The organism is Streptomyces sp. AM6-12, assembly GCF_044327085.1.
In the GTDB taxonomy this organism is placed as follows: Bacteria; Actinomycetota; Actinomycetes; order Streptomycetales; family Streptomycetaceae; genus Streptomyces.
The window spans coordinates 1238974-1352574 of sequence record NZ_JBIQWN010000001.1; the positions used below are offsets into that span (position 1 = coordinate 1238974).

100 protein-coding genes and 3 pseudogenes (1 of these 103 only partly in view) are annotated in these 113601 nt (G+C 71.1%); 36 read left to right on the top strand and 67 right to left on the bottom strand.

Annotated features, from left to right (window positions below; translation table 11 throughout):
* Both ACE4Q9_RS05600 and ACE4Q9_RS05605 read right to left on the bottom strand, forming a co-directional pair.
* A protein-coding gene (locus tag ACE4Q9_RS05600; protein WP_397983104.1) for an MFS transporter crosses the window boundary here: on the bottom strand, window positions 1–651 show its 5' portion. The gene continues 1806 nt to the left of window position 1, outside the view; 651 of the gene's 2457 nt are visible here — the first part of the coding sequence; the start codon lies at window positions 649–651; the stop codon falls past the left edge of the window.
* Between the two features lie 171 nt (window positions 652–822).
* Entirely contained in the window at window positions 823–1266 is a 444-nt protein-coding gene (locus ACE4Q9_RS05605) for an SRPBCC family protein (protein ID WP_397983105.1), read from the bottom strand.
* A gap of 150 nt (window positions 1267–1416) precedes the next feature.
* Here ACE4Q9_RS05605 and ACE4Q9_RS05610 point away from each other — a divergent pair, with 150 nt between their 5' ends.
* The 5 genes from ACE4Q9_RS05610 (at window position 1417) to ACE4Q9_RS05630 (ending at window position 6389) form a co-directional block, all read left to right on the top strand.
* Window positions 1417–2463 (top strand): Rv2578c family radical SAM protein, encoded by a 1047-nt coding sequence (locus ACE4Q9_RS05610; RefSeq protein WP_397983106.1) that lies wholly within the window; start codon window positions 1417–1419, stop codon window positions 2461–2463.
* Between the two features lie 148 nt (window positions 2464–2611).
* Window positions 2612–4165: an alpha/beta hydrolase gene (locus ACE4Q9_RS05615; protein ID WP_397983107.1), complete on the top strand. Its 1554-nt coding sequence runs from the start codon at window positions 2612–2614 to the stop codon at window positions 4163–4165.
* 57 nt (window positions 4166–4222) lie between these two features.
* Window positions 4223–4639 carry a RidA family protein gene (locus ACE4Q9_RS05620; RefSeq protein ID WP_397983108.1) on the top strand — a complete coding sequence of 139 codons (417 nt, stop codon included), beginning with the start codon at window positions 4223–4225 and terminating at the stop codon, window positions 4637–4639.
* Window positions 4640–4682: 43 nt separating this feature from the next.
* Window positions 4683–5750, top strand: coding sequence for a YihY/virulence factor BrkB family protein (locus tag ACE4Q9_RS05625; RefSeq protein ID WP_397983109.1), 1068 nt, complete (start codon window positions 4683–4685; stop codon window positions 5748–5750).
* Window positions 5751–5912: 162 nt separating this feature from the next.
* On the top strand, window positions 5913–6389 hold the full coding sequence (locus ACE4Q9_RS05630; protein WP_397983110.1) for a hypothetical protein: 477 nt from the start codon (window positions 5913–5915) through the stop codon (window positions 6387–6389).
* A 155-nt stretch (window positions 6390–6544) separates the two neighbouring features.
* On the opposite strand, the gene ACE4Q9_RS05635 is transcribed toward ACE4Q9_RS05630, so the two are convergent.
* Window positions 6545–7165 (bottom strand): adenylosuccinate lyase, encoded by a 621-nt coding sequence (locus tag ACE4Q9_RS05635; protein ID WP_397983111.1) that lies wholly within the window; start codon window positions 7163–7165, stop codon window positions 6545–6547.
* A 400-nt stretch (window positions 7166–7565) separates the two neighbouring features.
* Between ACE4Q9_RS05635 and ACE4Q9_RS05640 the strand changes: the two genes are divergently transcribed.
* From ACE4Q9_RS05640 to ACE4Q9_RS05670, 7 genes are all read left to right on the top strand, one after another.
* Window positions 7566–9368: a 3-hydroxyacyl-CoA dehydrogenase family protein gene (locus ACE4Q9_RS05640; RefSeq protein ID WP_397983112.1), complete on the top strand. Its 1803-nt coding sequence runs from the start codon at window positions 7566–7568 to the stop codon at window positions 9366–9368.
* A 157-nt stretch (window positions 9369–9525) separates the two neighbouring features.
* A complete protein-coding gene (locus ACE4Q9_RS05645; RefSeq protein ID WP_397983113.1) occupies window positions 9526–10344 on the top strand; it encodes a TetR family transcriptional regulator in 819 nt (272 codons plus the stop codon).
* 433 nt (window positions 10345–10777) lie between these two features.
* On the top strand, window positions 10778–12115 hold the full coding sequence (gene ccrA, locus ACE4Q9_RS05650) for a crotonyl-CoA carboxylase/reductase (RefSeq protein WP_397987132.1): 1338 nt from the start codon (window positions 10778–10780) through the stop codon (window positions 12113–12115).
* Window positions 12116–12124: 9 nt separating this feature from the next.
* Window positions 12125–14152, top strand: coding sequence for a protein meaA (locus ACE4Q9_RS05655; protein WP_397983114.1), 2028 nt, complete (start codon window positions 12125–12127; stop codon window positions 14150–14152).
* Window positions 14149–15111 carry an HpcH/HpaI aldolase/citrate lyase family protein gene (locus ACE4Q9_RS05660; protein WP_397983115.1) on the top strand — a complete coding sequence of 321 codons (963 nt, stop codon included), beginning with the start codon at window positions 14149–14151 and terminating at the stop codon, window positions 15109–15111. Before ACE4Q9_RS05655 ends, ACE4Q9_RS05660 begins: the two co-directional genes overlap by 4 nt.
* 15 nt (window positions 15112–15126) lie before the next feature.
* Window positions 15127–15639 (top strand): MaoC family dehydratase, encoded by a 513-nt coding sequence (locus tag ACE4Q9_RS05665; RefSeq protein ID WP_361263770.1) that lies wholly within the window; start codon window positions 15127–15129, stop codon window positions 15637–15639.
* Between the two features lie 3 nt (window positions 15640–15642).
* Complete coding sequence (locus ACE4Q9_RS05670) at window positions 15643–16848, top strand: acyl-CoA dehydrogenase family protein (RefSeq protein WP_285552496.1); 1206 nt, start codon at window positions 15643–15645, stop codon at window positions 16846–16848.
* Between the two features lie 36 nt (window positions 16849–16884).
* Here ACE4Q9_RS05670 and ACE4Q9_RS05675 read toward each other — a convergent pair whose 3' ends face one another.
* A complete protein-coding gene (locus tag ACE4Q9_RS05675; RefSeq protein ID WP_397983116.1) occupies window positions 16885–17025 on the bottom strand; it encodes a hypothetical protein in 141 nt (46 codons plus the stop codon).
* A 2-nt stretch (window positions 17026–17027) separates the two neighbouring features.
* Here ACE4Q9_RS05675 and ACE4Q9_RS05680 point away from each other — a divergent pair, with 2 nt between their 5' ends.
* Both ACE4Q9_RS05680 and pssA read left to right on the top strand, forming a co-directional pair.
* Window positions 17028–17684, top strand: a complete 657-nt coding sequence (locus ACE4Q9_RS05680) for a phosphatidylserine decarboxylase (RefSeq protein WP_397983117.1) — start codon at window positions 17028–17030, stop codon at window positions 17682–17684.
* A gap of 22 nt (window positions 17685–17706) precedes the next feature.
* The gene (gene pssA / locus ACE4Q9_RS05685) at window positions 17707–18525 is read left to right on the top strand and encodes a CDP-diacylglycerol--serine O-phosphatidyltransferase (protein ID WP_397987133.1); all 819 of its coding nucleotides are present in this window, start codon (window positions 17707–17709) and stop codon (window positions 18523–18525) included.
* A gap of 490 nt (window positions 18526–19015) precedes the next feature.
* Here the strand turns inward: pssA and ACE4Q9_RS05690 are convergent, their stop codons facing one another.
* Window positions 19016–20152 (bottom strand): glycerate kinase, encoded by a 1137-nt coding sequence (locus ACE4Q9_RS05690; protein ID WP_397983118.1) that lies wholly within the window; start codon window positions 20150–20152, stop codon window positions 19016–19018.
* 397 nt (window positions 20153–20549) lie between these two features.
* Between ACE4Q9_RS05690 and ACE4Q9_RS05695 the strand changes: the two genes are divergently transcribed.
* The 3 genes from ACE4Q9_RS05695 (at window position 20550) to ACE4Q9_RS05705 (ending at window position 22273) form a co-directional block, all read left to right on the top strand.
* Complete coding sequence (locus ACE4Q9_RS05695; protein ID WP_397983119.1) at window positions 20550–20930, top strand: ADP-ribosylglycohydrolase family protein; 381 nt, start codon at window positions 20550–20552, stop codon at window positions 20928–20930.
* Between the two features lie 28 nt (window positions 20931–20958).
* Window positions 20959–21453, top strand: a complete 495-nt coding sequence (locus ACE4Q9_RS05700) for an NUDIX domain-containing protein (RefSeq protein WP_397983120.1) — start codon at window positions 20959–20961, stop codon at window positions 21451–21453.
* 82 nt (window positions 21454–21535) lie between these two features.
* Entirely contained in the window at window positions 21536–22273 is a 738-nt protein-coding gene (locus ACE4Q9_RS05705; protein WP_397983121.1) for an SIR2 family NAD-dependent protein deacylase, read from the top strand.
* A 1-nt stretch (window position 22274) separates the two neighbouring features.
* Here the strand turns inward: ACE4Q9_RS05705 and ACE4Q9_RS05710 are convergent, their stop codons facing one another.
* From ACE4Q9_RS05710 to ACE4Q9_RS05780, 15 genes are all read right to left on the bottom strand, one after another.
* On the bottom strand, window positions 22275–22763 hold the full coding sequence (locus tag ACE4Q9_RS05710; protein WP_397983122.1) for a methylated-DNA--[protein]-cysteine S-methyltransferase: 489 nt from the start codon (window positions 22761–22763) through the stop codon (window positions 22275–22277).
* A gap of 27 nt (window positions 22764–22790) precedes the next feature.
* On the bottom strand, window positions 22791–24278 hold the full coding sequence (locus ACE4Q9_RS05715) for an AlkA N-terminal domain-containing protein (protein WP_397983123.1): 1488 nt from the start codon (window positions 24276–24278) through the stop codon (window positions 22791–22793).
* Window positions 24279–24344: 66 nt separating this feature from the next.
* Window positions 24345–25214, bottom strand: a complete 870-nt coding sequence (locus tag ACE4Q9_RS05720) for a methylenetetrahydrofolate reductase (protein WP_397983124.1) — start codon at window positions 25212–25214, stop codon at window positions 24345–24347.
* 416 nt (window positions 25215–25630) lie between these two features.
* Window positions 25631–26461 (bottom strand): enoyl-CoA hydratase/isomerase family protein, encoded by an 831-nt coding sequence (locus tag ACE4Q9_RS05725; RefSeq protein ID WP_397983125.1) that lies wholly within the window; start codon window positions 26459–26461, stop codon window positions 25631–25633.
* A gap of 5 nt (window positions 26462–26466) precedes the next feature.
* Window positions 26467–27738 carry a cytochrome P450 gene (locus ACE4Q9_RS05730; protein WP_397983126.1) on the bottom strand — a complete coding sequence of 424 codons (1272 nt, stop codon included), beginning with the start codon at window positions 27736–27738 and terminating at the stop codon, window positions 26467–26469.
* A 70-nt stretch (window positions 27739–27808) separates the two neighbouring features.
* Window positions 27809–29164, bottom strand: a complete 1356-nt coding sequence (locus ACE4Q9_RS05735) for a cytochrome P450 (protein ID WP_397983127.1) — start codon at window positions 29162–29164, stop codon at window positions 27809–27811.
* A gap of 13 nt (window positions 29165–29177) precedes the next feature.
* On the bottom strand, window positions 29178–29738 hold the full coding sequence (locus ACE4Q9_RS05740; protein WP_285552514.1) for an ATP/GTP-binding protein: 561 nt from the start codon (window positions 29736–29738) through the stop codon (window positions 29178–29180).
* A 3-nt stretch (window positions 29739–29741) separates the two neighbouring features.
* The gene (locus ACE4Q9_RS05745; protein ID WP_397983128.1) at window positions 29742–30125 is read right to left on the bottom strand and encodes a DUF742 domain-containing protein; all 384 of its coding nucleotides are present in this window, start codon (window positions 30123–30125) and stop codon (window positions 29742–29744) included.
* The gene (locus ACE4Q9_RS05750) at window positions 30122–30961 is read right to left on the bottom strand and encodes a roadblock/LC7 domain-containing protein (RefSeq protein WP_397983129.1); all 840 of its coding nucleotides are present in this window, start codon (window positions 30959–30961) and stop codon (window positions 30122–30124) included. Before ACE4Q9_RS05750 ends, ACE4Q9_RS05745 begins: the two co-directional genes overlap by 4 nt.
* The gene (locus ACE4Q9_RS05755) at window positions 30958–32145 is read right to left on the bottom strand and encodes an ATP-binding protein (RefSeq protein ID WP_397983130.1); all 1188 of its coding nucleotides are present in this window, start codon (window positions 32143–32145) and stop codon (window positions 30958–30960) included. The genes ACE4Q9_RS05750 and ACE4Q9_RS05755 overlap by 4 nt, the downstream gene beginning before the upstream one ends.
* Window positions 32146–32474: 329 nt before the next feature.
* Window positions 32475–32984 carry an O-acetyl-ADP-ribose deacetylase gene (locus ACE4Q9_RS05760; RefSeq protein ID WP_397983131.1) on the bottom strand — a complete coding sequence of 170 codons (510 nt, stop codon included), beginning with the start codon at window positions 32982–32984 and terminating at the stop codon, window positions 32475–32477.
* Window positions 32985–33602: 618 nt separating this feature from the next.
* Window positions 33603–35021 (bottom strand): phytoene desaturase family protein, encoded by a 1419-nt coding sequence (locus ACE4Q9_RS05765; RefSeq protein WP_397983132.1) that lies wholly within the window; start codon window positions 35019–35021, stop codon window positions 33603–33605.
* A 142-nt stretch (window positions 35022–35163) separates the two neighbouring features.
* Window positions 35164–36939, bottom strand: coding sequence for a gamma-glutamyltransferase family protein (locus ACE4Q9_RS05770; protein WP_397987134.1), 1776 nt, complete (start codon window positions 36937–36939; stop codon window positions 35164–35166).
* Between the two features lie 173 nt (window positions 36940–37112).
* A complete protein-coding gene (gene lysA / locus ACE4Q9_RS05775) occupies window positions 37113–38441 on the bottom strand; it encodes a diaminopimelate decarboxylase (protein ID WP_397983133.1) in 1329 nt (442 codons plus the stop codon).
* A 119-nt stretch (window positions 38442–38560) separates the two neighbouring features.
* Window positions 38561–38905, bottom strand: a complete 345-nt coding sequence (locus tag ACE4Q9_RS05780) for an SAV_915 family protein (RefSeq protein WP_397983134.1) — start codon at window positions 38903–38905, stop codon at window positions 38561–38563.
* A 326-nt stretch (window positions 38906–39231) separates the two neighbouring features.
* On the opposite strand from ACE4Q9_RS05780, the gene ACE4Q9_RS05785 reads away from it, so the two are divergent.
* The gene (locus ACE4Q9_RS05785; RefSeq protein ID WP_397983135.1) at window positions 39232–39801 is read left to right on the top strand and encodes a universal stress protein; all 570 of its coding nucleotides are present in this window, start codon (window positions 39232–39234) and stop codon (window positions 39799–39801) included.
* Between the two features lie 80 nt (window positions 39802–39881).
* Here ACE4Q9_RS05785 and ACE4Q9_RS05790 read toward each other — a convergent pair whose 3' ends face one another.
* From ACE4Q9_RS05790 to kdpF, 5 genes are all read right to left on the bottom strand, one after another.
* Window positions 39882–40565 (bottom strand): response regulator, encoded by a 684-nt coding sequence (locus ACE4Q9_RS05790; protein WP_397983136.1) that lies wholly within the window; start codon window positions 40563–40565, stop codon window positions 39882–39884.
* A 98-nt stretch (window positions 40566–40663) separates the two neighbouring features.
* A complete protein-coding gene (locus tag ACE4Q9_RS05795) occupies window positions 40664–41296 on the bottom strand; it encodes a potassium-transporting ATPase subunit C (RefSeq protein ID WP_397983137.1) in 633 nt (210 codons plus the stop codon).
* Window positions 41297–41301: 5 nt separating this feature from the next.
* The gene (gene kdpB / locus ACE4Q9_RS05800; RefSeq protein ID WP_397983138.1) at window positions 41302–43428 is read right to left on the bottom strand and encodes a potassium-transporting ATPase subunit KdpB; all 2127 of its coding nucleotides are present in this window, start codon (window positions 43426–43428) and stop codon (window positions 41302–41304) included.
* Window positions 43428–45089 (bottom strand): potassium-transporting ATPase subunit KdpA, encoded by a 1662-nt coding sequence (gene kdpA, locus ACE4Q9_RS05805; protein ID WP_397983139.1) that lies wholly within the window; start codon window positions 45087–45089, stop codon window positions 43428–43430. Before kdpA ends, kdpB begins: the two co-directional genes overlap by 1 nt.
* 2 nt (window positions 45090–45091) lie before the next feature.
* Window positions 45092–45181 carry a K(+)-transporting ATPase subunit F gene (kdpF, locus tag ACE4Q9_RS05810; RefSeq protein WP_037659531.1) on the bottom strand — a complete coding sequence of 30 codons (90 nt, stop codon included), beginning with the start codon at window positions 45179–45181 and terminating at the stop codon, window positions 45092–45094.
* Window positions 45182–45470: 289 nt separating this feature from the next.
* On the opposite strand from kdpF, the gene ACE4Q9_RS05815 reads away from it, so the two are divergent.
* The 6 genes from ACE4Q9_RS05815 (at window position 45471) to ACE4Q9_RS05840 (ending at window position 50602) form a co-directional block, all read left to right on the top strand.
* Entirely contained in the window at window positions 45471–46535 is a 1065-nt protein-coding gene (locus ACE4Q9_RS05815) for a biotin/lipoate A/B protein ligase family protein (RefSeq protein WP_397983140.1), read from the top strand.
* A 160-nt stretch (window positions 46536–46695) separates the two neighbouring features.
* A complete protein-coding gene (locus ACE4Q9_RS05820) occupies window positions 46696–47238 on the top strand; it encodes an SAV_915 family protein (protein WP_397983141.1) in 543 nt (180 codons plus the stop codon).
* Entirely contained in the window at window positions 47235–47540 is a 306-nt protein-coding gene (locus ACE4Q9_RS05825) for a DUF6317 family protein (RefSeq protein ID WP_397983142.1), read from the top strand. The genes ACE4Q9_RS05820 and ACE4Q9_RS05825 overlap by 4 nt, the downstream gene beginning before the upstream one ends.
* Entirely contained in the window at window positions 47540–48829 is a 1290-nt protein-coding gene (locus ACE4Q9_RS05830) for a hypothetical protein (RefSeq protein WP_397983143.1), read from the top strand. The genes ACE4Q9_RS05825 and ACE4Q9_RS05830 overlap by 1 nt, the downstream gene beginning before the upstream one ends.
* Window positions 48807–49352 carry a hypothetical protein gene (locus ACE4Q9_RS05835; protein ID WP_397983144.1) on the top strand — a complete coding sequence of 182 codons (546 nt, stop codon included), beginning with the start codon at window positions 48807–48809 and terminating at the stop codon, window positions 49350–49352. The genes ACE4Q9_RS05830 and ACE4Q9_RS05835 overlap by 23 nt, the downstream gene beginning before the upstream one ends.
* Before the next feature lie 560 nt (window positions 49353–49912).
* Window positions 49913–50602, top strand: coding sequence for a hypothetical protein (locus ACE4Q9_RS05840; RefSeq protein ID WP_397983145.1), 690 nt, complete (start codon window positions 49913–49915; stop codon window positions 50600–50602).
* Window positions 50603–50627: 25 nt separating this feature from the next.
* On the opposite strand, the gene ACE4Q9_RS05845 is transcribed toward ACE4Q9_RS05840, so the two are convergent.
* The 8 genes from ACE4Q9_RS05845 to ACE4Q9_RS05880 all read right to left on the bottom strand — a co-directional run bounded on the left by ACE4Q9_RS05845 (window position 50628) and on the right by ACE4Q9_RS05880 (window position 60024).
* On the bottom strand, window positions 50628–52151 hold the full coding sequence (locus tag ACE4Q9_RS05845) for an NCS1 family nucleobase:cation symporter-1 (protein ID WP_397983146.1): 1524 nt from the start codon (window positions 52149–52151) through the stop codon (window positions 50628–50630).
* 156 nt (window positions 52152–52307) lie between these two features.
* Window positions 52308–53330 (bottom strand): TIGR03842 family LLM class F420-dependent oxidoreductase, encoded by a 1023-nt coding sequence (locus ACE4Q9_RS05850; RefSeq protein WP_397983147.1) that lies wholly within the window; start codon window positions 53328–53330, stop codon window positions 52308–52310.
* Between the two features lie 11 nt (window positions 53331–53341).
* Window positions 53342–54745 (bottom strand): dihydropyrimidinase, encoded by a 1404-nt coding sequence (gene hydA, locus ACE4Q9_RS05855; protein ID WP_397983148.1) that lies wholly within the window; start codon window positions 54743–54745, stop codon window positions 53342–53344.
* 28 nt (window positions 54746–54773) lie between these two features.
* Window positions 54774–55616 (bottom strand): nitrilase-related carbon-nitrogen hydrolase, encoded by an 843-nt coding sequence (locus ACE4Q9_RS05860; protein WP_397983149.1) that lies wholly within the window; start codon window positions 55614–55616, stop codon window positions 54774–54776.
* Window positions 55617–55771: 155 nt separating this feature from the next.
* Entirely contained in the window at window positions 55772–57349 is a 1578-nt protein-coding gene (locus tag ACE4Q9_RS05865) for a PucR family transcriptional regulator (RefSeq protein ID WP_397983150.1), read from the bottom strand.
* A 56-nt stretch (window positions 57350–57405) separates the two neighbouring features.
* A complete protein-coding gene (locus ACE4Q9_RS05870) occupies window positions 57406–58692 on the bottom strand; it encodes an aspartate aminotransferase family protein (protein WP_397983151.1) in 1287 nt (428 codons plus the stop codon).
* Window positions 58689–59531 carry a nitrilase-related carbon-nitrogen hydrolase gene (locus tag ACE4Q9_RS05875; protein WP_397983152.1) on the bottom strand — a complete coding sequence of 281 codons (843 nt, stop codon included), beginning with the start codon at window positions 59529–59531 and terminating at the stop codon, window positions 58689–58691. Before ACE4Q9_RS05875 ends, ACE4Q9_RS05870 begins: the two co-directional genes overlap by 4 nt.
* Window positions 59532–59772: 241 nt before the next feature.
* On the bottom strand, window positions 59773–60024 hold the full coding sequence (locus ACE4Q9_RS05880; RefSeq protein WP_397983153.1) for a helix-turn-helix domain-containing protein: 252 nt from the start codon (window positions 60022–60024) through the stop codon (window positions 59773–59775).
* A gap of 104 nt (window positions 60025–60128) precedes the next feature.
* On the opposite strand from ACE4Q9_RS05880, the gene map reads away from it, so the two are divergent.
* Entirely contained in the window at window positions 60129–60905 is a 777-nt protein-coding gene (map, locus tag ACE4Q9_RS05885) for a type I methionyl aminopeptidase (RefSeq protein ID WP_397983154.1), read from the top strand.
* A gap of 189 nt (window positions 60906–61094) precedes the next feature.
* Window positions 61095–63671, top strand: coding sequence for an ATP-dependent Clp protease ATP-binding subunit (locus ACE4Q9_RS05890; protein ID WP_397983155.1), 2577 nt, complete (start codon window positions 61095–61097; stop codon window positions 63669–63671).
* Window positions 63672–63733: 62 nt separating this feature from the next.
* On the opposite strand, the gene ggt is transcribed toward ACE4Q9_RS05890, so the two are convergent.
* Window positions 63734–65539, bottom strand: a complete 1806-nt coding sequence (ggt, locus tag ACE4Q9_RS05895) for a gamma-glutamyltransferase (RefSeq protein WP_397983156.1) — start codon at window positions 65537–65539, stop codon at window positions 63734–63736.
* Window positions 65540–65681: 142 nt separating this feature from the next.
* Between ggt and ACE4Q9_RS05900 the strand changes: the two genes are divergently transcribed.
* Window positions 65682–66434 (top strand): hypothetical protein, encoded by a 753-nt coding sequence (locus ACE4Q9_RS05900; protein WP_397983157.1) that lies wholly within the window; start codon window positions 65682–65684, stop codon window positions 66432–66434.
* Window positions 66435–67057: 623 nt separating this feature from the next.
* Here ACE4Q9_RS05900 and ACE4Q9_RS05905 read toward each other — a convergent pair.
* The 8 genes from ACE4Q9_RS05905 to ACE4Q9_RS05940 all read right to left on the bottom strand — a co-directional run bounded on the left by ACE4Q9_RS05905 (window position 67058) and on the right by ACE4Q9_RS05940 (window position 74322).
* The gene (locus tag ACE4Q9_RS05905) at window positions 67058–67471 is read right to left on the bottom strand and encodes a DUF6278 family protein (protein ID WP_397983158.1); all 414 of its coding nucleotides are present in this window, start codon (window positions 67469–67471) and stop codon (window positions 67058–67060) included.
* A 15-nt stretch (window positions 67472–67486) separates the two neighbouring features.
* Entirely contained in the window at window positions 67487–68266 is a 780-nt protein-coding gene (locus tag ACE4Q9_RS05910) for an exodeoxyribonuclease III (RefSeq protein ID WP_397983159.1), read from the bottom strand.
* Window positions 68267–68312: 46 nt separating this feature from the next.
* Window positions 68313–68948: an MBL fold metallo-hydrolase gene (locus ACE4Q9_RS05915; protein ID WP_397983160.1), complete on the bottom strand. Its 636-nt coding sequence runs from the start codon at window positions 68946–68948 to the stop codon at window positions 68313–68315.
* Between the two features lie 92 nt (window positions 68949–69040).
* Complete coding sequence (locus ACE4Q9_RS05920; RefSeq protein ID WP_397983161.1) at window positions 69041–70336, bottom strand: alpha/beta fold hydrolase; 1296 nt, start codon at window positions 70334–70336, stop codon at window positions 69041–69043.
* A 466-nt stretch (window positions 70337–70802) separates the two neighbouring features.
* Complete coding sequence (locus tag ACE4Q9_RS05925) at window positions 70803–71990, bottom strand: tyrosine-type recombinase/integrase (RefSeq protein ID WP_397983162.1); 1188 nt, start codon at window positions 71988–71990, stop codon at window positions 70803–70805.
* Window positions 71991–72238: 248 nt separating this feature from the next.
* Window positions 72239–72403 (bottom strand): hypothetical protein, encoded by a 165-nt coding sequence (locus tag ACE4Q9_RS05930; protein WP_397983163.1) that lies wholly within the window; start codon window positions 72401–72403, stop codon window positions 72239–72241.
* Window positions 72404–73186: 783 nt separating this feature from the next.
* Complete coding sequence (locus ACE4Q9_RS05935) at window positions 73187–73420, bottom strand: DUF397 domain-containing protein (RefSeq protein WP_359485501.1); 234 nt, start codon at window positions 73418–73420, stop codon at window positions 73187–73189.
* Window positions 73417–74322, bottom strand: a complete 906-nt coding sequence (locus ACE4Q9_RS05940; RefSeq protein WP_397983164.1) for a helix-turn-helix domain-containing protein — start codon at window positions 74320–74322, stop codon at window positions 73417–73419. The genes ACE4Q9_RS05935 and ACE4Q9_RS05940 overlap by 4 nt, the downstream gene beginning before the upstream one ends.
* Before the next feature lie 191 nt (window positions 74323–74513).
* Here ACE4Q9_RS05940 and ACE4Q9_RS05945 point away from each other — a divergent pair, with 191 nt between their 5' ends.
* Window positions 74514–75461 (top strand): hypothetical protein, encoded by a 948-nt coding sequence (locus tag ACE4Q9_RS05945; protein ID WP_397983165.1) that lies wholly within the window; start codon window positions 74514–74516, stop codon window positions 75459–75461.
* Complete coding sequence (locus tag ACE4Q9_RS05950; protein WP_397983166.1) at window positions 75391–75927, top strand: hypothetical protein; 537 nt, start codon at window positions 75391–75393, stop codon at window positions 75925–75927. The genes ACE4Q9_RS05945 and ACE4Q9_RS05950 overlap by 71 nt, the downstream gene beginning before the upstream one ends.
* Here ACE4Q9_RS05950 and ACE4Q9_RS05955 read toward each other — a convergent pair.
* The 15 genes from ACE4Q9_RS05955 to ACE4Q9_RS06025 all read right to left on the bottom strand — a co-directional run bounded on the left by ACE4Q9_RS05955 (window position 75884) and on the right by ACE4Q9_RS06025 (window position 94143).
* Window positions 75884–76675 (bottom strand): IS5 family transposase, encoded by a 792-nt coding sequence (locus ACE4Q9_RS05955; protein WP_397983167.1) that lies wholly within the window; start codon window positions 76673–76675, stop codon window positions 75884–75886. The genes ACE4Q9_RS05950 and ACE4Q9_RS05955 overlap by 44 nt on opposite strands.
* 417 nt (window positions 76676–77092) lie before the next feature.
* Entirely contained in the window at window positions 77093–78031 is a 939-nt protein-coding gene (locus ACE4Q9_RS05960; RefSeq protein ID WP_397983168.1) for an LLM class F420-dependent oxidoreductase, read from the bottom strand.
* Window positions 78028–79299 carry a nucleotide sugar dehydrogenase gene (locus ACE4Q9_RS05965; protein ID WP_397983169.1) on the bottom strand — a complete coding sequence of 424 codons (1272 nt, stop codon included), beginning with the start codon at window positions 79297–79299 and terminating at the stop codon, window positions 78028–78030. Before ACE4Q9_RS05965 ends, ACE4Q9_RS05960 begins: the two co-directional genes overlap by 4 nt.
* Window positions 79296–80195 carry a glycosyltransferase family 2 protein gene (locus ACE4Q9_RS05970; RefSeq protein WP_397983170.1) on the bottom strand — a complete coding sequence of 300 codons (900 nt, stop codon included), beginning with the start codon at window positions 80193–80195 and terminating at the stop codon, window positions 79296–79298. Before ACE4Q9_RS05970 ends, ACE4Q9_RS05965 begins: the two co-directional genes overlap by 4 nt.
* On the bottom strand, window positions 80090–80920 hold the full coding sequence (locus ACE4Q9_RS05975) for a polysaccharide deacetylase family protein (RefSeq protein WP_397983171.1): 831 nt from the start codon (window positions 80918–80920) through the stop codon (window positions 80090–80092). The genes ACE4Q9_RS05970 and ACE4Q9_RS05975 overlap by 106 nt, the downstream gene beginning before the upstream one ends.
* Window positions 80917–82401 carry an Ldh family oxidoreductase gene (locus ACE4Q9_RS05980; RefSeq protein ID WP_397983172.1) on the bottom strand — a complete coding sequence of 495 codons (1485 nt, stop codon included), beginning with the start codon at window positions 82399–82401 and terminating at the stop codon, window positions 80917–80919. Before ACE4Q9_RS05980 ends, ACE4Q9_RS05975 begins: the two co-directional genes overlap by 4 nt.
* Window positions 82385–83164, bottom strand: a complete 780-nt coding sequence (locus ACE4Q9_RS05985) for a thioesterase II family protein (RefSeq protein ID WP_397983173.1) — start codon at window positions 83162–83164, stop codon at window positions 82385–82387. The genes ACE4Q9_RS05980 and ACE4Q9_RS05985 overlap by 17 nt, the downstream gene beginning before the upstream one ends.
* On the bottom strand, window positions 83161–86760 hold the full coding sequence (locus tag ACE4Q9_RS05990; protein ID WP_397983174.1) for an amino acid adenylation domain-containing protein: 3600 nt from the start codon (window positions 86758–86760) through the stop codon (window positions 83161–83163). Before ACE4Q9_RS05990 ends, ACE4Q9_RS05985 begins: the two co-directional genes overlap by 4 nt.
* Window positions 86757–88346, bottom strand: a complete 1590-nt coding sequence (locus tag ACE4Q9_RS05995) for a condensation domain-containing protein (protein ID WP_397983175.1) — start codon at window positions 88344–88346, stop codon at window positions 86757–86759. Before ACE4Q9_RS05995 ends, ACE4Q9_RS05990 begins: the two co-directional genes overlap by 4 nt.
* Before the next feature lie 58 nt (window positions 88347–88404).
* Window positions 88405–89721, bottom strand: coding sequence for an MFS transporter (locus tag ACE4Q9_RS06000; RefSeq protein ID WP_397983176.1), 1317 nt, complete (start codon window positions 89719–89721; stop codon window positions 88405–88407).
* A 41-nt stretch (window positions 89722–89762) separates the two neighbouring features.
* Window positions 89763–90548, bottom strand: coding sequence for a sulfotransferase (locus ACE4Q9_RS06005; protein ID WP_397983177.1), 786 nt, complete (start codon window positions 90546–90548; stop codon window positions 89763–89765).
* The gene (locus ACE4Q9_RS06010; RefSeq protein ID WP_397983178.1) at window positions 90545–91414 is read right to left on the bottom strand and encodes a sugar phosphate isomerase/epimerase family protein; all 870 of its coding nucleotides are present in this window, start codon (window positions 91412–91414) and stop codon (window positions 90545–90547) included. The genes ACE4Q9_RS06005 and ACE4Q9_RS06010 overlap by 4 nt, the downstream gene beginning before the upstream one ends.
* Window positions 91411–92292 carry a hypothetical protein gene (locus tag ACE4Q9_RS06015; RefSeq protein ID WP_397983179.1) on the bottom strand — a complete coding sequence of 294 codons (882 nt, stop codon included), beginning with the start codon at window positions 92290–92292 and terminating at the stop codon, window positions 91411–91413. Before ACE4Q9_RS06015 ends, ACE4Q9_RS06010 begins: the two co-directional genes overlap by 4 nt.
* Window positions 92292–93263 carry a Gfo/Idh/MocA family protein gene (locus tag ACE4Q9_RS06020; RefSeq protein WP_397983180.1) on the bottom strand — a complete coding sequence of 324 codons (972 nt, stop codon included), beginning with the start codon at window positions 93261–93263 and terminating at the stop codon, window positions 92292–92294. The genes ACE4Q9_RS06015 and ACE4Q9_RS06020 overlap by 1 nt, the downstream gene beginning before the upstream one ends.
* A 49-nt stretch (window positions 93264–93312) precedes the next feature.
* Window positions 93313–94143, bottom strand: coding sequence for an amidohydrolase family protein (locus ACE4Q9_RS06025; RefSeq protein WP_397983181.1), 831 nt, complete (start codon window positions 94141–94143; stop codon window positions 93313–93315).
* Window positions 94144–94295: 152 nt separating this feature from the next.
* On the opposite strand from ACE4Q9_RS06025, the gene ACE4Q9_RS06030 reads away from it, so the two are divergent.
* Window positions 94296–94778 carry an NUDIX domain-containing protein gene (locus ACE4Q9_RS06030; protein WP_397983182.1) on the top strand — a complete coding sequence of 161 codons (483 nt, stop codon included), beginning with the start codon at window positions 94296–94298 and terminating at the stop codon, window positions 94776–94778.
* A 24-nt stretch (window positions 94779–94802) separates the two neighbouring features.
* Here ACE4Q9_RS06030 and ACE4Q9_RS06035 read toward each other — a convergent pair whose 3' ends face one another.
* The 6 genes from ACE4Q9_RS06035 to ACE4Q9_RS06060 form a co-directional block, all read right to left on the bottom strand.
* Window positions 94803–95537 (bottom strand): TSUP family transporter, encoded by a 735-nt coding sequence (locus tag ACE4Q9_RS06035; RefSeq protein WP_397983183.1) that lies wholly within the window; start codon window positions 95535–95537, stop codon window positions 94803–94805.
* 285 nt (window positions 95538–95822) lie between these two features.
* Entirely contained in the window at window positions 95823–97403 is a 1581-nt protein-coding gene (locus ACE4Q9_RS06040) for an acyl-CoA carboxylase subunit beta (protein ID WP_397983184.1), read from the bottom strand.
* 18 nt (window positions 97404–97421) lie between these two features.
* Window positions 97422–98798, bottom strand: coding sequence for an MATE family efflux transporter (locus ACE4Q9_RS06045; RefSeq protein WP_397983185.1), 1377 nt, complete (start codon window positions 98796–98798; stop codon window positions 97422–97424).
* Between the two features lie 75 nt (window positions 98799–98873).
* Window positions 98874–102521, bottom strand: coding sequence for an SDR family NAD(P)-dependent oxidoreductase (locus ACE4Q9_RS06050; protein WP_397983186.1), 3648 nt, complete (start codon window positions 102519–102521; stop codon window positions 98874–98876).
* Between the two features lie 30 nt (window positions 102522–102551).
* The gene (locus ACE4Q9_RS06055) at window positions 102552–103385 is read right to left on the bottom strand and encodes an ACP S-malonyltransferase (protein WP_397983187.1); all 834 of its coding nucleotides are present in this window, start codon (window positions 103383–103385) and stop codon (window positions 102552–102554) included.
* A gap of 64 nt (window positions 103386–103449) precedes the next feature.
* A complete protein-coding gene (locus tag ACE4Q9_RS06060) occupies window positions 103450–104490 on the bottom strand; it encodes a hypothetical protein (RefSeq protein WP_397983188.1) in 1041 nt (346 codons plus the stop codon).
* A 293-nt stretch (window positions 104491–104783) separates the two neighbouring features.
* On the opposite strand from ACE4Q9_RS06060, the gene ACE4Q9_RS06065 reads away from it, so the two are divergent.
* Complete coding sequence (locus tag ACE4Q9_RS06065) at window positions 104784–105500, top strand: IclR family transcriptional regulator (RefSeq protein WP_397983189.1); 717 nt, start codon at window positions 104784–104786, stop codon at window positions 105498–105500.
* Window positions 105501–105543: 43 nt separating this feature from the next.
* On the opposite strand, the gene ACE4Q9_RS06070 is transcribed toward ACE4Q9_RS06065, so the two are convergent.
* A complete protein-coding gene (locus ACE4Q9_RS06070) occupies window positions 105544–106611 on the bottom strand; it encodes a ParB/RepB/Spo0J family partition protein (protein WP_397983190.1) in 1068 nt (355 codons plus the stop codon).
* A 431-nt stretch (window positions 106612–107042) separates the two neighbouring features.
* Between ACE4Q9_RS06070 and ACE4Q9_RS06075 the strand changes: the two genes are divergently transcribed.
* The 3 genes from ACE4Q9_RS06075 to ACE4Q9_RS06085 are packed head-to-tail and all read left to right on the top strand — an operon-like array spanning window position 107043 to window position 109251.
* Window positions 107043–107546 (top strand): hypothetical protein, encoded by a 504-nt coding sequence (locus tag ACE4Q9_RS06075; protein WP_397983191.1) that lies wholly within the window; start codon window positions 107043–107045, stop codon window positions 107544–107546.
* A gap of 35 nt (window positions 107547–107581) precedes the next feature.
* Window positions 107582–108106 carry a hypothetical protein gene (locus ACE4Q9_RS06080; protein ID WP_397983192.1) on the top strand — a complete coding sequence of 175 codons (525 nt, stop codon included), beginning with the start codon at window positions 107582–107584 and terminating at the stop codon, window positions 108104–108106.
* Window positions 108103–109251, top strand: a complete 1149-nt coding sequence (locus ACE4Q9_RS06085; RefSeq protein ID WP_397983193.1) for an MAB_1171c family putative transporter — start codon at window positions 108103–108105, stop codon at window positions 109249–109251. Before ACE4Q9_RS06080 ends, ACE4Q9_RS06085 begins: the two co-directional genes overlap by 4 nt.
* 625 nt (window positions 109252–109876) lie before the next feature.
* Here the strand turns inward: ACE4Q9_RS06085 and ACE4Q9_RS06090 are convergent.
* Window positions 109877–110029: pseudogene (locus tag ACE4Q9_RS06090) on the bottom strand (ISAzo13 family transposase); the annotation flags it as partial.
* A gap of 642 nt (window positions 110030–110671) precedes the next feature.
* On the opposite strand from ACE4Q9_RS06090, the pseudogene ACE4Q9_RS06095 reads away from it, so the two are divergent.
* Window positions 110672–111858: pseudogene (locus ACE4Q9_RS06095) on the top strand (IS701 family transposase).
* Window positions 111859–111992: 134 nt separating this feature from the next.
* Here the strand turns inward: ACE4Q9_RS06095 and ACE4Q9_RS06100 are convergent.
* Window positions 111993–112340, bottom strand: a complete 348-nt coding sequence (locus ACE4Q9_RS06100; protein WP_397983194.1) for a winged helix-turn-helix transcriptional regulator — start codon at window positions 112338–112340, stop codon at window positions 111993–111995.
* Between the two features lie 162 nt (window positions 112341–112502).
* On the opposite strand from ACE4Q9_RS06100, the gene ACE4Q9_RS06105 reads away from it, so the two are divergent.
* A complete protein-coding gene (locus ACE4Q9_RS06105; RefSeq protein WP_397983195.1) occupies window positions 112503–113360 on the top strand; it encodes an MBL fold metallo-hydrolase in 858 nt (285 codons plus the stop codon).
* 48 nt (window positions 113361–113408) lie between these two features.
* Here the strand turns inward: ACE4Q9_RS06105 and ACE4Q9_RS06110 are convergent.
* Window positions 113409–113513, bottom strand: a pseudogene (locus ACE4Q9_RS06110) (IS5/IS1182 family transposase); the annotation flags it as partial.
* Window positions 113514–113601 lie beyond the last annotated feature (88 nt).

The following is a 113601-nucleotide window of genomic DNA, read 5'->3' on the forward strand; positions in this document are numbered from 1 at the left end:
GTAGAAGCACCAGCGCCAGGAGAGGTGGTCGGTGAAGTAGCCGCCGAGCAGGGGGCCCGCGACGGAGGCGAGGCCGAACGCGGCGCCGATCAGGCCCATGTAGCGGCCGCGCTGCCGGGGCGGCACGATGTCGGCGATGATCGCCTGCACCCCGATCATGAGCCCGCCCGCGCCGACGCCCTGGAGGGCGCGGTAGGCGATCAGCTGGTCCATGCTGCCGGCGCGTCCGGCGAGCGCCGAGCCGGCGACGAAGACCGCGATGGCGAACAGGAACACGCCCTTGCGGCCGAAGAGGTCGCCGAGCTTGCCGTACAGCGGCAGGCCGATGGTGGAGGTCAGCAGGTAGGCGGTGATCGCCCAGGACATCCGGTCCAGGCCGTGCAGTTCGCCGACCACCTTGGGCAGCGCGGTGGCGACGATCATCTGGTCGAGGGCGGCCAGCAGCATCGCCAGCATCAGCCCGAGGAAGACCAGCCGCACCCGGCGCGGGCTCAGCGCGGAGGCGGGAGCCGGCGCTCCGGGACCGCCCGCCCCGCCGTCCCCTGCGCCGCCGTCCTCCGGGGGGTCCGCCGAGGCGCCCTCGGCGGGCGCCTTCCGGGCGGTGGGCAGCAGCACGAGCGTGTCGTGATCCACCAGAGTCGTCCCGCCCACGTGCCGCTCCCCTCGTCGCCGTCATCGCGGCTGCCGTAACCCGTGCGATTTCTCGCGCGAGGCGACAACTACGAACAACAGCGGTGAGTTACGGGGCGGTTCCCGGTGGGCGGGACTTCCACTCGAACCGGTGAAGAAAGGCAACTTCCTTTCACCGTCCGCGGGTTGGGGCTACTTCTCGACCTCGGCGGCGAGCCGGGCGAGCACGGCGTCGTAGATGCGGCCGAGGCCCTTGGGGGCGAAGGTCCGCTCGAAGAAGCCGCCGATGCCGCCGGCGCCCTTCCAGGTGCTGGTGACGACGACGCGGGCGCGGCCCTCGCCGGCGGGGGTGACGCGCCAGGTGGTGACCATGGAGGAGTTGCGGTCCTTCTCGACCAGCTCGCCGTCGGTGGGCTCGCTCACCTCCAGCAGGCAGTCGCGCACCCGCTTGCTGGTGGCCTGGAGCTTCCAGTGGACGAGGGTGCCCTCGCCGTCGCCGCCCTCGCGCACCTCGTACTCGCTGAACTGCTCGGGCAGCAGCTTGCGCCGGGTGCCGCGGTAGTCGGCGAGGGCGTCGAGCACCTTCTCCGCGTCCGCCGCGACGACCCGCTCCGTAGTGGCCTCGACCTGCGCCATTGCGTTCCTCCAGGACCTGATTGCTCGGGGTTGGGAAAAGCCAACCACTTCGGGTTCCGGCCGCCCAAATCGGGGGGCGTGTCCGGGCGCGCACGATCATGGGAACAGATGTTCTATTGTGGCGGCGAGTGCTACCGAGGAGGAGGGCTCATGCGCTGGGACAACCTCACCGACGAGCCCGTCGACCACGGCCGGGCCCCGGACGCCGCGCTGTTCGGCGCGGACGCCGTGACCACCCGCACCTTCGACACGCCCGAGTTCCGCGGGATCACCTTCCACGAGGTCCGTGCGCGCTCGGTGCTCAACCGGGTGCCGGGGGCCTCCCGGATGCCGTTCGAATGGACGGTGAACCCGTACCGGGGGTGCTCGCACGCGTGTGTGTACTGCTTCGCGCGCAAGACGCACGGCTATCTGGACCTGGACACGGGCCTCGGCTTCGACACCCAGATCGTGGTCAAGGTGAACGCCCCGGAGGTGCTGCGCCGCCAGCTCGGCTCCGGCCGCTGGCGCGGCGACCACGTGGCGATGGGCACGAACGTCGACTGCTACCAGCGCGCCGAGGGCCGCTACCGGCTCATGCCGGGCATCATCTCCGCCCTCACCGAGCACGCGAACCCGTTCTCCGTCCTGACCAAGGGCACGCTCATCCTGCGCGACCTGGACCTGCTGGTGCGGGCGGCCGAGGTGACCGACGTCGGCATCTCGGTCTCGGTCGGCTTCCTGGACGCCGCCCTGTGGCGCACCGTGGAACCGGGCACGCCCGCGCCCGAGCGGCGGCTCGACGTCGTACGCGCCTTCGGTGAGCACGGCATCGGCTGCGGTGTCCTCATGGCACCGGTGATCCCGTTCCTGAGCGACCGTCCGGAGCAGCTGCGGGCGACCGTGGAGGCCATCGCGGCGGCCGGGGCGACCTCGGTGACCCCGCTGGTGCTGCATCTGCGGCCGGGCGCGCGGGAGTGGTTCATGGCCTGGCTCGCCGAGCACCACCCGTACCTGGTGCGCCGCTACGAGCGGATGTACGCCGGCGGGTCGTACGCGCCGACCTGGTACCAGCGCCGGATCACCCGTCAGGTGCACGAGCTGGCGCGGGAATACGGCATCGGGCCCGCGCGCGCGGGCGCGTCCCGCCGGATCCGCCCGGCCCGGTCCGCGCCGGCGCCCGAGGCGGCCGAGCCGACGCAGCTCACCCTGATGTGAGGCGCCGTCAGGAGCGTTCGAGCGCTTCGCGCGGGCAATAGGGTCAACTATCGGCCCGACACGTTCTCCAGGGGCCCCGCATCGGGACGATGCGGCGAGGACCGCGATCGCGCGGTCCGCTCGACCTCTCCGTCCCCCGGGAGGACCCATGAGAAGACGCGCAGCCGTGCTGTGCGCGGCCGCCGCCGTCCTGGCGGGCTCGGTCACCGGAGCGCCGGCGCGGGCCGCCGCGCCCGCACCGCTCAGCTGGAAGAAGTGCGCCACCGCCGACTACCCGACGCTTCAGTGCGCCTCCCTGAAGGTGCCGCTGGACCACGCGAACCCCGCGGGCCGGCAGATCACGCTCGCCCTGTCCCGCGTCCCGCACACCGCGGTGGCCTCCCAGGGCCCGCTGCTGGTCAACCCCGGCGGCCCCGGCGGCAGCGGGCTCACGCTCGCCGGGTTCGTGGCCTCGGCGCTCCCGAAGGACGTGGCGGCGCGGTACGACGTGATCGGCTTCGACCCGCGCGGGGTCGGCCGCAGCAGCCCGGCGCTCGACTGCGCCCCCGGCCACTTCCAGCCGGTGCGCCCGGACACCGTGCCGGGCACGCCCGCGCTCGAACAGGCGAACCTGGAGCGCGCGCGGACCTTCGCCGCCGACTGCGGCAAGCGGTACGGCGATGTGCTGCCGTACATGGACACGGTCAGCGCCGCGCAGGACATGGACAGCATCCGCGCGGCCCTCGGCGCGCCGCGGATCAGCTACTTCGGCTACTCGTACGGCACCTACCTCGGCGCGATGTACGCCAGGCTGCATCCCGACCGGGTCCGCAGGCTGGTGCTGGACTCGGTCGTCGATCCGACCGGGGTCTGGTACGCGGACAACATCGGCCAGGAGCGGGCCTTCGACGACCGGCACCGCGCGCTGATGGCGTGGATCGCCAAGTACGACGCGGCGTACGGGCTCGGCACGGACCCCGCCAAGGTCGAGGCCGCCTGGTACGCGATGCGCTCGGACCTGGCGAAGAAGCCGGCCGGGGGGAAGGTGGGCGCGGCCGAGCTGGAGGACACGTTCATTCCGGGCGGCTACTACAACGGCTACTGGCCCTATCTCGCCGAGGCGTTCGCCTCCTACGTCCACGACAAGAAGACCGGGCCGCTGGTGGCGGCGTACGACGACTTCGCCGGGGTGGACTCCTCCGGCGACAACGGCTACAGCGTGTACACGGCCGTGCAGTGCTCGGACACCGCCTGGCCGCACGACTGGGCGCGCTGGAAGCAGGACGCGTGGGCGGTGTACGCGAAGTCGCCGTTCATGGCCTGGAACAACGTCTGGTACAACGCGCCGTGCATGTTCTGGCCGACGGGCCGCACCCAGCAGCCGAGCGTGGCCAACGACAAGCTGCCGCCCGCACTCCTCTTCCAGGCGACGGACGACGCGGCGACGCCGTACGCCGGGGGCGTCGCGGTGCACCGGCTGCTGGCGGGCTCCCGCCTGGTGGTCGAGCAGGGCGGCGGCAACCACGGGATCACCCTGAGCGGCAACGCGTGCCTGGACCGCTACCTGTCCGCGTACCTGGCCGACGGCACGGTCCCGCACGGCTCCGGTCCGGCCGACGCCGTCTGCCCCAAGTCCCCCGACCCGGCTCCCCTCGCCTCGAAGGCGGCGTCGCGGACCTCCCCCGGCTCGATCCTGCACGACCTGCTGGGTTTCCGGAGCTGAGAGCGGGAGCCGGCGCAGGGGCGGGGGTTGTCGGTGGCGTGGTCCATGATGGGGATCATGACCGAACCCGTGAGAATCGCCGCCCCCGCCGGTGTCGCGCCCGCGGCGCAGTACAGCCATGTGGTCACCGCGACGGGCCGGCTCGTCGCCGTCTCCGGCCAACTGGCACTGGACGAGGACGGCAGGCTGATCGGGCCCGGCGATCCCGCGGCCCAGGCCCGCCAGGTCTTCGAGAACCTGAGCCGCTGTCTGGCCGCGGCGGGCGCGGGCTTCGAGCACGTGGTGAAGCTGACGTACTTCGTCACCGACATGGCCCACATGCCGGCCATCCGCGCGGCCCGCACCGCTCACATACCCGACGACCGCCTCCCGGCTTCCTCCGCGATCCAGGTGGCCGGTCTGGTCTCGCCGGACTTCCTGATGGAGATCGAGGCGCTGGCGGTGGTCCCGGGGGGCGGGCCCGGCGCCGTCTGACTCCGGTCGTACGGCTTGCGTGGACTCGGGGTACTCGCCCCCCATGGACAAGCCGCATCTGCCAGGACGCAGGAACCAGCACGGCGATGACGCCGGGCGGACGAACCGGGTGCCCAGCCCCGAGGAGGCCGGACCGGGGCGGGAGGTGGAGGAGAGGGCGCCGCGGTCGCCCGCGAAGTTGCCGAGGGCCGCCTGGGTGGCGGTGTTCAAGGGGAGCCTGAAGGAGTTCAAGAAGGACGAGCTGACCGACCGGGCCGCGGCGCTGACCTACTACTCGGTGCTGGCCCTGTTCCCCGCGCTGCTGGTACTGGTGGCCCTGCTGGGCATCACCGGCCGTTCGACCACGGACCGGCTGCTGAACAGCATCAAGCAGCTCGCCCCCGGCTCGGCGCGGGACATCCTCACCCGGACCGTGCAGCAGTTGCAGCACAGCGCCGGTACGGGCTCGATCCTGGCGATCGTGGGCCTCGTCCTGGCGCTGTGGTCGGCGTCCGGATACGTCGCCGCCTTCATCCGCACCGCCAACGCCGTCTACGACGTGCCGGAGGGCCGCCCGATCTGGAAGGTGCTGCCGGTGCGCCTCGGCGTCACCGTGGTGCTGATGCTGCTGGCGCTGGTCTGCGCGGTGATCGTGGTGTTCAGCGGCGGCCTGGCCCGGCACGTCGGGCAGGCGCTGCACATGGGGGACGCGGCGCTGACCGCCTGGTCGATCGCCAAGTGGCCGGTGCTGGTCGTCCTGGTCGTCCTGATGATCGCCCTCCTGTACTGGGCCTGCCCGAACGCCAAGGTCAGGGGCTTCAGGTGGATCACTCCGGGCAGCTTCCTGGCGCTGCTCATCTGGATGGCCGCCTCCGCGGGCTTCGCGATCTACGTGGCGAACTTCTCGTCGTACAACAAGACCTACGGCGCCATGGCGGGCGTCATCATCTTCCTGATCTGGCTGTGGATCACCAATCTGGCGATCCTGCTGGGCCTGGAGTTCGACGCGGAGACCGCACGGCAACGGGCCATCGCGGGCGGCCATCCGCCCGAGTCCGACGCGCCGTACGCCGAACCGCGGGACACCGCGAAGTGGGACGAGGACGACGTCCGCCATATGAAAGACAGCTGATCGCCGCCCGCGCGCCGGATGCGCGGGGGCGGCGCGCGGTACGTGCCCCCACTGCTCCTTGTCCACGCTCCCGCACTGCTGTCAACCTCAGGCTCAGGCCACTGTGCGCACGGTGTGTCAACAGTCGGTGACACCACGCAGTCGGCAGGAGGGGGCAGCCGCATGATCATCAAGTCCAGGGGTGTGGTGGCCGCGATGGCCGGCGTGGCGATGCTGGCCGCCGCGTCGGCCGCGACCGCGACGGCGGCGCAGACCGCGCGGCCGGCCGGCGCCGCGGCCTCGTGCGGTACGAGCATCGATCCGAGCGCGCGGATCCCCAGCGGCCGCCGGCACACCGGGCCGACCGTGCGGATCGGCGGTGCCACGGTCACGGTGCGGTACGGCAACGCGAAGCAGGGCGCGCCGTACTACGCGTGGGCGGCGATCTCCGGCGCAAGCAAGGGTGACACGGTCGCGCTGGAGTGGGACGTGGACTACGGCTCGTGGGCGGACTTCGGTGTCTGCTCGGCGACCGTGCACTCGGGCGGCAAGCAGAACACCCGCGCGGTCAAGTACGTGCACGGCAAGGGCTGGCACCTGGAGGCCCAGGCCTGCGGACACCACGCGGGTCGCCGGGTGTGCACGGCGTACTGGCCCTGACCGGCGGGTCCAGCCACAGCCGGCAAGCCGGACAAGCCGCGGGCCGGGCGCCGAACCGCCCGGCCCGCCCGTCGCCCGATCCGCCCGCCGACACCCGCCCCCCGCTCCTCACTCGGTCCGCCCGCCGACACCCGATCGGTTCGTCCGCCCGCCCGTCACCCCGTCCGCTTCTCCCTCCCTCTGCTTCTCGCCCCCGCCTTCTCCTCCCCCTTCGGCAGCCGTGCCAGCGCATGCACCGCCGCCTCCGCGAGCGCCGGATGGGCGAGGGCCTCCGTGAGGACGCGCCGGGCGCGGGGGTCGCCGAGGGCGCCGAGGCCCTCCACGCAGGCGAGGGCGACCCGCCGGTACGGATCGTGCGGGCGCAGCCGGCGCTCCAGGGTGGTGATCAGCGCGGGCACGGACTCCGGGGCGCGCAGGGCGACGAGCAGCCGCACCGGGTGCAGGGCGTAGGCGACGCGGAGTTCGTTGGTGGCGAGGGCGGCGGCCGCGCGGGCGGTGCGGGGGTCGCCGAGCCGGGCCAGCGCGTGCGCGGCGCCGGCGCAGCGCGGCGGGTCGCGGTGGTTGAGCAGGAGCACCAGGGACTCGAAGGCCCGCCGGTCGCCCGCGCGACCGAGCCTAAAGGCGGCCAACTCCCGCGCCCACAGCGGCTGTCCGGGTGCGGTGAGGACCTCAGCCAGCTCGTCCGGATCCTCGGTCGCCGCCAGCGCGTCGAAGGCCGCCGAGCCTCCCGACTCCTGCCGTAAGCGCTCCGTGAGCGATCGCAACTCTTCGTCCACGGCTTCAGGTTAAGCATGTCGCCGGGGCAACGGGAGTCACCTGGCACACAAAGAACCCGAAGGGGGCTGGCGCGCTCGTTACCCACCGGTTAAGCTCAGACGAGCGAGCAACCCTCTCGCACTCCGCTGGCGACGGTCTGGTGACGCGGCCGTCGCGGGCAAGGATCGGTTCGGTACGCGTGTGCGCCTCGTGCGCCAAGTACCGCGAGTACGACCCGGCTTCGGGACAGAGCCGGTCGGAAGACATCGCCGCTGCCGGGCGTGTGCACGCCCGTCGGCACCGGCACCGGGCGTGTGCGCTCGTCAGCCCGGCAACACCCGCACTCCTTCGCGTTCCGTGGTGCGCCTCCGGCGCACCCGGCGCTTCCTCGTCGTCACCCCCTTTCCCTGGAGTCCCGCGATGGCCGCTCCCCTGTCCGACACCCCTCTGTCCCTGAAGAAGATCGCCGTCGTCGGCCTCGGCACGATGGGCACCGGCATCACCGAGGTCCTCGTGACGGCCGGCCGCGAGGTCGTCGGCATCGACGTCAGCGAGGCGCAGGCCGCCCGCGCGCTGGCCGCCGTGGAGGCCTCCACCGCCCGTTCCGTCGAGCGCGGCCGGCTCACCGGGGCCGAGCGCGCGGACGCCCTCGCCCGGCTGCGCACCGCCACCGACCTGGCCGCAGCCGCCGACGCCGACCTGGTGATCGAGGTGGCCCCGGAGTCGTACGAGATCAAGCACCAGATCTTCCGTGAACTGGACGGCGTGGTCCGCCCGGAGACCATCCTGGCCACCGGCACCAACGCGCTGTCCGTGACCCGGCTCGCCGCCGATTCGGCACGTCCCGAGCGCGTGCTGGGCCTGCACTTCTTCAACCCGGCCCCGGCGATGAAGCTGGTGGAGGTCGTCTCCTCGGTGCTGACCGCGCCGCAGGTCGTCGCCGCCGTCACGGACCTCGCGATCGAGCTGGGCAAGGAGCCCGTCGCGGTCGGCGACCGCCCCGGCTTCGTCGCCGACGGCCTGCTGTTCGGCTACCTGAACCAGGCCGCCGCGATGTACGAGGCCCGCTACGCCTCCCGCGAGGACATCGACGCGGCGATGCGGCTGGGCTGCGGCCTGCCGATGGGCCCCCTCGCGCTGCTCGACCTGATCGGCATCGACACCGCGCGCACCGTCCTGGACGCCATGTACGCCGAGTCCCGCGACCGGCTGCACGCCCCGGCCCCCATCCTCAAGCAGCTCAGCGAGGCGGGCCTGACCGGCCGCAAGGCCGGGCGCGGCTTCTACACCTACGAGGCGCCGGGCAGCAGCGCCGTGGTGCCGGACGCGCTGACCCCGGCGGCGGACGGCGCCCACGCCCGAGGCCGCGAGGTCCGCTCGGTGGGCGTGGCCGGCTCGGGCACCATGGCCTCCGGCATCGCCGAGGTGTTCGCCAAGGCGGGCTACGACGTCGTGCTGGCCGCCCGCAGCGAGGAGAAGGCCGAGGCGGCCAAGGCCCGGATCGGCAAGTCCCTGGCGCGCTCGGTGGACAAGGGCCGACTGACCGCCGAGGCGGCCGCGGGGATCCTGGAGCGGATCGCCCCGGCCGGTTCCTACGACGCGTTCGCGGACGTCGACCTGGCCGTCGAGGCGGTCGCCGAGGACCTGGAGGTCAAGCGGCAGCTGTTCCAGGCGCTCGACAAGGTCTGCAAGCCCGGCGCGGTGCTCGCCACCACCACCTCCTCGCTGCCCGTCGTCGCCTGCGCCCGCGCCACCTCGCGCCCGCAGGACGTGATCGGCATGCACTTCTTCAACCCGGCCCCGGCGATGAAGCTGGTCGAGGTCGTGCGCACGGTGCTGACCGGCGACGAGGTGCACGCCACCGTCCGGGAGGTCTGCCAGAAGGTCCGCAAGCACGCGGTGGACTGCGGCGACCGGGCCGGTTTCATCGTCAACGCGCTGCTGTTCCCGTACCTGAACAACGCGGTGAAGATGGTCCAGGAGCACTACGCGACGCTGGACGACATCGACGCGGCGATGCGGCTCGGCGGCGGCTACCCGATGGGCCCGTTCGAGCTGCTGGACGTGGTCGGCCTGGACGTCTCGCTGGCCATCGAGAAGGTGCTGCACCGCGAGTTCCGCGATCCCGGCCTGGCCCCGGCCCCGCTCCTGGAGCACCTGGTGGCCGCGGGCTGCCTGGGCCGCAAGACCGGCCGCGGCTTCCGCGAGTATGCCCGCCGCTGACGGCGGCGGCGACCGGCCCCCCGCGCCGCCGGACGCGGAGGCGGACTGGGGCGGGCTGCTCGGCCCCTCATCGGCTGTCCCGCCCGGCCCTCCGGGGCCGGGCGGGGCAAACCGGACTGCCGCACACGGCACCGCGTCCATGCAGTACGTTCGGGTCATGTCCCAGCCCGCCAAGTCCTCCCGTACACCAGCTACGCCCGACGCGCCGGAAAGTGCCGCAGGCAGTCGCGCCGCCGCCCAGCGGCTCAAGATGCGCCGAGAACTGGCGGCCGCCGCGATGGAGCTGTTCGCGACCAAGGGGTACGAGGCCACCACCGTCGACGAGATCGCGGCGGCGGCCGGTGTCGCCCGCCGCACCTTCTTCCGCCACTTCCGCTCCAAGGAGGAGGCGATCTTCCCGGACCACGACGACACCCTGGTCCGCGCCGAGGCGGTGCTCAACGCCGCCCCCGCGCACGAGCACCCGCTCGACACGGTGTGCCGGGGCATCAAAGAGGTCATGAAGATGTACGCGGCGCACCCGGACATCTCCGTGGCCCGCTACCGGCTCACCCGCGAGGTACCCACCCTGCGCGAGGCCGAGATCGCCTCCGTCGCCCGTTACGAGCGGCTGTTCACCCGCTATCTTCTCGGCCACTTCGACGAGCGGGCGCACGCCGACGACGCCAACGACGACCCGCTGCTGGCCGAGGTCGCCGCCTCCGCGGTCGTCACCGCGCACAACCACGTGCTGCGGCGCTGGCTGCGCGCGGACGGCAAGGGCGATGTGGAGGCGCAGCTCGACCACGCGTTCGCGATCGTCCGCAAGACCTTCGGCACCGGCATCGGCGCCGGCCGGAGCACGGCCGCCCGGCCGGCCGCCTCCGCCCCGGCGACGGTCTCCCCGCACGGCGAGGTGCTCGTCACGGTCGCTCGCACCGACGCCCCCCTCGACGAGGTCATGCGCACCATCGAGGAGGCGCTGAAGGAGCGCTGAACCGCTCCCCCGCTGTGCTGACGGCCACCCTTCGGGGTGGCCGTTTTGCCATGTCAGGGGCGCTTTCCGAGTGGATTCCCGGGGCCGTTCGATCGATCATCGCTCATTTGTTACGTAAAGATTTCATCTGAGAGGAACTTCTGGCACTCAGTGCCTTGTCACCTGACACGCGGTGTCATACGTTGAAGGAAGTCCGGGCGGCCGGCGAGCAGCGACCATTCGTTCGCCGGCTGTCCCCGCAAGCCATGGCCTGCGCGCCCGGACGCCTGCGTCACAGGCAACCTCCCGCGCCACAAAGCGCTGCCGAAGCACCACCGCGAGCCGAACCGACGGCACTTTTCCAAAAAACCCTCAGCAGCACGCACCCCAGCACCGACGAACCCCCAAGCGCCCCTCCCTCAGGGCGCTCACCGCCGGAGGCACTACCGTGACCGTGAAGGACATCCTGGACGCGATCCAGTCGAAGGACGCCACGTCCGCCGACTTCGCCGCACTGCCGCTGCCCGAGTCGTACCGGGCGATCACCGTGCACAAGGACGAGACGGAGATGTTCGCGGGCCTCGCGACCCGCGACAAGGACCCGCGCAAGTCGATCCACCTGGACGACGTCCCCGTCCCCGAACTCGGGCCGGGCGAGGCCCTGGTGGCCGTGATGGCCTCCTCGGTCAACTACAACTCGGTGTGGACCTCGATCTTCGAGCCGCTGTCCACGTTCGGCTTCCTGGAGCGCTACGGCCGCACCAACGAGCTGGCCAAGCGGCACGACCTGCCGTACCACATCATCGGCTCCGACCTCGCGGGCGTCGTCCTGCGCACCGGCCCCGGCGTCAACGCCTGGAAGCCCGGCGACGAGGTCGTCGCGCACTGCCTCTCGGTGGAACTGGAGTCCTCCGACGGGCACAACGACACGATGCTCGACCCCGAGCAGCGCATCTGGGGCTTCGAGACCAACTTCGGCGGGCTCGCCGAGATCGCCCTGGTCAAGTCCAACCAGCTGATGCCGAAGCCGGACCACCTCAGCTGGGAGGAGGCCGCCGCCCCCGGTCTGGTCAACTCCACCGCGTACCGGCAGCTGGTGTCCCGCAACGGCGCCGCCATGAAGCAGGGCGACAACGTCCTCATCTGGGGCGCGAGCGGCGGACTCGGCTCCTACGCCACGCAGTTCGCGCTGGCCGGCGGCGCCAACCCGATCTGTGTCGTCTCCAGCGAGCAGAAGGCGGACATCTGCCGGTCGATGGGCGCCGAGGCGATCATCGACCGCAGCGCCGAGGGCTACAAGTTCTGGAAGGACGAGCAGACCCAGGACCCCAAGGAGTGGAAGCGCTTCGGCAAGCGCATCCGCGAACTCACCGGCGGCGAGGACATCGACATCGTCTTCGAGCACCCCGGCCGTGAGACCTTCGGCGCCAGCGTCTACGTCACCCGCAAGGGCGGCACCATCACCACCTGTGCCTCGACCTCGGGCTACATGCACGAGTACGACAACCGCTACCTGTGGATGTCCCTGAAGCGGATCATCGGCTCGCACTTCGCCAACTACCGCGAGGCGTGGGAGGCCAACCGCCTCATCGCCAAGGGCAAGATCCACCCCACCCTGTCGAAGGTGTACTCCCTGGAGGAGACCGGCCAGGCCGCCTACGACGTCCACCGCAACCTGCACCAGGGCAAGGTCGGCGTCCTGTGCCTCGCCCCCGAGGAAGGTCTGGGCGTGCGCGACGAGGAGATGCGGGCGAAGCACATCGACGCCATCAACCGTTTCCGGAACGTCTGAGAGCCGTAGATGACTGAGCGTCAGAAAGATCGTCCGTGGCTGATGCGGACGTACGCCGGCCACTCGACGGCCGAGGCGTCCAACGAGCTGTACCGGCGCAACCTCGCCAAGGGCCAGACGGGTCTGTCGGTGGCGTTCGACCTGCCGACGCAGACCGGCTACGACCCCGACCACATCCTCGCCCGCGGCGAGGTCGGCCGGGTCGGCGTGCCCGTCTCGCACGTCGGTGACATGCGCCGGCTGTTCCAGGACATCCCCCTGGAGCAGATGAACACCTCGATGACGATCAACGCCACCGCCATGTGGCTGCTGGCGCTCTACCAGGTCGTCGCCGAGGAGCAGGGCGCGGACATCACCAAGCTCCAGGGCACGACCCAGAACGACATCGTCAAGGAGTACCTGTCCCGCGGCACGCACGTCTTCCCGCCGGGACCCTCGCTCCGCCTGACGACGGACATGATCGCGTACACGGTGTCCCACATCCCGAAGTGGAACCCGATCAACATCTGCAGCTACCACCTTCAGGAGGCCGGGGCCACGCCGGTGCAGGAGATCGCGTACGCGATGTCCACCGCGATCGCCGTGCTGGACGCCGTGCGCGACAGCGGCCAGGTGCCGCAGGAGCGCATGGGCGACGTGGTCGCCCGGATCTCCTTCTTCGTGAACGCGGGCGTGCGCTTCATCGAGGAGATGTGCAAGATGCGGGCGTTCGGCCGCATCTGGGACCAGGTGACCCGCGAGCGGTACGGCATCGAGAACCCCAAGCAGCGCCGCTTCCGCTACGGCGTCCAGGTCAACTCCCTCGGTCTGACCGAGGCCCAGCCGGAGAACAACGTCCAGCGGATCGTCCTGGAGATGCTGGCCGTGACGCTGTCCAAGGACGCCCGCGCGCGTGCCGTCCAGCTCCCGGCCTGGAACGAGGCGCTGGGCCTGCCCCGGCCCTGGGACCAGCAGTGGAGCCTGCGCATCCAGCAGGTGCTCGCCTACGAGAGCGACCTGCTGGAGTACGAGGACATCTTCGACGGCTCGAAGGTGATCGAGGCCAAGGTGGCGCAGCTGGTCACCGACTCCCTCGCGGAGATGGCGCGGATCGAGGAGATGGGCGGCGCGATGGCCGCCGTCGAGTCCGGCTATCTGAAGTCCCAGCTGGTCGCCTCGCACGCCGAGCGCCGGGCCCGGATCGAGTCCGGCGAAGAGAAGATCATCGGTGTCAACGCCTTCGAGGGCACCGAGCCCAACCCGCTCACCGCCGACCTGGACACCGCGATCCAGACGGTGGACCCGGCGGTCGAGGCACGGGTCATCGCCGCGCTCCAGCAGTGGCGGGACACCCGCTACCAGCCGCCGTTCAACCACCCGCGCCCCTGCAAGGCGCTGGAGCGGCTGAAGGAGGCGGCACGCGGCACCGGGAACCTGATGGAGGCCACCCTGGAGTGCGCCCGCGCCGGAGCCACGACCGGCGAGTGGGCGGGGGCGCTGCGCGAGGTGTTCGGCGAGTACCGGGCGCCCACCGGGGTCTCCTCCGCGCCGGTGGCGGTGCCCGTCGAGGCCGGCTCGGCGCTCGCCGAGGTCCGCGCCAAGGTGGACGCCACCGCCCGCGACCTGGGCGTCGGCAAGCTGCGCTTCCTGGTCGGCAAGCCGGGCCTGGACGGGCACTCCAACGGGGCCGAGCAGATCGCCGTACGGGCCCGCGACGCCGGCTTCGAGGTGGTCTACCAGGGCATCCGGCTCACCCCCGAGCAGATCGTGGACGCGGCCCTCGCCGAGGACGTGCACGCGGTCGGCCTGTCGATCCTGTCCGGCTCGCACGCCGAGCTGGTCCCGGACGTGCTCCGGCGCCTGCGTGTGGCGGGTGCCACAGATATACCGGTGATCGCAGGTGGCATCATCCCGAACGGTGACGCCGAGCAGCTCAGGGCAGCCGGAGTGGCCGCCGTCTTCACCCCGAAGGACTTCGACATCACCGGGATCATCGGCCGCATCGTCGACGAGATCCGGACCGCGAACAAGCTCGACCCCCTGGAGGTCCCCGCATGACGACCGTCAACCGCCTGCGCCCGCGGCGCTCCTGTCTCGCCGTGCCGGGCAGCAACCCGCGCTTCCTGGAGAAGGCGCAGGGCCTGCCGGCGGACCAGGTCTTCCTGGACCTGGAGGACGCGTGCGCCCCGCTCGCCAAGCCCGAGGCGCGGCACACCATCGTCAAGTTCCTCAACGAGGGCGACTGGACGGGCAAGACGCGGGTGGTCCGGGTCAACGACTGGACGACCGAGTGGACGTACCGCGACGTCGTGACGGTCGTCGAGGGCGCCGGGCCGAACCTCGACTGCATCATGCTGCCGAAGGTGCAGAACGCCGAGCAGGTCGTGGCGCTGGACCTGCTGCTCACCCAGATCGAGAAGACGATGGGCTTCGAGGTCGGCCGGATCGGCATCGAGGCGCAGATCGAGAACGCGCAGGGCCTGAACAACGTCAACGCGATCGCGCAGGCCTCCCCGCGCCTGGAGACCATCATCTTCGGCCCGGCCGACTTCATGGCCTCCATCAACATGAAGTCCCTGGTCGTGGGCGAGCAGCCGCCCGGCTACCCGGCGGACGCCTACCACTACATCCTGATGAAGATCCTGATGGCCGCCCGCGCCAACGACCTCCAGGCGATCGACGGCCCCTACCTCCAGATCCGCAACGTCGACGGCTACCGCGAGGTCGCGGGGCGTGCCGCCGCGCTCGGCTTCGACGGCAAGTGGGTGCTGCATCCGGGCCAGGTCGAGGCCTCCAACGAGATCTTCTCGCCGTCCCAGGAGGACTACGACCACGCCGAGCTGATCCTGGACGCGTACGACTACTACACGTCCGAGGCCGGCGGCAAGAAGGGCTCCGCGATGCTCGGCGACGAGATGATCGACGAGGCCAGCCGCAAGATGGCCCTGGTCATCGCCGGCAAGGGGCGGGCGGCGGGCATGCGCCGCACCACCACGTTCGAGATCCCCGCCAGCTGAGGAGCCCTGAGCGCGATGCAGTTCGGACGCACGTACGAGGAGTTCGAGGTCGGGGCGACGTACAAGCACTGGCCGGGCAAGACGGTCACGGAGTACGACGACCACCTGTTCTGTCTCCTCACCATGAACCACCACCCGCTCCACATGGACACCAACTACGCGGAGAAGACGACGGACTTCGGCAAGAACGTCGTCGTCGGGAACTACATCTACTCGCTGCTGCTCGGCATGTCCGTGCCGGACATCTCCGGCAAGGCGATCGCCAATCTGGAGATCGAGTCGCTCAAGCACGTGGCGCCGACCTTCCACGGCGACACGATCTACGGCCAGACGACCGTGCTGGACAAGTGGCCGTCGAAGTCGAAGAGCGACCGCGGCATCGTCTACGTCGAGACCAAGGGCTACAAGCAGGACGGCACCCTGGTGTGCGTCTTCCGCCGCAAGGTGATGGTGCCGACCGAGACGTACATCAAGGAGCGCGGCGGCGAGCAGCCGGGCCGCCCGGAACTCAAGCAGCAGGAGAAGTAGGCCATGGCCCGTCTCGCCCAGACCGCCGGTCTGACCGACGTCCAGCAGGAGATCGTCTCCACCGTCCGGGACTTCGTCGACAAGGAGATCATCCCGGTCGCCACCGAACTGGAGCACCGCGACGAGTACCCGCAGCAGATCGTGGACGGCCTCAAGGAGCTGGGCCTGTTCGGTCTGATGATTCCCGAGGAGTACGGGGGTCTGGGCGAGTCGCTGCTCACCTACGCGCTGTGCGTGGAGGAGATCGCCCGCGGCTGGATGTCGGTGTCCGGCATCATCAACACCCACTTCATCGTCGCGTACATGCTCAAGCAGCACGGCACGCAGGAGCAGAAGGACCACTTCCTGCCGCGGATGGCGGCCGGTGACATCCGGGGCGCCTTCTCGATGTCGGAGCCGGCGCTGGGCTCCGACGTGTCGGCGATCAGCTCCAAGGCCGTGAAGGACGGCGACGAGTACGTCCTGACCGGCCAGAAGATGTGGCTGACCAACGGCGGCACGTCCTCCCTCGTGGCCGTCCTGGTGCGCAGCGACGAGGGCCACCCCGAGGGCACGGCGCCGCACAAGTCGATGACCACCTTCCTGGTCGAGAAGGAGCCGGGCTTCGGCGAGGTCCGGCCGGGCCTCACCATCCCCGGCAAGATCGAGAAGATGGGCTACAAGGGCGTCGACACCACCGAGCTGATCATGGACGGGCTGCGGATCCCGGCCGATCGGGTGCTCGGCGGGGTCACCGGCCGAGGTTTTTACCAAATGATGGACGGCGTGGAGGTCGGCCGGGTCAATGTCGCGGCCCGTGGCTGCGGTGTCGCCCAGCGCGCCTTCGAGCTCGGCGTCCAGTACGCCCAGCAGCGGCACACCTTCGGCAAGCCGATCGCCCAGCACCAGGCCATCCAGTTCAAGCTGGCCGAGATGGCGACCAAGGTCGAGGCCGCGCACGCGATGATGGTCAACGCGGCACGCAAGAAGGACTCCGGGCAGCGTAACGACCTGGAGGCGGGCATGGCGAAGTACCTCGCCTCCGAGTACTGCAAGGAGGTCGTGGAGGACGCCTTCCGCATCCATGGCGGGTACGGTTTCTCCAAGGAGTACGAGATCGAGCGCCTGTACCGGGAGGCGCCGATGCTGCTCATCGGTGAAGGTACCGCCGAGATCCAGAAAATGATCATCGGCCGCAGGTTGCTCGAAGAGTATCGATTCCAGGGCTGATTGTCCGTATACGGGGTGTTTTCTTCGAGGGGAAGATCACACCCCGTAGACGTTGTTCAGCCGGTCTCCGGCCACCGACTCGGCTTCCTGGCTTGCCCAGTTGTGGCCCGCGACCGGTACGATCCCGGAAAGCCGCCGTCCCCCGTCTTGCGCGGCATCATCCGCTACGAAGGTCATCCATGCCCCACAGCCAAACCTCTGCACCTCGCGACAGCCGAGCCGGCGTACGCCTCGCGCGCGGAGCATCGCCGTGGCTTCTCCCGACCGTCGCCACCGCAGCCCTCAGCCTGGCCCGCGCCCGCCGCTCGGGCGCCGCCAAGGCCGTCGCCGTGCCCGCCACCGCGCTCGCGGCGGGCATGCTGTGGTTCTTCCGCGACCCCGAGCGAGAGATCGCCGAGGGCCGGGTCATCTCCCCGGCCGACGGTGTGGTGCAGAGCATCATGCCCTGGAAGGACGGGCGCACCCGCGTCGCCATCTTCATGAGCCCGCTCAATGTTCATGTCAACCGCGCGCCGCTCGCGGGCACGGTGACGTCGGTCGAGCACATCCCCGGCGGCTTTGTTCCGGCTTTCAACAAGGAGAGCGAGAACAACGAGCGCGTAGTCTGGCATTTCGACACCGAACTCGGCGACATCGAGATGATCCAGATCGCCGGCGCGGTGGCCCGCCGTATCGTGCCCTACATCCCGTCGGGCACGAAGGTCGAGCAGGGCGACCGTATCGGTCTGATCCGCTTCGGCTCGCGTGTCGACCTCTACCTGCCCGAGGGCGTGGAGGTGGCGGTCGAGGTCGGACAGAAGACCGTGGCTGGGGTGACTCGCATTGACCGTGATTGATCCGGAGACCCAGGCGAACTGGGTGCCCGAGGCCGACGAGGTGGGCGAAGAGGAGGAGATGCCGCTCTCGCTCCGCCTGTCGATAGCGGACACCCTCACGCTCGGCAACGCCACGTGCGGGTTCATGGCGGTGTACTTCACCACCACCGGCATCCTGATCCCGCACCTCACCGGCAGCCAGGAGTCCGGCATGGCCCGCCACAGCGCGGCCACGGCGGTCATCCTGATGCTCTGCGCGGCGGTGTTCGACCTCTTCGACGGGCTGGTGGCGCGCAAGCTGCGGTCCTCGCCGATGGGTGCGGAGCTGGACAACCTGTCCGACCTGATCAGCTTCGGCCTGGCGCCGGCGTACTTCGTCCTCGTCTACGGCATGGTCGCGGACGACGCGCACCAGAGAGTGGCGGCGCTCGGGGCGATCGTGGTGCTCCTGGCCGTCGTCCTGCGGCTCGCCCGCTTCTCGTGCGTGACGATGAAGGACGGCGTGTTCCAGGGGATGCCCTCGCCGTTCGGGGCGCTCACCGTCGTCTCGATCGTGCTCCTGGAGCTGCCGTTCGTGGCGACGCTGCTGGCGATCTTCGGTACGGCGTGGCTGATGGTGAGCCGGGTCGAGTACCCGAAGCCGCGGGGGCGTCTCGCCGGGGCGATGCTGTCCTGGATCGTCCTGTCCATGGGTCTCCTGGCGGCCTGGGCCTTCGACGCGCCCAGCGGTCAGCTGCTCCTCCAGACGGGGTGTGCGCTCCAGCTGGTCATGGGCGCGGTGATCCCGCTGTTCGCGACGGCGCGGAGGGTGAACAACTTCCGCGACAACCGGCGGGAGGCGCGGGCGGCGCAGTTGCCGTGACGGCGTCTTGGCAGGGGCCTCGGATCCAGGGTTGGCTGGGTTCGGGGCCCTTGTTCTTTGGCCGGGGCCAGTGAGGGCACCGGCCTGCGCGCACCGCCTCCCGGGCCCTCGGCCCCCGGACCCCCGGCCCTATGCACGCGTTCGGCTGCCGGGGCGTGCCGGTCCCCGGCGCCGCCAAGGAGCTCCCGCGCATGCGCTTCGCGGTCCAGCGGCTTGCCGGGTGACAGGACGTGCGGCGACCGCGCGTTCCGGGGGGCGGCGTCCCACGGAACGCTCCGCGGGCGGCAGCCGTCCCTCGGCGGTGCTCCGCGCGCGGCAGCTCCCCACCGGCCGAGCCCCTGCGCTCCTCCCGTCGTTTCGGATGGCGGGGCCACCGAGGCCCCCGGCAGGGCGCCCGACCCAGCCGACCGAGCCTGCGACGCCCCCGCCGACCAATCCCTCTACCGCCCGCCTTCCGGCCAGGGATCCGGGTGGGCGGGCGGCAGCGGGGTTACAGCAGGAGGTCCTCCGCGATGCCGGAGGCGATGCGTTCCAGGATGGGGCCGGCGTTCGTGATGCAGCGGGAGATGTCGGGCTCGGCCGAGGTGAGAGCGTACGCGCGGCTGATGCCGGCCGAGTGGAGGGCCGCCTCCGGCAACGCGAGACGGCCGCACACCGCCACCACCGGCTTACCCGCAGCCCGCGCCGCCGACGCCACCCCCACCGGTGCCTTGCCGTGCAGCGTCTGCTCGTCCAGGGAGCCCTCGCCGGTGATCACCAGGGACGCGCTGGCAAGGGCGGGCGCGAAGCCGAGGACGTCGAGCATGATCTCGATGCCGGGCCGGAACCGCGCGCCGAGCAGCAGCGCGCCGTAGCCGATGCCGCCCGCCGCCCCCGCGCCCGGCGCCGCCGCGTACTCCGCCGTCCGCGCTCCGGCCGACGCCTCCAGCACCTTCACGTAGTGCCCGAGCGCCGCGTCCAGCGTTCGTACGTCCTTTGGCGAAGCCCCCTTCTGCGGGCCGTACACCGCGGGCGCGCCCTTCGGCCCGGTCAGCGGGTTGTCGACGTCGCTGGCCAGCACCAGGGAGACCGAGGAGAGGCGGGGGTCCAGGCCGGAGAGGTCGGCGCGGGCCAGTGCCGCGAGGCCGCCGCCGCCCGGTGCCACCGGCTCACCGTCCGCCCCCAGGAACCGCGCCCCGAGCGCCGCCAGCATCCCCGCGCCGCCGTCCGTCGTGGCGCTGCCCCCGACGCCGAACACGATCGTCCGCGCGCCGGCGTCCAGCGCGGCCCGCAGCAGTTCCCCGGAGCCGTACGTGGAGGCGGTCAGCGGGGCGAAGACGCCCGGCGGCAGCCGGTGCAGCCCGCTCGCCTCGGCCATCTCGACCACCGCGGTGCCGTCGCGCAGCGCGAACGCCGCCGTCACCCGCTCCCCCAGCGGCCCGGTCACCGCCACCTCGCGGCGCTCGAACCCGGCCGCGACCGCCGCCGCGACCGTCCCGTCGCCGCCGTCCGCCACCGGCAGCGCCTCGACCTCCAGATCCGGCACCACCCGCCGCAGCCCGGCCGTCACCCGCTCGGCGACCTGCACGGCCGTCAGCGAGCCCTTGAACTTGTCCGCGGCGATGAGTACCCGACGGCTCTCACCCACAGCTTGCGCCACCTTGCCATCCCCTTGCTCTCCGGGCCCCGCACACGTCGGGACCAGTCGCGCCGCTGCGACCCTAACCTCAGCGTCCCCTCCCCGTCACGCCCCGACCACGGGCTGAGCCGGACCGGAGCGGGAGAAGGGCAGGGCGAGGAATGGAATTGGGGTAGACGGCCGGCATGAGCAGTGAGCGCCCCCTACCCACCGGTCTCGACGACCGGATACACGGCGGCTGGCTCGGGCGGATCGCGGGCAACATGCTCGGCAAGCCGGTCGAGCAGGGCGAGGTGTGGACCCGCGAGCGCATCGACCGGTACCTCGGCCGCTGCGGCGCGCTGCCGCTCACCGACTACCTGCCCGAGCCCACCGACCCGGCCGACGCCGCCGCGCTGCGCCCCGAGTGGCGCTCCTGCGTGCGTGGCGGGATCCACGGCAGCTGCCGCGACGACGACGTGACACCGTGGACACCGCGACCGGGGAGAGCGCCGGGGGCTGGATCCACACCGTCCCGAACGCGGCCGTCCTCACCGCGGGGCTGCTGTACGGCGACGACGACTTCACCCGCACCCTCGCGCTCACCGTGCGCGGCGGTCTGGACACCGACTCCAACGGGGCGACGGCGGGTTCGGTGGCCGGCGTCCGCACCGGCGCCGCCGCCCTGCCCGGCCACTGGACGGACCCGCTCCAGGACACGGTCCGCAGCGCGGTGTTCGGCTTCGACGGGGCGCGGATCAGCGCGCTGGCCGAACGCACCGCGCGCCTGGCGCGGGCCGGTCCATAGCCAGGATGCGGCTGGATACCCTTCCCGCATGACCTCCACCACTGACTACGCCGCGTACATCGCCGGACTGCCCAGGGTCCTCGCCGGGGCGGCCGCGCTCTTCCGGGACGGGGCCGGCCGCGTGCTGCTGGTCGAGCCCAACTACCGCGAGGGCTGGGGCCTTCCGGGCGGGACGGTGGAATCGGACCGCGGGGAGACGCCCCGGCAGGGGGCCCGGCGCGAGACGCTGGAGGAGATCGGGCTCGACCGGCCGCTCGGGCGGCTGCTCGCCGTGGACTGGGTGCCGGGCACGGGGCGGCCGCCGCTGGTGGCGTACGTGTACGACGGCGGGGTGCTCACGGACGACGAGCTGGGCGCGATCCGGCTCCAGGACGAGGAGCTGCTGTCCTGGCGGCTGGTCCCGCGCGGGGAACTCGCCGCGCACCTCCCCGGCGCCCTCGGCCGCCGCGTCCTGGCCGCCCTGGACGTCCTCGCCGACGGCCGCGGCCCGGCCGAGCTGGAGAACGGCTACCGGGCGGACTGACCTCTACGGCGCGTCGGTGCCGGAGGCCCAGCGCGCCGATATCCACTCGCTCCGCCCGGCCCCGCGCCCTACCCTCGGCCCCATGGGCAAGCCTCTCGTGGCCATTCTCACTGGCGCAGGTATCTCGACCGACTCCGGAATCCCCGACTACCGGGGCCCCAACGGGCTGTGGCGACGCGATCCGGAAGCCGAGAAGCTCGTCACCTACGAGTACTACATGGGCGATCCGGAGATCCGGCGGCGGTCCTGGCGGATGCGGCGCGCCAACCGGGCGCTGGGGGCCGAGCCGAACGCCGCGCACCGGGCCGTCGCCGAGCTGGAGCGGTCCGGGGTGCCGGTGCGGGTGATCACGCAGAACGTGGACGGGCTGCACCAGCTCGCCGGGACGCCCGCCCGCAAGGTGCTCGAACTGCACGGCACCGCACGGGAGTTCGTCTGCACCCGGTGCCACACGCGGGGCCCGATGGAGGACGCCCTGGAGCGGCTCGACGCCGGTGAGGACGACCCCCGGTGCCGGGAGTGCGGCGGCATCCTGAAGTCCGCCACCGTGATGTTCGGCGAGCACCTCGACCCGATGGTGCTCGGTCAGGCCGTCGCCGTCACCAAGGCGTGCCAGGTGTTCATCGCCGTCGGCAGCAGCCTCCAGGTCCAGCCCGCCGCCGGCCTCGCGGGGGTCGCCGCCGACCACGGCGCCCGCCTGATCATCGTCAACGCGGAACCGACGCCGTACGACGACCGGGCGGACGAGGTGATCCGCGAGCCCATCGGCACCGCGCTGCCCCGGCTGCTCGCCGCGCTGGCCGGGGACGCGGCGGGCTGAGTCAGAACAGCGACGCGCCGCGTTCGAAGTCCAGCAGGCGGCGCTTGCGCTCCAGGCCGCCGCCGTAGCCGGTGAGGCTGCCGTCGCTGCCGACGACGCGGTGGCAGGGCACGATGATGCTGATGGGGTTGCGGCCGTTGGCGAGGCCGACGGCACGGGAGGCGCCGGGATTGCCGAGGGCGTCGGCGAGTTGGCCGTAGGTGCGCGTCTCGCCGTACGGGATGCGGGTGAGCTGCTCCCAGACGCGGCGCTGGAACGGGGTTCCGCGCAGGTTGAGTTCGAGGGTGAACTCGCGCAACTCCCCTGTGTAGTAGGCCTCCAGCTGTTCTCGCGCGGCGCCGAAGCAGCGCGGGGAGTCGTCGCGGGGGCCGAAGCTCTCCTCGGGTGGGCGGTGCCGCTGGCTGGTCATGTAGAGGCCGCTCAGGGCGCCGTCGGCGGCGACCATGGTCAGCTCGCCGTACGGGCTGTGGGTCACGGTGTGGCAGATCATGGCAGAACCTTCTTACGCAGAACCTTCTTACACGGGAAGGAAGTTGATCGGGTGGCTGTCGGTCGCCCACAGATACTGCACCGCGTACGCCCGCCATGGGCGCCATGCCTCGGCGCGGGCGGTGAGCGCGGCGGGGGTGGACGGCAGCCCCAGTTCGCCCGCCGCGCGGCGGATGCCGAGGTCGGTGGGGAGGAAGGCGTCCGGGTCGCCGAGGGCGCGCATGGCGATGACGTCGGCCGTCCAGGGTCCGAAGCCGGGCAGCGCGAGCAACCGGGCGCGGGCCTCGGCCCAGTCGGATTCCACCCCCAAGTGCAGTGTACCGTCGGCGAGTTGACCCACCAGAGTGGTGAAGGTGGTGCGCCGGGTGCGGGGCATCGCCAGGGTCTCGGGGTCGATGGCGGCCAGTGTCCCAGGCGCGGGGAAGAGATGGGTGAGGCCGCCCTCGGGGTCGTCCAGGGGCTTGCCGTGCGCGGTGACCAGGCGGGCCGCGTGAGTGCGGGCGGCGGCCGTGGAGACCTGCTGTCCGAGCACGGCCCGTACGGCGAACTCGGCCTCGTCCACCGTGCGCGGCACCCGGCGGCCCGGTGCCTTGTCGACCAGCGGGGCGAGCAGCGCGTCGGTGCGCAGCCGGTCGTCGACGGCGACCGGATCGGCGTCCAGGTCGAGCAGCCGCCGGCAACGGGCGATGGCCACGGCCAGGTCGCGCAGGTCGCTGAGGGTGAGGCGGCAGGCGATGTGGTCGGGGCGGGGGGTGAGCGCGGCGATCCCGTGGCCGTACGGCAGCCGGAGAGTGCGGCGGTAGGCGCCGTCCCGCCACTCCTCGACGCCGGGTACGGCGGTGGCGGCGAGGTGGCCGAAGAGGTTGGCCGGGTTGAGCGGGGCGCGGAACGGCAGCCGCAGGCACAAGGTGCCCGGAGTGCTGTCGCCGGGCGCGCGGCCGGCCGGCACCCGGCGGCGCAGCTCGCTCGGGGTGAGCGCGTAGACCTCGCGGACGGTGTCGTTGAAAGCGCGGATGGAGGAGAAACCGGCCGCGAAGGCGATCTGGGCCATGGGCAGCGCGGTGGTCTCGACGAGCAGCCGGGCGGTCTGGGCGCGCTGGGCGCGGGCCAGCGCGAGGGGCCCCGCGCCCAGCTCGGCGAGGAGCTGCCGCTCGACCTGGCGGGTGCTGTAGCCGAGCCGGGCGGCGAGGCCGGGCACGCCCTCGCGGTCCACGACGCCGTCGGCGATCAGGCGCATGGCGCGGGCCACCAGGTCGGCGCGCTGGTTCCATTCCGGGGAGCCGGGGCTGGTGTCGGGGCGGCAGCGCTTGCAGGCGCGGAACCCGGCCTGCTGGCAGGCGGCCGCGCCCGGGTAGAACGTCATGTTCCGGGGCTTGGGCGGGACGACGGGGCAGCTGGGCCGGCAGTAGATCCGGGTGGTCAGCACGGCCGTGTAGAACCATCCGTCGAACCGCGCGTCCTTGGACTGCACGGCGCGCACGCAATGCTCCCGGTCGAGGTGCGTCGCTGTCTGCATGCCTCCAGGATGGCCAGCGCGGGGGTGGGGCGCTGGCGGAATTCCGACACGTAGGCCCGGTGGCCCTTACCGGGTTCGTTCGCGGAAGCCGCCGACCCATTCCGCCGTGGTGCGCAGCCCGCCGAACGTGTAGAAGTGCACCTTGACCACGCCGTGGCGCGCGGGGTCGTACCGTTCGCCCAGTGTGTGCAGGAAGCGGTCGGGGCCCGCCGTACCCAGCAGGTTGGTCAGCGAGAAGCCGTACTTGCGGGCGACGGAGGCGCTGGTGCTGACGCCGAAGCGGGTGGCGTAGCCGACGAGGCGGCGGATGCCGGCGGGGCCGGGGACGCCGATGCGCACGGGGAGGTGGACGCCGCGGGCACGGACGGCGGCCAGCCAGTCGAGGACCGGCTCGGCGTCGAAGCCGAACTGGGTGATCACGTCGCCGGTGAAGGAGCCCGCGTGGATGGCGGCGGCCTTGTCGGTGAGCGCCGACCACAGCGCGGGACCGGATATAGCGGGGTGGCCCTCGGGGTAGCCGCTGATGCCGATGTGGCGCACGCCGTAACGCTCCAGCAGTCCGGTGCGGATGACGGCGAGGGCGTCCTCGTACGGCCCCTCGGGGCGGGCCGGGTCACCGCCGACGACGAAGACGTTGTCCGCGGTGCCGTCCTCGGCGAGGCCCGCGAGGAACTCCTCCAGGGCGGCGGACGAGGGCAGCCGGCGGGCGGAGATGTGGGGCACGGGGACGAAGCCGAGGCGGCGGACCGCGCGGGCGGCGGCGAGCCGGGTGGCGTGGTCCTCGCCCGCGAGGAAGGTGACGTTGATCCGGGTGCCCTGCGGGATGCTGCCCCGCGCCTCCTCCAGTGCGGGCACGTCCTTGCCGGTCATCTCCAGCGAGAAGCCGTCCAGCAGGGCGGTGCCCACCGTGGCCGGGGCGGTGACGGCGGGGTTCATCGGTCTCCTTGCGGCTCGGGCGCTGCGGTGGCTGCCGGACTGTGCGGTGGATGCCGGCCGGGGGTCCCGGCCCCGGCCGATGATGCCACGGGGGCGCGGGCGCGCCGCGCGCGGGCCCCGCGGCGGCCCGTTCCCCGCTTGTTCGCAGCCGCTTGCTGGCTTGTCCGCTTGCCCGCCTGCTCGCCTGCTCGCCTGCTCGCCTGCTCGCCGCCGGAGCCTGCCGACCCCATCACGGCGGAGACGGCGCCGGGCCCGCTCAGGGGGCGGCCGTGATGCCCGCTTGCTCGCCGCCGGAGCCTGCCGGCCCCGTCACGGCGGAGACGGCGCCGGGCCCGCTCAGGGGGCGGCCGTGATGCCCGCTTGCTCGTCGCCGGAGCCTGCCGGCCCCGTCACGGCGGGGACGGGGACGGGGCCGGTCAGGGGGTGGCCGGGGTGGCGGGCGGGGCCGGTCGGCCGGCCCCGGCCAGGCTCAGCCGGGCGCTGAGCAGATGGGCGTCGAGCAGGCCCACGTCGGCGGTGCGGGCGGCTCGCGCATAGCCGTTCAGCATGCGCTTGGTGAGGACCAGCGCCTCGGGCGCGCGCCGCAGCAGCGGCCTGATCCAGGAGTCGACCGCCGCGTCCAGGCCGTCGCGGGGGGCGACCTTGTGCAGCAGGCCGAGCCGCTGAGCGGCGGCCGCGTCGAAGTTCTCGCCGGTGAGCATGAGTTCCCGGATGTGCGAGATGCCGGCCTCGGCGATCAGCCGGCCCATGGCGCCGCCCCAGGCCGGGGGCAGGCCGAGGGCGACCTCGGGCATGCGGAACCGGCAGTCGTCGGCGCCCGCGCGCAGGTCACAGTAGGAGGCGAGGGCGAGGCCCGCACCGATCACCCGGCCGTGCAGCCGCGCGATGGTGATGGCGTGGGTGTTCTCCAGGGCCTCGCACACGCGCAGCGCCTTGTCGTTCATGCGACGCAGGGCGGTGCCGGTGGGGTCGTGTGCCAGGGCCGTCTGGAACTCGGTGCGCTCGGCGCCCAGGTTGAAGTCGTCGCCCGCCCCGGTCAGCAGCAGGACGCGGATGTCCGGCCGGTCGTGGAGGGCGTGCAGGACGGCGAGGAGGTCGTCGAGGACGGCGACCGTGAAGGTGTCGTCCTTCGGGGTGGCGCCGAGCCGGATGCGCAGCACGGCTCCGTCGAGGTCCGCCTGGATCGCGGTGGTGGCGCAGGGGAGGTGGGGGCCGGCCCCTCGGGCCGTTACGGGTATATCAGTCATGTCGGTCATGCGAGGGTGACGTCCAGGTTCAGCAGTCGTCTGAAGGCCACGCGCGGCGCCCAGGTCGGGCGGCGGACCAGGGTGAGCCGCGGGAAGCGCGTGACCAGCTGGTGGAGGAGGGTCTGGGCCTCCAGGCGGGCCAGCGGCGCGCCGAGGCAGTAGTGGATGCCGCCGCTGAAGGCGAGGTGGGCGGGCTTGCGGTGCATGTTGAACAGTTCGGGGTCCTCGTGCTTGGCCGGGTCGCGGTGGGCCGCGCCGATCAGCAGGTGGACCATCTCGTCCTTGCCGATCTCCACGCCGCCCAGTTCGCAGTCGCGGGAGGAGACGCGGCTGATGACATGGGTGGGCGGGTCGTAGCGCAGCGACTCCTCGACGGCGGCCGGCACCAGGTCGGGCTGGACGGTGAGCCGGTCCCACTGGCGGGGGTGTTCCAGGAGCAGCAGGACGGTGGTGGACAGCAGGGTGGTCGTGGTCTCCAGGGCGGCCAGGAGCACGAACAGGGCGAGGAAGTAGACGGCTTCGTCGGCCTTGTCCCGGTCGCTCTCCATGCCGTCCCACAGCGTGATCCAGCGGGAGACCGGGTCGTCGCCCGGACGGGCGCGCCGCTCGCGGACCAGGTCGGTGAAGTAGGCGCGCAGTTCGGCGGTGGCCGCGTCCGACAGCGCCAACTGACTGGCGGTGGGGAGTAGTTCCTGGGTGAACACCTGGTCGTGGGTCAGCTCGCGCAGCCGGGGGTGGTCGGCGATGGGCAGGCCCAGCCAGTGGCCGATGACGGCGACCGGCAGTTCCTCGGCGACCAGTTCGTTCAGGTCGGCCTCGCCGTCGCCCAGCCGCTCGGCGAGGTGGTCGAGCAGCTTGGTGGTGAACTGCCCTATCATCCCGCGGATCTGATCCAGGGAACCGCGGTCGAACATGCCGGCCGAGCGGCGCACCCAGGTGTGCTCCGGAGGGTTCAGGGCGGGCAGCGTGCGGCTCATCTCCCGCGAGGAGGGGGCCGTCCAGCGGGTGCCGTCGCCCTGCTGTTCTCGCCAGCGGGCGTCCGGCTCCAGCCAGTCTCTGCTGCGCACGACCTGGTCGCAGAGATCGAATCCGGTCACGAGGTGGCCGCCCCAGGGTGCGGGGGCCACCGCACCCCGGCTGCGCAGTTGCGCGTAGACCGGAAACGGATTGGCCTGGCCCTTGGGCGTGCGCAGCCGGGAGAACAGCGATACGGCGAGGCGTCTGTCGGTGGGCTGAGTGGCGATGGTTTCCACAATGACCCTTTCTGATCTAGACATCAGCCCGCATGCATACCCTCCGCTTCTGACGCATATACAAGGTGACTATGTGAGCGGCGAGTTGCCTTCCTCACTCCCCCCGCGTCCATGCGAGGAAGCGGCTGAACAGGCCCGCCTTGGGCTTGGGGGCACCGCCCATCGGCGGCCGGGGTGTGGCCGTGACGTGGTTACCGGAAGGCGCCGCCGGAGACTCCGCCTTCTGTGCCGCCGTGGGCACCACGATGCGCGGGGTGAAGCGGACCGGAAGCGCCACCAGGGAGCGGCTCCACGGCGCCGGGATCCAGCTCAAATCCTTGAAGGGCATTCGGACTTCGACATCCGGAAGCCGGTTCAGCAGGGTCTCCACGGCGGTCACCGCGATCACGAACGCCGGATCCTTGGCAGGGCAGGCGTGCGGGCCCGCGCCGAAGGCCAGGTGCGCCTTGGCGCTGAGCTGTTCGCGGTGCTCGGCGAGCCGGGGGTCGGTATTGGCCGCGGCGAAGGAGATCAGCACCGGGTCGTTCGCCTTGACCACCCGGCCGCCCAGCTCCACGTCGTGGGTGGGGTAGTGGGCGGCGTAGTTGGCGATGGGCGCGTAGTTCCACAGCACCTGGGTGACGGCGTCCTCGACCGGCAGGCCCGACTGCCACTCCTCGCCGAGCATCAGCGCGCTCGCGGTGCCGATCACGGCGGACAGCGGCGCGGTGCCGCCGGACAGCAGGGTGACGAGCTGGTGCAGCACCTCCTCGTCGGTCAGCTGCGCCGAGTGCTGCATCAGACGTGTCGTCAGGTCCTCGGCGGGGTTGCGCCGCTTGAGTGCGATCAGCTCGTTCAGCGCCTCGGCGAGCAGCTGGTCGGCGCCGTTGCCGCCGGAGAAGATGCCGGTGATGCCGGCGATGACGCGGTCGCCGATCTCCGGCGGGCAGCCGAACAGATCGCTGAAGACCAGCAGCGGCAGCGGCTGGGCGTACTCGGCCATCAGCTCGGCCTGCCCCATGCGCTCGGAGCTGAAGCGGCTGATCAGGTAGTCGGCCGAGGCCTGCGTCTGGCGCACCAGCTGGAGCTCGTTGACGCTGGCCAGCGAGTCGGTGACCGCCTGGCGCAGCCGGGCGTGCGCCGCGCCGTCGCTGAACAGCGCGTTGGGCCGGTAGGCCAGCATCGGCAGTGCGGGGCTGTCCTCGGGCACCCGGCCCTCGTTCAGCGCGTTCCAGCGCCGCGAGTCGCGGACGAAGGAGGCGGGGTTCTGGAGGATGTAGAGCGCGGCGTCGTAGCTGGTGACCAGCTCGACCTCGACGCCGGGCGCGATGTCCACCGGCGCGCTCGGGCCGAGGCTGCGCAGGTAGGCGTAGTGGCCGTCCGGGTCGGAGCCGAACCGGGGGCCGTAGAGCGGGACGTTTCCGTGTGCGGGGCAGCCGGGGGGCGGCTCTATGCCGGGTCGCTGCTGCATGAGCGGGGGGCTCCTAGTCGATGAGGGAGAGAAGGTGGTGCACGAGGGTGATCAGCGCGTGGGCCGACGACTGCTCGTTGCGGACGTCGCAGGGGACGACGGGGGTGTCCGCGGACAGGTTGAGGGCCTCGCGCACCTCGGAGAGGGGGTAGCCGGGCGTGCCGTCGAAGTGGTTGACCCCGATGGCGTACGTCAGCCCGAACCGCTCGACCAGGTCGAGGATGGGGAACGACTCGGACAGCCGCTCGGGGTCGACGAGGACGAGCGCGCCGAGGGCACCCCGGGACAGCTCCTCCCACATCTCCTTGAAGCGTTCCTGGCCGGGGGTGCCGAAGAGGTACAGCACCACCTCGTCGTTGATGGTCAGACGGCCGAAGTCCATGGCGACCGTCGTGGTGGTCTTGTCGGGGGTGCCCGACAGATCGTCGAAGCCCTCGCTGGCCTCGGTGATCTCTTCTTCGGTCCGCAGCGGCTCGATCTCGGAGATGCTGGCGATGCATGTGGTCTTGCCGACCCCGAAGTGCCCCACCACGAGCACCTTCACCGCCGTACGGACACCTGAGTCCAGGTACACGAATCACGCTCCGAATCGGGCTCTGAGGCCGTCGAGCACGGCGTTCAGTACTTCTCGGTCGACACGTTCCGCGCGGGGCACCGGCTTCCGCGCGATGATCAGGCCGCTGTCCTCCAGCTCGGCCAGGAGGATCCGCACGACCCCCAGCGGCAGATGGGTGTGGGCGGCCACCTCGGCCACGGACAGGAAGCCGTCCATGACCAGGTCCAGGACCTGCCGGGCCTCGGGGGTGAGCGTGCGCACCGTGGTGGCGGCGTGCTCGCTCGCGGACACGAGCGTCGTGTGCCCGTAGGCGTGTTCCGGGGGCAGGGAGCGTCCGTTCGTGATCACGAAGAACGGGACTAACGCGCCGGTGAGTTCCAGGTCCTCGTCGGGCTCGTCACTCACGCGCGGCTCGCCTCCCCGTGCGGGGACAGATAGGCGCCGAGCCGGGGCACGACCCGGTGCAGCCGGGTGGTGAACTCCTCGATGTCGGCGTCGTGCTGGGCCGCGGCGGCGAGGAAGGCGCCCCGTCCGGCCGAGATCAGGAAGATCCAGCCGTGCTGGAACTCGATGACCGTCTGCCGCCAGGCCGCGTCCGGCTGGGCGCCCGCGAACTGGGCGGTGGCCCGGCTGTAGGCGTGGATGCCGGTCATCGCGGCGGAGATGGTGTCCGCCAGGTCCTGGCTCATGCCGGTGGTGGCGCCGCGGGGCAGGCCGTCGCCGCCCAGCAGGACCGCGTGCCGGGCGCCGTGCACCTCGCTGATCACCTCGTCCAGGTCGGCGATCCGGATGCCGGTGCCCGTCTCCTGGCCGGCGGGGGCGCGGCGGGCGCGCTCCTGGGCCTCGTCGGCGTGCACCCGTGGCGGCGAGGTGAGGTTGTTGCCGAGCCGGGCGACGAGCCGGTGCATGCGGAAGGAGATCTGCTGCATGTCGACGTCGGGTGCCGCGGCCGCCGCGAGATAGGCGCCCTGCCCGGCGCCGATCAGGAAGATCCAGCCGTGCGAGAACTCGATGATGGTCTGGTTCCACTGCCGGTCCGGGCCGTCCCCGGCGAAATGGGAGGTGGCCCGGCTCAGCGACTGCATGCCCGCCATGGCGGCGGAGATGGTCCGCACGTCCTTCTGGGCCATGCCGTCGGTCGCCCCGCGGGGCAGGCCGTCCGCGGACAGCAGGACGGCGTGGCGTGCCTTGGGCACATTGGCCACGATGTCCTCGAGCATCCACGACAGGTCTGTGATCATGTGTCATCGGACCCTTCGGACGGTGCCGCGGAGAGGTTGCGGCCGGAGAGCGTGCCGCGCTGGAAGGCACCCAGGCTGCGGCCCGCCGCGCGGCCGGCGTCCTCCTCCGCCGCGAGGTGCGGCAGACCGACGGTGTCCTGGTCGGGAACGCTGGCGATGGGCACCTGGCGGGCGCCGCGCCGGGGCAGTCCGTTGGCGGTGCGCGCCACCGGCTCGGGCCGGGTGGGAACGCCGGGCTGCTCGATCACGGGCTGGACCTCATCCACCGGTGCCGTCTCCTCCTCCGTCCACAGCTCCTCGGGCAGCAGCACGACCGCGCGCACACCGCCGTAGCGGGAGACGCCGGTCACGTCCACCCGGAAGCCGTACTGCTGGGACAGCAGGCCGATCACCGGGAAGCCGAACTTGGGCTGGTTGCCCAGCTGGGAGAGGCGGGGGCGGTACTGGCCGGAGAGCAGGGCGGTGGCCTTCTGCCGCTCCTCGTCGTTCATGCCGACGCCCGCGTCGTCGATGACGATGCACAAATTCCGCTGCACCCGCTGGAACGTCACCTCGATGGGCGAGCCCTGCTGGGAGAAGCTGGCAGCGTTGTCGAGCAGCTCGGCGACGGCGAGGGCGACGGGCGAGACCGCCGACGCCTTCAGCGCGAGGCCGGTCTGCTGCATGATCTCCACGCGCCGGAAGTTGCGGATCTGCCCCTGGGCGCTGCGCACCACGTCGTAGACGCTGGCGGCGCGGCTGCGGCGGCCCAGCGGGGCGCCGCACATCACCGCGATGCCCTGCGCCTTGCGTGCCATCTGCGCGTTGGCGTGGCCGACTTCGAGGAGGTCGGCGAGGACGGAGTGGCCGCCGTACTTGCGCTGGATCTCCTCCAGGAGGGCGAGCTGTTCGGCGGCGAGGCTCTGCAGGAAGCGGGCGGAGCCCTTGAGTACGGCCTTGGTGCTGTCCTCCGCCGCCTCCTCGGCCTCCTGGATGGTCTTGGCGTGGTCGGCCCGGTGCTGGTGGAGCTCCGCTCGTAAAGCGGCCAGCCGGCCGTCGGCCTCGCTCAGCCTCTGGGTCAGTGCGGCTTCGGACCTGTCCTTGTTGGCCGCTATGGCCTTGGCGCGACGACTGAGGACCACGGCCGCGGCGACGCCGAGCGCCGCGACGACAGCCAGGCACCAGACAAGTGCGTCTCGATTCATGGAAACCTTTCCTGGCGGTTAGCCTGCGGCCGTTGGCGGAAGCGCACCGCGCCACCGGTGCGGGACGACCGGTCGCGAAAGGGTCGGGCAGGTCACGCGGAGGACCGGACCGAAACCGTTTTCTGCGGTGCCTGAGCCGAGGGGACCAAGGTCACAGACGCGGGGATGCTATCACCCGCTTAGGTGAACCTTTGCCACTCCAAGGCATGCCAACAAGCCTGTTCAACGCCTGGGTTGCGGTGGTTAGGCGCTGCTGGCCGGACAATTCCGGATAGCGGCCCGGCAGTTGCCCGAAGGGGCCGCCGGCGGGGTGCGAAGGAGTGGCCGGATCAGCCGATCTGACGGGCGAACACCTCGTACGCCGGGAGGTCGAACAGCACGAAGCGGACCTCCTCGACGGCCGTGTCCGCGCTACGGACGGTCTCCACGGCGATCCGGGCGGCGTCGTCCATCGGCCAGCGGTAGACGCCGGTGGAGATGGCCGGAAACGCCACCGTGCGGGCGCCGAGCGCGTCGGCGACGGTCAGGGAGGCGCGGTAGCAGGAGGCGAGCAGCGGCGAGCGGTCCTCGGCCGTGCTGTAAACCGGTCCGACGGTATGGATCACCCAGCGGGCGTCGAGCCGTCCGGCGGTGGTCGCGACGGCCTGCCCGGTCGGCAGCCCCCGGCCGTAGCGCGCGGCGCGCAGGGCGCGGCACTCGGCGAGGATCTCGGGGCCGCCGCGGCGGTGGATGGCGCCGTCAACGCCTCCGCCGCCGAGCAGCGAGGAGTTGGCCGCGTTGACGATCGCGTCGGCGCTCTGGTGGGTGATGTCGCCCTGGACGAGCAGGATGCCGGTCATGACCGCCTCAGCCTCCGCCGGTTGTCAGGTCTGCCTCGGCCTCCGCCGGCTGTCGGGTCGTCCGCCCGGGCCTCCGCCAGAGGTCACGTCTGTCTCAGTCTCCACCGAAGGCCAGGCCGCCTGTCCCAGCCTCCGCCGGAGAACACGTCGTCTGCCCCAGCCGTCACCAGAGACCGGACCACCTCCCCCTGCCGCCGCCCGAGGGCCAGCTCGCCCCCAGCATCCGCCAGGGGTCAGGTGGCCCCCAGCATCCGCCAGGGGTCAGGTGGCCCCCAGCATCCGCCAGGGGTCAGGTGGCCCCCAGCCTCCGCCAGGGGATAGGTCGCCCCCAGCCTCCGCCGGAGGCCAGGTCCCCTCCTCCCAGCCCCGCCCGAGGCCAGACTCCCTCCCCCAGCCCCCGCCGGCTGTCGGGTCGTCCACCCCAGCCTCCGCCGGAGAACACGTCGTCTGCCCCAGCCGTCGACAGAGGCCGGATCGCCTCTCCTGCCCCCGACGGCCAGGTCGCCCCCCAGCCTCCGCCGGAGGCCAGGTCGCCTCCCCCAGTCTCCGGCCGAGGGCCAGGTTGCCTCCCCAGGCTCCGCCGGCTGTCGGGGCGTCCACCCAGGCCTCTGCCAGAGGTCACGTCTGTCTCAGTCTCCGCCAGACGGCCTTCGCCGCGTTGTGTCCCGACATGCCGTGGACGCCCGGTCCGGGTGGGGTGGCCGAGGAGCAGATGAAGACGGCCGGGTGGGGGGTGTGGTACGGGAACAGGGTCGGCCTGGGCCGCAGCAGCAACTGGAGTCCGGAGGCGGCGCCGCAGGCGATGTCGCCGCCCACGTAGTTGGCGTTGCGGGCGGCCATCTCGGCTGGGCCCGCGACCGCGCGGGCGAGGACGCGGTCACGGAAGCCGGGGGCGAAGCGCTCCAGCTGGCGCTCCATGGCGTCGGTGAGGTCGCCCGCCCAGCCGTTGGGTACATGTCCGTACGCCCAGAAGACATGCTTGCCCGCGGGGGCGCGGCCGGGGTCGGCCACACTCGGCTGCACGGTGATCATGAACGGCTTCTCGGGGGCGCGGCCCTCGCGCGAGGCGGCGCGCAGGGCGGTGCCGATCTCGGCCTGGCTCGCGCCGATCTGGACGGTGCCGGCGACGCGGGCCTCGGGGGCGGTCCAGGGCACCGGGCCGTCCAGCGCGTAGTCGATCTTGAAGACGCCGGGGCCGTAGCGGTAGCGGTCGTAGAACCCGCCGAAGCCGGCGATGCGGGCGACGGCGGCGGGCGAGGTGTCGAAGACGTAGGCGCGGGCGGGCGGCAGGTCGTCCAGGCGTTTGACCTCGTAGTCGGTGTGGATCGCGCCGCCGAGGTCGGCGAGGTAGGCGGCCAGCGCGTTGGAGATCGACTGGGAGCCGCCGCGGGCCACCGGCCAGCCGCGGGCGTGCGCGGCGAGCGCGAAGACCAGGCCGACGGCGCCGGTGGCGAGCCCGTCCAGCGGGGCCATCACATGGGCGACGAGCCCGGCGAACAGGGCCTTGACCCGCTCGTCCCTGAACCGGCGCAGCAGCCAGGTGGACGGCGGCAGCCCGGCCAGGCCGAAGCGGGCCAGGGTGACGGGGTCGCGGGGCAGCGCGGTCAGCGGCAGGGACATGAAGTCCCGCACCAGGGTGTCCCAGTGGGCGAGCAGCGGCTCGACCAGTCTCCGGTACGGCCCCGCGTCGCGCGGTCCGAAGGAGGCGGCGGTCTTGGCGACGGAGCGGGAGAGCACGGCCGCGGTGCCGTCGGGGAAGGGGTGCGCCATGGGCAGCTCGGCGTGCAGCCATTCGAGGCCGTAGCGCTCCAGGGGCAGGGCGCGGAAGGCGGGCGAGTTGATCCCCAGGGGGTGGGCGGCCGAGCACGGGTCGTGCCGGAAGCCGGGCAGGGTCAGCTCCTCGGTGCGGGCGCCGCCGCCCACGCTGGAGCACGCCTCGAACAGAGCCACGGAGAAGCCGCGCCGGGCCAGTTCCACGGCTGCGGTCAGTCCGTTCGGCCCCGCACCCACCACGACCGCATCGAGCATCGACGGCACCTTCGGACCCCTTCGTCAGCCGATGGCCACTCGCGTTCAGGATATGCCGGGGCACCGACAGCGCGGGCCGGGGGCGGCGGGCAGACGCGGGCCGGGGGCGGCGGGCGAGCGGGGAGCCGGGGGAAGGCGGGAACCTGATCGTTCAGCGGCCCACCGCGTACCCCTGCATCCCCCGCGGGTTCGCCGCCGCCGACAGGATGCCGGTCTCCGGGTCACGGGCGACCGCGCACAGCCGGCCCTCGGACCATGCGGGGCCGACGGTGACGCGGTGGCCGCGGCGGCGCAGGGCGGCCACCACCGCGTCCGGCATCCGGGACTCGACGGTCAGCGCGCCGGGCTGGTGGCCGCGGGGGTAGAAGGAGCTGGGGAATGCCTCGTTGTGCCAGTTGGGGGCGTCGACGGCGCCCTGGAGGTCGAGGCCGCCGCGGACCGGGGCGCGCAGGGCGACGGCGAGGAAGAAGTGCGGCTGCCACTGGTCCTGCTGATCGCCGCCGGGCGTGCCGAACGCCATCACCGGGACACCGTCGCGCAGCGCGAGGGAGGGGGTGAGGGTGGTGCGGGGGCGGCGGCCGGGGGTGAGCGTGTTCGGCAGGCCCTCCTCCAGCCAGGCCATCTGGAGCCGGGTGCCGAGCGGGAAGCCCAGTTCGGGCACGACGGGGTTGGACTGGAGCCAGCCGCCGCTGGGGGTGGCCGCGATCATGTTGCCCCAGCGGTCGACCACGTCGAGGTGGCAGGTGTCGCCGCGCGTCCCCCCGTCGGGGGCCACCCGGGGGTCGCCGGACAGCCGCGCCACGGTCGGCTCCCCCACCCCCATCGGGTCGAACTCCTCGGCCGCGAGCGGCGCGGGCTTGCCGGTCCACTCGGGCAGCCGGGGGGTACGGCCGCCGGGGGCGCCGGGGCGCAGTTCGTACGACGCCTCGCGCCCGATCAGGGTGCGCCGCGCGGCGTTGTACTCGTCCGACAGCAGCTCCGCGAGCGGCACCCCGGCGGCGTCGCCGTACCAGGCCTCCCGGTCGGCCATGGCCAACTTGCAGCCCTCGACGAGGAGGTGGACGTAGTCGGCGCTGCCGTACTCGGGCAGTTCCGGTGGCAGCAGGGCGAGTTGCTGGAGGAAGGCGGGTCCCTGGCTCCAGGGGCCGGCCTTGCACACGGTCCAGCCGTTCCAGTCGTACGACACCGGATCCTCGTACGTCGCCGACCAGTTGGCGAGATCGTCCGTGTCGAGCGTCCCGGTGTGCCGTTCGCCGCTGGTGTCCAGGGTGGGGCGCCGGGACTGCCGTATCAGGGCCTCGGCGATGAAGCCGCCGCGCCACACCTCGCGGGCGGCGTCGATGCGGGCCTCCCGGTTCCCGGCCCGCGCGGTCTCGGTGAGCAGCCGGCGCCAGGTGGCGGCGAGGGCGGGGTTGCGCAGCGGGACGCCGGGGCGGGGCGCGCGGCCGTCCGGCAGGTACAGCCGGGCCGAGGACGTCCACTCCGTCTCGAACAGCGTCCGTACGCTGTCGACGGTCGCGCCGATGTTCTCCACCGGCGGGTGTCCGTGCTCCGCGTAGCCGATGGCGTATGTCAGCACGTCGTCGAGGGGCTTGGTGCCGTGGTCGCGCAGGAGCAGCAGCCAGGCGTCGAAGGCGCCGGGCACGGCGGCGGCGAGCGGGCCGGTGCCGGGCACGAGGTCCAGGCCGAGGTCACGGTAGCGCGCGGCGGTGGCGCCCGCGGGTGCCACGCCCTGTCCGCACAGCACCCGCACCGCGCCGCCGGCCGGGGCGAGCAGGATGGGCACCTCCCCCGCCGGGCCGTTCAGGTGCGGCTCCACGACATGCAGCACGAAGGCGCCGGCCACGGCCGCGTCGAAGGCGTTGCCGCCGTCCTCCAGCACCGCCATCGCGGACTGGGCGGCCAGCCAGTGGGTGGCTGAGGCCATGCCGAACGTGCCTTGCAGGGTGGGCCGGGTGGTGAACTGCACGTCTCACCTCGCGGGAGTGCGGACCGGTTCCGGCTGGGCGTCCATCAGCCGCCAGGCTACCGACGCTTCCGCTCCCTGTCCCCGCTGTGGGTGCCGGAGGCGGAGGGGTGCTCCGGTGGGGCGGCCGTGGGTCACAGGCCCACGTCGCGGCGGCGGATGTCCTCCAGGGACTCCCGGCGGACCAGCAGCCGGGCGTGGCCGTCGCGTACGGCGACCACGGGCGGGCGGCCGACCAGGTTGTAGCCGGAGGCCATGGAGAGGTGGTAGGCGCCGGCGACCGGTACGGCGAGGAGGTCGCCGGGGCGCAGGTCGGCGGGGAGTTCCGCGTCGGCGGCCAGCACGTCGCCCGCCTCGCAGTGCCGGCCCACGACGGTCACCCGGACCGGGTCGGCGGCGCTGCGGCGGCCGATCAGCCGGGGGGCGTACCGCACGCCGTACAGGGCCGGGCGCGGGTTGTCGCTCATGCCGCCGTCTACAGCCACGAAGACCCGCTCGCCGGTGTGCTTGACCGACAGCACCCGGTACAGCGCGATCCCGGCGGGGCCCGCGATGGCCCGGCCCGGTTCGATGAGCAGGCGGGGCACCGGCAGCCCGGACGAGGCGCAGGCGTCGGCGAGTTCGGCGCGCACCCTGCGGGCCAGTGCGGTGAGGTCCAGGGCGCTCTCGCCGGGCCGGTAGGCGATGCCGTGGCCGCCGCCGAGGTCGAGTTCGGGCAGTACCACGCCGTACTGCCCATGCAGCCGGGCCATCAGGCCCACAATCCGGCGTACGGCGGTCAGATACGGCTTGACGCTGGTGATCTGCGATCCCAAGTGGCAGTGCAGGCCGACGAGTTCGAGGTTGGGCTGATCGAGGATGCGGGTGAGGGCGTGCAGGGCGTAACCGTCGCGGATGGAGAGGCCGAATTTCTGGTCCTCGGTGCCGGTGCGGATCTTGTCGTGGCCGCCCGCGCTGATGCCGGGCACGACGCGCACCATCACCTTCTGCCGGGCGTCGGGGCCGACGGCGGCGGCCAGCCGGGCGATCTCGCCGGGGCTGTCGATGACGATGCGGCCGACGCCGAGGCGCAGCGCGGTCGCCAGGTCGCGCGGGGTCTTGGCGTTGCCGTGCAGCACGATCCGCTCGGGCGGGAAGCCGGTGGTGACGGCGAGTTCGAGTTCGCCGGCGGAGCAGACGTCGAGCCCGAGTCCTTCCTCGTCCATCCAGCGGGCCATGGCCCGGCACAGGAACGCCTTGGCGGCGTACAGGACTTCGGCGTCGGGGAAGGCGTCGCGGTAGGTACGGCAGCGGTCGCGGACCTCGGCCTCGTCCAGGACGTAGACGGGGGTGCCGAAGCGGTCGGCGACCTCGGCGAGGGGTACGCCGCCCACCGTGAGGTCGCCCGCGCGGGGCTCGGTGGTGGAGGCGGGCCAGACCGACAACGCGGCGGCGGGGGCGGGCAGTTCGTGAATCGTGGTCATCTCGGCGTTCCTCTTTCGGGCGGTCGCGGCTCGGGCGGCGCTGGTTCTGGGCAGTCGCGGCTCGGGGGTCCCGGCCCGGTGGTCCCGGCTCGGGGTGGCCCCGGCTCGGCGGCGGGGGTTCAGGCGATCCGGGCGATCCGCGGCGCGCGGGTGGCGGCCGGTGCGGGCAGCGGCGCCGGGGCGGGGGCGGTGAACTGCGGGTCCACCGTGAGGACGGTGACGCCGAGCGGTGCGGTCAGGGTGCGCAGTTCGGTCCCCGCGAGGCGGATGAAGGCGTGACCGGGGCCGAGCGCGGCGGTGAGCCGGGGTACGGAGGTGAAGCCGACGGCGGTGCGCGCGCCGGGCGGGGTACGGAAGAGGCGTACCGCGTACCCGGAGGGTCCCGGCCGGACCGGCACGTACAGGGGTCCGGCCGGGAATGGTTCGGGGGGCTCGGGGTCGTCACCGTAGCGGAGTTCTGTCATGGGGTGCCTCCCGTGTGGCAGGGAGTGTGGAGTCGAAAGACCCCGGACGCGGGGAGGCGGTCCGGGGTGCGCTGTCGACGGTATGCCCGGACCACCCGCCCACCGGGCCCTTCCTGACGCGACGCTGACGGGGATCCGGGTGGCTTTGACGGGTTGCTGACGTCCCCGCCGGGAGGGGCGCGGACCGGCCGTCAGCGGAGCGCCAAGAAAGGGCGTCCGCCCTGTTCGCGGGCCTGGAACGCGGGTGTGATGGACGGGATTCCCGAGAAGCACCGGCCGGGGCGATGTCGTCGTCTCCCGGCCGCCGTCCGCAGAAGGTGGAAGCGATGTCCGAGTACCAGGAGCCGGTGGCGGCGGCGCGCGTGGTGGTGGGGGTCAGCGGCTCGCCGGGCAGTCTGGCCGCGCTCGGGCGGGCCGCCGCGGAGGCGCGCTCGCGCGGGGCGGAGCTGTGGCCGGTGCTGGCCTGGGAGCCGCCCGAGGGGGATCTCGCCGCGCGCCGCTTCCCGGCCGCGGCGACGGTGGTCCCGGAGTGGGAACGGCTCGCCGGGGAACGTCTCCTCGGCGCGCTGCGCGCCGTGTTCGGCGGGGCGTCGACCGGGTTGCCCGGAGCGGCGCGCGTCGCGCGGGGCGCGCCCGGACCCGTGCTGGTGCGGCTCGCCGACCGGGACACCGACCTCCTGGTGATCGGTGCGGGTGGCCGCGGCCGGCTGCGCCGCGCCCTGTGGCCCTCGGTGAGCCGCTACTGCCTCGCCCGCGCCACCTGCCCCGTCCTCACCGTCCCGCCCTCCCCCCTGCACACCGCCCTGGCACACGCACACCGCCGCAACGCGCTGCGGCTGCGCCTGGACAGCGGGGACGTGGAACGGGAACTGGGGCTCGGACGACACGGGGCGTGAGGCGGCGGGCCGGGGGCGGCGGCTCGGCGGCGGTGCGACAAGCCGGGGGCCACGCCTGACCCGGGCCCGCTCACGCCCGCTCACACCTCGAAGCGGTACCCCATCCCCGGCTCGGTGATCAGGTAGCGGGGGTGGGCGGGGTCGGATTCCAGTTTGCGGCGGAGTTGGGCCATGTAGACCCGCAGGTAGTTGGCCTTGTCGGTCCGTGTGACCCCCCACACCTCCCGGAGCAGGTGCCGCTGGGTGATCAGCCGGCCGGGGTTGGTCACCAGGATCTCCAGCAGCTGCCACTCGGTCGGGGTGAGCCGCACGTCCCTGCCGTCCCGCAGCACCTTCCTGGCCGGCAGGTCGATGCTGAAGTGCTCGGTCTCCACCCGTACCGGCTCCGGCGCGGCCGGGGTGTCCTCGGTGCGGCGGACCGCGGCGCGCAGCCGGGCCAGCAGCTCGTCCATGCTGAAGGGCTTGGTGACGTAGTCGTCGGCGCCCGCGTCGAGCGCCGCGACCTTCTCGCCGGACGCCTGCCGGGCGGACACCACGATGACCGGCGTCCGGGTCCAGGCGCGCAGCGCCCTGAGGACGTCGACGCCGTCCATGTCGGGCAGCCCGAGGTCGAGCAGGACCACGTCGGGTCGGCGCGCGGCGGCGAGGCGCAGGGCCGTGGCTCCGTCGGGGGCGGTGTCGACGCCGTAGCGCCGCGCCCGCAGGTTGATGACGAGGGCCCGTACGAGCTGCGGGTCGTCCTCGACCACGAGCACCCGTGTCATGGGGGTCACTCTCCTGTCCGTAGGGGATGCCGCGGGAGCCGGCGCCGCCGGGATGTCTCCCGGGGGCGCCGGCTCCCGTGCGCGGGCGGGACGGTACGTCACCGCCGCGCGACGAGGTCCCGCAGCGCGATGTTGAGTTCCAGGACGTTGACCTGCGGTTCGCCCACGAAGCCGAGGGCACGGCCCTGGGTGTGGTCCTTCACCAGCCGTTCGACCCGCGCGACCGGCAGGCCGTTGCGCTGGGCGACCCGGTGCACCTGGAGCTCGGCGTACGCCGGGGAGATGGCCGGGTCGAGGCCGGAGCCGGAGGAGGTCACCGCGTCCGCGGGCACGTCCGACGGCTTGACCGTGTAGCCGGGCACGGAGTTGTCCTTGACGACCTTCGCCCTGGCGTCCTCGACGGCCCGGACGAGTTTCGGGTTGTCGGCGGCCAGGTTGGTCGCCCCGGAAAGGATCAGCTTGTACCGCGTGTTGACGGAGTTCGTGCCGAGCCCTGCGGCGGGCCGGGGCTGGAAGTACTTGAGGCTGTAGCCCTGTTGGCCGATGAGGGAGGAGCCGACGACCTTGCCGTCCGCCTTGATCTCGGAGCCGTTCGCCTTGCCGGGGAACAGCGCCTGGGCGACGCCGGTGACGGCGAGCGGGTAGACGACGCCGGTCACCAGGGTCAGCACGAGCAGGGCCCGCAGGGCCGCCCAGAGCAACCGGGCGGTGTTCGGGACGGAGTTGTTCATGGCGATCAGCCGATTCCGGGGATGAGGGAGATGAGCAGGTCGATGAGCTTGATCCCGGCGAAGGGCGCGATCAGACCGCCGAGTCCGTAGAGGCCGAGGTTGCGGCGGAGCATCTTGTCCGCGCTCATCGGCCGGTACCGCACGCCCTTCAGGGACAGCGGCACCAGCGCGATGATGATCAGCGCGTTGAAGACGACCGCCGACAGGATCGCCGAGTCGGGCGAGGACAGCCGCATGATGTTCAGCTTGTCCAGGCCCGGATAGACGGCCGCGAAGAGCGCCGGGATGATCGCGAAGTACTTCGCCACGTCGTTGGCGATGGAGAACGTCGTCAACGCGCCGCGGGTGATGAGGAGTTGCTTGCCGATCTCGACGATCTCGATCAGCTTGGTCGGGTTGGAGTCGAGGTCGACCATGTTGCCGGCCTCCTTCGCGGCCGACGTGCCGGTGTTCATCGCGACGCCGACGTCGGCCTGCGCGAGCGCGGGCGCGTCGTTGGTGCCGTCACCGGTCATCGCGACCAGCTTGCCGCCGGCCTGCTCCCGTTTGATGAGGGCCATCTTGTCCTCGGGGGTGGCCTCCGCGAGGAAGTCGTCGACGCCCGCCTCCTCGGCGATCGCCTTCGCGGTCAGCGGGTTGTCGCCGGTGATCATCACGGTCTTGATGCCCATGCGGCGCAGCTCCTCGAACCGCTCGCGCATGCCCTCCTTGACGACGTCCTTGAGGTGGATGACCCCGAGGACGCGGGCGCCGCGCTCGTCGTGCACGGCGACCAGCAGCGGGGTGCCGCCGGCCCCGGCTATCCGGTCGGTCAGGTCCTGGGCGTCCGGGCCGGCTTCACCGCCCTGTTCACGCACCCAGGTGATGACGGAGGCGGTGGCGCCCTTGCGGATGCGGCGGCCGTCCAGGTCCACGCCGGACATCCGGCTCTGCGCGGTGAAGGCGATCCACTCGGCGCCCGCCAGCTCGCCCTGGTGGCGTTCGCGCAACCCGTACTTCTCCTTGGCGAGGACGACGATCGAGCGGCCCTCGGGAGTCTCGTCCGCCAGTGAGGAGAGCTGGGCCGCGTCCGCGACCTCGGCCTCGGTCGTCCCGCGCACCGGCACGAACTCGGCGGCCTGGCGGTTGCCGAGGGTGATGGTGCCGGTCTTGTCCAGCAGCAGCGTGGAGACGTCACCGGCGGCCTCGACCGCGCGCCCCGACATGGCGAGCACATTGCGCTGCACGAGCCGGTCCATGCCGGCGATGCCGATGGCGGACAGCAGCGCGCCGATCGTGGTCGGGATCAGGCAGACCAGCAGGGCCACCAGCACCACCATGGTCAGATGGGTGCCCGCGTAGTCGGCGAAGGGCGGCAGGGTGGCGCAGGCCAGCAGGAACACGACGGTCAGCGAGGCCAGCAGGATGTTGAGCGCGATCTCGTTGGGCGTCTTCTGCCGGGCCGCGCCCTCCACGAGGCCGATCATCCGGTCGATGAAGGTCTCGCCGGGCTTCGTCGTGATCTTGATGACGATCCGGTCGGAGAGGACCTTCGTGCCGCCGGTGACGGCGCACCGGTCGCCGCCGGACTCGCGGATGACCGGGGCGGACTCGCCGGTGATCGCCGACTCGTCCACCGAGGCGACGCCCTCGACGACATCGCCGTCACCGGGTATGACGTCGCCGGCCTCGCACACCACCAGGTCGCCGATGGTCAGCGCGGTGCCGGGGACCTGTTCCTCGGCGCCGTTCACCAGCCGGCGGGCCACGGTGTCGGTCTTGGCCTTGCGCAGGGTGTCGGCCTGGGCCTTGCCGCGGCCCTCGGCGACCGCCTCCGCCAGGTTGGCGAAGATCACCGTCAGCCACAGCCAGGCGCTGATGGTCCAGCCGAACCAGTCACTCGCGTGCTGGAAGGAGAACGCGGTGGTCAGGACCGAGCCGATCCACACCACGAACATCACGGGCGACTTCACCATCACCCGCGGATCGAGCTTGCGCACCGCCTCGGGCAGGGACTTCAGCAGCTGCTTGGGATCGAACAGGCCCGCTCCGACGCGGCCCTCGTCGGCCTGGTGACCGGTGGGCGCGTCCCGGTGGGGCGCAAGGGTGGGAGTGGACATCGCGTCCTCGTGGGAGGGAGTTCGGGTCGTCATCACGCCAGCCCTTCGGCGAGCGGGCCCAGCGCCAGCGCCGGGAAGTAGGTGAGACCGGTGATGATCAGGATCGCGCCGACCAGCAGGCCGGTGAACAGCGGCTTGTCGGTGCGCAGGGTGCCCGTGGTGGCCGGCACCGGCCGCTGCCCGGCGAGGGAGCCGGCGAGCGCGAGCACGAACACCATCGGCAGGAACCGGCCGAACAGCATCGCGAGCCCGGTCGTGGTGTTGAACCAGTCGGTGTTCGCGTTCAGTCCGGCGAACGCCGAGCCGTTGTTGTTCGACGCGGAGGTGAAGGCGTACAGCACCTCGGAGAACCCGTGCGCGCCCGGATTGAGCATCGAGTGCGGCGGGGTCGGCAGCGCCATCGAGGCGGCCGTGAAGACGAGGACCAGCGTCGGGGTGACGAGGATGTAGCAGGCGGCGAGCTTCATCTCGCGGCCGCCGATCTTCTTGCCCAGGTACTCGGGGGTGCGGCCGACCATCAGACCGGCGATGAACACCGCGATCACGGCCATGATGAGCATGCCGTACAGGCCGGAGCCGACGCCGCCGGGCGCGATCTCGCCCAGCATCATGCCGAGCATGGTGATGCCGCCGCCGAGGCCGGTGAAGGAGGAGTGGAAGGAGTCCACCGCGCCGGTGGAAGTGAGCGTCGTCGCCACCGAGAAGATCGAGGAGCCGGCGACCCCGAACCGGGTCTCCTTGCCCTCCATCGCGCCGCCCGCCGCCTGGAGCGCCGGGCCGTGGTGGGAGAACTCCGCCGCCATCATCAGCAGGGTGAAGCCCACCCAGATGGTGGCCATCGTGGCGAGGATCGCGTACCCCTGCTTCACCGAGCCGACCATCACACCGAAGGTGCGGGTCAGGCAGAACGGAATGAGCAGGATCAGGAAGATCTCCAGGAGGTTGGTCAGGGCGGTGGGGTTCTCGAAGGGGTGGGCGGAGTTGGCGTTGAAGTAGCCGCCGCCGTTGGTGCCCACCTCCTTGATGGCCTCCTGGGAGGCGACCGCGCCGCCGTTCCACTGCTGGGTGCCGCCCATGAACTGGCCGACCTCGTGGATGCCGGAGAAGTTCTGGATCGCCCCGGCGGCCACCAGGAGCACGGCGGCCACGGCGGCGACCGGCACCAGGATGCGCACGGTGCCGCGCACCAGGTCGGACCAGAAGTTGCCGAGTTCACCGGTGCGGGAGCGGGCGAAGCCGCGCACCAGGGCGATCGCCACGGCCATACCGACCGCCGCGGAGACGAAGTTCTGCACGGCCAGACCGGCGGTCTGCACCACGTGCCCCATCGTCTGCTCGCCGTAGTACGACTGCCAGTTCGTGTTGGTCACGAACGACACGGCGGTGTCGAACGACTGCGCCGGGCTCACCGGGGAGAAGCCCAGCGAGCCGGGCAGCACCCCCTGGAGCCGCTGGAGCAGGTAGAGGAACAGGACACTCACGGCCGAGAAGGCGAGGACGCCGCGCAGATACGCGGGCCAGGTCATCCCGGCGTCCGGGTCCGCCCCGATGCCCCGGTAGATCCACTTCTCCGCCCGCAGGTGCCGGGGGGAGGTGTAGACACGGGCCATGTAGCCGCCGAACGGGATGTACACGAGTGCCAGCACGCCTATCAGGGCGAGCAGTTGCAGGAAGCCTGCGAGTACGGGGCCCACCGTCAGAACCTCTCCGGGAAGATCAGGGCGAGGACGAGATAGCCCAGCAGGGCGACGGCCACGATCAGGCCGACGATGTTCTCGGCGGTCACAGCTTCGTCACCCCCTTGGCGACGAGAGCCACCAGCGCGAACGACACGATCGTGGTGACGACGAAGGCCAGGTCGGCCATCGTGAACTCCTGGAATGAGGTGCGAGAGAAAGCGAACGGTTAGAGGAAACCGCCCGCGTGGCCGGTTCTGACCGCCGTTGACGCCCCCCTTACGGCCGGCCCGTCGCCTTTGACGACTCTCTTACGGGGCGTGATCCGTACCGGTCGGCGGGGAACACCTCGGGCGGGCGGGGCGTTGATCACGTGGAGTGGAACGGAGGGCCCAGGCGGTGCACGGAGAGTACAAGGTGCCCGGCGGCAAGCTGGTCGTCGTGGATGTGGAGACGGACGGCGGCGTGCTGCGCGACGTCCGGGTGGCCGGCGACTTCTTCCTGGAGCCGGACGAGGCGCTGGACGCGGTGAACGGCGCGCTGGAGGGCGCCCCGGCGGGCACCGACGCGGCAGGGCTCGCCGCGCGGATCGAGGCGGCGCTGCCCGCGGGCACGGTGATGTACGGGCTGACGGCGGAGGGCATCGCGATCGCGGTGCGCCGGGCCCTGGCACACGCCACCGACTGGACCGACTACGACTGGCAGTTGATCCACGAGGGCCCCCAGGCCCCGGCCCTGCACATGGCCCTGGACGAAGTGCTGACCGCCGAGGTGGCCGCGGGCCGGCGCCCGCCGACGCTGCGGGTGTGGGAGTGGGGCGCCCCCGCGGTGATCATCGGCAGCTTCCAGTCGCTGCGCAACGAGGTGGATCCGGACGGCGCCGCCCGGCACGGCATCGAGGTGGTGCGGCGGATCTCCGGCGGCGGCGCGATGTTCGTGGAGCCCGGCAACACCATCACGTACTCGCTGTCGGTGCCCGAGTCCCTGGTGCACGGCCTGTCCTTCCAGGACAGCTACGCCTACCTGGACGACTGGGTGCTCGCCGCCCTCGGCGACGTGGGCATCAAGGCCTGGTACCAGCCGCTGAACGACATCGCCACCGACCAGGGCAAGATCGCGGGCGCCGCGCAGAAGCGGATCGTCGGCCCCGGCGGCGGTCCGGGCGCGGTGCTGCACCACGTGACCATGTCGTACGACATCGACGCCGACAAGATGACCGAGGTGCTGCGCATCGGCCGGGAGAAGCTGTCGGACAAGGGGACCAGGAGCGCGAAGAAGCGGGTGGATCCGCTGCGCCGGCAGACCGGGCTGGCCCGTGCGGCCGTCATCGAGCGCATGATCGACTCCTTCCGCGCGCGTTACGGCCTCGCGCCGGGCAAGGTCACCGACGAGGAGCTGGCGCGGGCCCGCGAACTGGCGCGGACGAAGTTCGAGACCGAGGAGTGGACCGCGCGGGTGCCGTAATAGTTCCCTGGCGCGAGGCCCGGTTCAGGCGCGGGTCAAGGCACGCCCATGCCCGGCCCAAGCCCCTGTATGAGTTCCGTGCACGTCCAGGTCACCGGCTGTGACATAGCCGGATTTGCCCCGCCGCCCGCTGGCTACCGTAATCGGGCCTGAATCGGCCATGCACGACCACGGGGAAGAGGTGACGGCGGTGGCGGCGCCGATACGTTCACGCCTGCTCGATTTCCTGGAGCCGGATCCGGAATCGGAACCGGACCCGCACACCGCACCGGAACCGCGACCGCGCCCCTCCCGCCTGCTGGAGATCGCCGGGGCCACCCCTGCCCCGCGTGCGCCCGCGGACGGCCGGCCGGGTCCCCGGCCCGGTGTGCCGCCGTACGACACCCCGGTGTGCGTCCCGGCGCATCCGCGCTCCGTGGTGGGCACCGGCCGGAGCGGCCGCCCGGCGCGGCTGCCCTTCGTCTGCTTCGAGCTGTTCGAGCACCCCGCGCACGGCACGGTCGCCTTCGCCTTCACCTCGCCGTCGAAGCTGGCCGCGTCCCTCGGCGACGCCCAGCCATGGGTGGCGAGTTCGCTCGGGCCGCTGGCCGAGGGCATGGCGGAGCGGGGCGTCACCGTCCTGCTCGACCCGCGGACCGGACCCGCGGAACCCCACTGGCGGCCCGAGGACCTGGCCGCGTTCGCCCAGGAGGTACGCCGGTGACGGCCGACTTCAAGGTCATCTACGCGGACCTCACCGCGCTGGCCAAGACCTTCCACGACCAGGCCGGCGACTACCGCAAGCTCGCCCCGGACGTGTCCCCGCCCGTCGTCAGCGGCGGCGATCCGGGACTGGACTCCACGCTCAAGGAGGTCGCGGACCTGCTGATCGCCCTGCACACCGGGCTCGCCGACCGCATGGACGACCACGGCGACAAGGCCGCCTACGCACGCGACTCCTTCCACCGGCACGACGTGGACGTCCACGGTGTCTTCGCCGACCTCACCCCCGAGGAGTGGTCCTGATGGCCGACAGCTGGGTGGGCGGCGACATCGGTGGCCTGCACACGATGGCCGCCACGTACAAGGGCGCCAAGGAGAAGCTCGACGGCGTCGTCAAGCCGCTCGGCAAGGCCGTCGACCAGCTGGCGAGCGACGCCAGTTGGAAGGGCGAGGCCGCCGAGAAGTTCCGTTCCATGTGGAGCGAGGACGCGGTCACGGCCGGCGGCTTCGCCGAACTGGTGGCAGCGGCGGGCGAGATCGTCGAAACCCTCGCCCACGCCCTCTCCACGTGCGAGACGTCCCTTCAGAACGCGGAGCACGTCGCGGCCGGCAAGGGCGTGTCCACGGACGCCAAGGGCGCGCCGCTGCCGATGATGACGTCGAACCCGCCGAGCGCCGACGACCAGAAGGCCGTCTCCGCGATGAACGAGTACGCGAAGGTGCGCGACGGCATCCTGCACACCGCGCAGCACGCGCGGCTGGTGGCGGCGAAGCAACTCCAGGACCTGTACGCCAAGGTGACCGCGAAGGACTCCTCCGTGTCCACCGGGGACAAGGTCACGCTGTACGACGCCCTGCGCGGGCTGTACGCGTACGACGCCGAGGACGCGCGGGTCGGCGGCAAGAAGGCGCGCGAGAAGCTCGACGACGCCCGGCAGGCGGCGCAGGACGCCAAGAAGGAACTGCGCGCCGAGCGCAAGGCCTACCAGAAGGCCGGCAAGGCACTGCCCAAGGACCTGCCCGCCAAGAGCGCCTACCGCGACGCGGTCACCAAGGTGGACGCGCTGGAGGACGACATCGCGCGCGCCGACCACGGCAGCACGAAACTCCCGTACGACCGCGCGCTGAACGTCAAGCTCGCGGACGTCGCGGACGCCGTGCGGCTCGGCAAGGGGCTGGAAGCGGTGCCGGATGTCCTGCGGGAACTCCCCGTCCTGGACATCGCCGCGGCCGGCACCTGCGGGCTCCTGGAAGCCACCAACGACCACGACGCGGGCTGGTCCTGGCAGCGTTCCGTCGCGACCGACGAGGGCGCCAACGTCGGCGGTCTGGTCGCCGGAGCGGTGGTGGCGGGTGCCCTGCTGCCGGCCGAGGCGCCGGCCGCCGCCGTGGCCGCGGTCGGGGTGGGTGCGACGATTCTCGCGACCGGTGTCATCGACCACTCGCTGCACGAGCACTGGAGCGAGGACATCCACGACCACGGCGTGATCGGCGGCGTGGCGGTGGGCACCGGTCACGTGCTCAGTGACACCGGCAAGGATGTCGGGCGCATGGGAAAGGACATCTGGCATGGCGTCAAAAGCATCTTCTGAGGCCCCCGCGTCCGAGTCGTCCGTACCCGTCCCCGCCCTGCCGAAGCTGGGCCGCACCTGGTACCGGCGCGGCCCGCGGTACTGGCTGTGCCGCGCCCGTACGACGGTCTTCATCCTCCTGGTCCTGGCCATGTTCGGCTTCTTCGCGCTGAGTCTGTACGACGGGTTCACCAGCGAGTGGTCGCCGGGCGTCCGGACGGCGGTGAACTGGGCGCAGGCGGCCGGCGCGTGTGTGGCCGTGGTCTGGGGCTGGGTGACACAGCGCCGGGGCCACCGCGCGGCGCTGCTCGATCCGCCCTCCCCGGGCGAGACCGCGGCGGCCAAACGCGACCACGACAGGCGGGTTCCGGGCCGGATCGCGCTGGGCCGCGGCCTCGTCATCCTCGCCGCGCCCGTCCTGCCGGTGTTCGCCGCCTACGTCGCCGGCTGGCTGCTCGCCTGGACCACCGTGCGCGAATACCCGAGCGAGGTCGGCGCCCGCCGCTGGATGGAGGCCCAGAGCAGGCGCGCCGCGACGCGGTGAGCGCGGTCCCGGTCCCCGGCTGCCGGGGCTCGGCACCACCTGGTACCGGCGCGGTCCGCGCTACTGGCTGCGCCGTACCGTCAACACCCTTTTCCTGCTCCTCGTCCTGGCGTTCTTCTGCTTCATCGCGCTCCGGCTGTACGCGGGCGCCCCGCGCACCTGGCTGCCGGTGGCCGTGCGCCGGTGCTGGGACGTGACGCAGGCGGTGGCGTCCTGCGCGGCCCTGGTGTGGGGCTGGGTCAGGCAGCGGCGGGGTTCCGGGCCTGGTCGCCCTGGGACGCGGGCTCCTTCTCCTCGCCGCCCCCGTCCTGCCGGTGCCGGCGGCCTGGTGCGCCGGCTGGCTCCTGGCCGTCGTCACCGTCCGCGAGTACCCCGCCGAAGTCGGCGCCCGCCGTCGGCTGGAGGCGCGAAACGGGCGGATCGGTACGTCGTGAGCGCCCACCGGTGACCGGGCGGGCACCGTACGAGTTCGCGCTTTTGCCGCACAGGCAGTCGTGTGACACTGTCCTCCCCGCCCCTCCCGCGGGCCTCTTCCGTACCCCCTCAACGAGATGTGCGCCGTGCGTTCTCTGCCTCTGCCGCTCGCCCTCACCGCTCGGCTGACCCCGGTCGCGGTCCTCGCCTGCGCCGGGTGGGCGCTGTCCTCGGCTCCCGCCACCCCCCAGGCGTCCGCCACCGGGCACCGGCCCGCGGCGAGCGCGCCCGAACCCTCGTCGTCCGCCGCGCCCTCCGCCCCGGCCGCGACCGCGAAGGCGTACACCACCGCCTCCTCGCCCTGCTCCGCCGTGCCCGCCTCGACCGTCGCCGACCTGGTGCCCGGCGCGAAGCCGGCCGGCAAGGAGATCCCCTCGACCGACCCGACGCTGCGCCGCACCTGTTCCTGGAACGCCCTGCACGGCTACGACTACCACTGGCTCGACGTCTCCTACGAGATCGGCGACTCCGTGCAGGAGGCCGAGCAGGAGTACCGGCAGCAGGTGGACAAGAAGGGCGGCGGCGGCAGCGTGCCGGGGCTCGGGGACAGCGCGTACTCGGCGGTCAGCCTCTCCACCGAGGACAAGCAGCAGACCCGCGAGGGCGTGGTGGTGGTGCGCGTCTCCAACGCCCTGGTGGTGGTGACGTACAGCGGCAGCGACTTCGACACCAGGAAGGCGCCGGGGACGGACGAGATCAACAAGGGCGCCATCAAGGTGGCGCGCGCGGCGGTCGGGGCGCTCGGGGGCGGGCAGTCCGGGTCCGGGTCCGGCTGACCGCCCCCGCGCCTCCACCCCACGTTCAGGCGGGCGCCCTCCGACCGGTGGGCAGGGTCAGCGCCAGGTAGAGGACGAGCGCGGTGCCGAGGCCGACCGCCCAGCCGTAGTCCGCGAGCGGGGCGAGGGCCGGGATCGGACGGCCGTCGTACAGCGGTTTGAGGCTGGCGCCGCCGATCGCGAGGACGCCGCCGACGAGGAAGGCGAGGACCGCCCGCCAGTTCCAGCCGCCCGCGTACCAGTACCGGCCACCGGTGCGGTAGAGGTCGGCGAGGTCCAGCCGGGTGCGGCGCACGATCCAGTAGTCGGCGACGAGGATGCCCGCGACGGTGCCGAGCAGCCCGCCGACCAGGCCGAGCCAGGTGAAGATGTAGCCCTGCGGGTCGGAGTACAGCTTCCACGGGAAGATCAGCACCGCGAGGACGGCGGTGATCAGCGCGCCCGCGCGGAAACTCACCTTGCTGGGCGCCACGTTGGAGAAGTCGAAGGCCGGGGAGACCAGGTTGGCGGCGATGTTCACCGAGAGAGTCGCCACCAGGACGGTGACCAGGGCGTAGAGCAGACCGACCACGTTGTCGGTCTTCGCGGCCAGCTGCACCGGGTCCCAGACGGGCTTGCCGTAGACCGCCTGCGAGCCGGAGGTGACCAGCACGGACAGGAAGGCGAACAGCGTCATCGTGGTGGGCAGGCCGAGCGCCTGGCCCCGCGTCTGGGCCTGCTGGCTGCGGCCGTAGCGGGTGAAGTCCGGGATGTTCAGCGAGAGCGTGGACCAGAAGCCGATCATGCCCATGAGGGACGGCCAGAACAGCTTCCAGAACCGGCCGCCCCAGCCGAGCGTGGACGGCTGGTCGAACAGCGGACCGACCCCGCCCGCCCTGGACGCCATCCACCACAGCATCACGAACGCGCCGACCAGCACGAACGGCGCGGCCCAGTTCTCGAAGCGGCGGATGGTCTCCATCCCCCGGTAGATGATGGCCACTTGGAGCACCCAGAAGAGGGCGAACGACAGCCACATGGTCCAGGCGTAGCCGCCGAGGTGCGCCGCGTTCGCCCAGCTGTCGCCGATCAGTTTCCCGGCGAGGAAGTAGATGGCCTCGCCGCCGATCCAGGTCTGGATGCCGAACCAGCCGCAGGCCACCAACGCCCGTACGACGGCGGGGAGGTTGGCGCCGCGCACCCCGAAGGAGGCGCGGGCGAAGACCGGGAAGGGGATGCCGTACTTCGGTCCGGCGTGCCCGGTCAGCAGCATCGGCACCAGCACGACCAGGTTGGCGACGGCGATGGTGAACACCGCCTGCTTCCAGTCCATGCCGACGGCGATCAGACCGGAGGCCAGCGTCCAGGAGGCGGTGTTGTGGGCCATGCCGACCCACAGCGCGGAGAAGTTGTACGTCGTCCATGTGCGCCTGCCGGCCGGGACCGGGAGCAGGTCCTCGTTGGCGTAGCGGCCGCTGGGTCGTGGCGCGCCGGGGGCGATCTCCACCCGGCCGTCGGCCAGGGTGACTTGGGTGGGTGGTGGTATGTGGCCGGGAGCGGTGTCGGTCATGGGCGGGCCCCAATCGGGAACGAGGCGGGTCGGCACAAGCCCTTGCGGGCACCAGTCCCTCCCCGCGGGGAGGCGGGGAGGGACGACCAGGGGTGGGGGGTTGGGGCGGACCCCCGGCGGAACCGGGAGGAAGAGGAACGAACAGGGCTGGTGCGGCTAGGAGTTGACGGCCGGGATCACCTGTGTGCCGTAGGCGTCGATGGTGACCTCCTGCGCGTCGTGCATGTCGTAGAGCGCGAACTGGTCGACGCCCAGGGCGCGCAGGGCGGTCAGCTTCTCGATGTGCCGCTCGGGCGGGCCGATGAGACAGAAGCGGTCCACGATCTCGTCCGGCACGAACTCGGTGTCGGGGTTGCCGCTGCGTCCGTGGTGGGCGTAGTCGTAGCCCTGCCGGGCCTTGATGTACGCGGTGAGTTCCGCCGGGACCTGCGCGGAGTGTTCGCCGTACTTGGAGACCAGGTCGGCCACGTGGTTGCCGACCATGCCGCCGAACCAGCGGCACTGGTCGCGGGCGTGGGCGAGGGCTTCCGGCGAGTCGTCGGCGGTGACGTACGCCGGTGCCGCCACGCAGATGCTGACCTCGGCGGGGTCGCGCCCGGCCGCCTTCGCCGCGTCCTTGACGGCCTTCACCATGTACTCGGTGAGGTAGAGGTCGGCCAGCTGGAGGATGAAGCCGTCGGCCTCCTCGCCGGTCATCTTCAGCGCCCTGGGGCCGTACGCGGCCATCCAGACGGGCAGGTGGGCGCCCGGCCCGACCCAGGGGAACCTGACGACCGTGCCGCCGCCGAGGTCGGCGCCGTCGCCCCGGCCGAGGGCGCGGATCACCTTGATGGCCTCGCTTATCCGGGCGAGGGTGTTGGGCTTGCGGCCCGCGACGCGCATCGCGGAGTCGCCGCGGCCGATGCCGCACACGGTGCGGTTGCCGAACATGTCGTTGAGGGTGGCGAAGGTGGAGGCGGTGACCTCCGGGGTGCGGGTGGAGGGGTTGGTGACCATCGGCCCGACCGTCAGCCGCTCTGTCTGGGCGAGGATCTGGCTGTAGATGACGAACGGCTCCTGCCACAGCACGGCGGAGTCGAAGGTCCAGCCGTGGCTGAAGCCGTTGCGCTCGGCCCGCTGCATGAGGCCGATGACGCGGGAGGCCGGCGGGTCGGTCTGGAGGACGAGTCCGAAGTCCATGGGCGCTGCTCCTAGTTGAGGTACTGACAGGTGGAGCGCGGGGTGTAGACGCCGTGTCCGGCGTGCCCGGTGTACTCCCGCCGGTCGATGACGGTCTCGCCGCGCGAGAGGACCGTCTCCACCCGGCCGGTGATCCGCCTGCCCTCGTACGCCGAGTAGTCGACGTTCATGTGGTGCGTCTCGGCGGAGATCACCTGCGAGGCGTCCGGGTCGTAGATCACCACGTCGGCGTCGGCACCGGGCGCGATGGTGCCCTTCTTCGGGTACAGGCCGAACATCCGCGCCGGGGTGGCGCAGGCGATCTCGATCCAGCGGCGGCGGGAGATGTGCCCGTCGACCACGGCCTGGTGCAGGAGGTCCATGCGGTTCTCCACGCCCGGCATCCCGTTGGGGATCTTGGAGAAGTCGCCGCGGCCCAGCTCCTTCTGGCCGCTGAAGCAGAACGGGCAGTGGTCGGTGGAGACCACCTGGAGGTCGTTGGTGCGCAGGCCCCGCCAGAGCGCCGCCTGGTGCTCCCTGGGCCGCAGCGGCGTCGAGCACACGTACTTGGCGCCCTCGAAGTCCGGCTCGGCGAGGTTGTCGGTGGACAGGAACAGGTACTGCGGGCAGGTCTCGCCGAACACGTTCAGCCCGTCGTCGCGGGCCCGCGTCAGCTCGGCGAGCGCCTCGGCGGCCGAGACGTGCACGACGTACAGCGGGGCGCCCGCCACCTGGGCGAGCCGGATGGCGCGGTGGGTGGCCTCGGCCTCCAGCAGGGCCTTGCGGACCTCGCCGTGGTAGCGGGGGTCGGTCTCGCCGCGGGCGAGGGCCTGTTCGACCAGGACGTCGATGGCGATGCCGTTCTCGGCGTGCATCATGATCAGTCCGCCGTTGCCCGCGGCGCGCTGCATGGCGCGCAGGATCTGGCCGTCGTCGGAGTAGAACACGCCGGGGTAGGCCATGAACTGCTTGAAGGAGGTCACGCCCTCCTCGACGAGCAGGTCCATCTCCTTGAGCGTCTCCTCGTGCACATCGGAGACGATCATGTGGAAGGCGTAGTCGATCGCGCAGTTGCCCTCCGCCTTCTGGTGCCAGGCGTCCAGGCCCTCGCGCAGGGTGTGCCCGACGCTCTGGATGGCGAAGTCCACGATGGTGGTCGTACCGCCCCAGGCGGCGGCGCGGGTGCCGGTCTCGAAGGTGTCGGAGGCGTAGGTGCCGCCGAAGGGCATCTCCATGTGGGTGTGGCCGTCGACGCCGCCGGGGATGACGTATTTCCCGGTGGCGTCGATGACCCGGTCGGCGGTGAAGGTCTCGGCGGCGGGCGTATGGGAGGCGGCGAGGGCGGCGATGCGGCCGTCCTCGATCAGGACGTCGGCGTGGATCTCGTCGGACGCGGTGATGACGAGACCACCCCGGATGACGGTACGGCTGCTCATGCTGCTCCCTCGGATCACTCGGCTTCGGTCAGGGCGCCGTCAGGGGGCCGTACGCGCCCGGCGCCCGGTCCCGGTAGAACTGCCAGCGGTCGCGGACCTCGCGGAGCTTGGCCATGTCCAGGTCGCGGACGACCAGTTCGGGCTCCTTGTCACTGGCGATCTCGCCGACGTACTGGGCCTCGGGGTCCACGAAGTACGTCGTGCCGTAGAAGTCGTTGTCGCCCAGGTCCTCCACGCCGACCCGGTTGATCGCGCCGACGAAGTACTCGTTGGCGACGGCCGCGGCCGGCTGCTCCAGCTGCCACAGGTACCTGGACAGACCGCGGGAGGTGGCCGAGGGGTTGAAGACGATCTCGGCGCCCTGGAGGCCGAGCGCCCGCCAGCCCTCCGGGAAGTGGCGGTCGTAGCAGATGTAGACGCCGATCCGGCCGACTGCGGTGTCGAAGACGGGCCAGCCGCTGTTGCCGGGGCGGAAGTAGAACTTCTCCCAGAAGCCCCGCACTTGGGGGATGTGCGTCTTGCGGTACTTGCCGAGGTAGCTGCCGTCCGCGTCGATCACGGCGGCGGTGTTGTAGAGGACGCCCGGCTGCTCCTCCTCGTACATCGGCAGGACCAGCACGATGCCGAGGGCGCGGGCGAGGGACTGGAAGCGCTGGACGGTGGGACCCTCGGGGATGCGCTCGGCGTAGTCGTAGAACGCCGCGTCCTGCACCTGGCAGAAGTAGGGGCCGTAGAACAGCTCTTGGAAGCACAGGACCTGGGCGCCCTGTGCGGCCGCGTCGCGGACCGCCTGCTCATGCGCCTGGATCATGGATTCCTTGTCGCCGGTCCAGGCGGTCTGGAACAGGGCGGCACGGATCACTCGGCTCATCGGGACCTCCGGTAGCTGGGTGTGCGGTGAGCCTAGGAAGCGGGCGGGCCGGCTTCGACGGGCAGCGTGTCACGTCCCCGGCCGCTTCGCGTGCCACCGTGTCATGTCTGCGCTGGACCACGTTTCCCCGCCGTTTCCCCAGGTGGTCACGGGTTTCAGCGATGTTGCGCGTCATGCGCGAGCAGCGCGATGTGCACGGAGGCGGCCTGTTCGAAGTCGTCCAGGTCGACGCCGAGCCGGCCCTGTATGACCTCCAGGCGGCGGTAGAGCGCGGGCCGCGAGACATGGTGGAGGCGGGCGGTGCGGGACTTGTTGCGGCCGGTGGCGAGGTAGGTGCGCAGCACGCCCAGCAGTTCGGGTTCGGCCTGCCGCAGCAGCCCGTCCAGCTCCCGTTCCGCGAAGGCCTGCACATGCGGGTCCTCGCGCAACAGCCGTACGAGACCGCGCAGATGGACGTCCTTGAGGCGGACGACGGCGGGCAGGCCGAGGGCGGCGGCGGAGCCGGCGACGGCCTCGGCGACATGGCGGGCCTCGCGCAGCCCGGCGGGCACCTCGTCCCAGCCGGTGCGCGGGTCGGCGGCGGCGACCACGGCGTCCGGCCGCCCGCTGCCCTCGCGCAGCCGGGCCGCGAACAGCGCGGTGAGGGCGTCGGCGGGCCGGTCACGCGGGAGGCTGAGCAGCACGGCACTCACCCCGTCGGCCAGTTCGGCGGCGATCCCGGACAGGCCCAGCACCCGCAACAGCCGGTCCAGCACGGCGGGTTCGGCGTCCGGGACGACGAGCGGCACGAAGGTGCGCAGGTTGACCGGCAGCCCGGCGGCGCGGGCGCGGGGCAGCAGTTGGCGGGCCGGTACGACACCGGAGACGAGGTCGGTCAGCAGGCTCTGCGCGGACTGCTCCTCCCAGCTCGGCGCGGAGCCGGAGAGCATGCGGTGCAGGACCAGGGCCTCGGCGGCGCGGTCGGCGAGCAGCCGTCCGGTGGCCGTCTCGCCCCGGTAGCCGCACAGCAGCAGCCGGCCCCAGCGCTCGCCGCGCCCGCCGAGCTCGGCGCTGATCCAGGCGTCCAGGGCGCCGCCGCCGGCCTGCCGGGCGACCCGCTCCCAGTCGCGCAGCACGTCGTCCACGGCGGAACGCTCCCCCGCCGTGGCGAGGACGCGGTGGGCGAGGTTGGTGAGGACGACGGGGCAGGCGCTGTGCCGGGCGACCTCGTCGAGCAGCCGCTGGAGCGGGGCGCCGGAGGTGATCAGCGCGGTGAGGTCGGTGCGTACCGCCTCGGACAGGCTGACGGCCGCGAACTTGCGCCGCACCAGCCGGGACTGCACTTCCTCCGTCAACTCGGCGAAGGGGAACGGCCGGTGCAGTACGACCAGGGGCAGGCCGCAGCGTTCGGCGGCGCGGCGCATCACCTCGGGCGGGGCGGGGAAGGCCCGCCCGAGGCCGAGGACCACGGCGGCGGCCTCGGCCCGGTGCAGGGAGCGGATGTACTCGGCCTGCCGAATCTCGTCGCCGGCGAGGAGCACACCGGTGGTGAGCACCATCTCGCCGCCGGTGAGCATCACGCCCACGTCGGCGGCCTCGGCGACGTGCACCCAGCGCACCGGCCGGTCGAGGCCGCCGGCGCCGGCCACCACCTCGGGCTCCCCGGCGAGCACCCGCTCCAGCGTCAGCACCTGGCGCACGGACAGGGCGGGTTCCGGCGGGGCGGCGGGACGGGAGGCGGAGGTGGTGGTCATGGCCGTATCCCCTTGCTCGGCAGTGCCAGGTGTCCCCTTGGTGTACTACGCGTTCGTTACGCGTACGCGCTCCTGAGCGCGGCTTCCAGGACGGCGGCGCCCTCCTCGGCCTCCGCGACGGTCAGCGACAGCGGCGGGGCGATGCGCAGGGCACTGGTGTCGTGGCCGCCGCCCTTGCCGATGAGCAGGCCCCCGGCGCGGGCCGCCTCCAGGACGGCGGCGGCCGCCTGCGGATCGGCCTCGTCGGTGCCCGGCTTCACCAGCTCGACGCCGATCATCAGTCCGCGTCCGCGCACCTCGCGCACACCGGGCAGCTGGGCGGCGACGGCCCGCAGCCGCTCGATGAGCAGGCCGCCGACCCGGCGGGCGTTGCCCTGGAGGTCGTGGTCGAGGAGGTAGGCGAGGTTGGCGAGCCCGGCGGCCATGGTGAGCTGGGTGCCGCCGAAGGTGGAAATGCTGTTGGCGTCCAGGCAGTTCATGAGCTCGGCGCGGGCGATGACCCCGCCGATGGAGGCGCCGTTGCCGATGCCCTTGGCGAAGGTGACGATGTCCGGGGGGCCGCTCGCGGCGTGTGCCCCCCAGCCCCAGAAGTGGTCGCCGGTGCGGCCCCAGCCGGTCTGCACCTCGTCGGAGATCCACAACGTGCCGCGTTCGGCGAGCAGTTCGCGGAAGTGGGCATAGAGACCGTCGGGCGGCGAGGTGAACCCGCCGACGCCCTGGATGGGTTCGGCGATCAGCGCGGCCGGGGGCCGGGTGTGGCCGAGGACGTCCTTGAGGTCGGCGACGCAGGCGTCGATGAAGGCCCGGTCGTCCAGGTGCGCGAAGGGGCCCCGGGTGCGCACGCCGCCGTGCACGTACAGGGTCTGGAGCGGGGACAGGGAGGTCGGGGACCAGGTGCGGTTGCCGGTGATGCCGACGGTGGAGAAGGAGCGGCCGTGGTAGCTGTTGCGCATGGCCAGGACGGTGTTGCTGTGGCGGTAGGTGGTGGCGAGCAGCAGGGCGGTGTCGTTGGCCTCGGTGCCGGAGGTGGTGAAGAAGACGCGGGCGTCGGGGATGCCGCTCACCTGGGCGATGCGCTCGGCGAGTTCGACCATCGGGCGGTTGAGGTAGAGGGTCGAGGAGTGCAGGATGCGCCCGGCCTGCTCGCTGACCGCCTTGGTGACCTCGGGCAGCGCGTGCGCGGTCATGGTGGTGAGGATGCCGCCGAAGAAGTCCAGGTAGCGGTTGCCGTCGGAGTCCCAGACGTACCGGCCCTCGCCGTGGGTGATCTCGATCGGGTCGTCGTAGTAGAGGGCGAGCCAGTCGGGCATCACCCTGCGGTGGCGGGAGTAGAGGTCGCTCACGGCTGCACCAGCCCTTCGTAGGCGTCGGGACGGCGGTCGCGGTAGAAGGCCCACTGCTGCCGTACCTCGTCGATGAGTGCGAAGTCCAGGTCACGGACGAGGAGTTCCTCGTCCTTGTCGCCCGCCGTGCCGCCGACGAAGCGGCCGCGGGGGTCCACGAAGTACGACGTCCCGTAGAAGTCGTTGTCCCCGTACTCCTCCTGTCCCACCCGGTTGATGGCGGCGACGAAGTACTCGTTGGCGACGGCCGCCGCGGGCTGCTCCAGCTGCCAGAGGTGGGCGGACAGACCCCGGTGGGTGGCGGAGGGGTTGAAGACGATCTCGGCGCCCTGGAGGCCGAGCGCCCGCCAGCCCTCCGGGAAGTGGCGGTCGTAGCAGATGGCGACGCCGACCTTGCCGACGGCGGTGTCGAAGACGGGCCAGCCGCGGTTGCCGGGGCGGAAGTAGTACTTCTCCCAGAAGCCCTCGACCTGGGGGATGTGGTGCTTGCGGTAGGTGCCGAGGTAGCTGCCGTCGGCGTCGATCACGGCGGCGGTGTTGTAGTAGAACCCGGACCGCTCGACCTCGAAGACCGGTGCGACGATCACCATCCCGGTCTCCCGCGCGAGGTCCCGCATCCGCCGCACGGTCGGCCCGTCGGGCACGGGCTCGGCCCACCGGAAGTGCTCCCGGTCCTGGACCTGGCAGAAGTAGGGGGCGTTGAACACCTCCTGGAACCCGATGATCCGCGCCCCCTGCCGGGCCGCCTCGCGGGCGTGCGCCTCGTGTTTCGCCACCATGGACTCGGTGTCGCCGGTCCAGGTGGCCTGGACCAGTGCGGCGCGGACGACGTCGGCCATGAGCCGCTCCTTCGACATGACGTCAGAGCCTCTACGCCCGTAGACGGACCGCAGAGGCCACGAAGGTAAGCCCCGTGGGGCGGCTTGCCAAGACCATCGCCACGATGCCGCCGATTCGCACTCCGGTGGGTGAGCCGGGGTTCCGAGCCTGGGCGCCGTGGGGGTCCGCGGGTGCGTCGTGGCTGGTCGGGCCCGCGCGGCGGAGCCCCGGACGGCAGAGCGCCGCGCCCTTCGGGGGCGCTCAGGCGGCCAGCAGCGTGCAGTGCACCGCCAGCTCGTCCATCGACAGGCCGAGGGATCTCGCCAGCGCGGCCACCGTGAAGAAGGCCGGGGTCGGGGCGCGGCCGGTTTCGATCTTGCGGAGGGTCTCGGCCGAGATGCCCGCCGCGGCGGCGACCTCGACCATGCTGCGGTCACCGCGCGCCTCGCGCAGCAGCCGCCCGAGCCGCTCGCCGCGTTCGTGTTCTTCGGGGGTGAGGGGGGTGCGCACCATGCGTCCATTGTGCCCGCCGCCCTGTCCCATTCCCATACCGCCCGCCCGGCCGGCCGGCACCCACCCATACGCGACCCAATTCAAATACCGGTATAGTAATTGGCATGGTGGAACTGAAGACAGACGCGTCCATCGACGCGATGCATGCCGCGGGCCAGGTCGTCGGGCAGGCCCTGAGTGCCGTACACAAGGCCGCGGACGTGGGGGTCTCGCTGCTGGAGCTCGACGAGGTGGCGCGGGAGGTGCTGCGGGCGGCGGGGGCCACCTCGCCCTTCCTCGGGTACCGGCCCTCCTTCGCCCCGACGCCCTTCCCCGCGGTGATCTGCGCCTCGGTCAACGACGCGATCGTGCACGGCATCCCCACCGGGTACCGGCTGCGCGACGGCGACCTGGTCTCCATCGACTGCGGGGCCCTGCTGGACGGCTGGGCCGGCGACTCGGCGATCAGCTTCGTGGTGGGCCGCCCGCGGCCCGAGGACGTACGGCTGGTGGAGACCGCCGAGCGGGCGCTGGCGGCCGGCATCGCGGCGGCCGTCGCCGGCAACCGCATCGGCGACATCGCGCACGCCGTCGGCCGGGTCTGCCGTACGGCGGGCTACGGCGTCCCGCAGGACTTCGGCGGCCATGGCATCGGCCGCCGTATGCACGAGGACCCCGGCGTGCCCAACGAGGGCCGCCCCGGCCGCGGGCTGCTCCTGCGCCCCGGCCTGGTCCTGGCGATCGAGCCGATGCTGATCGGGGGCGGCCGTGACGACTACTACGCCGCCCCCGACGGCTGGACCCTGCGCACGACGGACGGCTCCCGCGCGGCGCACGCGGAACACACGGTGGCGATCACGGAGAACGGCCCGCGCATCCTGACGGCACGCGTCCCGGCCTGAGGGGCGCGGGGCCGTGTTCCATGTGCGGCTCCGCCGCGCGGGCGCGATCGACCAGGACGGACCCGCACGCCGCCGTACCACCCTCACTTGGGCGGACATGCCCGCCCCCACACTTCATGCCATCGTGGGCATGAGCAGCCCCACCCCGGTTACCCGGCGGAGCCACCGTCAGCGAAGGAACGCATCGCCATGACCAACGGCTACCCTCCTGACCCCTTCGGCGAATTCCTCGCCCGCTTCTTCAGCGGGGCCGCCGGGGGCGGCAGCGCGCCCGGCCCGCGGCACATCGACATCGGCCGGCTGCTCAGCCAGCCGGCGCGGGAGCTGGTCAAAGGGGCGGCGCAGTACGCGGCCGAGCACGGCAGCCGGGACCTGGACACCCAGCATCTGCTGCGCGCGGCCGTCTCCACGGAGCCCACGCGGAGCCTGCTGAGCCGGGCCGGGGCCGATCCGGACTCGCTCGCCACGGAGATCGACGACCGGGCCGGCCCGGTGCAGCACCCGCCGGGCGAGGTGCCGCCGCCGACCTCGCTGTCCCTGACCCCCGCGGTGAAGCGGGCCCTGCTGGACGCGCACGACATGGCCCGCTCCAGCGGCGCGGGGTACATCGGCCCGGAGCATGTGCTCAGCGCGCTGGCCGCGAACCCGGACTCGGCCGCGGGGCACATCCTGCACGCGGCCCGCTTCCCGGCGAGCGGGCTGCCGCCGGATCCGCCCGAGAGCACCGGCCAGGTCCGTGTGGAGCGGCAGCGGGCCACCGGCACGCCCACGCTGGACAAGTACGGCCGCGATCTGACCGATCTGGCCCGCGAGGGCCGGGTCGACCCGGTGATCGGCCGGGACACCGAGATCGAACAGACCATCGAGGTGCTGTCCCGGCGCGGCAAGAACAACCCGGTGCTGATCGGCGACGCGGGCGTGGGCAAGACGGCCATCGTGGAGGGCCTCGCGCAGCGGATCGCCGACGGCGACGTGCCGGACCAGCTGGCCGGGCGGCGGGTGGTCGCCCTCGATCTGACCGGGGTGGTGGCCGGCACCCGCTACCGGGGCGACTTCGAGGAGCGTCTGAACAACATCGTGGAGGAGATCCGCGCCAACTCCGACCGGCTGATCGTGTTCATCGACGAGCTGCACACCGTCGTCGGCGCGGGCTCCGGCGGCGAGGGCGGCGCGATGGACGCGGGCAACATCCTCAAGCCCGCGCTGGCCCGCGGCGAGCTGCACATCGTGGGCGCGACCACCCTGGAGGAGTTCCGCCGGATCGAGAAGGACGCGGCGCTGGCCCGGCGCTTCCAGCCGGTCCTGGTGCCCGAGCCGACCGTGCCGGACACCATCGAGATCCTGCGCGGGCTGCGCGACCGCTACGAGGCCCACCACCAGGTCCGCTACTCCGACGAGGCGCTCGTCGCCGCCGTGGAGCTGTCCGACCGGTATCTCACCGACCGGCGGCTGCCGGACAAGGCGATCGACCTGATCGACCAGGCGGGCGCCCGCGTCCGGCTCGGCGCGCGCACCAAGGGCACCGATGTGCGCGCGATGGAGCGCGAGGTGGACCAGCTGGTCCGGGACAAGGACCAGGCGGTCGCCGACGAGGACTACGAGCAGGCCAAGCAGCTGCGCGACCGGATCGCCGAGCTGAAGGGGCGCATCACCGAGGTCAGCGGGGGCGGGCAGGCCGACGAGGGGCAGCTGGAGGTGACCGCGGAGTCCATCGCCGAGGTGGTCTCGCGGCAGACCGGCATCCCGGTCAGCCGGCTCACCCAGGAGGAGAAGGAGCGGCTGCTCGGTCTGGAGGAGCACCTCCACCAGCGGGTCGTCGGCCAGGAGGAGGCGGTCGCGGTGGTCGCCGAGGCGGTGCTGCGCTCGCGTGCCGGGCTCGCCAGCCCCGCCCGCCCGATCGGCAGCTTCCTCTTCCTCGGCCCGACCGGCGTCGGCAAGACGGAGCTGGCCCGCGCGCTCGCGGAGGCGCTGTTCGGCAGCGAGGACCGGATGGTCCGCCTCGACATGAGCGAGTACCAGGAGCGGCACACCGTCTCCCGGCTGGTCGGCGCCCCGCCCGGCTACGTCGGCCACGAGGAGGCGGGACAGCTCACCGAGGTGGTGCGCCGGCACCCGTACTCCCTGCTGCTGCTCGATGAGGTGGAGAAGGCGCATCCGGACGTCTTCAACATCCTGCTCCAGGTGCTGGACGACGGCCGGCTCACCGACTCCCAGGGCCGCACGGTGGACTTCACCAACACGGTCATCGTGATGACCAGCAACCTCGGCTCCGAGGCCATCACCCGGCGCGGCGCCGGGATCGGCTTCGGGCCGGGCGGTGCGGAGGCCGACGAGGAGGCGCGGCGCGAGCAGATCATGCGGCCGCTGCGCGAGCACTTCCGGCCCGAGTTCCTCAACCGCATCGACGAGATCGTGGTCTTCCGGCAGCTCACCAGCGAGCAACTGCGGCAGATCACCGACCTGTTGCTGGAGAGCACCCGGCGGCTGCTGGACGGGCAGGGCGTCGGGGTGGAGTTCACGGACGCGGCGGTCGACTGGATCGCCGAGCGCGGCTACCAACCGGAGTACGGCGCCCGGCCGTTGCGCCGCACCATCCAGCGCGAGGTGGACAACCGGCTGTCGCGGCTGCTGCTGGACGGCACGATCTCCGAGGGCGGCCACGTCACGGTGGACGTCGAGGACGGGCGGCTGGTCTTCCGGACGGCCGGGACGCCGGGAGCCACCCCCGAGGCCCAAAAGGCCCCGCCCGCCGGTCCGTTGGCGTGAGAGCCGTGCGCGAGGGCGCCGGGGACGAGCCGTCCCCGGCGCCCGGTGCGTCGTACCGCTCGCTACGGCGCCGGGTCCACGACCATCGCCGAGCCGCCGCCGCGTCGTACCTTCTCGGCCGCGGCCAGCCACTTGCCGTCCGGCAGCCGCTGCACACCGGTCGCGGCGCCGATCTCCGGGTTGAGGGTGAAGTGGTGGCCGATGGCCTCCAGCTGCCCCCGCAACGGGCTGTTGTACAGCGCGGGTTCGAGTTCCGTCTGGGCCGCGTTGCGCTGGCTGGCGCGGGGCGCGGCGATGGCGTCGACCAGCGGCAGGTGCCGGTCCAGGAACTCGGTCAGGGTCTGGAGCACGGTGGTGATGATGGTCGCGCCACCGGGCGAACCCAGCGCCACCACGGGCCGGTTGTGCCCGTCGAGGACGATCGTCGGGGAGATCGAGGAGCGCGGCCGCTTGCCCGGACCGGGCAGGTTCGGGTCGGGCACGGACGGGCTCGCCGGGGTGAAGGAGAAGTCCGTCAGCTCGTTGTTGAGCAGGAAGCCCCGGCCGGGCACGGTCATCGCGCTGCCGCCGGTCTGCTCGATGGTGAGGGTGTACGAGACCACGTTGCCCCACTTGTCGGCCACCGTGAGATGGGTGGTGTTCTGGCCCTCGTACGTCGTCGGTGCCGCCTTGCCGCCCGTGGCGCAGTTCTTCGGGTGGTAGGGGTCGCCGGGGGCGAGCGGGCTGGTGAGGACCGCGTCGTCCTTGATCAGGCAGGCCCGCGAGTCACCGAACTTCTGCGAGAGCAGCTGCCTGGTGGGGACCTTCTCGTAGGCGGGGTCGCCGACCCAGCGGCCGCGGTCGGCGAAGGCGATCCGGCTGGCCTCGATGAAGTGGTGCAGATACTGCGCCTCGCTCATCTTCGACAGGTCGGAGCTCTCCAGGATGTTGAGCGCCTCGCCGACCGTGGTGCCGCCCGAGGAGGACGGGGCGATGGAGTAGACGTTCAGGCCGCGGTACGACGTCCTGGTGGGGGCCTGGAGCTTGGCGCGGTAGACGGCGAGGTCCTTCTCGGCGAGCTTGCCGGGGCGCGCCTTCCAGCCGGAGGCCGGGTCCACGCGCGGGTGCTCGACGGTCTTCACGATGTCGTCGCCTATGTCGCCGCGGTAGACCGCCCCCATGCCCTTCTTCGCCAACTCCTCGTATGTCTTGGCGAGTTCGGGGTTCTTGAAGGTCGAGCCGACGACGGGCAGCTTGCCGCCGGGCAGGAACAGCCGGGCGGTGTCCGGGAAGTAGCGGAACCGGGCCTCGTTGTCCGCGGTCTGCGAGCGGAAGGTGTCGTCCACGGTGAAGCCGTCGCGGGCGAGCCGCTCGGCCGGCTTGAGGACGCTGCCGAGGTTCCGGCTGCCCCAGTGGTCGAGGGCGGTCTGCCAGGTGGCCGGGGTGCCCGGAGTGCCCACGCTGAGCCCGCTGCTGACGGCGTCGTTGAAGGAGAGCGGCTTGCCGTTCTCCACGAACAGCTGGGAGTCGGCGGACTGCGGTGCCGTCTCGCGGCCGTCGATGGTGTGGACCGTGCGCGTCCGGGCGTCGTAGTAGACGAAGTAGCCGCCCCCGCCGACGCCGGACGAGTAGGGCTCGGTGACGCCGAGCGCGGCGGCGGTGGCGACGGCGGCGTCCACCGCGTTGCCGCCGTGCTTGAGGACCTCGATGCCGGCGGCGGTGGCGTCCTTGTCGACGCTGGCGACGGCACCGCCGTAGCCCACGGCCACCGGCGTCTTCCCGGCCGGCTCGCCCGCCTTCGGGGCGGGCGGCGCCGCGGCCCCCACCGTCACCACGGCGGCCGACACCACCGTCAGAACCGCCAGTCTCCGCGTGCCTGGACGACGCATCCGTACCTCCCGTCGGAACAGTCAGCGCAGCGTAGCCAGATTGTCACACTAGCGACAGTACGTCTCGGCCGCTCGTCACACGACCGCCACAGTTCGAACACCGGTACGTCCAAGGTGTCCTGGCCCGCTCGCATGCGCGGCCATGAACGACGACGTGCGCAACATCGTCCTGGGGCTGGTGGCGACCGCCGTCTCCGCCTCCCTGGGCTGGCTGGCCCGCATCTTCCTGTGGCACCGCAGACTCCGGCGCGAGCAGGCCTTCTTCGGGCTGCCGCAGCACGCGGAGGCGCTGCTGGTGGTCAACCGGGACCCGGCCGCGACCGAACCCGCGGTGCACCGCTACGACGTGTTCGCGCTGCTGGAGCTGTCCGCGCTCATCAAGGAGTGCGGGGCGCACGCCGAGGTGGCCACCCAGGACACGGTCCGCCAGGGCTTCGGTGAGCGCACCGAGTTCTGCGTGGGAGGGCCGGCCTCGAATCGCCGTACGGCCGCGCATCTGTCGGCGATGCTGCCGGGGGTGCGGATCACCACCGACCCCGAACCGGTCGCAGAGCGGGGCACGTTCCGCATCGGTGCGCAGCGGTACCGGATGGAGCGGGGCGCCTCGGAGTACGTGCTGCTCGCGCGGGTCACCACCGAGGGCCAGGCCCGTCCGGTGTTCCTGTTCTGCGGGCAGAGCGCGATCACCAATCAGGCCGCGACCCGCTATCTGGCCCGCCACCACGCGCGGCTGGCCCGCAGGTACGGCGACGGCACCTTCGTGCTGCTGCTGAGGGTCCTCAACTCCGGGGCGTACGGGCCCGATGTGGTGGAGCTGGTGGCCGATGTGACGCGGGCGGCGCGCGGTCCGCTGCCCGAACCGGAACCGGAGCCGGAGCCCGCCGGGTCCGCGTGAGGCGCGGGCGCGCCGGGGCGGTGACGGACCGTCGAGCGCAACTCGTCCGGCGCAGCTGACCTTCTCCTCGCCCGTGCGAGCAGTGATCTCCGGCTGCCGCCGGACGAGCCTGGCCCGTGTGAACTGCCGCCCCTCTCACGGCGCGGGGACCATGGGGACCCCGCCCTTGCGGCAGTGTCTCCGTCCCGGTGCGGCGGGGCTTGATCACCTCACCACGGGGCGGAACGCACCATCGTAGTCGAGACGTCGGGGGCCGGGGTTCCCGGCATGGCGGTAGGGCCCGCGGGCAGTCGCCGGGGCCGGGGGCCGGACGCGTCCGCGGGCTCGGGTAAGGAGTGGGCCGCGAAGGGACGGGCTGCACGGGGATTGACGGGGCGCCGGGTGAACCGGCCGGTGCGCGTTGCCTGGTACGCCTTCTTCCAGTCGCCGTTCCTCGGTTCGATCAACGGATCGACGGCCATACGCAGCCCTACTCCACTCTCCGCTGGGTGGTGGTTGCCGCAAACTATCCAGCCGGGCCGCGGAGTCGGGGGGCGACACGCACCTTTCGGGCAATAGCCGTATTTAAGGCCGCTTCGGGAGAGTCGCGTCAGGGGAAGCGCGTTCGGGAGCCGCGGGGGGGTTCAGACCTCGGCGATCTCCGCGTACAACTGGGACAGCTCGGGCACGCCGGTCGCGGCCCACTGGCGGCCGGCCTCCACCACCTCCACCTCGCGGCCGGAGGCGAGGCGCAGGACGGGCTCGCCGCCGGCGCTGATCCGCCAGGCGGCGCCGGGTACGGTGCGCACCACGACGGTGCCCAGGTACAGCCCGGCGTCATGGCCCAGCCAGGGCAGCGTCTCGGCGTCCTCGCGCCAGCGCGGGACCAGTTGGTCCAGCGCCTCCAGGGAGGCCGGGGTGTCGTCCAGGAAGACGCCGCCCCCGAGCGCCTGGGCACGCAGCAGATCGCACTCGGACAGCAGCGCGGCCACCGACTCGGGGTCGGCGGGAAGCGCGGGGTGCTTCTTGTGCCGGGGGCCCAGGAACGGAAGGTTCATGGACCCAGCGTGGCATCACACGTCGAGGTCGACCACCACGGGCGCGTGATCGGAGGCGCCCTTGCCCTTGCGCTCCTCGCGGTCCACGTAGGCGTCCTTGACGGCCCCCGCGAAGGGCGCGTTGCCGTACACCAGGTCGATGCGCATGCCGCGGTTCTTGGGGAAGCAGAGCTGGCGGTAGTCCCAGTAGGTGAACGGGTGGTCGTACTTGAGCGGGCGCGGCACGACGTCGTTCAGGCCGGCCTCGCGCAGGGCGGTGAGGGCGGCGCGCTCGGCGGGGGTGACATGGGTGGCGCCCTCGAAGGCGGACCGGTCGTAGACGTCGTCGTCGGTCGGCGCCACGTTGTAGTCGCCGAGGACGGCGAAGGGGCGGCTGCCCTGGGCGTCGCCGAGGACGGCGGCGCGCAGCGCCTCGAACCACTGGAGCTTGTACGCGTAGTGCGGGTGGCCGACCTCGCGTCCGTTGGGTACGTACACCGACCACACGCGCACCGGGCCGCAGGTGGCGGAGATGGCGCGGGGCTCGGTCACGCCCTCGAAGCCGGGGTCGCCGGGCAGTCCCTTGACCACGTCCGCGAGGCCGACGCGGGAGAGCACCGCCACGCCGTTCCACCGGCCGGTGGCGTGCACCGCGGCCTCGTAGCCCAGCTCGCGCAGCGGCTCCACCGGGAACTGCTCCTCGGCGACCTTGGCCTCCTGGAGGCAGAGCACGTCGGTGCCGCTGCTCTCCAGCCAGGCCAGCAGGCGCGGGAGGCGGGCGGTGATCGAGTTCACGTTCCAGGTCGCGATGCGCATGTCCCACAACCTACCTGGCGGCTGTGACAACCCGGTCCCGGCCGCCTCAGACCCGCGCGGACGCCCCCGGCGCGAGCCGCTGGTGGTCGGTGCCGCCGAGGGAGCCGATCTGGTGGTCGTAGATCGGCCGGGCGAGGTCGGTGAGCAGGGCGTCGTGGATGTCGTAGGCGCGCTGCGGGCGCACCTCGCGGACGTAGTCGATCACTTCGGCGATCTTGCTCCAGGGGGCCATGACCGGGAGCATCAGCGTCTCCACGGGCTGGTCCGGGACGGTGAGGGCGTCGCCGGGGTGGAAGACCTTCCCGCCGTCGAGCAGATACCCGACGTTGGTGATGCGCGGGATGTCCGGGTGGATCACGGCGTGCAGCTCGCCGTGCACCTGTACGTCGAAGCCTGCGGCGGTGAAGGTGTCGCCGTGCCCGACGGTGTGCACACGTCCCGGAAACGCCGACGCGATCCGCTCCGCGACGGACCGCAGTGTCCAGATCCGCGCGGCCGGGTTGTCCTCCATCGCCGCGCGCAGCCGGGCCTCGTCGAAGTGGTCCGCGTGTTCGTGCGTCACGAGGATCGCGTCCGCCCCGAGGGCCGCGTCCTCCTCGCTGAACCCACCGGGATCGATGACGAGCACCTGCCCGTCCTTCTCCACCCAGACACAGGAATGGGACTTCTTGGTGAGCTTCATGCCTCACCATCCTGCCGGAGAGGACGGGAGGACGCGTGGGGGCGGGCCACCGGATTCCCGCGGGGGCCTCCCCCACCCCAGGACCGCCGGGCTCACTCCGCCGGGGTCGTCTCCTCCTGGATGATCCGCTGGGCCACCTTGAAGGCGCTGGTGGCGGCGGGCAGGCCGCAGTAGAGGGAGGTGTGCAGGAAGACCTCGCGGATCTCGTCCGGGGTGAGGCCGTTGCGCAGGGCGGCGCGTGTGTGGGCGGCCAGCTCGTCCAGGTGGCCGCCGGCGATCAGCGCGGTGAGCGTGACACAGCTGCGGGTACGGCGGTCCAGGCCCGGCCGGTCCCAGATCTCGCCCCAGGCGTAGCGGGTGACGAACTCCTGGAAGTCCCCGGAGAAGCGGTCCGCCGCGGCCAGTTCCTGGTCGACGCGCGCGTCGCCGAGCACCTCCCGCCGGATCTTGAGCCCGGTTGCGTACCGGTCGGCCCGGTCCGCCGGCGCCGGCGCCGCGGCGGGCGGGGCGATCTCCGCCACCGGCACGACGGCCTGCGGCGGCACCACCGGCACCGGCGCGGCGACCGGGGTGCCCGGCAGGGCGATCTGACCGGTGTCGTACGGCTGCTGCCAAGCGGTGGAGAAGTGGTGCACCAGTAGATCGGTGACGGCGGCCGGCTGCTCGACCGGGACCAGGTGGGAGGCGCCGGGCACGACCGCGAGCCGGGCGTCCGGGATGCCCGCGACCAGCGTGCGGGCCTCGGCCGGGCCGGTGATCTGGTCCTCGGAGCCGACCAGGACCAGCGTCGGCGCCGCCACCCGGCCCAGCTCGGCCCGTACGTCGAACGCGGCCAGGGCCTCGCAGGAGGCGATGTAGCAGCCGGGGTCCGTGGTGCGCACCATCTGCACGGCCCACTCGGTGATCGCGGGCTGCGCCGCCGAGAACCCGCCGGTGAACCAGCGGTCCGGCGAGGTGCGGGCGATCGGGTCGAGCCCGTTGGTGCGTACGACCACTCCGCGCTGCCGGAACTCGTCGGCCGTGCCGAACCGGGGCGAGGCCGCGACCAGCGCGAGCGAGGCCAGCCGCTCGGGGTGGCGCAGGGCCAGCTCGATGCCGATCGCGCCGCCCAGCGCACAGCCCGCGTACCCGAAGCGCTGCACGCCGAGCGAGTCCAGGGTGGCCAGCAGCCGGACGCTCAGCTCGGCCACGGAACCGGCCGGATGGGCGGGCGCCCCGCCATGTCCCGGCAGATCGAACCGGAAGATCCGCCACTGCTTGGCCAACTCCGGGACCTGCCGGTCCCACATGTGCCATGTGGTACCCAGTGAGGGACCGAGGATCAGGACCGGGGCGTCTTCTGGCCCGTCAAAGCGGTATTGCAGGGTGTTCGGTGGTGTCTCGCTCACCCGTCTGAGCCTCTCATCTGTCACGAGATGTCACATCGCCGGGGTGAACCTAGTGGGCCTTGCCCCGCTCCGACACTGCCGGACCTGCCGACGAGAGCCCAGGTATACCTTCTCCGGCATGTACTCGTGGCCGTGTCGGCAGTGGGCCTTCCGGGCGCATGCCCTCCTTCAGCCGCTACGAGCAACGCTTTCCTCTTTGATCACGGCCTCCAGGCGGTTCGGGTTGCAGCATCGAGTGTGGTGGCACGGACGAGGCTCGGCGTGACTCACCTGAAAACCTTCCGGAATCCCGCCCAACGGCAGCTTGAACACCACACGGTGAACGCTTGGTAGAAGGCTGGGCCGTAGCCGGATGCTCTCAGTTACAGCCACCGGTCCAAAACCAGCAAGCGGACTCCGAATCCACCTCGCCCCAATCCTGCTGGCCATACGGCTCGCAAGTCGCTCGGCTGATAGTCCGCGTGGCTCACTCTTGCCGCTCCGCCGCACCCCCGTGCAGGCCATCCCAGGTGGTGGCGGCTCCGCGAAGATCTTCTACATCCGGCTTGACGTACCACCGCTTGGTCGTCTTCACGTTCGTATGTCCGGCCCATCGCGCGGGGATGTGGTCCGGGACGCCGTTGTTGGCCAGGAAGGTGAAGCACGACGAGCGTGCGTCGTAAAGCCTGACGCGACGGAGCCCGAGGAGCTCCATAAGCCGATACGCGCGTCGGCGAAGTTGCTTGATTGTGAAGGCGTCGCCCGCCTCGTGCGCTAGCACGTAGCCCGACACCGTGTACGCCTCCCCCAGAGCGAGCCTCTCCTCGGCTTGGAGAGCCCGGAATGCCTTGAGGGCTCCCAGCACCAGCGCCGGCAGCGGCAGATCCCGCTCACCCGCAAGAGACTTGGTGTCCTTCTCCACCACGTAGCGGTTGCCCATCATCGTGCGCGTGTTGGCAATGACGATCGTGGCGTTCTCCAAGTCAACGTCTTCCCACCGGAGGCCGCAGACTTCAGCTGGACGAAGCCCCATCAGCGAAAGAAGAAGCGCAGCATAGAGCCGCTCACCCCTAATTCCATGTATGAATTTCTGAACCTCCTGGACATTCCAGGGCGGCACCTCCTCTTTAGTCTTCCGCTCTTCCTTGCGCGCCCTCCGGGGAATGGTCACGTACGCAGCAACATTGACGTACACCAATCGCCGGGTAACGGCTCTCCGAGCGAGGCTCATATCCACACTCGTGACACTGAGTGGCGTACCGGCCCTTTTGCCACGCACGCGGCCATGCGTAAGCGCCCAGTCCCTCCACTCTTCCACGTGCTCTTCAGTAAGGTCCTGGAGACGGATATTGCCGAGCCTCAATCGAACCCGGTCCAGAGTAATCCTGTAGTTGTAGATGGTGGTTTCTTCGAGGTCCTCCGCTTTCATGGCCAGCCATCGGTCGAGCCACTCATTCACGGTGATCTTGTTGGGCGGCACAAGCGACCCATCATGCCGCCGATTAGTTATGTTCGCGTACTCAGCCCTAGCTTCCTTCAACGAGTCGAAGGTGCGCCTCAACTGCTTACGCTTACCAGTTTCGGGGTCGATTCCTGCGTCGACAACAAACCGGTATCGAACCTTCCCCTTCGAGTTCGGCGGAAGTTTCTTGATGGGATCGGACAGAATACTCACTCTCCTTGAGGGTGTGGAAACTGCACACGAGCGGAGGAGCCACTGCGCTTCAGCGAAGGGTGCCGCGGGCATCACGACTGCGGCAGCCGATGCTCCTTCTCATCCTCCCCGGTGGTTTGGGGAGCGCTGCCTTCTTCTGTGTCCGCTATGGCTCCACCGCCAAGTACAGCCAAATGCGGACCTGCTCAATGGTCGCGACGATCGCCGGTTTGGCTAACCGGCGATCGTGGTCTATGTTGCGCGCTGCATCACGAACCCGGCGTCTGCTTGGGCTCGCCATCGGCGAGGGAAAGAAGATATGAGCGCAAGGCTCGGGGATTGCCGTCCGAGGCGACCGTCAGCAGGCCGTCGACCGTGAGCTGGTCGAGATCTCGCGTAGCGCGGCGCTCGGGAATCCTGATGGCCTGTGCCACTTGCCGTGTTGTGGCACCAGGACGCCCCGCAACATAGACGAGGACGACACGATCGCCGCAGTACCCCCGTTGCAGGAGATCCTCACCGAATAGGCCAGCCGGGCAGATGCAGAGCCCGGTGGATACCGCAAGGTAGTCACCCGTCGCTTGGCCGATCCAGGCGTTCAGTCCGCCAAGGACAAAGGGTGCCGGTGAAGTGAAGCGGGCAGATCGGATAGCGGAGTCTGACAGACGGGCCTCCCAAGTAGGGGCCACGCCAGCGGGACAACTCACGCAACGCATCATTCCGAGCAGTTTCGGAAACCTGAGCGCAGCCGACGAGCAGCACCGTCTGACCTGGCGTTTCGCGGGACGTTGTACGTTGACATGGTCCCGGCCTAGCTTTCCAGTCTTTCGGCGCTATTCCTTGTCTGCCGTCGGCGAATCCCCTGCTTACCGTCTCATGAGGGGTTGATCCGGTACGGACGCGACGCGGGAAAGGCTCGCCGCAGCATCACGACCGCCCTGGGAAACCGAGGGGAATGATTCGTCCGCTTCCACCCTAATGACGAAGTCAGCGACGGCCGGCGTCGACAGGGCGGGTCCGTCGCGACGAGGAGAGCAACCCGCGGCCGGGCGGTGCTCCGTTGAACGGCATATTAGGTGGCGATGCCTCGGAGACGGCGGCCACGGACTGCGGACGAGATTCGCCGTGTGGCTGGGCCGGGCAGCGGGCAGGAACGCTCGGGCCGGCCCCATCTGCCGTGGGGCCGGCCCTTTGTCGTACGGTGCTTCAGGACGGAATCACAGATCGAGCAGGAAGTCGAAGTCCGTGTCCTTCGCGCCGAGCAGCCACGCCTTGGCCTCGGCCGGGGTGAAGACCTGGGGCGGACGACCAGGGTTCTGCGAGTCACCGATCAGGACGTACCCGTCCTTGACGGCGACCTGCACGCAGTTCCCGCCGCCGCCGCTGTACTTGGACACCGTCCACTCGACCGACGTGAGGTCGAACGAGGACGGGGCCGGCTTCGCTGTCACTGTTCTAGCTCCTTGATCCTTTTCTTGAGGCGCGTGCGCGTCTCGTCGGGGTCCAGCGCCCGCTCCCACAGGTTGGTGAAAGCCGCGGTGTAGCGCTGCACATCATCTTCCCCGTCGAAGTACAACGAGCTGACCATCGTCTCGACCCACACAACCTGGCGGGCGGCCTCCGGAAAGGCCATTAGGACGAACGGGCCCGCAGACCCCGGGTGCAATCCGACGGCGTCTGGCAGGATTCGGATCGTGTTGCGAGGATCTTCGGACTCCTCCAGAACTCGTTCCAGTTGCCGCCTCGCCACGCTGAGGTCGCCGCCGGTGATATGGAGCGCATGCTCGTCCACCAGGGCGCGAAACTCGGCGAGTGCACCCTCTCGCACCCGCTGCTGGCGATCCATGCGGACGTCGACGAGTGCCTTGACCTCGGAGGGACGCAGATCGGGCCGCATCTGGGCGATAACCGTGTAGGCGTATTCCTCGACCTGGCAGAGGCCCGGCCAGATGTCCCGTTCATAGTTGGACAGCGCAGCGGCCCGGCGCTCCATCTTCAGGAAGCCCTCGAACTGCATGGGTCCCAGCAAGTGTGCGTTGCGTCGCCACAGGGCAGGACGTGGTCGACCGGCCGGAGTGGTGTCCGCCCCCAGTAGTGCCAGGATTTCTGAACTCTCGGAGTCGCTGGCCTGGTAGACCTCAAGCAGCGCTTCGATGAGATCCCGGGCCACACGTCGGCGCTGCCCTCGTTCGAGTCGGCTCAGCCCGCTCTTGTCGATCTTGACGCCGCGCAGGCGCAGCACTTCGTGGCCTGCAACGTCGCCCTGCGTGAGGTCCCGGCGTTCTCGCAAGTCCTCTAGGCGCAGGCCGACTTCACTGAGAGTCAGCGACCACGGCGTCTTCGCTTCTGGCATGGTGGCCAGTCTGACGGCTCGTCGCCCTCCCTACAAGCAATATGGTCGCGCAATTTGCTCGACCATATTGCTAATGGCTTGCCTTTGGGAGCATCCTAGCCAGGGTCACGAAGTGTGCAGCGCCCGTCGCCACGCGTGGAGGTCGCTCCGCTGCTCCGCTGTCCGCACACGCCCAGGGAGGGGCCGCCGCGATGCGTCGGACGCTGTTCAGCCTCCTGTTGAAGAAGCAGAACCTCACCACCTGGGAAGTGTTCTGCGTGCCCTACACGGCCACCGGCCGGGAGCTCGCCCGCGAGACCGGCAACCGCCGTCTCGCCACGGTCAGCCTGGGGCGTACCACGTTCGACCGATGGTCCTCCGGCAGCTGGTACGGCCGGCCCCGCGGTGAAGCGGCGCAGATCTTGGAGCGCATGTTCGGGCACCCCGTTGACGTTCTGTTCAGCCCGGCACCCGATGCAAGCGAGTCCCCGGTGGCCGTGGGGTCGGTGGCAACGCGGATCGGATCCCGCTGGCCCACTTCCAGCATGCTGATCCCCGCAGGCGGCCCCGCTGGGACCTGGGAGATCACCGGGCGCCACCGCTTGGACGGGACGAGCGCCGCAGTTCACCTTCTCCCGGTCATCAGGCGGGGCGAGGAAGTGAACCCCGATGACCTGAGCCAAGACGGCCAGCGCGACCTGGAGGGGTTCTTACGGCCGGCGCGCCGCGGATTCATCGTCGGTGTCGAGGAGCGACGCGGCGACCTGGACCTGTACGTCCGCGAAGCCGCGTCCGCCCGCAGGTCGGGCCGACCAGGACCGCAGTCCGCCGGAACCCTGTCGATTCCCTCGGCCTACCTCCTGGACGACCTCACGTATGGCATCGTCTGGGCGCTCACTCAACTCGACGACGGCCTCCTGGCCGACGACCAAGTCCTCGACAGCGAGCGGCACCTCATCAGCACCTACCTGTCCTTAGTGGCTGTTGTCGTTCCGAATCTGAGGGCGGCGTTTTCGCTGTTCAGGCATAGGGTCGGTGATTCGGCGGGAGTGGTGACGTGTCCTGTCGTCGCTCCCCGGGAGGTTGCAGATGCCGTCGGTCGTCGGACTGCTGAAACAGCACGAAATCGCCGCTCGCCGTCGAGTCGACGGGTTGCGTGAGGAAGCTGATCGCATCCAGGCCGAGCTGGCCGCGGCCGAGCAGGAATGGCAGGAGTGGGCGATCGCCCGCAGGCGGGTGGGCACCGTCCTGGCTCCGGACGATGGCAACATCCCTGGTCAAGAGGCTGTCCCCGGCCCACAGGGCGAGGACACGCATTCGGCGCCCGGGCAAGCAGCGAAACCGAAGTCGCAGGTGCCGGTGCGGCGTGAGGGGCTGGCCCGGTCGGTGCTGTCGGTGGACTACCAGCGCATCCTCACCGCGCTCGCGGACCGGCACCGGCTCCATCAAGGGCCGCTGACCTGCCAGGAGTTGGCCGTGACGTTCGGCCTGGACGCAGTGCCGGCCAATGTGGAGGCACTGCGGTCGAAGGCGAAACGCCTGGTCGCGCGCGGCTGGCTGGCCGAGAGGCAGCCGGGCCGGTTCACCCTCGCCCAGGGGCCGTCCGGGCAAGACGGCGCGTCATGAGCAGGGTCATCGACCAGTAGACCATCGCCTCGGCGCTGGCGGTGCGCCGCTCGAAGTCGCGCACCAGACGGCGGGTGCGCATCAGGTGGGCGAAGAACCGCTCGACGATCCACCGCTTGGGCAGCACCACGAAGCCGCGCGTGGCGTCGCTGCGTTTCACGATCGCCACGACCAGAGCCAGTGTGGTGAGGCAGTGGGCGACGAGGCCGCCGGTGTAGCCGCCGTCGGCCCAGACCAGTTCCAGCCGGGCGTGCACGTCGGCGACCTGCCCGAGCAGCACCTGGGCGGCGATGCGGTCGCCGGTGTCCGCGGCGGTGACCATCACGCCCAGCAGCAGGCCGAGCGTGTCGACCACGACATGCCGCTTGCGGCCATTGATCAGCTTGCCGCCGTCGAAACCGCGGCTGTCCGATCCGACGACGGCATCCGCCTTGACGGACTGCGAATCGATCACGCCGGCCGTCGGCTCCGTATCCCGTCCCTCCCGCTCGCGGATCCGTGCGCGCAGCCGGTCGTGGAACTCCTTGACCAGCAGGTGGTCGCGCCAGCGGCGGAGGAACGCATAAGCCCGGTCCCACGGCGGGAAGTCGGCGGGCATCGCCCGCCACTTGATCCCGTTGTCGACCAGGTAGCGGATCGCATCGAGCATCGCCCGGTGGCAATACGCCTCGGGCTGCCCTCCCCGGCCCCGCATCCAGGCCGGCACCGGCAGCAGCGGGCGGACCACGGCCCACTCCGCGTCCGTCATGTCCGACGGATACCGCCGAACACGTTCCGGGTGATCGGCCGCATTTCCGAACCGGTGGGCGACACAATCACACGACGAAAACGTCGAGTTGAACTCCACCGGCGCGAGCACGTAGAACTGCGGCAACAGGGTCTCCTGGATCTCGGTCGGCTTCGCAACCCCGAGCTACCAAGAGGCCCTGCCTTCATGCCCGCAGCCAGCGGCGATCACCCGATCGAGACTCCCGTTCGACGCGCACCCCTCAAGATCGGAAAGACAACAGCGTCTGAGGTCAAACGCCGGACCGCCGTGCAGGGCCAGGCGGGCACGGTTCGTGCTCGCATGCGGGGCCGAGTTGAGCAATACGGCGGTCGCGGGCCACCATGCCTTGACCAGGTCGATGTGCCACCCTCGCGGGCCGGCGACGGTCATCACCCGTCAGGAGAGTTGAGGCATGACCTCCGCGGCGACCAGTTCCAGATGGTCACGGTCCTGCAGGTCGAACGGCTGCAGGTAGATGTGGTCAACGCCCGCCTCGATGAAACTCCCGATCTTGTCCACGACTTCGGACGGCGTGCCGGAGATGCGGCTCTTGGAGAACGCGCCGCCCTCGGGCCCGAGGGCGGCGACGCGGCGACGAAATTCCGCCTGGGTGCGGCCGCAGCACAGGACCCGGGCCACGGAGAGACGGAGGGTGTCCGGGGCTCGGCCTGCCCTGTGGCATGCCTGGCGGACGCGGTCGAAAAGGGGAACGGTCGCGTCCAGGGAGAGGAAGGGGACGTTGAACTCGTCGGCGTAGCGGGCGACCAGCCGGGGGGTGCGGGACGGGCCGTCGCCGCCGATCAGGATGGTCGGCCGGGGCTGCTGGACCGGCTTGGGGAGCGCCGGCGCGTCCGTGAGCCGGTAGTGCGTGCCCTCGTAGGTGAACGTCTCTCCCGGTGGGGTCTGCCACAGGCCCGTGATCACGGCGAGTTGCTCCTCGAAGCGGTCGAAGCGCTCGCGCAGCGAGGGGAACGGGATGCCGTACGCCGTGTGCTCCTCCTCGTACCAGCCCGTGCCCAGGCCGAGTTCGACCCTGCCGCCGCTCATCCGGTCTATCTGAGCCACCGCCAGCGCCAGGGGTCCCGGCAGGCGGAAGGTCGCCGAACTCATTAGTGTGCCCAGCCTGATCCTGGTCGTCTCCCTGGCCAGTCCCGCCAGGGTGGTCCAGGCATCGACGGGGCCAGGCAGGCCCGCAACGTCGCCCAGCTTCATGTAGTGGTCGGAGGTGAAGAACCCGTCGTAACCACAGTCCTCGGCGGCATTTGCCACGCTGAGCAGGAGATCGTAGTCGGTGCCCTGTTGTGATGCCGTGTAGATGCTCAGCCTGGGATTCATGTGTGCCTCCGGGGGTCGTACAGAAGACGTGCGCGATGCAGGAGTGCGGTGTCGTAGGCGGAGTGATGCTGGGCGACCAGCACGAGGTCGGCCTCGGCGATCGCCGCACCGAGAGGGGAGACGGACTTGTGGTAGTGGCCGTCCACGACAAGTTCGGGGACGTAGGGGTCATGTATGCGGACCTGGACGCCGCGGGCAGTCAGCTCGCGGATGAGGGGCACCACGGGTGTGTTGCGGATGTCCGACACGTTGGGCTTGTAGCTGACACCGAGGATCAGGACTTCGGCTCCGTCCAGCGGGGTCCCTGCCGTGCCCAGCAGTGCGTCGCAGAGGTCCGCCACTCGGACCGGGCGCTCGTCGTTGATGCGCTGGGCCAGTTCCACCAGGTGCAAGGGCGTACCGGCCGCGCGCGCCGAGTGCGCCAGGTAGAGGGGGTCCACGGGGATGCAGTGGCCGCCAACGCCGACGCCGGGATAGAAGGGCTCGAATCCGAACGGTTTGGTCGAGGCAGCGTCGATCACCGCCGCCGCGTCGATGCCCAGGGCGTCGCAGTAGGCGGCGAATTCATGGACCAGCCCGAGGTTGACCTGGCGGTAGGTGTTCTCCAGGACCTTGGTGGCCTCGGCCTCGCGCAGCCCCCCTGTGATGTGTACCGAGGACACGACGCCTCCGTAGAGCTCTGCGGCACGCAGGGCGCAGACCGCGGTGAGACCGCCGACCACGCGCGACGTGTCCGCCGAGTCGAAGACGGGATTGCCCGGATCGACGCGTTCCGGGACGTGCGCCAGGCCGAAGTGCACACCGGCGACGAGGCCGGAGCGTTCCAGGACCGGCCGGACCACAGTGTCCGTCACTCCCGGGTACACGGTGGACTCGATCACCACCAGCTGGCCGGGACGCAGGTGGGCCGCGACCGTGCCGCAGGCGGCGCGCAGAGCGGTCAGATCGGGTTCCCCGGCTGCGTCGACGGGAGTGGGCACGCACACCACCACCGCGGAGCAGTCGGCCAGCGCCTCGGTGTCGTCCACAACGGACAGCGTCTCGCCGAGCCGACAGACCCGGTCGTCGGGAACGGTGTCGACAGGGCTGTGGCCGTCGCGGAGGGCCGCCGTCACCCGGGGGCTGCTGTCGACGCCGATCACCCGGTGCCCGGCTTCTGCGAAGGCGACCGCCTGCGGCAGCCCGGCGTAGCCGAGGCCGATGACACCGACGCGGCAGCGTGCTCCTACGGGTGTGCGCCTGTCGACCGGCAGGGTGAGTTCGGTCATCGAGTACCGCCCCGGACCGTCGTGGCGGCCGGTGTCCCCGCCGGGCGGTCCCCGGGATCGTGCCGTACGGCCTCGGGGGCGTCGGCCTCCTCGCGACTGCGAGGCATCAGGCGGCCCAGGGCGTGCAGAACGCCGAGGGCCCGGTTCAGCTCGCGCACCGCGGGATCGTCGCCGACGGCGCTGTTCCGGGCGACGGCGAGCAGGTCGGAGGCGGTCATGCGCTGGGGGTGGTCGGTGCCCGCGGACCATGCGTTGCGCAGGGCGGCGGACCAGCCCTTGCCATTGCGGTGGGCGATGACGAGATGGGGGTGGAAACGGACAGGGGTCCCGGCCCGACCGAGTGAGCGGGCCAGGCTGTTGTCGCCTCCCACGCCTTCGTTGCTGAATCCGTGCACCCCGTGGAAGGCCGAGGTGAGCACGGCGCCGTTGCCGCAGGCGAAGAAGTCGACCGGGGTGCCCTCGCGCAGTCCCTGGTAGCGGGCGTCGTAACGCGCCTGCCGGGCGCGTGGGACGAGACCGGCGTCGAAGCCCAGGACCCGGCCGGTGACGGCCGGCCGGTCGGCGTCCACCTCGGCGGCCACCGTTAGCCAGTCGCCCCGCGGTACGGCGTCGTCGTCCAGGAAGGCCAGCACGTCGCCGTCCGCGACATCCACCGCCCGGCGCCGGCTGGCTCCCGCGCCGAGCCGGTCGGGGTTGCGCAGCAGGACCACGGGAAGGTCGCTGTCGCGGGCCGGTGCCGTTGCGTCGGGGGTGGTGGAGGCGTCGTCCACCACGACGACTTGGTGCAACGTCAGGCCGACCGGTAGCCGTTGGGCGCACTCGGCGAGGCCGTCGAGACATCGGCGCAGGTCCGCTGCCCTGTTCCGGGTGGGTATGACCACCGAGATCCGTACCACTGTTCTCTCCAATCTGCGGCCATGGTGGGCCAGCGGTCGACCTTGTCGACCGGCAGGTAAGTGCGCCTGATCCGGAGCGGGCGAGCCGTCCAGGGCGCGGGGGCGGACTTCACCGTTCCGAATCCGAGCACGGTGGACGGGACCGGGTTCACCTCGGGGATGAGTCCGTAGGGGTAGGCGAAGGTGTGCACCGGGCGTCCGGTCTGCTCGGCCACGTCCCGCAACGCGGCGCGCACCTCGTGTTCGGCGCTCGCCGGGTCCAGCTCGGTGAGTTTGGGGTGCGTGCGGGTGTGCGCGGACAGGACGTGTCCTTCGGCGGTCAGGCGACGGGCCTCCGTCCAGTCCAGGTAGGACTCCCTCGGCCGCAGCGCGGCGCGCTCGTGCGCTGGCGTCGCGGTCGCGCGGTCAAGTCGTTCCGTGCTGCAGAACAGCAGGACGCGGACGTCGAACTCGGCCAGCACGGGCGCGGCCAGGGTGAGCGTGTCGCGGTAGCCGTCGTCGAACGTGAACAGCACGCTCGGTTCGTCCGGGGGGCGAAAGCCCGGCACGACATCGGCGGGCTCCAGCGCCGGTCCCACCCGCTGCAGGACCGTTTCCAGACCGCGGCGGAAGTCGTCCGGGTCCAGCGAGGTGTAGTGCCGGACGAGCGGGTTGACGTGGTGGAAGTAGAGCACGAGCGGCCAGCCCGGAGCGCTGCCGAGAGCGGGATCGGAAAGCGGCCTCATGAGGCGTCCCAGCCCAGGGCCGTGACCACCGACGCGGGCAGCTCCAGGCCCTGCTTCTGAGCCCGTTCGGTCTTTGTCTCCTCCAACTGATCCGGAAAATAGGGCTGTTGGGGCTCGGTGTCATGGCCCGCCTCCACGGCGCCACGCAACTGGGCGACCAGATCCCCGAGATCTGCCGGGGAAGCCGGCACGTCGGCACGCACCGCGGGATCGGTGAAATGCCGCACGGAGAACCCGACGAACAGCTGCGCACAGCGCATGACCTCGCCCGTGTGGGTGACCTGCCGGGCGACGTCCGGGCTGACCAGGCGCCCGGCCAGACCACCTGCCAGGATCTCGGCGATCAAGGTGACGCACAGTCCCTTGTAGTCGCCGAACAGGGGGATGGAGCCGCCCTGGTCGAGTTCGGCAGGATCGGTGGTGGGGGTGCCGGTCCGGTCCAGGAGCCAGCCCTGGGGGACGGGTTCGCCGCGGTGCCGGGCGTCCCTGATCTTGCCCGCGGCGACGATGCCGGTGGCGAGGTCGATACAGAAGGGCTCCTCGGCCGCAGTCGGGGTGACCAGGCAGACCGCGTTGCTGCCGAGCGTGGGGCGGCGAGCGCCCGGGGCTGCCACCGAGGGCGCCGAGATGTTGAGCAGCAGGCCGACCACTCCGTGCTCCTGGAAGGGGCGGCGATAGGCGGCGAGCATGCCGACATGGTTGTTGGTGTGCACCGCGACCGCGGCCAGACCGTGCTCCGCGGCGGTGGCCGCGCACCAGCGGGCGGCCAGGTCGGCGGCCGGCTGGCCGAACCCGCCGCCCGCGTCGACCGAGGCCAGCGTGGGCGCGACGGGGGTGAGGCGGGGTTCGGCGCCGACGACGATGCCCCCGTCCGTGATGCGCCGCAGATACGTCGGCAGCAGCGCGACACCGTGCGAGGCGTGGCCGCGCCGGTCGGCGTCGACGAGGACGTCGGCGACGAGGGCGGCGCTAGCGGCGTCGGCGCCGGCCTCGGTGAGGGAACGGTGGGTGCGCCGCCGTACCTCGTCCAGCGTCATGTGAACGGCCCGCAGCGGCGCGGGCCGCGACGGCTCGGCCAGGAAGCAGCCGCCCTGGAGAGTCACTGTGCGGTGCCCGCCCGGGACCTGCGCGGATGTCCAGCCGGGGCCGCCGAGCACCACCACCGTGCCGAGCGGCCCGTTCGGCAGCGGGGTGACCGCCGGATTCGCGGGCGGACGGTCACCGCCGTCCAGGACGAGCGTCTCCCCCGCCAGGGGCTGGTCGCCGAGGGCACCGGCGCGGGCCCGGGCGGCGCGGACCGTGCCATACCGCGGGCGCAGGCGGCCGGTGAGCAGACCGGTGAGGCTGTGGCGGGCCATGGCGTCGAGACCGGTGACCAGCACGGTCTCGCCCTCGGCGACGCGCAGGTCGGCGCCGCGCAGCAGGACGCGTTCGGCTCCGTCCGGCCCCAGGGCCAGTACGACGTCAGACAGTTCCAGCACGGTGGTCCCCTTCCGGAGCGATCGGTGGCAGCCAGGCTGTGAGCGCGGCGGCGACGTCAACCGGGTTTGTGGCCAGCAGCAGGTGACCGCCCTTCACGGGAGTGAGGGCCAGCGCGGAGACGTTGTCGCGCCATGCCTCGACGGATTCGACCGGGCACCCCGGGTCGTCGGGGGCGTACAACGCCAGGGCCGGGGCGGGAGAAGTCATCGCCGGGTCGGTCCGCTCGGGCAGCCACTCGGCGAGGGCAGTGAAGTCGGCTCTCAGGGAGGGCAGCAGCAGCTCGAGCAGTTCGGGCATGGCGGCGATCTCCTCCGGGACGGTTCCCATGCCGATCACCTGACGCAGGAAGTCGGTGTCGGCGGCGGTCGCGTCGGGTAGATCTCCGGGCCAGGACGGAGCCGACCGGGACACGAGGACGAGCCCGGGAACGGCCCTGCCCCGCCGGGACAGCTCCATCGTGGCCAGCCAGGCGACCAGGGCACCCGAGCACTGGCCCAGCAGCACCGGGGCGGCGCCGGTGAGGTCCTCGGCCTCGGTCAGGGCGGCGACGGTGTCCCCGACCAGGTCGGCCAGCCGAGTGGGCGGCTCGTCCAGGAAGCGGGACTCCCGACCGCCGAACGCCACCCCCACCACCAGCCAGTTCTCCGGGAGAGCGGCCCGGAGCGGATTGGCCGTCGCGGAACCGCCGCCTGCGTGCGGGACGACGAGCACGGTGCGCGCCGGACGTTCAGGGTGTTCTTCCGGGAGGGCGAATGAGGTCATGCCGGGCGGCCTCCCACCGTGGTCAGCTCGGAACGGATGAGTTCGGACAACATCCGGAACGTGGGCGTGGCGTACAGGTCCCGGGGGGCGACCCGCACCCCGTGCTCCTTGGTGAGCCAGGCCACCAGGCGGGCGAAGGCCAGGGAGTCGCCGCCGGCGCGGAAGAAGTCCGTGTCCGGGCCGGAGGGCGGACGCCCGAGGGCCTGCGTCCAGGCGAGCCGCGCGAGGGCGGCGGGATCCGGGTCGGCGAGGGGTGTCGGCCCCACCGCAGGGGACGCCTCGGACCCGGGGGACGGCTCGGGAACAGCAGCGGTGTCGGACCCGGAGGACGCCTCCGGCACGGCGGACGCCTCCGGCAAGGCATCGAGCCCTGTGTCCGGCTCCTCGCGCCCCTGCTCCTCGTCCAGCGGCCGTGCCCCGGCGGCGACGGCTGCCGCGTCCACCTTTCCATTGGTGGTCAGCGGAATCCTGTCGAGCACCGACCACAGCGTGGGGACGCTGTAACCCGGCAGACTGCGGGAGAGGCGGGCGGCCAGCTCCGACGCGGACGGGCCGGCCGGGCTGTCGGGTACGACGCCCGCCACCAGGCGGCGCTGTGCCGCGTCCGGGCCGACGGCGACGACCGCCGCGTCCTTCACCCCGGGCTGTCCGGCCAGTGCGAGGCGTACTTCGTCAAGTTCCACACGGTAGCCCCGGATCTTCACCTGCCGGTCCACGCGGCCGAGGAAGCGCAGCTGTCCCGCACCGGTCAACCGGACGAGGTCACCGGTGCGGTACGTCCGCTCCCCTGCAGCCTCGACCACGTGGAACGAGTCCGCCGTGCGTTCGGCGTCGCCCGCGTAGTCACGTGCCAGGCCCAGCCCGGTGACGTACAACTCACCGATGCCCCCGGGCGGCACGGTCCGTCCCGCCGTGTCGAGCACGAGCGCGCCGCTGCCGGGCACGGGCGTGCCGATCGGCAGGGGGCCGGTCACCTCGGACGGATCGTCGAAGTGGGCTACTGTACTGAACGTGGTGTTCTCCGTGGGGCCGTAGCCGTTGGTCACACGCAGGCCCGGGTAGCGGGTGAGCAGCTCGCGCACCTGCTCGGGCGGCACCACGTCACCACCGGCGAGGACGTGCGAGGCGCGGGCGAAGCCGTGCGGCGCGAAGTCGGCCATGAGCCGGAAGAGCCCCGCCGTCAGCCACAGCACGTCGACCTCGCGCTCCAGCAGGAACCGGGCCAGTTCGGCGGGGGCGACCAGACCGGGCGGGTGGACCTCGACGCAACCTCCGCCGGCCAAGGGGGCGAAGACCTCGAGGGTGGAGGCGTCGAAGGCGAGTGGGGCCAGTCGCAACATCCGCTGTCCGGGGCCGCAGGAGACGACCTGTCCGGGGGCCGGCCACACCAGCCGCGCCACGGCGCGGTGCGGCACCCGCACCGCCTTGGGCGCACCGGTCGAGCCCGAGGTGAAGGCGACGTACGCCACCCGGTCGCCGCGTGGGGCGGGCGGCCGTATCTCAGGCTGCCGTTCCCGGGCCGCGGCGTGGATGTCGACGGCCGCGATGCGGCGCATCGGGACCGGGCACACGCACTCGATGCGCTGGGCGAACGTGGCGCCCCCCGGCCCGGTTCCGGCGAGGACGGCCGCGGGCGGCAGGACCCGCAGGAGTGTGCGCAACCGTTCGTCGGGTGTGCTCGGGTCGATGGCGACGTAGTGTGCGCCGACGGCGAGGACGGCCAGCACGGCGACGATCTCCGACACACCGCGCTCGATGGCCAGCAGCACCGGGTCGCCGTCGCTGACCCCGGCATCGGTGAGCGCGCCGGCCTGGGCGGTCACGGACCGGACCAGATCGGCGTAGGTCACCGTGATGTCCCCGTCCCGGACGGCGGACGCCTCGGGATGCGCGCGGGCGGTGGCCAGCACCAGGGACCACAGGTCGCTGTGTCCGACCTCCGGCGGTAGGAGAGGCCCGGTGCGCAGCGCGTCGAGGCGGGCCTGCTGGGCAGGAGGGACGGTGCGGATCTCGGCCAGCGCCGCGGCGGGATGCCCGGCCAGTTCCGTCACGGCCCACTCGACGGCCTCCAGCAGGTCGTGGGCTTCGTCGGGCAGGAGGGCTCCGTGCGCGTATTCGAGAACCAGGCGGGGCTCGTCGCCCGTGCGCTGCACATACAACGTGGCGTCGAACGGCGCGCCGTGACAGTGCCCCTCGTGCGGGCGGAGGGTGACCTCGCCCCGCCGTATCCTTTCCGGTATCAGGTCGTCGTGCGCGCCGAGGACGAATTGCACCAGCGGGTTGCGCCGGCGGTCGTGCGGCACGCCGAGGGCCGGAACGAGGTCCTCGACGGGGATGTCGGACGCGGCGACGGCATCCGCCAGAGCACCGGCGACGGCGACGACGTACTCGGTGACGCTCGCGGCGTCGTCCAGGACGCAGTGCACGGGGACGAGCCCGGAGCAGGGCGCGAGCAAGCCGTGCAGGGCGGGGTCCCGGCGTCCGGCGACGGGCACGCCGACGAGGAGTTCGCGCGCGCCGCCGCGTCGCCCGAGGACCAGGGCGTAGGCGGCCAGCAGTACGGCGGTCCCGGTGGTCCCGGTGGCCCGGGCCAGGTCGCGCCAGGCCCGGGCCGAGGCCGGTCCGAAGGCGGCGGGCAGCCGTGTGCCGATCGCCTCCCAGCGGGCGGGACGCCGCGCGTCACCGGGCAGTTCGAACACGTGGGGCACCGGGCGCAGCCGGTCGGCCCGGCCGTGCAGCGTTTCCCGCCAGGCGGGCGTGGCGGTGCGGGCCCGGTGGGCGGCGAGCATGCTCTCCGGGCTGGGCGCGGGGGTGGGCAAGGTCTGCCCGGCGAGCAGGGCTGCCAGTTCATCGAAGAGGACGCCGAACGACCAGGCGTCCAGAAGTGCGTGGTGGGCCAGGACGGACACCAGCAGGCGGTCGGCGGCACCGGGCCGGGTCACGGTGGTGACCGCGAAGTGGACCGGGGGTCGTTCATAGGGGCGCAGCAGAGCCGCACTGGCTCCCGCCAGTTGTGTGTGCACCACGGTGACGGGGTCCGTGCCGTCCGGTATCCGCAGGATGTGGTGCCGGATGACGGGCCTGGCGTGCGGGACGAGCCGGCGCCCCGCCCTGCCGGTGTCGGGGTCGGCCGGCAGGAACACCGTGCGCAGGCCCTCGTGTCGCTCGACCAGCGCGGTGAGCGCAGGAGCCACCGCGGTCGCGGGGGCACCGTCGACCTCGGCGGTGAACAGCAGGTGGTAGGGGGTGCCGTGGACGACGTCCTCGACGCCGAGCATGCCGGTCTGCCCGGGCAGCGCTGGTTGATGCACGGCCGGCTCGGTGCCCTCGGGCGAGAGAGCGGCCGGGGGCGTGGGACCGGCGCCGCGCAGCACCACTCCCACCGGTTCGCGGCCGAGTACCCGGTGCAGGGGCAGGTCGGCGCCGGCCCGGGCGGCCTCGCCGACGAGGCGCAGGGCTTGGAGGGAGGAGCCGCCCAGGGCCGCGAAGGACAGGCGCTCGCACCGCTCCCGCAACTCGGCGGGCGGTAATTCCAGCGCGTCGGCGGCCAGCGACAGCAGCGTGTCCAACCTGGGTGTGGCGGGGGGTTTGGTCATCGGGGCGTGCCTTCGCCGGCCGGCGCCCGGCGGCCGGCGGCGAGTTCGCTCAGCAGCGCCGTCGCCCCGTCCAGCAGGTGTCGTACCGTTCCCTCGGTGTAGTGGTCGGTGCTGTACCGGATGGTCAGCACAAGCCGGTCGGCGACGACGTCGCCTTCCACGTTCAGTACCCATGGTTCCCGCTGCCGCGCCGACCTGCGGCTGCCGCCCGCCGCGTCGGCCGGGCGCAGCCAGCGGCCGAACCGGTCGTTGACCTGGTTCATACGGCTGCGGAAGTTCAGCCTGATGCCGCTGCCGCGCAGGGTGCCGGGCCCGTCCGCACCGTCGGCCGTAAGTCGGTGCCCCGCGTGGCGCAGCGCGTCGAAGCCGAAGGTGTCCGATGGCACCGCGGTGAGGTCGGCCAGGGCGTCGGTCTGCCAGGACGTGCGGGGCCCCGAGCGGATCACCACGGGATAGGTCGACTGCAGGTAGCCGAGCGCGCTGGTGATGTCGTGACCGCCGGGGACTCCGTCGCGTCCGTGGTGGTAGGTGTCCACGCTGACGGCGGGCAGGTCGAACCGCTCTGCCACGGACCGGGCGACGGCGGCCAGGACGAGAAGGCCGACGGGGTGCCCGAGCCGCCCGGCCGTGGTCTGGAGCGCGGCGGTGCGCTGCTCGTCCAGGCCGGCCGTGACGGCGGTGGAGGTCGACAGCGTTCCCGGCCCATCGGAGTCGGTGGGCACCGGGGGCACGTCCGGCAGGCCGAGCGCGGCCCATCGCGCCACGTCCTCGTCGGCCCGCGCGGAGGCGAGCCAGGCGGCCAGGTCGGCGGCGAGGTCGCGGGGCTGGGCGGCGGGCCGGCCGGGATCGTGTCCGGTCAGCGCGTCCTCCAGTTCGTCCGCCAGCATCGTCAGGGCGTAGCCGTCGAGGGTGAGGTGGTGCACGGCGATCTGGAGGTAGCGCTGCCGGGGCAGCCACAAGGCGTTGAACACGCGGCCCTCGGCGAGTCGATGACCGCGTACCGCCTCCTCGAACGCCTCGGCGAGTCGGCTGTCGTCGGTGTCCACGGTGGCGAACAGTCCCTCTGGCGCCCGGGGAAGGACCTCGGCGACGGGGCCGTCAGGGCCGTCCAGCAGGTAACGGGTCCGAAGCGCCTCGTGCCGGTCGCTGAGCCGGCGCACGGCGGCCTCGATCCGGTCTGCGTCGACCTTGTCACCGTCCGGTGTGGTCTCCGGCACGTCGAAGACCCAGACGAAGCCGAAGTGGTCGGGGTCCGTGAACGTCTGGGAGATCCAGCGCGACTGACAGGGCAACAGGGGCATGGGTCCGGCGGCCGGCCGGACCTGCGGCCGGTCCGGCGTCGTGTTGTCCGCGCGCAGGCGGGCGAGGATGCCCGCGAAGGTGCGGCCGTGCAGGAAGTCGGCGGGACCGACGGCGAGGCCCGCCCGGCGCAGCTGGGTGACGCTGCGCACCATCAGCATCGAGTCCCCGCCTGCGGCGAAGAAGTCGGCGTCCGGGCCGGAAGGGGGCTTGCCCAGCGCGGCTTCCCAGACGCCGGAGAGAAGCCCGGCGGGGGTGCGCGGCCCGGAGTCGATGGATTCCGTCATGGTGAACTGGGTCCTTTCCGTACGGTCTCCCGCACCGGTGCGGGGCTGGCGCTGGTGCTCAACTCGTAGGAGGCGCGACGCTCTTGGGTTCGGGGTGGGCGGTGGCGGGGGCCTGTGCGGTGTCCGGTCCGGCCGCCGCGCGCACCAGCCACGCGGACGCCAGACAGCCGACGGCGAGCAGGGCGGCCAGGGCGAACCAGGCCAGGTCCGCGTCGGCGGCGATCAGGGCCGTGACCAGAACAGGACCAACTGCCTCCTGGGCGGCCAGGCTCAGGCCGAACAGCGACAGGTACCGGCCGCGCAGTCGCTCCGGCGCCAGGTTCATGGACACCGTCCACTCACCGACCGCGCCGAAGAGCTCAGTCAGGGTGTGGGCGAGGACCGCCAGCGCCAGCAGGCCGATCACCACGGCTGTGGCATCGCCGGAGCGGTGGGCCGCCCAGTAGCCGATCGCCGCGAGGACGAACAGGACCGCAGCCGCCCGGTAGACGCGCGGTGCCTGGGCGGGAGAGGTGCAGGTCTTAGCGGTACGCATCTGGAGGAGCACGACCAGCACGGTGTTGAAGGTGAACAGCAGGCCGACGAGTCCGGCGGGGGCGCTGGTGTACTCGTAGACCCACAGCGGCATGCCGATGGTGAACGCGGTCGAATACATCAGGACGAGAATGTTGAGCACCGCGAGGCTCACATACCGCCGGTCGGCGAACACCTGTCGGTAGCCGGCGCGTGGCCTGCCCGGTTCGCGGGCCTGCGCGGGCCGCGTGGGACGGATGACGGGGATGGTGAGCACCAGGGCGATGGCCCCGGCGTAGGAGACGGCGTTGACCAGCAGCACCGCGTGATATCCGGTGTGCGAGCCGAGGGCGAGGACAGCCGCGGTGGCCAGACCGCCGAGCCCGAAGCCGACGTTGAGGACGGCTCGTTGGAACGCCATGAGGGGAACCTGGTTCTCGGCGTCCGCGATGGTGGTGAGGAAGACTTTCCGGGCCGGGTTGACCATGCGGTCCGCGACATGGGCGACGCTCGCCACGACGACGAGACCCGTCCAGTCACGGACTCCCAGATAGCCGACGTACGCCGCAGCACCCGCCGCCCAGCAGCAGACCACCACCTTGCCCGCGCCGAACCGGTCGATCAGCGTGCCGGACAGCGGGGTGGCGAGGCTGCCCACGAGTCCGGCGATACCGAGACCCGCTCCGACGGAGCCGACGCTCAGGCCGACCACGACCGTGAAGTAGAGAACGGATATCGGCAGGAACATGCCCGTGCCGACGGCGTCCACGATCGCGACCAGGGCCCAGCGTTTCGCCGCGGGCGCGTCCGGCACACCCGCGCGGTCCAGGACGGCGCGGCCCAACGCTCCCCATCTGCTCACGGACTTCTCCCTTGCGTGGTCGGTGGCGCCGGCCCGGCTGGTCACAGGGTGCGCAGGTCCAGCAACGTCTGCCAGAGACGGGTGATGTGCTCGGGCAGACGCTCCCGCTCCGCCTCGCCGGTCCGTTCGGCCAGCCTCTGCGCGTACGGAAGCAGGTCGAGGCCGATCGCCCGGGAAAGACGACCTAGGTCCTCGCCCGCACATACGCGGGCGTACTCCACGACGGTGGTGCGGGAGGGGTCGCGCGTGGCAGGGTGTGCCAGCCACGGCCGGTGCCAGGCGGCCCACTTCTCCAGCGCGTCCTGCCAGGTGCCCGGCCGCCACGGCCGGTCGCCGGTCCACCTGAGCATGGAGCGTGCGGCCGCGGCCGGGTGGCGCACAAGGAGGACCCAGTGGGCGTCGGGCAGGGTGTCGGCGAGCTGGTCGAGTTCCAGCAGGTACTCGTTGTACTTGTCGCCGTAGCGGGTGGCACCCGCGTACGCCTCCCGTACGAGTTGTCTGCGCAGCTCAGTGGCGTCGGTGACATGGCCGTCGGCCACGCCGGCGGCAGCCGTGCGGAGCACCTTGTCCACGTTCTCCAGCCACCGCTCGCTGTTGCGGCCGTACGGCGGTTTACGGTGCAGGGCGTGCAGGATCTCGTCCACGCGAAGATGGCGGCCCGTCACGTCCGCCTGGGTGCACCAGCGGTGGAGCAGGTAGGGCAGTTTGCCGTTGATGGTGAACATGCCTCCGGTGTCGGCGAAGGCATGGTCGAGGACGTCGGCGAGGGCGGTGGTCCCCGAGCGCTGCGCGCCGAGCAACAATACCGGGGCTGTCGCCGGGCTCATGAGGTCTCCAGCCCTCGGGGCAGCCGGTCGCACCAGGCGCGCAGCCGCTGCATGCACTCGATGCTGGCCGCGAAGCCGTCCCGGGAGAAGTCCTCGCCCCAGGGGCGGTCACGGTTGACGGGCGACAGGACACGGCCGTGCCGCCAGTGGGTTTCCAGGCTGAGGAAGCCTGTGTAGCCGTCCTCGGCCAGGCGGGCGAGCATGGCCGGCCAGTCCAGGTCCCCGTCACCCAGCCGGACATAGCCGTGGGTGCCGTCCGGGTCCTTCACGTGCACGTGCCGGATGAGATGGCGGCCCATCAGGTAGTCCGAGGGATAGCGCACGGGCCCCCAGCCGCCACGTACGGCGTTGGCAGGGTCCCAGAGCACGCCGACGTCGTCCCGGCCCAGTGTGTCCAGGAAGTCGAGGACGTCCCGCATGTGCGGGGTGTTGCTGCGTGACTCGGTCTCCAGGACCAGCGGGAGGCCCGGGTCCACGCCCTGCAGGAGTCCGGCGACGACCTCGGCCGCCCGCCGCGGCTCGGGGGCGTGCTCGGTGTGCGTGAAGAAGCTGAAGATGCGCGCGTGCGGCGCCCCGAGGCGCACCGCACGCCGGCAGGAGTCCACCAGCACCTGCCGTGCCTCGGTGAGTTGTGCGTCCGTGGTGGGCAGCGGGCCCTTGAATATCGGGGGTGCGAAGCCGGCGACGGCCAGTCCGCGCTCGTCGAGGAGCCGACGATGGTGGTCGATCTGGCCATCGGTCAGCTCATGGGGAGGTGTTTCGTCGTACGAACGCACCTCGACGCCGGCAAAGCCGAGCTGGACGGCGGTGTCGGCCACGAGGAGGGGATCCTGGGACAACTCATCACCTATGACGGCGAGTTTCATGAGTGAGCGGCTCCTGGCTCGGACGGATACGTCGGGGCAGCTGGGGGTCGGCCGGGTGCTGTCGTGGGCCGGATGGCGTTCGTGAGGGCTGATGGCGCCGGGCCAATGCCCGGGTCCTGACGATCCCCCCGGCGTCGGGCGTCCGCTCCGGCGGCGGGCAGGGCCAGCTCGGCGGCGAGCACGGCGAGATCGGCGTCGGGAGCACCGGCGCGCGACTCGACGGTCACGGCGTGCAGCGGGCCGAGGCTCAGCAGGTAAGTCAGGCCGGACAGGTCGTTCGGGTCCAGCGGGCGGTGCCGGGTGCCCTGCGGGGTGCGCCGGAAGCCCTTGACCTGTGCCGCGCGCACGAACGGGGCCAAGGCGCGCAGTTGAGCATGGTCGGCGCCGCCGATCTCGGCCAGCCCGAGAAGATCGAACAGCACGCCCACACCGGTGCGGTCGGCGAGATCGATCAGGCCGGTGACGTCGGGGCCGCCGGCGTGAGTCTCCACCCACGGTTCGAGCCCGGCCTCGGCGGCGAGCGCGAGCTGATCGGCCACCAGGGCCGGGTCGGGGCGTTCTGCGCAGAAGACCTTGACCGGGTGCTCCGCCGGCACGGCTTCCTCGCCGACCGGCCAGTGCGCGGGGTCACCCAGACGCCAGCCGACACCGACGAAGAAGACGTCGGCACCGGCTCGTTGGATCCGCTCGATGCCCGACCGTATGCCGTCCCGTTCCCAGCAGTGGCCCTTGCCGATGCGCAGGTCCACGCCGGTTCCGCCGGCGAGCCGCACAGCCCGGGCCAGTTCCTCGGGGCTGGCCCCGGGCAGGGTTCCGGAGGAGTATCCGAGGGGCGTATGGGGCAGTTCGGCTGAGGACGTGGCGTGGGTGGCCGTCATCAGGCCACCCGGCGGGTCGCGCCGACCGACGCGTGGAGCAGGCCGTCGAGGACGGCCACCACACCGGCGCTTCGGTCGAGTCGGGAGAGGTCCGGTGCCTGCCCACCACGCAGCGCGTCGGCGAGCTCCCGGTAGACGTCCTGGCGCAGCTCGGCCGCCGGGCGGGCGGGTACGGCGAGCGGTCGGCCGTCGACCTCACCCGTCGTGGTGCCGGTTCGCACCTCGACCCAGTCCTGGCGTCCCAGCACGGTGAGCTGTTCGAAGCGGGCGGCTGCCCGGCAGGTCACGGTGACGGTGAGCCGCGCGCCCGTGCGGAAGGCGACGTGTCCGCACAGTTCCGTGTCGATGCCCGCAGCAACATCCGTCCGGGACAGGCAGGTGACCGCGACGGGTTCGCCGAGCAGTTGGCAGGCCAGATCGAGGTAGTGGGCCCCCAGGTGGACGCTCACCCCGCCCACGGCCGCCTCAGGCTCGGCGCGCCAGCCCTCACGGTAGTGGGCGGCGGAGCGCGGGCGGGAGATCAGTAAGTTGCCCACCGCTTCCGCGAACCGCTCCGGCGCCTTCGTCCGCAGTGCCTCCGGGAGGGCGAAACGGTGCTGGAACATCACCGTGCTGAACAGTTCCGCGCGGGCCGAGGCGGCGAGGATCTCCGCCAGTTCCCCGGTCGATCGGGCCGGTAGCTTCTCGACGACCAGGTGCCGGCCTGCGGCGACGGCGTCCGCAAGGACGGGGGGCCGGTGTCCGGGCGGAAGGCAGACGGCCACCGCGTCCACCGCCGGGTCGGCCAGTACCTCCGGCAGCGGACGCACAGGCAGGCCCTCGTCGCGAGCCCGTCGTGCGACCGCCGGATCCGTCTCGACGACGGCTGCGAGCCGTACGCCCGGCAGGGCCTGGACAGCGGCGACGTGCTGTCTGCCCGCGTTGCCGAAGCCTATGACGGCGATCCCGACACCGTGCGTGTCCGCTGTCACTGCCCAACCCTTCCCTGTCGCATCCCGTTCCTCGGCTTCGGTTGCCATGTCAGCGACCGGCCGGCGACTCGTGGGGCGGACACCACAGCTTCGCGGCGGTCCGTCCGAGATAGTCCGCCGCGCCGTCGCCGGGCAGTGCGCGGGCCACTTCCCGGGCGTAGTCGACCAGTTCGGCGTAACCACGGTCGTGGGTGTGCGGATAGTCGGATCCCCAGACCAGGCGGTCCCTCCCGAAGCACCGGGCCAGCTCCTTCAGGAGAGGCGCGGGGTCGACATCGGCGCCGACGCTGTGCAGGTTCAGGGTCGACACCTTCACATAGAGGTTGTCGTGGGCTCCGACCTCGAACAGTGGCGCCGCGCCGCTGCCGTCGGGGCCGTCGCGGAAGTCGACGAATCCGCAGTGGTCGAGGACCAGCGCGACCCCCGGGAACCGCTTGATGAGGGCCGGCAGTTGCGGCAACTGCTCGGGGGTGACGCGCACCAGGACCGGCACGCCGAGTTCGTCCGCGTGTTCCAGCAGGGGGTGACAGCGGGGGTCGATGGACTCGGAACCGGTCGCCAGGTTCAACCGTACGCCGGCCAGGCCCTGTTCACGGACTGCCCGGTGGAGGGCGGCGCGCGACGCGTCCGGTTCTCCGATGTCGACGACGGCCACGCCGCGCAGGCGATCCGGGTGTGCCGCGCAGCTGTCGGCAAGGTAGCTGTTGTCACTGCCGTAGACCTGGATCGGCTGAACCAGAATCGTCCAGGTGACGCCCGCTTCTTCCATGAGTGCCGATAATTCCGCCGCGGTGACGGGATGAGTGCGGTACCAGGCGTCCTCGTCTTCCGTACGGCGAACCGATGGGTAGCGAGAACCATCCCGCGCGACGACGTGCACATGCGAATCCACAATCACTGCTACCACCCCCGTCGGATCGTGGCGCTGCTGCGATCAGTTGCTATCACAACATTTTTGTGACGTCAACGTTACAATTCTCGGAGCTGATCACCCACTTGACACGGACACATGGAGGGTCGGACGATTCCGGCGTGGCTGATTCACAGAGCAATTCATCGACAGCTCGTGCCCGCGCCGCCGCAGGCGTCCTTTTCTTCGATGAGCAGGGCCGCATCATGCTCGTCCAGCCAACCCATCGCGACGATAAATTCCTTGGCATCCCAGGTGGTTATGTGCCACCTGGTGAATCCCCTCACGAAACCGCCGTACGCAAGGTGAAAGAAGAACTCGGAATCGATGCGCCGGTGGGTCACCTCCTCGTGGTCGACTGGGCTCCCTCCGGTGACGACGAGAAGATCGTCTTCGTTTTCGAGGGAGCAGTCCTCGACGCCGAGGCGCAGCGGCAGATCCGGCTGAATCCGGAATCGACGACTGGTTTCGAATTCTACGAGCCGGAGCGTACGTCGGATCCCGAGATGCTCATGACCCGACTGATCAAGCGGATCGAGGCGGCGGTGCCCGCCCGCGCAGCCCGGACGACGGTGTACCTGGAGCACGGCGAACCGCTCGCCTAGGGCCGGGGGACCGTTCGGCCGGCGTCACAGCATCCCCTCCAGCCCTTTTGCCAGTACGGAGAGGCCACCGGTCAGGGCCAGAGTCAGGATGAGCCGACGTACCCAGCGCTCCGGAACTCTCGGTGCGAGCGCCCTGCCGAGGAGGGCGCCCGCCACCAGGGCGGCCAGGGCCACCGACCAGGCCGACCCGCTCAGCCGTGGCAGCCCGTTGGCGGCCACCGAGAAGGCGTTCACCATGATTCCGTAAAACTGCGCATTCGGCACGAATTCGCGGACCGACCAACCGGCATTCACCGCGTACAGCGAATAGGGTGGCCCGCCGACGCCGGCGGCCGAATTCATGAACCCGCCCACCGCACCTGCGGTGACGGCTCCCCTTGTTCCGGTCATCGCCGGCAGGCGTGTGCCCGCGATCACGAAACCCACGGCCGCCGTCACCAGAATTCCGACGCAGGCCAGCAGTACGGGTTCGGGAAGCCGAGCGGCCACCCATGAGCCCGCGGGCACCGTACACGCCGCAGCGACGACCAGGGGGCCCATGGCTCCGATCCGAACCCGTCGCCATCCCGCGGCAAGTCCGACCACACTGATGGCTCCGGCCGCGCAATTCGCGAGCACCACCCCCCGGCCCGGACCGAGTACCAGAACGAGTGCGGGCACCGCGATAAGTGCGAATCCCATACCAGTGAGCCACTGCACCAATGCGCCCAGCACGACGATGCCGCCCAGTAGTAGCTCGGCCGCTCCTGCGCTCGCCACAGCAGACTCCTGCCGTCACCCGTAATGATCTCCGTCATCCTCTCCGTAGGTCGACCGCGAATGCAACAGTCCGGTAAGCAGGAATTTCAACGCATCGAATAATCCTTACTTACAAGCTCCTGATACGCGAACGTCATGCAGGTATTCGGGGGGTCCGGGACTCGCCGGCCGCAGTCGGAAACCAGCACTCGTCGCTGCTGCCACGCGGCGGGCGCCCGATGTGGGAGCACGCCACCCGGGCCGCTGCCATCGCTGCCCTGGCCTCCCCCATCCCCGAGCGCTTCCTCACTGTGGAGGATTGCCGTGCTTGCGCAGGGGGAGGTCGGCGTGCTTACCGCGCAGCATGCGAAGCGCCCGGACGAGAACCCACCGGCTTTCAGCCGGGTCGATGACGTCGTCGATCAGTCCGCGTTCGGCCGCGTAGTAGGGATGCATGAGCTCTGCCTGGTATTCCTTGACCTTGCGTCGGCGCATGGCGGCGGGGTCGTCCGCGTCCTGGATCTGACGGCGAAAGACCACGTTCGCCGCCCCTTCGGCACCCATCACCGCGATTTCGTTGGTCGGCCACCCGTAGGAGAGATCAGAGCCCACGGAACGCGAGTCCATGACGATGTAGGCACCGCCGTACGCCTTGCGCAAGATGAGCTGGATGCGCGGCACGGTGGCGTTGCAGTACGCGTAGAGCAGTTTGGCCCCGTGCCGGATGATGCCGCCGTGCTCCTGGCGCACACCCGGCAGGAAGCCCGGCACGTCGAGCAGGGTGACCAGGGGAATATTGAAAGCGTCGCACATCTGCACGAAACGGGCTGCCTTTTCGGCCGCGTTGATGTCGAGGGCACCAGCCAGGGACTGGGGTTGGCTGGCGACGATCCCAACCGTGTGCCCGTCCATGCGGGCCAGCGCGACGACGATGTTCGGTGCCCAGCATTCCTGGACCTCCATGTACTCGCCGTCGTCCGTGATCTCTTCGATGACCCCGTGCATGTCGTAGGAGCGGCTGATGTCCGCGGGTACGATGTGGACCAGGGACTCGCATCGGCGTTCCGCCGGATCTCGCGTCGCATGTACCGGCGGAAGCGTCCTGTTGTTGTCCGGGAGCAGGGAGAGCAGGTAGCGGACCTCCTCCAGGCAGGTGGTCTCGTCGTCGTAGGCGAAGTGGCACACACCCGACGTGCGCATGTGCACGTCAGCTCCGCCCAGTTCGTCCTGCGCGATCTTCTCGCCGGTCACGGCCTGGACGACGTCCGGTCCGGTGATGAACATCTGTGAGGAGCCGCGGACCATGAACACGAAATCCGTCAACGCCGGGCTGTAGGCCGCTCCCCCGGCACAGGGGCCGACCATCACACTGATCTGCGGTATGACACCGCTGGCCCTCGTGTTGCGGGTGAAGATCCCGCCGTAGCCCGCCAGTGCGGTCACGCCTTCCTGGATGCGCGCGCCGGCCCCGTCATTGAGCGAGATCAGAGGGGCGCCGGCCGCGATGGCCATGTCCATGACTTTGTGGATCTTCGTCGCGTGGGCCTCACCCAACGCGCCGCCGAAGATCCGGAAGTCCTGGGCGTAGACGAACACGGTACGGCCGTCGATCGCGCCCCAGCCGGTGATGACCCCATCGGTGTACGGCTTGCGTTCCTCCAGGCCGAATCCACTCGCCCGGTGCCTGCGCAGGGGCTCGATCTCCTGGAACGACCCGTCGTCCAGCAACAACGCCAACCGCTCTCGTGCGGTGAGCTTCCCCTTGGCGTGCTGCGACCGCGTGGCGGCATCACCGGGCCCCAGCAGGGCCTGTCGCTTGATGCGGTGCAGTTCCGCGACGCGGGCCGAGGCGGAAGCGTCGGCCTCGGTACCGGTGTCGGTTGTCATGTGCGGACGACTCCCTACTCAGACGGAGTTGGTCTGGACGGGTATGAACCGCCGAGCGTCCTGGATGTACCGGCGCACGGCGAACGCGGTGTAGGCCAGGCCGACGAACCAGCCGATCGGAACCGCCCAGATGATGCCGTCCAGGTCCAGTGGTCCCTTCAGCAGGGAGGCGGTGGGTATGCGGACGACAAGAAACGACAGCATCGTGCACACCAGCGGGAAGACCGTCCGGCCGATGCCGTTGAGAAATCCGTGGACGACCGCCATCGCCGAGTACAGGAGGAAGAACGGGTACGTCATGAGGATGTACCTCCCGACGATCGCGTGGACCGACTGGTCGCTGGTGAAGGCGGCGGCGATGTCGTGCCGTACGAGAATCACCACCGCGCACTCGGCGAGGGTCACCCACCAGCACAGACGCAGCGCGTCGAGGAGTGCCCGGCGGGCCCGCTCGGCCTCCCCGGCGCCGGTGTACTGGGCGACGAACACCGTGACCGCTCCGGACAGGTCCAGATAGAAGCGGCCGGCCAGAGTCTCCAGCCGGGAGGCGATGCTGAATGCTGCGATGGCGGCGGTTCCGAAAGGCGCGATCAGCGAGGTGAGGACCATGGTGCCGAGCGAGAGCATGATGTGCTGGATGCCGACAGGGAAGCCCAGCCGCAGGGACGAGCCGGCCTGCCGGGCCAGTTCGGGAAGGGTACTGCGGTAGCGGTGGATCCCGTGCCTGCGGGCCACGAGCACGAGGCCCGCGAGGAAGGCGACGGAACTGGCCGTCACCGTACCCAGGGCGGCGCCGCGCACTCCCAGTCCCAGCAGGGCCACGAAGCTCCAGGCGAGCGCGATGTTGAGGAGACTGCTGAAGACCATGATGTACATGACCGTGCGTGAGTCGCCCAGCCCTCGCAGGAACCCGCCCAGCGCGCCGATGCCGAACACGCCCACGAACCCGAGGGACAGGGTCCGCAGATACGTCGTACTGCCCTGGGCCACGGCACCGTGGATCCCCATCACGTGCAGGAAAAGACCCGTGGCACTGAAGACCAACGTGATGCAGAGCGCGGCCCAGACCACAGCGAATGCCGCCAGGCCGACGACCGCCTCCTGCTGGCGCTCGGCCCGGCCGGAGCCCCTCATGCGTGCGAACCGTATGGCGAAACCGCTCACCAAGCCGAGGAAAACGGCGTTGACCAGGTAGAAGATCGGCTGAGCGGCACCCACGGCGGCCAGCCCGTCGACGCCGACGTAGCGGCCGACGATGATGCTGTCGGCCAGCAGATAGGACTGCTGTACATAGTTGGCGACCGACATCGGGAGGCTGAATCCCAGGAGCGATCTCAGCTCGGATCTGGGCTCGCCTTCGCTCTGCTGCCGGCGTTTCAGTACGTCTTCGGTCATGTGACCCCACCACGTGCGTGTCCATGGGCCGGACCGGGCTCTTCCGAGCCCCGTCCGGCCGGTTCGGTGCCCCGACTACACGGGGCTTTCCTCCGCGACTTCGTCCCTCATCAGTTCCACCGCGTCCGCCACGGCGCAGACCGTGCGCTCCATCAGCAGGTCGGCGGCGTCGAACTCGACCTGCAGGCACGTGGCGATGTTGGACGCGACGGTGGTCGCCATGAGGGAGTCACCGCCGATGTTGAAGAAGTCGGCCTCGACATCGAGCGTCGGATAGCCGAGGGCGTCGGCGAAGCAGCGTGCGACGGTGATCTCCGCGTCACGGTACACGCCGTCCTCGCGCCCGGTCAGTTCCACGGACACCGCGTCGATCTGCTTGCGCTTCTGTTCCGACGCGATGCGCAGACGGTCCCTCAGATCGCTCTCGGCCTGCTTCATCTTCGTGTTCACGGTGTCGCCGAGCGACATGTCGAACGACTTGAAGATGTGCACGAGGTTGCCGTCGTAGTTCACCTCCCCGGCGAACGCACGGCGCCGACGGGACCGCAGCATCTTGTCGACGATGCCCAAGCCGGTATTCGTGTACACGGCCTTGAAGGTCGTGTCCAGCTTACTCCCGTAGTCCACGGCCATGCCGATTTCTCGCCAGGCGACCCAGTCGACTGCGACGACGTGGCAGTCGTCGCTCCTGCCCATACGGGCCAAGGTGTCCAGATAGTAGTTGCCGGCGGCGTAGTCACCCTGCCCGGAGGACGGGAAGACGACGGCGACCGACGAGAAGTGCACGATGAAGTCGGGACTCACGTCCGCGGTAGCGCTGTTGAGGACGTACGCGCCGTGGATCTTCGGCCGGACCACATCGGCGAAGTCTTTCGGATCACGCAGCGAGATCAGGTTCCGTCCCGGGATGCCGGCCGCGTGGACAATGCCGTCGATCCGGCCGAACCTGCGCTGTACGTCCTCGACTACTGCCCGCAGGGCGTCCGGGTCGCCGGCGTCGGCCGCGTAGACGTGGACGCGCGCGCCCATGCCCTCGATCTCGGTGATCGTACGGGCCGTCCGGGCGGCCTTGCTGTCGGGGTCCTTGGCGATCAGCTGCTCCCAGTCCGCCCGGTCCGGGGCACCCGACCTGCTCACCAGTACGAGGTCGATGTCGGGCTGGAGGCTCGCGAACATCTCGCTGACGGCCAGTCCGATGCCGCCGGTGCCGCCGGTGACGAGGTAGGTGCCGCCCGCCTGGAGGTAATCCTCCTCCGTTCCGGTCCCGAGTTCGGGGAGTTCCTCGAAGACCTCGTGGTAGGAGCGCCCGTCCCGCAGGAGATGCAGGCCCGGTTCCGGCCGGACGATCTCCCGCCACAGCAGGTCGGGCGTGACGTGCTCGTCCAGGTCCTGGACGCGGGTCTTGAGGTAGGGGAACTCGCGCCCGATCACTTTGGCGAGGCCAGCCAGCGCGGAGTTCTCCGGGGCGCCGACGGCCGCACCGTCCACCAGCGCGCAGGCATTGCGGGTGAGGGCCACGATCCGTCCCCGCACGCCAGCGTTCATCAGGGCCTTGCTCAGCAGGAACAGGCTGTAGAGGTTCTTGGTGACCCGGCGGTCCAGGGTCTGGATGTCGGGTGCCTCGGTGTCCTCCAGGGCGAGGGCGTGGATGATGTGGGTGTATCGGCCTTCGAGGACGTGGGCGGCGAGGTCCTGGAGGCTCTCCTCCGTGAGGGAGAAGGTGCCCGAGGCCACGTCGGCGTCGTCTGCCACGAGCCGCAGGACGTGCAGTTCCCCGGACGGGGTCGTGCCCAGCACGGCCTCGGCGTCGGTCTCCGGGTCGACGAGGGCCAACGCCCGCACTCCACCGGTCCAGTCGGCTGCGAGGGGCTCCTCACGGAAGACGATGTCGTGCGTGACGGGGTTGTCCTGCGCAGCGGCGACCGGGCCGACCGGGTTGCGTTCCGCCCAGGTGTCGGGGAACGGCGACCAGCAACGGCTCTCGTCGAAGGCGTAGGACGGGAGCTTGATGATTCGGCCAGTCGCGGCGCCCTCATGGACGCTCCAGTCGATGTCCTCGCCGCGGACGTAGCGGGCGAGCGGCGAGTCGTCGGCCTGCGCCGGACCCGACCAGTCGTCCAGGTTCGAGTACACCGCGGGCAGTTCGTCACCGCGGCCCTCGGCCAACGCGGTGAGCGCGGTGCGCAGTTCCGCGATGCCGGACACCGGCAGGGCGAGGCGATGACGGTGGGCCGATCGGGAGGCGCGCACGGTGTGGCAGACGTCCCGCAGGCTCAGTCTCTCGGCAGCAGGCCCGGCGAGATGGCGAGCGTATGCCTCGACGAGCAGCCGCAGCGACCGTTCGCTCTGCGCGCTGAGCGTGAAGATCTGCGGGCCGGCCGTGGTCTGCGGCGCGCTCGCCACGGGCGCCGCCGGGGCCGCGCCGAGGACGACGTGACAGTTGGTCCCGCCGATACCGAACGCGCTGACGCCGCAGTGCCGTTTCCCTTCGGCCGGGTCCCACGGTTCGGCGGCGGTGGGTATGTAGATCGGTCCGTCGGCAAAGTCGATCTTCGGGTTGGGCTTCTCGAAGTTGGCCATGGGCGGCACCGTCTTGTGCTGCACGCTCAGCGCAGCCTTGATCACTCCGATCACCCCGGAGCCCTCGAAGAGGTGCCCCACGTTGGCCTTGGCCGTACCGACGGCGCAGAACTGCTTCTCGTCGGTGTAGTGGCCGAACGCCCGCCGCAGTCCCTCGAATTCGATGGGGTCACCGATGCGCGTCGCCGTACCGTGCACCTCCACGTAGCCCACGGTGCGAGGGTCGATGCCGGCGTCGGCCCAGGCGTCGAGCAGCAGTTGGGTCTGTGACGCCTCGTCGGGCGCGGTGATCATCTCCGAGTGGCCGTCGTGGTTCACGGCGCTGCCCTTGATCGTGGCGTAGATCTGGTCGCCGCGTTCGAGGGCCGAGTCGAGCCGGCTGAGCACGATCGCGCCGGATCCCTCGCCGAAGCCGGTGCCGTCGGCGCGCTCGTCGAACGGCCGGGTGAGACCGTCGGAGGACTCGATGCCGAGGTTGCGGTCGGCACTCTTGAGGGGGGCGAGGATGATGCGGGCACCGGCGACGACGGCCAAGTCGCAGTCGCCCGCCAGCAGAGCGTTCTTGGCCTGGTGCAGGGCGACCAGAGTGGCCGAGCAGGCCGAGTTGATGACCATGCTCGGCCCGTGCAGGTCCAGCTGGTACGAGATCCGATTGGCCAGCATCGTGCCCATGTTCCCGGTAAGACTGAGGGGGGTCAGGGACGGGTCGGCCCGGGTCAGGAAGTCGCCGTAAGTCTGCCCCGGGTTGACGTTGTAGCCGACGAAGACGCCCGTGTTGCGGTCCTTGATGCGGGGGCCGGTGTAGCCCGCGTCCTCCAGGGAGAGATACGCGTTCTTCATGAGCATCCGTTGGACCGGATCGGCCATCGCGCCCTGCCGGGGTGTCATTCCGAAGAATGCGTAGTCGAATTCCGCGATGTCATCGAGGAAGTAACCGTCGTGGAATTCGATGGAGGTGTCGACTGGCGGCTTCACGGCGGCGCTACGCGCGTACCGCACATAGTCGATGATGTCCTTGCGCCGGGCTTCCGGGAAGGGTTTGCTCACGCTGCGGCCAGCGACGACCAGGTCCCAGAACTCGTCGGTGTTCTTCACCTGGGGAAGCTCGACCGACATACCGATGATAGCGATATCGCGTGTCATTCCTGCTCCTTGTCCGCGGGTGTGCGGAAGTCAGCCGATCTGGGCGTCGAGTTTGGTCAGGGTGGTGCCGTTGACTTCGCTGAACCGCGTCACACCGAGTTCCCGCAGAGCCCGGACCGTCCTGACCCACTGCACCGGCTTGCTGATCTGCGCGCTCAGCAGTTCACGGACACCGGTGTGGTCGACGATCTCGCCGGTGGTGGACGACACGACCGGTACGTCACCCGGCTTGAAGTCGCAACCCGCGAGCGCCTTGTCGAAGCGCAGCCGGGCGGGGTTCATGAGCGGGGTGTGGAAGGGGCCGCTGACGTTGAGCGGGGTGACTTTGGTCGCGCCGGCGCGCACGGCGGCCTTACCGAACGCACGCACTCCGGCGCGGTCTCCCGCGACCACGAGTTGGCGGTCGGAGTTCCAGTTGGCGAGGTACACGGCCGCCACGCCCTCCGCGAGCAGCAGGGACTCGATCTCTTGCGGGGTCAGGCCGAGCACGGCCATCATGGCGCCACCGGTGATCTCGGCCATCGCCTCGGCACGTCGGCGGACGAGTTCCAGTCCGTCGACAATCTCCAGCATGCCGGCCGCGACCAGCGCGTTGTACTCGCCGAGGCTGTGTCCGGCGAAATAGTCGAATCCTTCGGGCTCGCCGTTGTCCGCCAGATGAAGAAGGGCGTTGACGAAGTAGATGGCGGGCTGCGCGTAACGCGTCTGCCGCAGCTTTCCCTCCGGATCCTCGCGGCACAGTTCGGCCACGGAGCAGCCCAACATCTCGCCCGCGCGGGCCGTGAGTTCGGGGAATCGCTCGAAGACGTCCCCACCCATGCCGCGTCGCTGGGCTCCCTGTCCGGGAAATATCCTTGCGCGCACGTGATCTCCTCTTTCGGTACGCTCTGCCGCCAGGCCGAGGGCGTTCTCGAGCCCGGTCGGCCAGTCATCGGGGGACGTGCATGGCCGGCTCGGGGAAGCGCACCGCTTCGACGCCGGCGTCGTGGAACTTCTCGATCTCCTGCCGGAGCAGTTGGAGCGCGCTCGTCTCGCGCCGCTTGAGGGCGTACAGGCCGCGCTTGATCCGGTCGTCCGCGGCGGGGTCCCGGGCGACGTGGTTGAGCGTCGCCTCGTCGAGTACGGCGCACAGGGACTTCATGTTGCGCCGGTACGTCTCCTTGACCCGGTCGGAGTGCCGGGTGTGCCGCAGGAAGCGGCAGAATTGCAGGCGCGCTCCCGCCAGCATGGACAGGCAGTTGAGGCCGGGGGCGGCATACACGGGCCAGCCGTCGCGTTCGCCGGCGAGCCGGTCGTGCAGGAGGTCGTACATCTCGAACTCGTCCGTCAGACCGAGGACGTGCGCGCCGTACGCGTCTGCGAAGGAGCCGTCCGCGGCCGGGGCGTCCTCGGTCCTGTGCAGCACCAGCACGTCGGTGAACCACTGCTCGGGGGCGGCTTCCCAGCCGGCCCGCACGGTGCGCCACGGCACGACGAAGTCGGTGAACTCGTGGTTGTCGGTGGCGTCGTCCCTGATGAGCAATTCGGTGACCGGTCGGTCCACGCCGCAGGCGAGGAAAGAGTGCGGGAGGAAATCCGACCGGGGAAGTCCCATGCGGTCCAGGTAGTCCCCCTGGTATTCGAATTCCACCCGGGGCGCGAAGAAAGAGACCGCTTCATCCCGGGAGATTCCCTCCGAGACCAGCTCCAGGAATTCATCGAGATCGACGCGATCTCGGCTTTCCCTGGTGAATCCCAGCCTGTTCAGACTGTCCTCTTCAGTATAGGGATAGGGATACGACCAGCGCAACTCCTTCCGTAGGTAGCAGTGCTCGAAGATCCGGTGCGAATCGTACAGAGACCGGTAATACAGTAGGTCGGCCGTGGGCGTTTGCGCGGCCACCAGCGCCAGCGTCTGATGCACGCGGCAATTGAGATGTACGGCTGGATCCTGACTGACGATCCCGTGCAGGCTCTTGATGGTCTGCATACCCGTCGGATGCGGCATGGGGGTCCAATACTCCGTCCGGCGATGGAATACGAATGGTCACTTCCCGCATCCTGCATGTACCGGAAGCGGCCGAGCAAGTGATTTCAACCCGCAATCACCCGTGTTTGTTTTCCCGTGAAGAGGATGTCACCGGGCGGGCGTTTTTGTTGGCGATTCTTTGCCCGGCCCGGTGTGGGAGAGCCGTTGAATGGTCTCCTCAGCGCGTTCGATGCATGGCACACTCACGCCCGCGGTACCGTCGGTGCCGGCCGGACCCCCGAGGAGGCCACAGCATGCCTGGTCCCATCCAGTCCCTGTCCCGTGCCGCCGCGGTTCTGCGGCTGTTCGCCACCGGGGAGGGCCGTTACGGCCTGTCCGAGACCGCCTCCGCCCTGGGGCTGCCGAAAGGCACCGTCCACGGCATCCTGCGCACGCTCCAGCAGGAGGGTCTGGTCGAGCGGGACACGGAGTCCGGCGCCTACGGGCTGGGCCCCGAGCTGGTGCGCCTCGGCGGCACCTGGCTGCGCACCCACGAGTTACGCGCGCGGGCCCTGGCCTGGGCCGACGACCTGGCCAGGGCGACGGGAGAGGCGGTGCGCGTGGGGATGCCGCACCCCGCTGGCGTGCTGATCGTCCATCACGTCTTCCGGCGCGACAGCACCCGGCAGGTCCAGGAGACGGGACAGGTGGTGCCGGTCGTGGGAACCGCGCTCGGCACGGTGCTGGCGGCCCATCGCCCCGGGGTGAGTGGTGCCGCGGCCCTCGCGCCGGAGCTGCTGCAGGGCACCCGGGAGCGCGGCTGGGCCAGCGCGCCGGACCGGGTGCGCGACGGCATGGTTTGCATCGCCGCGCCCGTCCACGACCGGCACCGGGCGACCGTGGCCGCCGTGAGCGTGTCCGCGCTCACGGCGCGGGTGCGCGAGTACGCGGCCGTGCGTGAGCATCTGGTCTCCGCGGTCAGGAGCTGCGCCCGCGCCATCTCGCTGGATCTGGGCGCCGATCACTTCTAGCCGGCCCAAGTCCATTTCCAGGAAGCTGAATTCGGCCTCACTCTCAGGTACGACGCTCCAGTTCCTCCGCGAATTCCAGCCACCGCTGGGCACAGCCGCGCGCCAGCTGGACGACCGAGGCGGTGCGATGCCCGGGCACAGCCTCCACGAACTGTTGCGCCCTGTCGCCCTGCAGCAGCAACGGGACGCTCATCATCTGCAGCAACGCCCGGCCCGCCTCCGTCAGCCGCAGCGAGGGATCCTTCCGCAGCTGTGTCACGAGCAGCGCCATGCCCGGGTCGCCGATCCCCGCTGCGGGCTGCGCCGCCGCGCGCGGCGCGGGCAGGGTGGGCGCATCAGTGTCGGCGGTCGTGTCGGGTCCGCGGAACCTGCGGGGCACGGGGTCCTCGCCGCGCCGCATGCGCGCCTTGACGTCGCGGGCCGTGGCCAGGGCGATGCCGGCGTCGACCGCGATCTGCCGCAGCGTGGCGTCCGGCCGCTCGGCCAGCAGCAGTCCGGCGCGTCTGCGGCCCTCGGCCGGGTCCACCGGCCGTACTCTGCCGTCCCGTCCCCTGCGCGCGTTCAACTGTTCGTCCTGGACAGTTGAACGCCGACGCACCGCCGCGACGGTGCCCGCGGTCACCCCGGTCACCGAGGCGACCAGCCGGTCCGACCACTGGGGGTGGGTGCCCAGTATCCGCACGACGGCGGCCGTACGGTCCGCTCGGGTCAGCGGCAGGCCGCGCGAGGTGTTCAGCCGTACCGATTCGACGAAGGCGTCCTCGTCGGTGCCCTCGAAGTAGCGGACGTCGATCCGGTCGTCGCCGCGCAGCCGGGCCGCGTGCACCCGGTGCACGCCGTCGATGACGTGGAGCGTGGGCCGGTGAACCAGGATGGGCGGCAGCGGGGTGGCGATGCGGGCGAGCTTGTGCACATGGGCTGTGTCCAGGCCGCCGGTGCGCGGCGAGTCCACGAGCCGCAGTTCGTCGAGCGGCAGGTTGGCAGGCCCGGACTGCCCGTCCGGGTGCGTCCGCCGCCGATCCGCCGCTTGGTCCGGCGCCCGATCCGTTGTTCGCTCCGCCGTCTGGTCCGCCGCCTCGTCCGGGCAGTCCGCCCGTCGCGCTAAGCCCACCGACACAACTCTTCCTTCCACTGTGGTGAAGGGGTTGGGAAGGGTCTGTGACACACCGTGTCCGAGACACACCATGACGCTAGACAGCGGACGGTGCAGCGTCAACGTGTCCGCCACAGCGGACGGCACTGCTCCGGCCACTGCGGTACACCGCTTCCCAAGATGTGCGGATCCGCGTTCCGAAAGCCGCCACCGACGTCTACTGCCCAGGTCATCGCGTCCCACCGGCACTCCGCATGACTCGAACCTCTGTCGCTCCCGAACGAAACGATTCCGACCTCAACCGTGCTGATGTTGACCGGAATACGCTCACGCCACGGCGCAAGACCGGACACACTGAAGGTGCGTGGGCTTCGTCCACTCCAGCGGACACGACTGCAGGCTCCGGAGCCACCCGCACGGCCACGGCTTCGCAGTCCGAAAGGCGACCTATGGACAGTGGTGAGTCAGCTCCCGGTGAGACGGGGCGGCCTCTGCTGCACGACCTGGGCCACCGGCTCGGCGAACTGATCGCCGCGCTGTATCCCGACGAGCAAAAGCGACCCGGCTACGCCCGGCTCTCCCGGATGATCCGGGAGAGCACGGGCGGCACGATCTCGGCTACCTATCTGTGGGAGCTCGTGACCGGCCGCAAGCGCAACGTCACGCTGGAACAACTGGGTGTCCTGGCCGAGTTCTTCGGGGTCCCGCTGGAGTACTTCGTCAACGACGAGGTCACGCGCCGGGTCACTGCGCAGCTGGCGCTCGCCACCGCGCTGCGCGACGCCAAGGTGCGCCACCTCGCGCTGCGCGCCGAGGGACTGTCCCCCGCGAGCCTGGACGCCCTCCTCACCATCGTCAACGAAGCCCGCCGCGTGGAGAACCTGGACCGGGTCGGAAAGAAGGTGCACGACGCCGGCGAGCAGCCGGACCGCCACGAAGACCACAGGCCGTGATCCCCCCACCAAGAAAGGCCCCCCACGCGGACGCTATGTCGAACGGATCCCTCAAGCTGCGTCGACGCTGTCAAGCGGTCATCGACCGGCTCGACCTCCCCCACGCCCTGTCCGTCGAGGCCCTGTGCCAACATCTCGCCGCCCGGCGCGCGAGACCGCTGCGTCTTCATACGCTGCCGCCCGAGGCAGCTACCCACGGTATGTGCGGACTGTGGCTCGCCACCGATACCGAGGACCACATCTTCTACGAACACCGCACCGCGCCACTCCACCAGGAACACATCATCCTCCACGAGATCGGGCACCTGCTGTTCAACCACCGCACGACGGCTCTGGACGATGAGGGCGGCTGGGGGGCGCTCTTGCCTGATCTCGGCATCCGCGCGGTGCAACGGCTCCGGCACCGTACGAACTACGCCACGCGCGAAGAGCAAGAAGCGGAACTGTTCGCCAGCCTCCTCGGCAGCCGTATCCACAACCCATACCGTCAGCAACCGGACGGCATCCTCGGCCGACTGGAAGTGGCCATGGGGGTCGACCGGCCGCACGACACACCGTGACCCACGGCGTCGCGGCACTCGGCGCCCGGCTCGAACTGCCCAGCGTGTTGCTGGTGTGGATCGCCGTACTGCTGCGCGGCCCGGCCGGTCTGCGCTCGGCGCCGCAGCGTGCCGTTTGGCTAGCCGTGGCCACCGCAGCCGCGGCGATGACGCTCAATCTGCCCTCCCTCATCGGCGCGGCCACTCGCCACAGTGAGGCGAACGTGGTCGCCGTGATCCGGAACGTTCTGGGTGTGCTGTCCGCGGGAGCAGTGCTGTACTTCGTTGCCCAGGCCACCGCCGACATAGGCCGGCTCAGGACTGCCCTCGCCCTCGCGGTTGGTTCCGTCCTGACCGTCCTGCTCTCACTGGACCTCGCGGCCTGGCCACACCTGCGCATCGGCGTCTCCGCCACCGGGTCACCCGCGCCCTCGCGGTTCTACTGGCTGCTTCTCATCAGCACGCATCTGGTCGCCAACTCCCTCTGCGTCCTGTTGTGCCTGCGCTATGGCACGCCCTCCGGAAACCTATCCCTGGCCACGAGCCTGCGTCTGTTCGGCCTGGGCACGGGACTGGTGAGCGTCTACTGGCTGGGGTATCTCGTCAGGGTCACCACCGGCGGACGATGGCCGCTGCCCTGGCTCGCACTGCTCATGGATCTGCACGGTGTGCTGCGTGCCCTGGCCATCATGGTGCCGACCTTCGCTGTGCTCCGGCGGGTGCTGTCGAGCATCGCCGTTGCCTGGCGCCTGTGGCCGATGTGGAACGATCTGGTCACCGCCGTTCCGCATGTGGCCCTGGCCAAACCGCGGCCCCGCATATGGGACGTGCTGTGGCCGCAGGTCCCGTACAGCGTGCTCTCCTATCGCAGGGTCATCGAGACGAGGGACGCGATTCTGGCTCTCACCGATTACATCTCGGCGGCACCCTCGTCACCCGGCCCGTCACCGAGGCGGGGCTCGTCCGCGGACCTAAGCGCCGACGAACTGGCCCATCTCGTCCAGGGCGCCCTGAACGCAAAACTCCAAGGCTCCATCCCCACCCGGCAAAGGGTGAATCTCGGCTCGTCCGGCAGCAGGGATCTCGCGGGCGAGACGGCCTTCCTGCTGCGGATGGCCAGGGCCTACCGCTCGGCCTCCCCACATGGAGGCGCCCGTCGACAGTGACCTGCTATGCCCGCGCCGTCCGCCCCGATCAGAACGCTGAAGCGTCCCGGCAGCTCACACTCGATCGCCCCCTCCGCACTTGCCCGCAACCCGGAAACGCTCACACGGCTCAGAAACAACGCCGCCCCCTTGAGGGCTTGCCGATCAATAACTCGCTGTCTTGATCTCTGATGGGCGGGTGGTCCCTGCCGCGTTCGTGAAGGCGTGGAGGTCATCGATGGTGCTGAGGCGGGTCTTGGCGGGGCGGATGATGTGTCCGGCAGCGTCGAGGAGTTGGCGGATGTCGCGGATGCGCCGGTTGAGGTCTCCGGGGTGACTGTGAAGAGGCGGGCGACGGCGACCTGAGGGAGCCCGTGCCGGTAGTGGAGGAGGGCGGCAAGGAGCCGGTCGGCCAGGGTGAGGACGTGGCACCGTCCGATGCCGGAGGCTGCCAGGCGGGGCCGGTGGCCGCGCCGCTTGTCCAGGTGCGCTTCTCGTTGGTTCTCGTGGAGGGCGGTGAGCGTGGTGACCAACGTGTCCCACTCCTCGGCCGACATTGCGGTCAGGCCCGAGTGACACAGCCACGCGAGGTCGGGGCTGGGCTGGTCGAACGGGTCCGGAGCATCACTGATCTGGGCATACGGTTCGGACGGACGCTGTAGTTCCAGTCGCCGTGCCAGTCGTGGCGGTCCAGGGGCAGGGCGGCCATCTGCCTGTCGCTGATGCGGACGCCGATGGCGTAGGCGGCGGTGTCGAGTTCGGAGCGGACGGTCAGGCCAGTACGGGTTGTGGTCGCCGCGGAACCGGCCTCCTTACAGCAAAATCACCGCGGAGATACACGAGAGCACGGGATACACCTTTTCGGCCACTTACCTCTGGGAACTCGCGACGGGCCGGAAGCACAACGTGACATGTGAGGTGCTGGCAGAGCATTTCGGAGTCACACCGGACTACTTCACCGATGAGGAGGTCTCCGAACGAGTCAGACGCCAGATGGAGTTTGCCGTGGCCTTGGGAAACAGCAAGGTTCGCAAGCTGGCCTTCCGCGCTGACGGGCTGTCGGAGGCAGGACTCGACGCCCTGCTAGAACGAGATGTTCAGCGAATCTGGCGCGGCAGAGGGCCTCACCACTTCTACCGACGAGGACTGCTGAGGGAGCCGTGGCGCCCGCAGTCAGCGCAAACAAGGGGAACGTCAGGTGAAGGGAACGGATCAGTACAGCGAGTTACAACGCCGCTGCAAGGGGATCTTGCGTGACCTCGGTGTCCGCCGATCACTCACCCTCGACGCGGTCCGCGAGCGGGTGGAGGAACTCAGGGGGCGCCCGCTCATCCTCAAGGAGCTGCCCGATCACATAGCAACGCCCGGAGCCTGCGGATTGTGGCTAGTACTGCAACGGTCTTTGCCGTGACGGGTGGCCAGCTGCGTCGTTGTTGTGGTTATGGGTGGGGACCTTGCTGACGTCAGGTTGTGGGCGCGTGAACTGGATGCGGTGCACGAGAGGTTCGTGCATCGTTTCAGCAGGTCGGAGCCGCGTGAGTCGGCTCTGGCCTATATGCGCGGGCTGATCGCTCCGCTGCAGCGCAAGAACGGCTGGACGCTGGCGGAGGAGGCCGGCCATGCGGGCCCGGACCGTATCCAGCGGATGCTGAACCGGATCGAGTGGGACGCCGATGAGGTGTTCGACGACGTGCGCCAGTACGTGGTCGACAACCTCGGCGCCCCAGACGCCGTCCTGGTCGTGGACGACACAGGGTTTCTGAAGAAGGGGACACGGTCGGCCGGGGTGCAGCGGCAGTACTCCGGCACCGCCGGGCGGACGGAAAACTGCCAGGTCGGCGTCTTCCTCGCCTATGCAACCGACCGCGGCCGGACACTGATCGACCGGCGTCTGTACCTGCCCACCTCGTGGACCGACGACCGCGACAGGTGCCGGCGGGCACGGCATCGACGACGACGTCGCCTTCGAGACCAAGGTGGCCATGGCCAAGGCGATGGTCCGCCGGGCGATCGCTGACAAGATCCCGTTTCGGTGGGTGACGGCGGACGCCGCCTACGGGTTCTCCAAGGGGTGGCGGTCCGAGCTGGAGAGGGCGGACGTCTTCCACGTCATGGCCACCACCCGCCACGACACCGTGGTCACCCGCTGGGCGATCGACCATCCCGTCCACGACCTGTTCAACGGGCTTCCCCGGCAGAAGTGGAAGCGCCGTTCCTGCGGCAGCGGGGCGCACGGCCTGCGGATCTACGACTGGGCACGCGTCGAAGTCAGACCGTGGCACCGGTCCGACCGCCGGCACTGGGTGATCGCCCGCCGCAGCGTCGCCCGCCCGCAGGAGATCTCCTACTACATCGCCTACTGCCCCGCCGGCACCACCCTGGATGACCTGATCCGCATCGCGGGCAGCCGGTGGGCCATTGAGGAATGCTTCCAGAGCGCGAAGCAGGGAGTGCGGCCTGGACGACTACCAGGTCCGCCGCTATCCCGGCTGGCACCGCCACATGACCCTCGCCATGGCCGCCCACGCCTGCCTGACCGTCCTGCGAGCCCGCGAGCTGGATGCGGACAAAGCAGAAACGGATCCTCCCAGCTCATCCACCTCAGCCTCGCCGAGATACGACGGCTGATCACCCGACTCACCGACCGCCGACCCACACCCGCGGAGCACATCCTGCACTGGACCTGGCGCCGACGACGACAACACCAGGCCCGCACCAGCCACTACAAACACCGCGGACACAGCCCCTGACCTGGCCACCCGTCACGACAAGCACGTTGCAGTACTAGAGCGTGTCTGATGGCTCTGGCGATTGGCCACGGGGTTCTGCCGTCGAGCGGTGCCCCACTCCCACATACTGCGCACCACGGGCTCCAGTGCCCGGCCCTGCGCGGTGAGGGTGTAGCGGACTCGTGGGGGCCAACCGGGGGTGCGGTGGCGCTCGATCACGCCCGCGCTGGTCAACTGGGCCAGCCGGTCGGAGGGGACCTTGTCCGAGAGGGTGGGCAGGGCGGCGGACAGTTCCGAGTACGTGGCCTGGCCACGGCGCAGGAACTCGCGGAGTACCAGGGGCGTCCATCGGCCGGCCAGCGTGGCGAGGGTGATGTCCACAGGGCAGTGCGGCTGATGGTCTGGTGGAACAAGGTCGCTGTCGGGACAGTCCGCCAGCGGGCCGCGGTCAACCGGCCGTGCGTGTCCAACCGTTTGGTGAGTCACGACAGCCCTTCCTAACGTCCGGTGTGAACAGCCCGCCCGCTTCTCTCGGGGGTCCTCATGCGTATCCATCACCTGAACTGCGGTTCTCTCCGGACGATTCCCCCGCTCGGCGCGGAACGCCTCATAGGCGCCGCGAGCGGCCAACTGGCCACCGTGTGCCACTGCCTGCTCATCGAGACGGACTCGGACGGGCTGGTTCTGGTCGACACCGGCCTTGGTACTGCTGACCGACGCGACCCCGAAGGGACGCTGGGCGCGGACTGGGTGGCCTACGCCCAGCCCGCGCGGGACCTCGCGGAGAGTGCGCTGCGGCAGATCATCCGCCTCGGCTACGCACCGCGGGACGTGCGGCACATCGTGCTCACTCATCTGCACCGCGACCACACCGGAGGGCTGCCGGACTTCCCCCACGCCCGGGTGCACGTGCACCCTGCCGAGTACCGGGCCGTCACCGACCCGACAGACTCGCACCACCAGCACAGCCGCGACCGCTTCATGCCGGTGCACCGGGCGCACGGCCCACTGCTGAGACCCGCCGTCACGGACGAGGGCGCGCAGTGGTTCGGCTTCCCGGGCGTGGCGCGTCCGCAGGGGCTGGCCTGCGAACTGCTGCTGGTGCCGCTGCCAGGCCACTCCGCGGGCCACGCGGGCGTCGCCGTGCGCGACGATGCCGAAAGGTGGCTCCTGCACGCGGGCGACGCGTACATGTACCACGGCGAGATCGAGCAGACCCCACCGCTGTCCCACCCCGCCTTCGCCCCGATCCAAGACGGAGCCCAGACCGACATCCAGGCCCGCCTCGCTACCCACGACCGGCTACATGCCCTGCGCCACGACCACGGAGACCAGGTCACCATCTTCAGCGCGCACGATCCCTGGGAACTCGCCCGTTTCACCACGCTCACAGGCGCGTGATCCCCCGGCAGACCGTCAACGGAGCCACAGACGGATCGCGGCGAGGGCCACCGTGCCGTGGTGACACTTCCATCTGCCGCCCCGCCCGGTGTTCTTCGGGAGATACGGCTCCAGACGCGCCCATTCTGTGTCCCTGAGATCGCCCCACCCCATGCGGCCGCAAACGATCCACGGCTCCCTCGCTATCGTCTTCTGGTGCTGCTACCTCGGGGAACTCTGCGCCAACACACCCCCGTGCTGC

What these genes read in the sequence shown, in the direction of transcription:
- ACE4Q9_RS05605 (WP_397983105.1), bottom strand. Translation starts at nt 1,266, where the DNA reads ATGGCGCAGGTCGAGGCCACTACGGAGCGGGTCGTCGCGGCGGACGCG.
- ACE4Q9_RS05610 (WP_397983106.1), top strand. Translation starts at nt 1,417, where the DNA reads ATGCGCTGGGACAACCTCACCGACGAGCCCGTCGACCACGGCCGGGCC.
- ACE4Q9_RS05615 (WP_397983107.1), top strand. Translation starts at nt 2,612, where the DNA reads ATGAGAAGACGCGCAGCCGTGCTGTGCGCGGCCGCCGCCGTCCTGGCG.
- ACE4Q9_RS05620 (WP_397983108.1), top strand. Translation starts at nt 4,223, where the DNA reads ATGACCGAACCCGTGAGAATCGCCGCCCCCGCCGGTGTCGCGCCCGCG.
- ACE4Q9_RS05625 (WP_397983109.1), top strand. Translation starts at nt 4,683, where the DNA reads ATGGACAAGCCGCATCTGCCAGGACGCAGGAACCAGCACGGCGATGAC.
- ACE4Q9_RS05630 (WP_397983110.1), top strand. Translation starts at nt 5,913, where the DNA reads ATGATCATCAAGTCCAGGGGTGTGGTGGCCGCGATGGCCGGCGTGGCG.
- ACE4Q9_RS05640 (WP_397983112.1), top strand. Translation starts at nt 7,566, where the DNA reads ATGGCCGCTCCCCTGTCCGACACCCCTCTGTCCCTGAAGAAGATCGCC.
- ACE4Q9_RS05645 (WP_397983113.1), top strand. Translation starts at nt 9,526, where the DNA reads ATGTCCCAGCCCGCCAAGTCCTCCCGTACACCAGCTACGCCCGACGCG.
- ACE4Q9_RS05655 (WP_397983114.1), top strand. Translation starts at nt 12,125, where the DNA reads ATGACTGAGCGTCAGAAAGATCGTCCGTGGCTGATGCGGACGTACGCC.
- ACE4Q9_RS05660 (WP_397983115.1), top strand. Translation starts at nt 14,149, where the DNA reads ATGACGACCGTCAACCGCCTGCGCCCGCGGCGCTCCTGTCTCGCCGTG.
- ACE4Q9_RS05665 (WP_361263770.1), top strand. Translation starts at nt 15,127, where the DNA reads ATGCAGTTCGGACGCACGTACGAGGAGTTCGAGGTCGGGGCGACGTAC.
- ACE4Q9_RS05670 (WP_285552496.1), top strand. Translation starts at nt 15,643, where the DNA reads ATGGCCCGTCTCGCCCAGACCGCCGGTCTGACCGACGTCCAGCAGGAG.
- ACE4Q9_RS05675 (WP_397983116.1), bottom strand. Translation starts at nt 17,025, where the DNA reads ATGACCTTCGTAGCGGATGATGCCGCGCAAGACGGGGGACGGCGGCTT.
- ACE4Q9_RS05680 (WP_397983117.1), top strand. Translation starts at nt 17,028, where the DNA reads ATGCCCCACAGCCAAACCTCTGCACCTCGCGACAGCCGAGCCGGCGTA.
- ACE4Q9_RS05700 (WP_397983120.1), top strand. Translation starts at nt 20,959, where the DNA reads ATGACCTCCACCACTGACTACGCCGCGTACATCGCCGGACTGCCCAGG.
- ACE4Q9_RS05705 (WP_397983121.1), top strand. Translation starts at nt 21,536, where the DNA reads ATGGGCAAGCCTCTCGTGGCCATTCTCACTGGCGCAGGTATCTCGACC.
- ACE4Q9_RS05710 (WP_397983122.1), bottom strand. Translation starts at nt 22,763, where the DNA reads ATGATCTGCCACACCGTGACCCACAGCCCGTACGGCGAGCTGACCATG.
- ACE4Q9_RS05715 (WP_397983123.1), bottom strand. Translation starts at nt 24,278, where the DNA reads ATGCAGACAGCGACGCACCTCGACCGGGAGCATTGCGTGCGCGCCGTG.
- ACE4Q9_RS05720 (WP_397983124.1), bottom strand. Translation starts at nt 25,214, where the DNA reads ATGAACCCCGCCGTCACCGCCCCGGCCACGGTGGGCACCGCCCTGCTG.
- ACE4Q9_RS05725 (WP_397983125.1), bottom strand. Translation starts at nt 26,461, where the DNA reads ATGACTGATATACCCGTAACGGCCCGAGGGGCCGGCCCCCACCTCCCC.
- ACE4Q9_RS05730 (WP_397983126.1), bottom strand. Translation starts at nt 27,738, where the DNA reads ATGTCTAGATCAGAAAGGGTCATTGTGGAAACCATCGCCACTCAGCCC.
- ACE4Q9_RS05735 (WP_397983127.1), bottom strand. Translation starts at nt 29,164, where the DNA reads ATGCAGCAGCGACCCGGCATAGAGCCGCCCCCCGGCTGCCCCGCACAC.
- ACE4Q9_RS05750 (WP_397983129.1), bottom strand. Translation starts at nt 30,961, where the DNA reads ATGATCACAGACCTGTCGTGGATGCTCGAGGACATCGTGGCCAATGTG.
- ACE4Q9_RS05755 (WP_397983130.1), bottom strand. Translation starts at nt 32,145, where the DNA reads ATGAATCGAGACGCACTTGTCTGGTGCCTGGCTGTCGTCGCGGCGCTC.
- ACE4Q9_RS05760 (WP_397983131.1), bottom strand. Translation starts at nt 32,984, where the DNA reads ATGACCGGCATCCTGCTCGTCCAGGGCGACATCACCCACCAGAGCGCC.
- ACE4Q9_RS05770 (WP_397987134.1), bottom strand. Translation starts at nt 36,939, where the DNA reads ATGGCCTCAGCCACCCACTGGCTGGCCGCCCAGTCCGCGATGGCGGTG.
- lysA (WP_397983133.1), bottom strand. Translation starts at nt 38,441, where the DNA reads ATGACCACGATTCACGAACTGCCCGCCCCCGCCGCCGCGTTGTCGGTC.
- ACE4Q9_RS05780 (WP_397983134.1), bottom strand. Translation starts at nt 38,905, where the DNA reads ATGACAGAACTCCGCTACGGTGACGACCCCGAGCCCCCCGAACCATTC.
- ACE4Q9_RS05785 (WP_397983135.1), top strand. Translation starts at nt 39,232, where the DNA reads ATGTCCGAGTACCAGGAGCCGGTGGCGGCGGCGCGCGTGGTGGTGGGG.
- ACE4Q9_RS05790 (WP_397983136.1), bottom strand. Translation starts at nt 40,565, where the DNA reads ATGACACGGGTGCTCGTGGTCGAGGACGACCCGCAGCTCGTACGGGCC.
- ACE4Q9_RS05795 (WP_397983137.1), bottom strand. Translation starts at nt 41,296, where the DNA reads ATGAACAACTCCGTCCCGAACACCGCCCGGTTGCTCTGGGCGGCCCTG.
- kdpB (WP_397983138.1), bottom strand. Translation starts at nt 43,428, where the DNA reads ATGACGACCCGAACTCCCTCCCACGAGGACGCGATGTCCACTCCCACC.
- ACE4Q9_RS05820 (WP_397983141.1), top strand. Translation starts at nt 46,696, where the DNA reads ATGCACGACCACGGGGAAGAGGTGACGGCGGTGGCGGCGCCGATACGT.
- ACE4Q9_RS05830 (WP_397983143.1), top strand. Translation starts at nt 47,540, where the DNA reads ATGGCCGACAGCTGGGTGGGCGGCGACATCGGTGGCCTGCACACGATG.
- ACE4Q9_RS05835 (WP_397983144.1), top strand. Translation starts at nt 48,807, where the DNA reads ATGGCGTCAAAAGCATCTTCTGAGGCCCCCGCGTCCGAGTCGTCCGTA.
- ACE4Q9_RS05845 (WP_397983146.1), bottom strand. Translation starts at nt 52,151, where the DNA reads ATGACCGACACCGCTCCCGGCCACATACCACCACCCACCCAAGTCACC.
- ACE4Q9_RS05850 (WP_397983147.1), bottom strand. Translation starts at nt 53,330, where the DNA reads ATGGACTTCGGACTCGTCCTCCAGACCGACCCGCCGGCCTCCCGCGTC.
- hydA (WP_397983148.1), bottom strand. Translation starts at nt 54,745, where the DNA reads ATGAGCAGCCGTACCGTCATCCGGGGTGGTCTCGTCATCACCGCGTCC.
- ACE4Q9_RS05860 (WP_397983149.1), bottom strand. Translation starts at nt 55,616, where the DNA reads ATGAGCCGAGTGATCCGTGCCGCCCTGTTCCAGACCGCCTGGACCGGC.
- ACE4Q9_RS05865 (WP_397983150.1), bottom strand. Translation starts at nt 57,349, where the DNA reads ATGACCACCACCTCCGCCTCCCGTCCCGCCGCCCCGCCGGAACCCGCC.
- ACE4Q9_RS05875 (WP_397983152.1), bottom strand. Translation starts at nt 59,531, where the DNA reads ATGGCCGACGTCGTCCGCGCCGCACTGGTCCAGGCCACCTGGACCGGC.
- ACE4Q9_RS05880 (WP_397983153.1), bottom strand. Translation starts at nt 60,024, where the DNA reads ATGGTGCGCACCCCCCTCACCCCCGAAGAACACGAACGCGGCGAGCGG.
- map (WP_397983154.1), top strand. Translation starts at nt 60,129, where the DNA reads ATGGTGGAACTGAAGACAGACGCGTCCATCGACGCGATGCATGCCGCG.
- ACE4Q9_RS05890 (WP_397983155.1), top strand. Translation starts at nt 61,095, where the DNA reads ATGACCAACGGCTACCCTCCTGACCCCTTCGGCGAATTCCTCGCCCGC.
- ggt (WP_397983156.1), bottom strand. Translation starts at nt 65,539, where the DNA reads ATGCGTCGTCCAGGCACGCGGAGACTGGCGGTTCTGACGGTGGTGTCG.
- ACE4Q9_RS05900 (WP_397983157.1), top strand. Translation starts at nt 65,682, where the DNA reads ATGAACGACGACGTGCGCAACATCGTCCTGGGGCTGGTGGCGACCGCC.
- ACE4Q9_RS05905 (WP_397983158.1), bottom strand. Translation starts at nt 67,471, where the DNA reads ATGAACCTTCCGTTCCTGGGCCCCCGGCACAAGAAGCACCCCGCGCTT.
- ACE4Q9_RS05910 (WP_397983159.1), bottom strand. Translation starts at nt 68,266, where the DNA reads ATGCGCATCGCGACCTGGAACGTGAACTCGATCACCGCCCGCCTCCCG.
- ACE4Q9_RS05915 (WP_397983160.1), bottom strand. Translation starts at nt 68,948, where the DNA reads ATGAAGCTCACCAAGAAGTCCCATTCCTGTGTCTGGGTGGAGAAGGAC.
- ACE4Q9_RS05940 (WP_397983164.1), bottom strand. Translation starts at nt 74,322, where the DNA reads ATGCCAGAAGCGAAGACGCCGTGGTCGCTGACTCTCAGTGAAGTCGGC.
- ACE4Q9_RS05945 (WP_397983165.1), top strand. Translation starts at nt 74,514, where the DNA reads ATGCGTCGGACGCTGTTCAGCCTCCTGTTGAAGAAGCAGAACCTCACC.
- ACE4Q9_RS05950 (WP_397983166.1), top strand. Translation starts at nt 75,391, where the DNA reads ATGCCGTCGGTCGTCGGACTGCTGAAACAGCACGAAATCGCCGCTCGC.
- ACE4Q9_RS05955 (WP_397983167.1), bottom strand. Translation starts at nt 76,675, where the DNA reads ATGACGGACGCGGAGTGGGCCGTGGTCCGCCCGCTGCTGCCGGTGCCG.
- ACE4Q9_RS05960 (WP_397983168.1), bottom strand. Translation starts at nt 78,031, where the DNA reads ATGAATCCCAGGCTGAGCATCTACACGGCATCACAACAGGGCACCGAC.
- ACE4Q9_RS05965 (WP_397983169.1), bottom strand. Translation starts at nt 79,299, where the DNA reads ATGACCGAACTCACCCTGCCGGTCGACAGGCGCACACCCGTAGGAGCA.
- ACE4Q9_RS05975 (WP_397983171.1), bottom strand. Translation starts at nt 80,920, where the DNA reads ATGAGGCCGCTTTCCGATCCCGCTCTCGGCAGCGCTCCGGGCTGGCCG.
- ACE4Q9_RS05985 (WP_397983173.1), bottom strand. Translation starts at nt 83,164, where the DNA reads ATGACCTCATTCGCCCTCCCGGAAGAACACCCTGAACGTCCGGCGCGC.
- ACE4Q9_RS05990 (WP_397983174.1), bottom strand. Translation starts at nt 86,760, where the DNA reads ATGACCAAACCCCCCGCCACACCCAGGTTGGACACGCTGCTGTCGCTG.
- ACE4Q9_RS05995 (WP_397983175.1), bottom strand. Translation starts at nt 88,346, where the DNA reads ATGACGGAATCCATCGACTCCGGGCCGCGCACCCCCGCCGGGCTTCTC.
- ACE4Q9_RS06005 (WP_397983177.1), bottom strand. Translation starts at nt 90,548, where the DNA reads ATGAGCCCGGCGACAGCCCCGGTATTGTTGCTCGGCGCGCAGCGCTCG.
- ACE4Q9_RS06010 (WP_397983178.1), bottom strand. Translation starts at nt 91,414, where the DNA reads ATGAAACTCGCCGTCATAGGTGATGAGTTGTCCCAGGATCCCCTCCTC.
- ACE4Q9_RS06015 (WP_397983179.1), bottom strand. Translation starts at nt 92,292, where the DNA reads ATGACGGCCACCCACGCCACGTCCTCAGCCGAACTGCCCCATACGCCC.
- ACE4Q9_RS06040 (WP_397983184.1), bottom strand. Translation starts at nt 97,403, where the DNA reads ATGACAACCGACACCGGTACCGAGGCCGACGCTTCCGCCTCGGCCCGC.
- ACE4Q9_RS06045 (WP_397983185.1), bottom strand. Translation starts at nt 98,798, where the DNA reads ATGACCGAAGACGTACTGAAACGCCGGCAGCAGAGCGAAGGCGAGCCC.
- ACE4Q9_RS06050 (WP_397983186.1), bottom strand. Translation starts at nt 102,521, where the DNA reads ATGACACGCGATATCGCTATCATCGGTATGTCGGTCGAGCTTCCCCAG.
- ACE4Q9_RS06060 (WP_397983188.1), bottom strand. Translation starts at nt 104,490, where the DNA reads ATGCAGACCATCAAGAGCCTGCACGGGATCGTCAGTCAGGATCCAGCC.
- ACE4Q9_RS06065 (WP_397983189.1), top strand. Translation starts at nt 104,784, where the DNA reads ATGCCTGGTCCCATCCAGTCCCTGTCCCGTGCCGCCGCGGTTCTGCGG.
- ACE4Q9_RS06075 (WP_397983191.1), top strand. Translation starts at nt 107,043, where the DNA reads ATGGACAGTGGTGAGTCAGCTCCCGGTGAGACGGGGCGGCCTCTGCTG.
- ACE4Q9_RS06080 (WP_397983192.1), top strand. Translation starts at nt 107,582, where the DNA reads ATGTCGAACGGATCCCTCAAGCTGCGTCGACGCTGTCAAGCGGTCATC.
- ACE4Q9_RS06105 (WP_397983195.1), top strand. Translation starts at nt 112,503, where the DNA reads ATGCGTATCCATCACCTGAACTGCGGTTCTCTCCGGACGATTCCCCCG.